Source organism: Bradyrhizobium sp. CCBAU 11357, assembly GCF_028128865.1.
Lineage (GTDB): Bacteria > Pseudomonadota > Alphaproteobacteria > Rhizobiales > Xanthobacteraceae > Bradyrhizobium.
On sequence record NZ_LBJW01000109.1, the window covers coordinates 1 to 112,111 of the forward strand.

Here is a 112,111-nt window from a genome sequence, read left to right on the forward strand (position 1 = left end):
CTTGTCGTGACAAATCATAGCACGTTGAGAGGAGCGGGGCGATTTTCATTACGTCTATTGGGGGTAGCCGTCGAGGTCTGCTTCGGGTCCAGAAGCCAAACAGCTTTCATGGTCGGAGACTTCCGCTTTGCATCGATAAGCAGAAGTTTGTGAGTACACGTCCTACCGCTGCTTCGGCCGCGACACCAGCTCGCTCATCCGCCCTTCATCATCATCAGGCATCACCGCCTTCGCCTGCGCATAGGCCTCGACCGCAGCGCGCGCGACCAGCGGCTTGTCCGCGAGCAGGCTCTCGGCGAGCTTCACGGCGTAGGCGGCATCCTTGTGCCGCAGCGCTGCGGTGAAGGTCGCGCCGCTGAAATCGCGGGCGACCATGCGCTTGGAATGACGCGCTACCTGCGGGCTTGCGGCGACGCCTGCCTGGATCGATTCCAGCACCAGGTTCATGTCGAGCCCGGCCTGCTCGGCCATCGCAAGGCCCTCGGCGAGGCCGGCGATCTGGATCGCGCCCATGAGATTGTTGATGAGCTTGTAGACCGTGCCGGAGCCGACCGCGCCGAAATGACGGATGGTCGAGCCGATCGGCGTCAGATACGGCCGCGCGCGCTCGAGATCGGCCGCATCGGCGCCGACCAGAAGCGTCAACTTCCCGGCCGCCGCCGCGTCCGGCAATCCGGTGACGGGGCAATCGATGTAGACCAGCCCGCGCGCATTGAGCTCGCGGCCCATCTCGCGGGCGTGGTCATAGGAAACGGTGGAGCATTCGATCGCGATGGTGCCGGCCTTGGCCGCCTTGGCCGCACCTTGCGGCCCGAGCCAGACCACGCGCGAGGCCTCGTCGTCGGCGACCATGGTCACGACCGCATCGGCATCGATCGCGGCATCTTCCGGCGAGGTCGCCCAAAGCGCGCCGCGCGCGATCAGGTCCGCGGCCTTGGCCTTGCTGCGATTCCAGACCGTCACCGTGAAGCCGGCATCGAGATAGCGGCCGGCCATGCCGTGGCCCATCCGCCCAAGCCCGATGAAGGCGACGCGCGGCATGGCTAGTCCACGTCCTCGATGTCGCCGCTCGTGGTGCCGAAGGCGCGCTGCGCCAGCGTCGCGGCCATGAACTCGTCGAGCTCGCCGTTGAGCACGCCCGAAGTGTCGGAGGTCTGCACGCCCGTGCGCAGATCCTTCACCATCTGATAGGGCTGCAGCACGTAGGACCGGATCTGGTGGCCCCAGCCGATATCGGTCTTGGCGGCCTGGTCGGCGGCAGCCTTCTCCTCGCGCTTTTTCAGCTCGATCTCGTAGAGACGCGCGCGCAGCATGTCCCACGCCTGCGCCCGGTTCTTGTGCTGGGAGCGGCCGGCCTGGCAGACCACGGCGACGCCGGTCGGGATATGCGTCAGGCGCACCGCGGATTCGGTCTTGTTGACGTGCTGGCCGCCGGCACCGCCCGAGCGCATGGTGTCGACGCGGACGTCGGATTCCTTGATGTCGATCTTGATGCTGTCGTCGATGACGGGGAACACCTGCACACTCGAGAACGAGGTGTGCCGCCGTGCGTTGGAATCGAACGGCGAGATGCGCACCAGGCGATGCACGCCCGCTTCGGTCTTCAGCCAGCCATAGGCGTTGTGCCCGGAAACCTGGATGGTCGCCGACTTGATGCCGGCCTCTTCGCCCTCGGACTCTTCGAGGTACTCGACCTTGAAGCCATGCGTTTCGGCCCAGCGCGTGTACATGCGCAGGAGCATCTGCGCCCAGTCCTGGCTCTCGGTGCCGCCGGCGCCGGCATGGACTTCGAGATAGGAATCGAAGCGGTCGGCTTCGCCCGACAGCAGCGCCTCGAGCTCGCGCCGCGCCACTTCCTTCTTGAGGTTCTTCAGCGCAGCTTCGGCTTCGGCAACGACGCCGTCATCGCCCTCGGCCTCGCCGAGCTCGATCATGCCGATGTCGTCTTCGAGCTCCTGCTCGACCTTGCCGATGCCCGATAGCGCATCCTCCAGCGAGGTGCGCTCCTGCATCAGCTTCTGGGCTTTCTGGGGGTCGTTCCAGAGGTTGGGATCTTCTGCGAGCTTGTTCAGCTCAGCGAGGCGCGCCGTCGATTTCTCGACGTCAAAGATGCCTCCTCAGCAGCCCGACTGACTGCTTGATCTCTTCTACCAACCGTTCGATCTCGGCGCGCATGTTGTTCTCTGGTCTAGCGCATGATCCGGGAAAGTGTGCAGCGCTTTCCCGAAAGCATCATGCGCAAATAAAAAATCTGACGCGATGCAGTTCATCTCACCGCGCTGGGGATGTAACGGCGGCGGCGCGAAAGCGCAACCGCCCCCCTCGTCCGTATCAGACGTTATCCGCTACCACAGCCCGCCGGTGCCCGGCCGCATGAGGAAACCGGAATCCGGCTGCTGTTGCGAGGCCGGCATGCCGCCGCGCCCGTCGGCATCGGCAACGCCGATGACGGAGTAATTATCCGGCGGCGCCGTGCCCGGCTTGAAGGCTTCGAGGATGATTCCGCCGGTCTCGCCGGGGCCGGCACGCATGCCGGTCTTGGCGACGACGCGGACGAGCTTGATGCCGGCCGGCACCTTGAACGGAACGGCGGGCTTGTCGGCGAGCGCGAGCTTGAGGAAATCGCGCGCGATCGGAGCGGCCAGATGGCCACCGGTTGCGGCGTTGCCTTTGCCGAGCGGACGCGGCTTGTCGTAGCCCATGTAGATGGCGACCGCGACGTCGGGCGAGAATCCGACGAACCAGGCGTCCTTGGCCTCGTTGGTGGTACCGGTCTTGCCGGCAACGGGCTTGCCGACTTCCTTGATCACGGTCGCGGTGCCGGCCTGGACCACGCCTTCCATCAGCTCGGTGATCTGATAGGCGGTCATGGAATCCAGCACCTGCTCGCGGCGGTCGATCAGCTGCGGCTCGGCCTGGTTCTTCCAGCCGCCGGGCGCGTCGCAGCCGCGGCATTCGCGCTGGTCGTGCTTGAAGATGGTGCGGCCGTAACGGTCCTGGATTCGGTCGATCAGCGTCGGCTTCACGCGGCGGCCGCCATTGGCGAGCATCGAGTACGCCGTGACCATGCGCATCGCCGTCGTCTCGCCGGCGCCGAGCGCGTAGGAGAGATAGTTCGGCAGCTCGTCATAGACGCCGAAGCGGCGGGCATATTCGCCGATCAGCGGCATGCCGATGTCCTGCGCGAGGCGCACCGTCACCGTGTTGAGCGACTGCCGCAGCGCATTGCGCAGCGTCACCGGTCCCTGGAATTTGCCGGAGGAGAAGTTTTCAGGCCGCCACACGCCGGCACCCTGGCCCTGGTCGATTTCGATCGGCGCGTCGAGCACGACGGTCGAGGGCGTATAGCCGTTGTCGAGTGCGGCCGAATAGACGATCGGCTTGAACGACGAACCCGGCTGCCGGTAGGCCTGCGTGGCGCGATTGAACTGGCTCTGGTCGAACGAGAAACCGCCGACCATCGCGAGCACGCGGCCGGTCCAGGGATCCATCACCACCATCGCGCCCGAGACTTCCGGGATCTGGCGAAGACGGTACTGGCCCTCGACCGGCTGCCCCTCTTTGGAATAGAGCGGATCGGCATAGATCACGTCGCCGGGCGCAAGCACCTGCGCCACCGAGGCCGGCGTCTTGCCCTTGGCGTTGCCTTGCGCGGCCCTCGCCCAACGCACGCCGTCGAGCGTGACGATGCCGGTCTCGCGCTGCTTGCTGACGGCGCCGCCAAGCTCCCGGCTCGGCTGGAAGCCGATGCGCGCCGACTGGTCGCTGGTCTCCAGCACCACCGCCATGCGCCACGGCGAGATGTCGGACAGCGACTTGATCTCGGCGAGCTTCACGCCCCAGTCGCCCGAAATGTCGAGCTTGCTGATGGCGCCGCGATAACCCTGCTGCTCGTCATAGTTGACGAGACCGGTGACCATGGCCTTGCGCGCCATGACCTGGATCTTCGGATTGAGCGTGGTGCGAACCGACAGGCCGCCCTCGTAGAGCTTCTTCTCGCCGTAGCGCTCGAAAATGTCGCGGCGGACTTCCTCGGCGAAATATTCGCCGGCGAAGGTGTGGGCGCCGTTGGAGCGGCTGGTGACGGCGAGCGGCTCCTTGCGCGCCTTGTCGGCGTCGGCCTGCTTGATCCAGCCGTTCTCCACCAGACGGTCGATCACGTAATTGCGGCGCTCGATGGCGCGGTCGCGGTTGCGGACCGGATGCAGCGTCGCCGGCATCTTCGGCAGCGCCGCCAGATAGGACGCTTCCGCCACCGTCAGCTCGTTCACCGACTTGTCGAAATAGACCAGCGAGGCCGCCGCGATGCCGTAGGCGCCGAGGCCGAGATAGATCTCGTTGAGATACAATTCGAGGATCTTGTCCTTCGAATAGGTCTTCTCGATGCGCATCGCCAGCAAGGCTTCCTTGATCTTGCGGGCGAAGGAGACCTCGTTGGTGAGCAGGAAGTTCTTGGCGACCTGCTGGGTGATCGTGGACGCGCCCTGCGGACGCCGGTTGGAGCCGTAATTCTGGAGATAGAGCAGGCCTGCGCGTGCCATGCCGGTGTAGTCGATGCCGCCATGCTCGTAGAAATTCTTGTCCTCGGCCGCGAGGAACGCGTTGATGACGAGCTTTGGCACTGCCTGGATCGGTAGATACAGCCGTCGCTCCTTGGCGTATTCGCCGACCAGCGAACCGTCGACCGCGTGCACGCGCGTCATCACCGGCGGCTCGTAATCCTGAAGCTGGGAGTAGTCCGGCAAGTCCTTGGAGAAATGCCAGATCAGGCCTGCCACGGCCCCGACACCGACAAGGAACACCACTGTTCCCGCGGCGAACAGGAAGCCCATGAACCGCACCAGCAAGCGCATTATCTGTTTATCCGTTCAAACTCTGGATCAGCCCAGTACTCAGCCCATGGGACCTAAAAACTGGCACCCCAAAACTGGCGCCAACCTCACATCGCGAATTCACCGGCTTACGCAATCACATCAAGGCCGGACTTAAGACGCTTGCCGAACAGGATTCTCGCCGATTCCGGAACCCTCTACGGGTTTTCTATAAAGCGTCCGCTGTGGCCAAACTAGGGCCTTTGGCTCAGGAGGAACAAGCCGGCTCAGTTCGACGTCCCCCCGGTCGTCAATTTGACGATCCGGCCGTGGCCATCCGCTTGGTCAAAAATCCGTCGATCGCCTGGGCCATCGAGCCCACGGCACGAGACCGCCAGCCCTCGGAGACAAGGTGCCCGAGATCCGCCTTGTTGGAAACGTAGCCGATCTCGACCAGCACCGAGGGCACGTCGGGCGCCTTCAGGACCCGGAAGCCGGCAGACTTCAGGGGATGCTTGTGCATCCGCACCGTCTGCTTCATTTCGCTCATCAAAAGGCGGGCAAAACGGTTTGAAAAGGTGCGGGTTTCGCGCTGCGTGAGGTCGATCAGGATGTCGGCGACATCGGTCGGCTCCTCCGCGAGGTTGAAGCCGGCAATCGCATCGGCGCGGTTCTCCGCATCGGCCAGCCGTTGGGCCTCGGCATCGGACGCCTTGTCGGAGAGCGTATAGATGGTCGCGCCCTGCGCATCGCCCTCGGCCCGCGGCAGCGCATCGGCGTGGATCGAAACGAACAAGGCCGCCTTGAGATTGCGGGCGATCTTGGTGCGGTCACTGAGCGGAATGAAGGTGTCGTCGTCCCGCGTCATCACCACGCGGTACTTGCCGGCCTTCTCCAGCTTGTCGCGGAGCGCGAGGCCAAAGGCCAGCACCAGGTTCTTTTCGCTCTCGCCGCTCGATTGGGTCCCGTTGTCGATGCCGCCATGGCCGGGATCGATCACCACCACCGGGCGACCGTCGGGCTTCTGCTGCGCCCCATCGGGGGCCGGCGCGCTCGGAACCGTGGCAGGCGGCGCTTCGGCGATCGCGGGCCGCAACTCGGGACGGTTTTCGACCGGCAGCGACGACACGAAGGCGGTGCGGTCGACCTCCTCCAGCTCGAGCACGAGCCGAGCCGGTTGGCCGTTGGCCGCCTCCAGCACGTAGGAATTGGCGATCTTCGCCGGCCCGGTCAGGTCGAACACGATTCGCGAGCCGCCGGGCATGACGAGCCCGTAGCGGAAGGCCTTGACCAGCCCCCGCCCCCCGCTTCCGATCCCGGCGGGCAGCTGAAAATTCATCTGCGGCACGTCCACCACCACGCGATAGGGGTCGGCCAGCGTGACGGCGCGGAAGGTGACGGTCTGGTCGAGGTCGAGGATGAAGCGGGTCTGCTTGCCGTCGCCGGCCAGCCGGGCGGCCGAGGCGACCGGAAAATTCGCTGCGACGGCAGCGGGTTGCGGCCGGCTTTCGGCGGCGATCAGGCGCGAGGAATCGGCACACGGCAATGCCGCGATGCACAGCAACACGCCTCCCAGCAGAATCCGTCGATTTGTGCGGCTCGCCACCGATTCCGTGCCTCCGAGCAGCTCTCTTAACGCAATAAAACCACAGGGTTAATCGATCCTTAATGACGGAAACGCGAAACTCTCCGACTGTGACCGCCGTGCGACGCTCCCTTGCACCGATGGCTCATTCCTCGTATGTACGGAATGCTGACGGCCGATATTTCCGGTTGTGTCGCATTCAGCCTCCCGGTGCAGCGCCGGAACTCTCAAGGTTTGGGAATTCCAGCGTTTTCCGTTTCCCTCTAAGACCAGCGCGGTGCGCGGCAGCGAGGTGGAGCGGGTCAAGCCCCGGCGGCGGACGGTCTCGGGTTACCACTCATGTTACCGGGACGGTTCTGACAGCGGCGTAACCCATTACCCGGTCCCTTGATCCCAAGGGGGCGGTTCGTGATCCCCAAGGCGAGCGCGCTCGCGCCGTGCCTGGCCAGCAGCAACTGATTGAAGGGCGGCCTCGCCGCCCAGTGTTTCATACGGGCCGACGCTTGATGCGCCAGACTGTGCCGACGAAATCTGAAGGAGCATTCGCGACGCTGCGGAGTGACAATCCCGCGCGTCGCAATGGTCCTGAAGCTTCCGGTTCGGCAAGGCGCGAGAGACGGCGTTTCGGCCTTCCCCTCACCCCCGAATCAGGTGGACCGTCGCGTCACCCGGCGGCGCGATACGCGCCCACGGCTTATCGCGCCCGCCGCCGCCAAGAGTTAAGACATGCCCAACAAGATGTTGATCGATGCCACCCACCCGGAAGAGACCCGGGTCGTCGTGGTCCGCGGCAATCGCGTCGAAGAGTTTGATTTCGAGACCGCGCAACGCAAGCAACTGCGCGGGAATATCTACCTCGCCAAGGTCACAAGGGTCGAACCCTCGCTCCAGGCCGCCTTCGTCGAATATGGCGGCAATCGCCACGGCTTCCTCGCCTTCAGCGAAATCCATCCCGATTACTACCAGATCCCGGTCGCCGACCGGCAGGCGCTGATCGAGGCCGAGGAACAGGCCCATCGCGAGGCCGAGGAAGAGAGCGAGAATCGCTCGCACGGGCGCCGCCGCTCGCGCCACCGCAACGCCCGCCGGCGCGGTCATGGCGAGCGCGTGCGCAGCGACATCGTCGAGGGCCTCGAGGCCGGCGCCGATCCCGCCGCCCAGCCGGTCGAAGGCGCCGCGCAGCCCGAGCATGCCGAGGGCGAGCATCTGCACGCCGATACGGAGCATCACGGCGAGCACGAGGGCCACGATCACGATCATGGCGACCATGACCGTGATCATGACGATCATCATCATGATCACGAGCACCATCACGAGCACCATCACGCTCACGATCACGCCCATGGCCATGAGGACGAGCGCAATCATCATGACCATGATCGCGCCGGCGAGACGCCCGCGCCTGTCGCGGCGGTCGGCGCCGAGCCCGCGGTCGAGACAATTGCCGCGCCGCAGCCGGCCCCAACCTTCGATGTTCCCGCTTCCGAAGCTCCAGCCGCCGAAGCGCAGGCAGAGCCTCTGGCCGAAGCCGTGACGTCGGCCGCCGAGCCGGCCGATGCCGTTTACGCCGCCGGCGAAAGCACTGAAGCGCCGCATGCCGAGGCCGCCCAAGCCGGTGAAGAGCAAGCCGGTGAAGACGACGACGAGGATGAGGAAGACGGCGAGGATGCCGAAGAGGAAGTCGTCGAATCCGTCGGCGGCGACGACGTGCTGGAGGAAGTGCCGGAGCGCACCTTCCGTCCGCGCCGCCAGTACAAGATCCAGGAAGTCATCAAGCGCCGCCAGGTGATGCTGGTGCAGGTGGTCAAGGAAGAGCGCGGCAACAAGGGCGCGGCGCTGACGACCTACCTCTCGCTCGCCGGCCGCTATGCCGTGCTGATGCCGAACACCGCGCGCGGCGGCGGCATCAGCCGCAAGATTACCAGCGCGCAGGACCGTTCCCGTTTGAAGGAAGTGGTGCAGGATCTCGACGTGCCCGAGGGCATGGGCATCATCCTGCGCACCGCAGGCGCCTCCCGCACCAAACCCGAGATCAAGCGCGACTTCGAATATCTGATCCGGATGTGGGAGACGGTGCGTGACCTGACGCTGAAGTCGCAGGCCCCGACCCTCGTCTACGAGGAAGGCTCGCTGATCAAGCGCTCGTTGCGCGACCTCTACAACAAGGAGATCGACGAGATCCAGGTCGCCGGCGAAGCCGGCTACCGCGAAGCCCGCGACTTCATGAAGATGCTGATGCCCGCCAATGTCAGCGCGGTGAAGCAGTATCGCGACGGCCAGCCGCTGTTCTCGCGCATGGGCGTCGAGAGCCAGCTGGATGCGATGTTCTCGCCGACCGTGCAGCTGCGCTCCGGCGGCTATATCGTGATCAACCAGACCGAGGCGCTGGTCTCGATCGACGTCAACTCCGGCCGCTCGACCCGCGAGCACCATATCGAGGACACCGCGCTCAAGACCAATCTGGAGGCGGCCGAAGAGGTCGCCCGCCAGCTGCGCCTGCGCGACCTCGCCGGCCTGATCGTCATCGATTTCATCGACATGGACGAGAAGCGCAACAACCGCGCGGTCGAGCGTAAGCTGTCCGACTGCCTCAGGCAGGATCGCGCGCGCATCCAGGTCGGCCGCATCTCGCATTTCGGCCTCTTGGAGATGTCGCGCCAGCGCATCCGCGCCAGCGTGCTCGAGAGCTCGACCGATCCGTGCCCGCATTGCGGCGGTACCGGCCATGTCCGCTCGGTGTCTTCGGTGGCGCTGCAGCTCTTGCGCGGCCTCGAAGAGATCCTGATGAAGGGCGCGACCCACAATCTCGTGGTCCGCACCCGCACCGACGTCGCGCTCTATGTGCTGAACCACAAGCGCGGCCATCTGCGCGACCTCGAGAACGGCTTCAAGGTCACGCTGTCGGTGATCGCCGACGCTAGCGTCAGCGGCCCGCAGGCCTATGTGATCGACCGCGGCGAGCAGGTGCATACGCTCGAAGCCGCCAAGGCGCTGCTTGCAGCCCAAGCCGCGGCGAGCCCGCCGCCGCTGGTCGAAGAGGTCTACGACGACGAGGACGGCTTCGACCTGGAGACTGAATCCGAGGTCGAAACCGATGAGACCGAAGGTCTTGCCGACGAGCAGGCCGGCGGCGAGGCAGCCTCCGAGCAGGACGGCCAGCGCCGCAAGCGCCGTCGCCGTCGGCGTGGTCGCGGTGGCCAGCGCGAGGGTGAGTTGCGCGACGATACGGCGCCGACCCTGCCCGAGCCCGCGATGGTCGCCGCCGAAGGCGAGGACGAGACCGAGTCCGAGCAGGACGGTGAGGAAGGCGAGGAACAGGCGGCCCGTGGCGAACAGCAGGGCAGCAGTGATCGCCGGCGCCGGCGTGGTCGCCGCGGCGGACGCCGCCGTCGCGGTGGCGGCGAGGAAGGTCTTGCCGGCTCCATCAGCGACGAGCTCGGCACCGGCCAGCCGCCGGAAGCCGTCGACGCAGTCGCCGATTTCGATGGTTTCGGCGGCCAGGCTTCGCCCTCGATCGCGCACGCCGAGCCCAGCACCGAGCCGCAAGTTGCGCAGCCCGAGCCGCACGCCGAGATGCAGACCGAGGCGCCGGCCCAGCCGGAGCCAGCTACCGCCGCAACGCCGGACGATGAGCCTGCCGGCGACAAGGCCGCGCGGCGCCGCTCCACCGTGCGCGAAAAGGTCAGTTTCCTGCTGAACAGCCAGCCGGAGCCCGCAACGCCGGCCGCGGAGGCGACCGAGCCGGTTGCCGCGCCCGCACCCGCAGCTGAGCCCGCGCCGGACGCGGCAAGCGAAACCCCGACCGCCCCGCGCCGGGCTGGCTGGTGGTCACGCCGTTTCGGCGGCGGCGAGTAAAGGGACAAAAGAGTTGAAACCGCCCGGCCAAACCGGGCGGTTTTGATTTGATGAGGTTAGCAGCAATGCAAAGCGCGATCATTCTCGGCGGCGGCATGGTGGGCGTGGGCGCCGCGCTGCATCTGCAGCAGCGCGGCTGGTCGGTGACGCTGGTCGATCGCCGGGAGCCGGGCCGCGAGACCAGCTACGGCAATGCCGGGATGATCCAGGCCGAGGCGGTGCGCCCCTATCCGATGCCGCGCGACCTCGCCTCGCTCCTGAAGATCGCGACCGGCCGCACCAACGACGTGCGCTACAGCCTCTCCTCCCTCCATCTGCACATCGAGCCTCTGCTCCGCTATTGGTGGCACTCGGCGCCGAAGCGGCATCGCGAGGCGATCGAGGCGTGGGCACGGCTGATCGCCTACGCAACTTCCGAGCACGACATCCTGATCCGCGAGGCGCATGCCGACAATCTCATCCGCCGCGCCGGCTACCGAGCGCTGTTTCGCGATCGCGCTTCGTTGGATCTGTCGATCAAGGCCGCGGAGGAAGACCAGCGCGAATTCGGCGTGAACTATCGCGTGCTGTCGGGCAGCGAGCTTGCCAGGGCCGAGCCGATCCTGCGCGACGATCTTCCGGGTGCGATCCACTGGCTCGACACCTGGACAGTGTCCGACCCCGGCGCGCTGGTCACGGCCTATGCCGAGCTGTTCGCGCGCCTCGGCGGCAGGATCGTGCTCGGTGATGCGCAGAGCTTGCGGCAGACCGCGACCGGCTGGTCGGTCGACACCGACGAGGGGCGCATCGACGCGGCCCACGCCGTCGTGACGCTCGGGCCGTGGTCGCCCGATTTGTTGTACAAGTTCGGCTATCGCATCCCGCTGGTGCGCAAGCGCGGCTACCACATGCATTACAGCGGCGGCGCTTCGCTCGACCTGCCCCTCATCGACAAAAGCGGCGGCTACGCCATGGGGCCGATGGCCAAGGGCATCCGCATCACCACCGGCGCGGAATTGACGGGCGCGGATGCATTGGCAACGCCGGTGCAGCTGGCCAGCGCCGAAGCCTCCGCGCGCGAGCTGATCGACCTCGGCGAGCGGGCCGAGCCGGATCCGTGGTTCGGCACGCGGCCTTGCACGCCCGACATGCTGCCTGTGCTCGGCCCAGCCCCGCGCCACCCCGGCCTCTGGATGAATTTCGGCCACGGCCATCAGGGCTTCACGCTGGGACCGGCGACCGGACGCCTGCTCGCGGAGATGATGAGCGGTGAAACTCCGGCGGTCGATCCTACGCCGTATCGGCCGGAGCGGTTCTAGCCTCAAGGAAAAAGGGCTGATCGAGGATCTCGACCAGCCCTATCACTTCGAGCTCTGACAGCGCAGCTCGCGCTGCAAGGATCAGTCCGTCGTGATCGCCGTCTCCATGTCGGTCGGATCGATCTCCTTGGCGAGGTTGGCTTTGAGCTTGTCGCGGTCGAGCTCGCCTTCCCACCAGGCGACGATCACGCAGGCGACGCCGTTGCCGCACAGATTGGTCAGCGCGCGGCACTCGCTCATGAACTTGTCGATGCCGAGCACGATTGCCATGCCCGGCACGAGCCGCGGATCGACCACGGCGAGCGTCGCCGCCAGCGTGATGAAACCCGCGCCGGTGATGCCGGAGGCGCCCTTCGAGGTCAGCATCGCCACCACGAGGATGGTGATCTGCTGGCCGAAGGAGAGCTCGACGCCGAGCGCCTGCGCGATGAACAGCGTCGCCAGCGTCATGTAGATGTTGGTGCCGTCGAGGTTGAACGAGTAACCCGTGGGCACGACGAGGCCGACCACCGACTTGGAGCAGCCGAGCCGCTCCAGCTTCTCCATCAAGGACGGCAGCGCGCTTTCCGAGGACGAGGTGCCGAGCACGATCAGCAGCTCGTCCTTGATGTAGCCGAGGAACTTGAAGATCGAGAACCCCGCCATGCGCGCGATGAGGCCGAGCACGACGAACACGAACAGCGCAGCCGTGACGTAGAACGTCGCGATCAAGCCGACCAGATTCAGGATCGCGCCGGTGCCGAACTTGCCGATCGTATAGGCCATCGCACCGAACGCGCCGATCGGCGCCGCTCGCATCACGATCGAGATGACGCCGAACACCGCGTGCGCGGCATCGTCGATGAAGCTGCGGATGGTGTGGCCGCGCTCGCCGAGGCTCATCAAGGCGAAGCCGAACAACACTGCGAACAGCAGCACCTGGAGAATCTCGCCTTGCGCGAAGGCGCCGACCACGGTGTCCGGAATGATGTGCAGAACGAAGTCGACGGACTTCTGGCCGGCCGCCTGCTTGGCGTAGTTGGCAACGGCTGCCTCGTTTGCCGCCGCATTGCCGAAGCCGGAGCCCGGCTTGACGAGATTGCCGACAACGAGACCGATCACCAGCGCGAAGGTCGAGACGACCTCGAAATAGACCAGCGCCTTGACGCCGATGCGACCGACCTTCTTGGCGTCCTGGATGTGGGCGATGCCGGAGACCACGGTGCAGAAGATGATCGGGGCGATCACCATCTTGATCAGCTTGATGAAGCCGTCGCCGAGCGCCTTGATCCATTCGTTGGTGGCGACGGTCGGCCACAGCCATCCGACGATGGCGCCGAGCACGATGGCGATCAGCACCTGGACGTAGAGTACTTTGTACCACGGCTTGGCGACGGGCGGCGCGACCGGCGCCCCCGCCATCGTTGTCGTCGTCATCAGTTTCACTCCCCTCACAACATTGGGCCAGCCAAGATCAACTTGGCCGGCCCTGTCAATTGGAACTGCTCGTGTTGGCGCGTTTTACCCGCGGCGCTCGACGAGCCGGCGCGCCGCCGGCATCAGGGTCGCGCCGAGCGCATTCTTGACCAGCGAGGCCGCGATGAACGGCACGATGCCGACCTGCCAGGCCTTGGCGGCGCCGAGACCAAGGCCGAATGCCAGCCAGCCGAACCCGGTCGCGAGAATGACGATGTGGCCCGCAGCCATCGCCGCAAACAGCAGCGTCACGCTGCGATCCCAGCCACGCTCGGCGAGCCAGCCGGTCAGAAACGCAGCCAGCACGAAGCCGAACAGATAGCCCGCGGTCGGGCCGACGAGCGGTGCGATGCCACCCACGGGACCGGCGAACACCGGCAGCCCGATCGCGCCCTCGGCGAGGTAAGCGATCATGGTTGCGCTGCCAAGGCGCCAACCATAGGCGGCGCCGATCATCAGCACCACCAGCGTCTGCAGCGTCATCGGCACGTAGGGCAGCGGCAGATTCACCTTGGCTGACAGCGCCATCAACGCGGTGCCGAGCGCAATCAGCACGACGGCACGCAGCGTACCGACGGCTTCGCCCGGTCGGGTCGGCCACATCAACGCGGCGAGAGAAGAATGTGGCGTAGCGGCGGAACGGTCAGGCACGTCGAACTCCGGAAGGCTGTCTAAAACTGGCGGCTATTTAAGCCAGTGAGCGATCCGGTCAACTGCCTCCCGCATCTCATCGAGCGAACGGGCATAGGAAAAGCGGATGAAGGAACGGCCATGGATGGGATCGAAATCGAGGCCCGGCGTTGCCGCCACGCGCGCCTGCTCCAGCATCTGCTTGGCGAACTCGAAACTGTCCGAGGTGAAGTCCGAGACATCGGCATAGAGATAGAAGGCGCCGTCAGCCGGCAGGAATCTCGTCAATCCGGCCTTCGGCAAACCATCGATCAGGACACGCCGGTTTTCCTGATAGCCGTGCTTGATCGCCTCCATCTCGGCCGTGCCGTCGAATGCAGCCTCCGCCGCGATCTGCGACAGCGAGGGCACCGAGATCGAGAGGTTCTGCTGCAGCCGCTCGATCGGCCGCACCAGGATCTCGGGCACCACCATCCAGCCGACGCGCCAGCCCGTCATGCAAAAATACTTCGAGAACGAGTTGATCACGAGCGCGTGCTCGGACAGCGCCGCCGCCGTCACGGCTGGAAACGCGTAATCGAGACCGTGATAGATCTCGTCCGAGATGAAGCGGATGCCGGCGTCTTCTGCCGCCGCGATCAGGCCGGCGAGCGCGTCACGGGACATCATCGTGCCCGTCGGATTGGCGGGGCTGCCGACCAGAACGCCCTTCAGCGGCGCCTTGCGATGGGCCGCGAGCAACGCCTCGCCGGTCAGCGCGTGCCGAGTCTCGTTCGTGGTCTCGATCAGCACAGGCTCGCAGCCGAGCGCGGTCAAGATGTGTCGATACGGCGGATAGCCCGGCACCGTCACGGCGACGCGATCACCGGGCTCGAACATCGACAGGAACGCCAAGATGAAGCCGCCCGACGAGCCCGTCGTCACGACGATCCGATCGGGGCTCACGTCGCTGCCATAGGTGTCGCGATAATGGCGCGCGATGCGCGCGCGCAAGGAGGGGATGCCGAGCGCCGAGGTATAGTCGATCCGTCCAGCCTCGAGCGCCGCATGGGCGGCCGCGATCGCGGTCCTGGGCGCGCCGGCCGCGGGCTGGCCGACCTCCATGTGGATGACATGACCACCGGCGGCCTCGATTCGGGCCGCCGCGGCCATGACGTCCATCACCATGAACGGGGGAACATCGCTGCGGCTGGAGGGCTCGAGCCACTGCCCCAACCGGTTCCTCAATGTCGCATCGTACATCGATTTCTGCTATTGGCTGGCGAACCGGTCCGTCCGGTCCGAAAACGAGGCGCTTGCGCCCCAGACTGGCCGCATTGTACGGCTCAATGAGGGCATCGCTCACAAGGGCATATCGCGTATCCGGTCCGCCGCCAATCACCAAAACCAATCACGAAACTGCTTGACCAAGAACACTTGACCGAGCCCGTTTGACCAAGACCGCTTGATGTCGCTCCAGATCGCATTGCGCAAGAAGGCCTCCGCCCTCACCGCCCTCGTCACGGCCGCGGCGATCACGCTGACGCCGTTCTCGGCCGCGCACGCGCAGGCCAAGGGACCGCCGGTCCTGCGCGACACCGAGACCGAGCAACTGCTGCGCGAATACACGCGCCCGATCCTGCGCGTTGCCGGTCTGGAGAAGCAGAACATCCAGATGGTGATCATCAACGACGGCTCGTTCAACGCCTTCGTCGCGGACGGCCGCCGCATCTTCGTCAATTGGGGCGCCATCCTGCAAGCGGAGACGCCGAACCAGATCATCGGCGTGCTCGCGCACGAGACTGGGCATCTGGCGGGCGGCCATCTGTCCAAGCTGCGCGAGCAGCTCGCCGCTGCCCAGACCCAGATGATCATCGCGATGCTGCTCGGCGCCGGCGCGATTGCGGCCGGCAGCACCCAGCGCAGCAGCGCAGGCAACAACGGGCTCGCCAATGCCGGCGCGGCCGCGATCGCCGCCCCGCAGGAGGTGATCCGCCGGTCGCTGCTGTCCTATCAGCGCCAGCAGGAGGAGAACGCCGACCGTGCCGGCGTGAAATTCCTGACGGAGACCCAGCAATCGCCCAAGGGCATGTACGAGACGTTCAAGCGCTTCACCAGTGAGAGCCTGTTCGCCGCGCGCGGGGCCGATCCCTACCTGCAGTCGCATCCGATGCCGGCCGAGCGCGTCGCCGCGCTGCAGGAGTTCGCAAGCTCCAGCCCGTACTGGAACAAGAAGGACGATCCCGCGCTCCAGCTCCGGCACGACATGGTCCGTGCCAAGATCTCCGCCTTCATGGAGCGGCCGGAGACGGTGTACCGCCGCTATCCCCAGACCAACGACAGCCTGCCGGCGCGCTATGCGCGCGCCATCAGCACCTACCTCCACGGCGATCTGCGCAGCGCGCTCGCCCAGATCGACGCGCTGATCCAGGTGCAGCCGAACAACCCGTATTTCTACGAGGTGCGCGGCCAGGCGCTCCTGGAAAGCGGCAAGGCGGCCGAAGCGATCGCTCCCTTGCGCAAGGCCGTCGCCCTCTCGAACAACGCCCCCCTCATCGAGATGTTACTTGGGCAGGCTCTGGTCGGAACCGATAATAAGGCCTACACCGACGAGGCCGTTCGGATTCTCCGCGCCGCGGTGGCCCGGGAGCCCGAGGCGGCGCTCGGCTTCACCCAGCTCGCGATGGCCTATGGCCGGAAGGGAGATTACGCGGAGGCAGATCTCGCCTCGGCCCAGGCCGCGTATTTGCGCGGCGACAACAAGACCGCCCGCGAGCTTGCGACGCGCGCGAAAACCCGTTTCGCCGTCGGCACGCCCGGATGGGTCAAGGCCGACGACATCGTTGCGGCGAAGCCGCCGCGCAATTGACGCAACTCGAACGACGGCCGACCACGACGTCACGACACCGGGCTTGAATCCGCCGGGACGTTTCTCGAAACCTGCTTTGGATAAGAGGATTTGACTATGCCTTCGCTGCGCCTGCTCGCTCCTGCATTGTTCGCGCTCGCCATGTTCGGCGCGGCCGTGCCCGCCTCCGCCGACAGTTTCTCCGACAGCCAGCGCACCGACATCGAGAAGATCATCAAGAACTATCTCGTCAGCCATCCCGAGGTGCTCGAGGAGGCCATGGCCGAGCTCAGCAAGCGGCAGGCCGCGGCCGAGACGCAGAAGCACGAGGCCAGCATCGCGCAGAACGCCGAGGCGATCTTCAACTCGCCGCGCCAGGTCGTGCTCGGCAACAGGGAGGGCGACGTCACCTTCGTCGAGTTCTTCGACTACAATTGCGGCTATTGCAAACGCGCGATGGACGACATGCTGACCATCATGAAGGGCGATCCGAAGCTGAAGGTCGTGCTGAAGGAGTTTCCGGTGCTGAGCCAGGGCTCGGTCGAGGCGGCCCAAGTCGCGGTCGCCGTGCGCATGCAGGATCCCTCGGGCAAGAAATATCTCGACTTCCACCAGAAGCTGCTCGGCGGCCGCGGCGCCGCCGACAAGGCCCGCGCGATACAGGCCGCCAAGGAAGCCGGTCTCGACACCGCTCGCATCGAGAAGGACATCGCCAGCCCCGAGGTGCGCGCCACCATCGAGGAGAATTTCAAGCTCGCCGAGGCAATGGGCATGAACGGCACGCCGAGCTATGTGATCGGCAAACAGATCGTGATCGGCGCCGTCGGCGTCGAAAGCCTCAAGGAAAAGATCGGCATTGCGCGTTGCGGCAAGGCAACCTGCTGACCACACGTCTTACGACACCGAAACAAGAAAAGGCCGGCTGAAAAAGTCGGCCTTTTTCCTTGCGCGGAACGTTGGCGCCTTCGTGCCAAGTCATTCATCTGGCATTCAACAAACAAATGCCGCGGAACAGCCGAAGTTCCGGAACAACTCAAAACTCCTTTCGTTGTCGGCGCGGGCAATGACGCGAATGACACGTGAGGAGAATTCGATGTTGAACCGCTTTATGATTTCAGTTGCCGCAGTCGCCCTCGTCGCGGGCGCCGGTCTGGCGAACGCACAAGACAAGGGTACTGGCGCTGGCTCGCAGCAGATGCAGCACTCCCAGCCCTCCGGCGGCGCCGCTGACAAGGGCACCGTCGGCCAGGCCGGCGGCTCCAGCGCGACGAAGTCCGAAGACAAGTCCGGCGCCATGAAGGACGACCGTTCGGGCGGCGCGATGCACAAGAACGCGGCCGAAGACAAGGCCGGCGCCACCAAGGGCCAGCGCACCGACGAGCGCGCGCAGGGTCAGATGGACAAGTCCCAGCAGGACAAGTCCAAGAGCATGAGCCAGGACACCAGCAAGTCCGGCAGCAAGGACCAGAAGGACATGAAGGCTGAGGGCAGCAAGAGCGGCACCTCGACCAACAACGCCGAGACCCAGAAGGGCACCGGCACCAGCACCAACCAGAATGCTCAGGGCCAGACTGGCGCCAGCACGAACCAGAACGCGCAGGGTCAGACCGGCACCAGTTCGACCCAGAACGTGCAGGGCCAGAGCTCGACCACGGTTGGCCAGGCGGGCGCCGCTGCCAAGCTTTCGACCGAGCAGCGGACGCAGATCACGTCCGTGATCCGCGAGGAGCGCGTCGCCCCCGTGACGAACGTGAACTTCTCGATCTCGGTCGGCACCCGCATTCCGCGCGAGGGCATCACCCTGCACGCCCTGCCGTCGCGGGTCGTGACCATCTATCCGGAGTGGCGGGCCTACAAGTACGTCCTGGTCCGCGATGAAATCGTCATCATCAATCCGGACACGTACGAGATCGTGGCCGTCCTGAACGTCTAAGGCCGGACACCGGCAATCTAGGGGGCGGGCAGCTTGCCCGCCCCTTTGCATGCGCCCGGCAGCCATGCTTCGGCCTGGTTAACAAGCAATTTCCGTAGTTTCCGCACAGGTTTTTGCGCACTGGATGAGGTGCTTGAACCGGCCCTCGAGGCCCTTCAAGGCTTCCCCTCACGCGCTTTGTTACCTATAACCCCCGCCACCCGAAACACCTCTCCCGGGATTGGAATGGCCGAACCTGCAACCGACACGATCCTCGTCCTGAACGGGCCGAACCTCAACATGCTGGGGACGCGCGAGCCCGACAAGTACGGCCACGCGACGCTGGCCGACGTCGAGGCGCTGTGCCGGGAGACGGCCGCGACGTTCGGCCTGAAGGCGGACTGCCGGCAGTCCAACCGCGAAGGCGAGCTGATCGACTTCATCCACGAGGCGCATCGGCGCAAGATGAAGGGCATCATCATCAATGCCGGCGGCTATTCCCACACCTCGATCGCACTGCACGATGCGCTGCTCGCCGTGCAAATTCCGACGGTCGAGGTGCATGTGACCAACATCCACGCCCGCGAGAGTTTTCGTCACCATTCCTACACCGCACGCGCGGCTTTCGCCTCGCTCTGCGGTTTCGGCATCGAGGGCTACCGCCTCGCCATCCAGGGCCTTGCCGCCAAGCTCGGCATCAAGCCCAACGCCTGACGCTCCCTTCCAACAGAACATTCGGATCAAACAACATGGCGCGCCAGCCAGACGACAAAGCAGCCGCAAAGTTTTCCAGCGAGGATTCCGCGCTCGTCCGCGAGCTGGCACTTCTGCTCGATGAGACCAGCCTCACGGAGATCGAGATCGAGCGGGCGGGCCTGCGCCTGCGCGTCGCCCGCAACATCAGCGTTGCCGCGACCATGCCGATGCAGGTGACGGCTCCTCCGGCCGCCCTGCCGCTGGCGGCAAGCCCCGCAACCCCTGCCGCGGCCGATCTGTCGAAGCATCCGGGCGCCGTGACCTCGCCGATGGTCGGCACGGCCTATTGGGCGCCGGAGCCGGGCGCAAAGCCGTTCATCGACGTCGGCACCAAGGTCTCGGTCGGCCAGACGCTGCTGATCATCGAAGCCATGAAGACGATGAACCAGATCCCCTCGCCGCGCGCCGGCACGGTGACGCAGATCCTGGTCGAGGACGGCCAGCCGGTCGAGTACGGCGAGCCGCTGGTGATCATTGAGTGACGCGAATGGGAATTAGCGAATAGCGAATGGCGTCAGCCTTCCCTACTCGCCATTCGCCACTTCGCCATTCGCTGCAGGACAACATGTTCGACAAGATCCTCATAGCCAATCGCGGCGAGATCGCCCTTCGCATCCTCAGGGCCTGCAAGGAGCTCGGGATCGCGACCGTCGCCGTGCACTCCACCGCGGACGCCGATGCCATGCATGTGCGGCTGTCGGACGAGAGCGTCTGCATCGGGCCGCCGGCGTCCAAGGACAGCTATCTCAACGTGCCCGCCCTGCTCGCGGCCTGCGAGATCACCGGCGCCGATGCCGTGCATCCCGGTTACGGCTTCCTCTCCGAGAACGCGCGCTTTGCGGAAATCCTCGCCGAGCACAATCTGCACTTCATCGGTCCGAAGGCCGAGCACATCCGCCTGATGGGCGACAAGATCGAGGCCAAGAAGACCGCCAAGCGGCTCGGCATCCCCGTGGTGCCCGGCTCGGACGGCGCCGTCGGTCCCGACGACGATGCAATGGCGATCGCCAGGAAGATCGGCTTCCCGGTGCTGGTCAAGGCGGCGGCGGGCGGCGGAGGCCGCGGCATGAAGGTCGCGCACAGCGAGGCGGACCTGCAGGTGGCGCTGTCGACGGCGGCGAACGAGGCCAAATCCGCCTTTGGCGATGCCTCCGTCTATCTGGAAAAATACCTGCAGAAGCCGCGCCACATCGAGATCCAGATCCTCGGCGACGGCCGCGGCGGCGCGATCCATCTCGGCGAGCGCGACTGCTCGCTGCAGCGCCGCCACCAGAAGGTCTGGGAGGAAGGCCCCTCGCCCGTCCTCGCCGCCGCCGCACGGGCCAAGATCGGCGAGACCTGCGCCAAAGCGATGCGCGAGATGAAATATCTCGGCGTCGGCACCATCGAATTCCTGTTCGAGGACGGCGAGTTCTACTTCATCGAGATGAATACCCGCATCCAGGTGGAGCATCCCGTCACCGAAAGCATCACCGACATCGACCTCGTGCTGGAGCAGATCCGCATCGCCGCCGGCGGCGACCTGCCGGCCAGGCAGGACGAGGTCCAGGTCATCGGCCACGCGATCGAGTGCCGCATCAACGCCGAGAACCCGCAGACCTTCCGCCCCTCGCCGGGCCGGATCCTGCAATATCATCCGCCCGGCGGCCTTGGGGTGCGGATCGATTCCGCCGTCTACCAAGGCTATACGATCCCGCCCTATTACGACTCCCTCGTCGGCAAGCTGATCGTGCACGGCAAGACCCGCGCCGAATGCCTGATGCGGCTTCGGCGGGCGCTGGACGAGATGGTGGTCGAAGGCATCGAGACCACGCTGCCGCTGTTCCGTGCGCTGGTGCGCGAAGCCGACATCATCAACGGCGACTACCACATCCACTGGCTGGAGCAGTACCTGGCCGGCAAGGCGGAACCCGCCCCGCGATAACCTCGTCCCCTTGCGGAACCCTTTGGCCCCGATCGCGTTCTGGAGGGTTGGGCCAATTCCAAGGGGGCGTTTTGAACTCCATCGCACGCAAACAGGTGAACCGTCGTGACGGCTGAAGGCCAGCGACGGTGGGCATTCTGGCAGGTCCTGCTGTTCGCGGCGGGCATTTTGGTGCTGACCGTGATCAGCGCCGGCTCCGTCTACCTCGTCAACAAGGCGCGCGAGGACAGCAAATGGGTGCTTCACACCATCGAGGTGGAGAACCAGATCAATGCCCTGCTGCTGGAGATCCGGCGCGCCGAGAGCGGCGCCCGTGGCTTTCTGCTGACCCAGGGGGACAACTTCAAGGTCGACCATGAAAAGGCCGTTTCGGCGATCATTCCGGCCCTCGACAAGCTCACGCGCTTCAGCGCCGACAATCCGCAGCAACGCGCGAATGTCGAGAAGCTGAGCGCGGCGATCGAAATCCGTCTCGGTCAGTTTGCGCAGGAAATGATCTTTATGCAGCAGGGGCAGCCGGACAGGGCCACTGCGTTGGTTCGCGAGGCCGCGGCGCAGGACACCACGACCAGGATCACCAGCGTCGCGAACGCGATGATCCAGGAGGAGGAGCGCCTGTTCCGCCTCCGCACGGCCAACTCCGACCACAGCCAGACCCTGGCCGCCTCGATGACTGGTATCGGCTCCGGCCTCGTGGTGGTGCTGGCGCTGATCTCGATCTGGCTGGTGCGGCGCTCGGCACGCGTGCGCGACGAGGCCGAGGCGCGCCTGCGCGATGCCAACCTCAATCTGGAGGCCATCGTCGACGAGCGCACGGCGGATCTGCGCGAAGCCAACGACGAGATCCAGCGCTTTGCCTATATCATCAGCCACGATCTGCGCTCGCCGCTCGTCAACATCATGGGCTTCACGAGCGAGCTCGAAGAGCTCGGCGGCGACATCTTCCGCCGCATCGGCAGCCTCGCGCATGTCCCCGCGGCGGGAGTGCCGCTCGCGCCTGCCGCGCCGGGCGAGATCGCGCTCGAAGGCGCCGACAAGCAGCTCTCGGAGGATTTCTCCGAAGCGCTCGGCTTCATCAAATCGTCGATCGCCAAGATGGACCGGCTGATCTCGGCCATCCTCAACCTCACCCGCGAGGGCCGGCGCGAATTCCAGCCGGTGAAGGTTGACACGCGCGAGCTGATCGAGGCCATCGCAACGACACTGGCGCACCAGGCGGCCGAGGCGCAGGCCGAGATCCATCTCGAGCCCCTGCCGGACCTCGTGAGCGACCGCCTCGCCCTCGAGCAGATCTTCTCCAACCTGATCGACAACGCGATCAAATATCTCAAGCCCGGCGTGCCCGGCGAGATCAGAATCCGCGGGCGGACCAAGCTCGGCTACGCTATCTTCGAGGTCAGCGACAACGGCCGCGGCATCGATCCGAAGGACCACCAGCGGATATTCGACCTGTTCCGCCGCGCGGGAACCCAGGATAAGCCCGGCCAGGGCATCGGCCTTGCGCATGTGCGTGCACTTGTGCGTCGCCTCGGCGGCACCATGTCGGTATCATCGGAACTTAATGCGGGCAGCACCTTCACGATCACGCTGCCGATCGCCTGGAACGTGAGCAACCGGAACCGAGATCGATGACCCAGCCTGTCACCATCATCATGATCGAGGACGACGAGGGCCATGCCCGCCTGATCGAGCGCAACATCCGCCGCTCGGGCGTCAACAACGAGATCGTCTCCTTCGCCACCGGCACCGAGGCCATGCGGCACCTGTTCGGCGCCGACGGCTCCGGGCTCGTGCAGAAGGGCAACGCGCTCCTGATCCTGCTCGACCTCAACCTGCCCGACATGACCGGGATCGACATCCTGAGGCAGATCAAGGAGAACAAATATCTGAAGGCCTCGCCCGTGGTGGTGCTGACCACCACCGACGATTCCCAGGAGATCAAGCGCTGCTACGAGCTCGGCTGCAACGTCTACATCACCAAGCCCGTCAACTACGAGAATTTCGCCAACGCCATCCGGCAGCTCGGGCTGTTCTTCTCGGTCATCCAGGTCCCGCCCGCCGCCACATGAACCAGCCCACGCCGACACTGCTCTACATCGACGACGACGGGGCGCTGGCGCGCCTGGTCGATCGCGGCCTGACGCGGCGCGGCTTCCGGGTCGTCCATGCCGCAAGCGGTGAGGAAGGCCTCGAGCGCATCCGCCGTTCCGCCGCCCAGAACAGCACCGAAGGCGGCATCGATGTCGTCGCGCTCGATCAGTACATGCCGGGCCTCGACGGGCTCGAGACGCTCGAGCAGATCATGGCGATCCCGGACGCGCCGCCGGTCGTGTTCGTCACCGCCTCGCAGGATTCCAGCATCGCGGTGACCGCGCTCAAGGCGGGAGCGGCCGACTATCTGGTCAAAGACGTTCAGGGCGACTTCATCCCGCTCCTCCACGTCGCCGCCGAGGGCGCGCTGCGCCAAGCCGAGCTGCAGCGGGCGCGCGAGGAAGCCGAGGCCGAGATCCACGCCTCGCGCGACCGCTACGCGGCGCTCGCCGCCGAACGCGAGCTCCTGCTGCGCGAGGTCAACCACCGCGTCGGCAACTCGCTCCAGATCATCGCCTCGCTGCTGCACCTGCAGGCGAGCTCCGCAGCGCAGGACGAGGTCAAGGCGGCGCTGACCAATGCGATGGGCCGCGTCGCCGCGGTCGCGCAGGTGCACCGCCGCCTCTACACCTCGCAGGACCTCAAGAGCGTGGTCCTCAATCAGTATCTGGACTCGCTACTCGAGGATCTCAGGCGGTCCGCCGAAGGCAACCGGATGTCGCGCCTGACGCTGAAGGCCGAGCCGATCGAGATCGATCCGGACCGTGCGGTCGCCGTCGGCATCATCGTCAACGAGCTGGTGATGAACGCGGTGAAATACGCCTATCCGGATGGCGCCGGCCCGATCCATGTCGAGCTGATCTCGCAAGGCGACGATCTCCTGCTCTCGATCACCGACGACGGCGTCGGCGACAACGTCAAGGCCGATCCGCGCTCCACCGGCATGGGCCAGCGCATCGTCGCAGCCATGGCCACCAAGCTCGACGCGACGGTGGAGCGTGATCCCACGCATTCCGGAACTCGGGTCGTGCTGAAGTTCGGCCGCGTGGCCCCAAGCGTCGGCAAGACCAGCACCGCTGCGGCGAGCTGAGCGGTCCGGCCGCCACCCATCGCAACTGCATTGCGATCCTGCTATGATGCCAAGCCATGACTTCGCGCGACTCCGCCCCGTCTGAAATCACGCCGGCCGTGCTGCTGCGCGCTTATGCCTGCGGCATCTTTCCGATGGCGGAAAGCGCCGACGATCCGACCTTGTTCTGGGTCGAGCCGGAGCTGCGCGGCGTCATCCCGCTCGACGGCTTCCGCGTCGCCTCGCGCCTCGCGCGCACCGTGCGCTCGGATCAGTTGCGCGTCACCGTCAACACCGCGTTCAAGGCGACCATCGCCGGCTGCGCGGCGCCGCAAGTGGGACGCGAGGACACCTGGATCAACAAGCGCATCCGCGACCTCTATGGCGGGCTCTTCGAGCTCGGCCATTGCCACAGCGTCGAAGCCTGGCAGGGCGACGATCTCGTCGGCGGTCTCTACGGCGTCAGCCTGGGGCGGGCCTTCTTCGGCGAGAGCATGTTCCACAATGTGCGCGACGCCTCGAAGGTCGCGCTGGTGCATCTGGTCGCGCGGCTCATTCACGGCGGCTTCGAGCTGCTCGACACCCAATATGTCACCGAGCACCTGAAGAGCTTCGGCGCCGTCGAGATCTCGCGGCGACGCTACACCGCGCTGCTCGACAAGGCGCTGGCGGGCGAACCCGGCGATTTCCTCAGGCTCTCCGCCGGCGAAGCGATCCCGGGCGCACGCGCCCTTGAGATCATCGCTTCGCGGCAATAACGAACAGCTCGTTAGCGGCCGAATCCGGGAATGCCGAACAGGCCTGGGCGCTGCTCCGGTGGGGGCGGCGGCGGCGGTGCCGGCTGCTGCTGCTGCTGGATCGGCGGCAGCGGCTGCGGCGGGCGCTGCTGCACCTGCTTGGGGGCGGCCTTTTTCTGTGCAGGCGGCGGTGGTGGCGGTTTTGCCGCGGCCGGATCCGGTGCCGCGGTCGCGACGGTCTGCTGCGGCTCTTTGCAGTCGGTCAGCCAGATGTCGTAGATCGGATGCTCGACGCCGTGCAGGCCGGGGCTCGCCGCGTACATCCAGCCCGAGAAGATCCGCTTCACCTCGCCCTGCAAGGTGATCTCGTCGACCTCGACGAAGGCGTCGGTGTTGGCCGCTTCCGTCGCCGGACGCGTGTAGCAGGCGTTGGTTTTGACGCGGAGCGCACCGAACTGGACGGTCTCGCCGATCTCCTCGTCGAAATTGATGATGCGCCCGGTGATCTTGTCGAGGCCGGAGAAGGTCGCCTTCTTGTTCACGATCTTCTGGGCCGGCGGCTCGGTCACGACCTCGTCGCCCGGCTGCAGGCTGGCCGGGGTCTGCGGCACGGCGCCGCCCGGCCCGCCCTTCTGCTGGGGCTGGCGCTGACCGGGCGCACCCGGCGCGCCTTGCGGGCCCGGCGGAGCGATCGCGGCGGAGGGCGGCTGGTTTGGCGGCGCGAGGGTCGAGCCCGGCGGCGGCGCCAAAGGTTGGGTCTCGACTGGCCCCGGCATCACGTTGCCCTGCCGACCTGGAGGCGGCATCGGGCGCGACGGCAGCACCCGGCCCTGCGGCGGCAGTTCCGGCACCTCTTCGTCGTCCTCGGGCATCGGCTGCGGCTGGGGCTGGCCGCGCGGAATGCTGCCGGGCGGCCGCAGCGGCGGCGGATCGGAGAAGATCGTGCCGATCTGCGCCTGAGCCGGCGTCGCAGCCGTCAGTGCGGTGGCGGCCAAAAGCGCCGCAAGACCGGTCAGGGAAAAGGTTTTGAACATTTCGCGCGGCTTCAACAGCGAATCGGGCTCGTTGGACATTCTACAGGGGATACCGCCGCTCGCAGGCCCTCCGGTTAACACGCCGAATACGGCGGGGGAAGGGCGGCATCCCTGCCCCTCCCGGCGCGGTCTGGCCAGGCCGGCATCCGGATGGGATAGTCGGAGCCCCTCCTCGGGGCCGAAAGCGGGAATGCCCCCGAACCGACAATCCCGACAGAGATGCCCTCCTCCCTCCTCGAAGCCGCCCTCGCCCTTCCCCTGCGCGCCCTGAGCTGGCTCGGCGGCCAGGGCACGCGCGCCGTGGCGGCGATCGCCTTCATCGCGGTCGCGGTGCCGCCGCTCGGCGCGCTGCTGCGCCCCTATGTCACCGAGGCGATCTTCCTTCTGCTCTGCATCTCCTTCATGCGTGTCGATCTCGTCGCGCTGTACGGACATCTGCGCCGGCCGGCGCTGGTCGGGGCCGCCACGGCCTGGACCACGATCGGTGTGCCGCTGATCGTCGGCCTCATCGCCCATGGAAGCGGGCTCGACAGCAGCTCACCCGGTCTCTTCCTTGCGCTGATGCTCCAGGGCATGGCTTCGCCGATGATGGCAGCACCTGCGCTCGCCGCGCTGATCGGCCTCGACGCCACGCTGCCGCTGGTCACGCTGGTCACCGCGACCGCGCTCGTGCCCTTCACCGCCTCGCTGTTCGCGAGCCTCTTTCTCGGCGGCATGCTCAGCATCTCGCCGCTCGCGCTCGGCCTGAAGCTGCTCGGCATCCTCGCCGCATCGCTGCTGGCCGCGACCGTCATCCGTCGCCTGCTCGGCACCGACGCGATCCAGCGCCACAAGCGACCGATCGACGGCTTCAACATCCTCATCCTGCTGGTGTTCGCATCCGCCGTCATGGGCGACGTGGTGCAAGATTTCCTCGCCGATCCGCTGTTTGCGATCGGCGTCGCACTGCTTGCCTTCGCGGTCTATTTCACCCTGCTCGCCGTCACGACATTCATCTTTCGCCGCGCCGGCACCGAGCGTGCCTTTGCGATCGGCCTGATGGTGTCACAGCGCAATCTGGGCCTGATGCTGGCGGCCACCGCCGGCGCATTGCCGCCCACCACCTGGCTCTATTTCGCGCTGACGCAGTTTCCGATTCACCTCGCGCCGTACATGCTGATGCCGATCGCGCGGCGGCTGAGAGTGCGCACCGATACGTCAGGCGGGGCAGCCACGGACCACATCACCTAGCCAGCCCTCACCGCGCTGCCTTTGAGCAAAGGCATCTCAATGCGCCATACTCATTCAACTTTCAGCTTCTTGCATTCGGCCAATATCCACTGCCGGAATGCCTGCATCGCGTGCGTGTGCCGCTTTGATTTCAGGGACGTGAGCCAGTACGATCCAAGATGGACGCGGGTGTCGTAAGGACAGGCCAGGCGTTTCCGGGCTACATCCTCCGAGAACAAGACGACCGGCAAAAGTGCGACCCCGCCTCCTTGAGCTGCAGCGTGCGCCAAGGAGACCGATGAATCAAACGTCGGGCCCGTCATGCGAGGCTGCCGGCATTTCGCCGCCTCGAACCACTGTGTCCACTCGCCGGATCGGTAGGAACGCAGCAGCACCTGTTGATGGAGATCTATCGGGTCTTTGAGACGCTTCGCTATCGTTGGCGTGGACATCGGGGTGAAGAAAGCATCGACCAAACGCTCTGCGTTGGTACCGTGCCAGGCGCCGTCGCCGAATCGAATGGCGTAGTCCAAGCCCTCGGCGCCGAGGTCGACACGATTGTTGTTGGCAAAAATCTTGATATCGACCTGCGGGTGGATCGAGGTGAAACTCTTGAGGCGAGGAACGAGCCAGCCTGCCGCGAACGTTCCGACGACGCCGATCATCAGCGTCTCCCGCATGCGGCCGTTTTCGAAACGGTCCAGCACCTGGTTGATCCGACCGAAAGCATCCGAAATAGCAGGTAACAGCGCCTCGCCTTCCTCTGTCAGGGCAAGCCCGCGCGTGAGCCGCCTGAACAACTCCACACGCAGGCTTCGCTCCAGAGTTCGCACCTGCTGGCTCACGGCGGCCTGCGACACTCGGAGTTCCAGACCGGCCTTGGTGAAGCTGAGGTGACGCGCTGCCGCCTCGAACGCGCGGAGCGCGTTCAGCGGAAGACTGGAAACGTTGGGAGGTCGGCGGGCCACGTCTGATCCAAGTTTTACTTATGGATGGCCTCACGAAGCATCGTTTGTCAATCGCGGGAGCACGCAGCAAAAAAGCGTACGTTCAATCGGAGTTCACGATGCTAACGCGACGTCAGTTCGGATCATCCACACTTGTCCTTTCAGCACAGCTCTTCCTCTCGAAAGTCTCGGGTGCTTCGACACTTGAAACAACACGGCTGTTGGAGACCATCAGGCAACTTGAAAGCAAAAGCGGCGGTCGACTCGGCGTCACCGTGCTCGACACGCAAACCGGAGCGTCGATTCATCACAGGGGAGACGAACGATTTCCGATGTGCAGCACCTTCAAGGTGCTTGCGTCCGCAGCAATATTGAACAGGCTGGGAGAGAAGCTGGACGGCCTTGATCAACGCGTTCGCATCGAACAATCCGACATCGTCGAAAATTCTCCGATCACCCGTGAGCATGTCGGACCCGAAGGCATGTCGCTGCGCGAACTCTGCGAGGCCGCCATTACGAGGAGCGACAACACGGCGGCGAACCTGCTTCTCAGGAACATAGGAGGCACTGCCGGCTTGACCGCCTTTGCGCGCAGCCTCGGTGACGACGTGACCCGATTGGACCGCATCGAGACCGAACTGAACGAAGCTGCGCCAGGCGATCTTCGCGACACGACGAGCCCAAACGCGATGGCTGAGAATTACAGGCGTCTGGTGCTGGGCAACGTGCTTCCGCCGGCAGGTCGGGAGCAGCTGTCCAAATGGATGATCGCAAACAAGACAGGCGACAGCCGATTGCGCGCCGGCTTGCCGCAGGGATGGCGCGTCGGCGACAAGACTGGAGCGGGCGCCCATGGCACCAACAACGACGTTGCGATCGTATGGCCACCTCAGCGTTCGGCGCTCGTCGTTGCCGTTTACCTCACGGGCGCCTCTGTCGACATGAGCGGGCAAAACGAGGTGATTGCCTCCGTCGGACGAGAGGTCGGCAAGGAATTCGGCTGACAGCACGAGCTGACGTTCGCACCGAAGCCCGGCAGAGCCCCTTCAAGTGGAGGCTTGTGCCGGGCGCCCTACCCCGCCCGCGCCGTCCGCCGCAGCGCCTGCGGCGGCTGGCCATACGCGCGAATGAAGGCGCGCCGCATGCGCTCGGGATCGCGGAAGCCAGTCACCTCCGCCACGCGCTCGATCGCCTCGCGCGAGGACTGCACGCGCTCGCGCGCGACTTCGAGCCTGAGGCGCTCGATCGCCTTGGAAGGCGTCGTGCCGGTCTCGGCGGCGAACGCGCGGGCAAAATGCCGGGCGCTCATGCCGGCGCGGTCGGCGAGATCCTCCACCGTCAGCGGCGCGTCGAGATTTTCGCGCGCCCAGGATAACAGTGCGCCGAAGCGCCCGTTCGGCGCCTTCAGCTCCAACAGCGACGAGAATTGCGACTGCCCGCCGCTGCGGCGGTGATAGAGCACGAGCTGGCGCGCGGTCGCCTGCGCGATCTCCTCGCCATGGTCCTCGGTGACCATCGCGAGCGCGAGGTCGATGCCGGCGGAGATGCCGGCCGAGGTCCAGACATTGCCGTCGCGGGTGAAGATCTGGTCCGGCTCGAACTTGACCTTGGGAAAGCATGCGACGAACTCGCGCGTCCGCCCCCAATGCGTGGTGGCGCGGCGGCCGTCGAGAAGCCCCGCCTCGGCGAGCACGAAGGCGCCCGAGCAGACGCTCGCGACCCGTACGTCGCGCCTTGCCAGCCGCTGCACGAAGGCCCGCGTGATCTCGCAGCGCGCGGCCTCCGCGACACCGCTGCCGCCGGCCACGAGCAGCGTCGTGATCGCGTTCGCCGTCTTGAAGTCACGCGCCATCATCTCGACGCCCGACGAGCTGCGCACCAGCCCCGGCTTGGCAGCCAGCACGCGGATGGCCGGCGACTTGCCGATGCAGCGCGCTGCGATCTCGAATGCCGAGATCGGGCCTGCCGCATCGAGCAGCTGAAAGTCTGGGAAGATCAGGATGCCGATCATGGGCCAGGCCGAGGGTTTGTCCGAAAGCGAGGGAATTATGCCATTTCTGACAGCAGGGCACCATGCCATTCTGCCGCCGTCAAGCGCATTGTCGGAGGCTCCCATGTCGTCACCGCTCCAGATCGGAATCCTCGTGTTTCCACGCGTCACCCAGCTCGATTTCACCGGCCCCTTGCAGGTATTCGCCATGGTCCCGGACGCAAAACTGCACCTGATCTGGAAGCGGATCGAGCCGGTGCCGAGCGATTCCGTGCTGACGCTGACGCCGACCACGACGTTCGCGGATTGCCCCCAGCTCGATGTCATCTGCGTGCCCGGCGGCCAGGGCACCAACGACCTTCTCAACGACGAGGACGTGCTCGAATTCCTGCGCAAGCAGGCGGCAGGCGCCAAGTACGTCACCTCGGTGTGCACGGGATCGCTGGCCCTCGGCGCCGCCGGCCTCTTGAAGGGCTACAGCGCCGCCACCCATTGGAGCGCAATGGAGATGCTCGCACAGTTCGGCGCGACACCGACGAAGACACGCGTCTGCGTCGATCGCAACCGCATCACCGGCGGCGGCGTCACCGCCGGGATCGATTTCGCGCTGACGCTGGTCTCGATCATGGTCAATCGCACCACGGCCGAAGCGATCCAGCTCCAGATGGAATACAATCCAGCCCCGCCGTTCAATGCGGGCTCGCCCGACACGGCGCCCGCCGAGGTGCTGGCGCTGCTGAGGGAGCGCGGCGCGCAGAACCAGGCGCGGCGTCTCGAAGCGGTGCAGCGCGCGGCTGAGCGGGTGAACTAGACTCCGCTCTCGTGTCCCGGACGCGCTGCAGCGCGCAGCGATGCGGCACAGAGCCGGGACCCAGGGAGCCACACAGCACGCAGCAGAATGGGCCCCGGCTCAGCTGCGCACCACTTCGCGGTGCGCAGCGTCCGGGGCACTAGACTCACGAGGGCCCCAACAGAAAAAGGCCGCTCGGTTTCCCGAGCGGCCTTTCCTGTCTCACGGTGGCTGCACATTCACATCGGGCGATGTCGGAGCTTCCAGACCGGGGGCCTATCTCCCGATCGAGTCCTTCCTCGGCGGCCGCTGCATCTCGGGACAGTCGCGAACTGTTGCCCGAACCGAACGCGATGGTCTCCCATCTCCGTAAGATGGGATCATTGAGCCGCATCGCCCGCCTCGAGGCAACGCCTGCGCAAGCAGCGTCCCCGCTGTTCCCGTTGTCCACAGCGGCGCGGCGCGGATGCAGGTGCATCCGCTTTGGACGATGGTGGTTCGTGGGTGCGCCGAAAAGGCTAGCCGGGCGTCCAGGGCTGATAGTCGCCGGTCGCCTTGGGGCGCCTGCCGCTGGCGAGCGTCGAGCCGGAGGGACGATAGGCATTGGCCGTGCCGGTGAGATTTGGCTGGTGCGGCTTTTCCCACTCGCGCGGCTGGTAGTTGACCTCGGTCGGCGGCTTGTCGACGACGTGGTGGATCCAGCCGTGCCATTCCGGCGGAATCCGGCTCGCTTCGGCGTAGCCATTATAGATCACCCAGCGCCGCTCGAAGCCGAGCGTCGGATCGATCGCCCCGCCCCGCGTGCGGTAGTAACGGTTGCCCTGCTCGTCCTCCCCGACCAGCTCGCCATACCGCTTGGTCCAGAGCTGGGTGCCAAACGTCTGGCCACTCCACCAGGTGAAGAACTTGAGGAAGAATTGTTTCATGCGGCAAGGGCCCTGCTTCGTCGGGTCCTGATGCCATCCGGGGGGCGAAATGTCCAGTTCGGCAGGCGCGCCGGCGCCCCCGCAAATCCGCCTACCGCGCACGCCGCTGCCGCAAAGCGGACGCGATTCATTCATGCCCCGTACAGCAGCAGGGCCTGAGGCTCCATTCGCGCGCAAACCGGCGTGATCCCAGGAACCCCAATGCATTCATAGGGTTTGCTTTCCGGGAAAGGAGTTTGACCATGAACAGTCTGAAATTGTTGAGTGCTGCCGCAGCAGCGGCGTTGGTTCTTCCCTTGGCGAGCCCGAGCTTTGCACAGAGTCGTGCCGCCGCGGTCGGAGCGGGCGGTGGCGCCCATGTCGGCGGCGGTGGCGGCGGCGCTCACATCGGCGGCGGCGGCTTCGGTGGCGGCGCGCGCATGGGCGGCGGCGGCGCGGCCTTCCATGGCGGCGGCGGCAATTTCGCGGCCGGCGGCGGCGCTATGCGTCCAAGCGGCGGCAGTTTCGGAGGCGGCGCCGCGATGCGTCCGAGCGGAGGCAGTTTCGCGGCCGCCCCCGCGATGCGTCCGAGCGGAGGCAGTTTCGCGGCCGCCCCTGCGGTCCGTCCGAGCGGCGGCAGCTTTGTAGGCGGCGTGGCGTCCCGCCCCGGGATATCGCCCACCTTCAGCGGCACGCGCAGCGTCGCGACCGCCTCGCCGGGCACGTGGAGCGGCAGCGGCGGCACCTGGAGCGGCGGCTGGCGCCACCATCGCCATCATCACCGCGGCGGCTTCTGGCCGGGCTTTGCGGCCGGCGCCGCGATCGGCGGCCTCGGCTCCTACGCCTATTACGGCGGCGGGTACGGCTACTATGACGATCCCTACTACTACGACAGCTATTATGACGAGCCGACGGTTGCGGTGGTGCCCGATAGCGGCGGCGACTCCGCTGCCTATTGCGCGCAGCGCTACAAATCGTACGACCCGGCCTCGGGCACTTATCTCGGCTACGACGGCCTGCGGCATCCCTGCCCGTAAGCAGATCGCCTAAGCGTGAGGCATAAGGCGTCGCAGCGATGCGGCGCCTTTTCTTGCAATCGGCGTCTTCCTCTCCGGCTCGCACGGGCAAGGATAAATACAATTCGATGCAAATGGACCTTTATGCACCGAACCGTGCATATCCTTCGCGATCCAATCCCAAATTGACCCGACCCACGATTCGCGGATATCACAAACCACAGTGGGGACTTCGATCTACTGGGAAGTGTCATGCCGCGTATTCTCGTGGTTGATGACGATCCGATGGTCGGCGCGACCATCGAGGTCCTCCTCCAACGTCAGGGCTTCGACGTCACGCTCACCGACGGCGGCGAAACAGGACTGGCTGCGCTGGAATCGCAAGCCTTCGACGTGATGCTGGTCGACATCTTCATGCCGCATATGCGCGGCTTCGAATCCATCCGCATCTTTCACGAGCGCGCCCCGGCCACGCCGCTGATCGCGATGTCGGGCTACGCCTTCGCCTCGTCCGCCTCGCCCTCTCCCGATTTTCTCCGCATGGCGCTGGAACTCGGCGCAACGCGCTGCCTGCGCAAGCCGTTCACGCCCGAAGCGCTGCTGACCACGATCCGGGAATGCCTCGCCGGCGCGAGCGCGCCGCCGAAGGACCAGAAAGAAGCCCCTTGATTCCAACGCAGCGCGTCATTCTCGGTGTTGGACTCGCCATCCTCCTGATCATCACCGCGGCTTCGATCGCCCTCGACGTCAAGTCGCGGTCCGACGCGGCGCGGCTAAACCACACCGTCCAGGTGCAAAAGAAGATCTCCGATCTGCGCGTGCTGCTGCGCCGGGCCGAGAGCGCCGCGCGCGGCTACGAGCTCTATCGCAGCCAGGGCTTCAGCGACGAATTCCAGTCGGTGCACGCCAAGATCGCTCCGGCCCTCGCCGAGCTCAAGCGCGACGTGCACGACAGTCCAGATCAGGTCGCGCTGCTGGAGGGCACCGAGCCGCTGGCGCTGCGCCGGATCGAGATTGCCGCCACCGCGATGCGCCTGCGCGCCGCCAACGACCAGGCCGGCATTGCCGCGCTCAACAGCAAGGCCGAGGGACGCGGGCTGATGGACACGGTGATGGGCAATCTCGACCGTCTGAGCGCGGAGGAAGAACGCCTGCTCGCCGCCCGCTCCCAGGATTCGCGCCGCACCGGAATCGTGCTGCTCGGCATCGACGTCGCCGGCGCCGTGCTGATCCTGCTCCTGGTGGCGTTGGTGATGCGCGAAAGTCGCCGCACGACGGGTGAGCTCCAGAGCTCGCTCGAGCAGACCCAGGCCGCCAAGACCGCTCTCGAGGCGGCGGTGGCCGAGCGCACCGAGCACCTCGTCGCCGCCCATGACGAGCTGCGCCTGTCGGTCAACGTGCTCCAGAGCACGTTCCGCAGCATGGCGGAGGCGGTGCTGGTCATCGACGCCGAGGGCATGGTGCTGCTGTCCAATCCGGCCGCCGAGCGCATGCTGCTGCATCGCACCGGCATGAACGTCGGCAATCTGCGCGCGCTGTCCGACGTGTTTCACGGCGACGGCGTCACACCGCTTCTGGCCGACGAGCTGCCGTCGACGCGCGTGCTGCGCGGCGAGCAGTTCGAAGAGCTGGAGATGATCGTTCGCCCGCACAGCGGCAACCCGCCACGCCAACTCATGGTCAGCGGCCGGCCGATGCGGGACGGGCAAGGCAACATCTCCGGCGCGGTGCTGGTCTATCACGATGCGACCACCTCGCGCGAAACCGAGCGGCAGCTGCACCAGTCGCAGAAGCTGGATGCCATCGGCAAGCTGACCGGCGGCGTCGCGCACGACTTCAACAACATGCTCACCGTCATCTCCGGCAACACCGAGACGCTGGTCGAGAGCCTGAAGGACCAGCCCGAGCTGCAGCGCACGGCGCGGCTGATCGACGATGCCGCCGAGCGCTGCGCCGAGCTGATCCAGCATCTGCTGGCGTTCGCGCGCCGGCAGCCGCTCGAGCCGCGCAACGTCGACATCAACGCCGCGATCACGGATATCGCAAAGCTTCTGCGCCCCACCCTCGGCGAGCAGATCCAGATCGAGACCGTGCTGGAACAGGGGCCGATGACGACCCATATCGATCCGTCGAGGCTCACCAATGCCGTGCTCAACATGGCGATCAACGCCCGCGACGCCATGCCGAACGGCGGCAAGCTGCTGCTGGAGACCCACCGCGTCGTGCTCGACGAGGCCTACGCGCAGGCCAATGCGGACGTGACGCCCGGCCCCTATGTCATGCTCGCGGTCAGCGACAGCGGCACCGGCATGTCCGTGGAGATCCAGCAGAAGGCGTTCGAGCCCTTCTTCACGACGAAGGAGGTCGGCAAGGGATCCGGCCTCGGCCTCTCCATGGTCTACGGCTTCGTCAAGCAGTCCGGCGGCCACATCAAGATCTACAGCGAGGAAGGCCACGGCACCACGATCAAGCTCTATCTGCCGCCGGGCGAAGGCGCCGCGGACGTGGCAGCTGGCGTCACGCCGCAGGCCGAAGGCGGCGCCGAGACCATTTTCGTGGTCGAGGACGATCCGCTGGTCCGCAACTTCGTCACCGCGCAGCTGCAGAGCCTCGGCTACAAGACGGTGGCCGCGTCCGACGGCAAGGCGGCGCTGGACTTGATCGAGGCCGGCCAGAGCTTCGACCTGCTGTTCACCGACGTCGTCATCCCCGGCGGCATGAGCGGCCGCGAGCTCGCCGAAGAGGTGGCGAGGCGCCGGCCCGGCGTGAAGGTGCTCTACACCTCCGGCTACACCGACAACGCCATCGTCCATCACGGCAAGCTGGATGACGGCGTGCTGCTGCTGACCAAGCCCTACCGCAGAAACCAGCTCGCGGAGATGATCCGCAAGGCGCTGAACGGCGGCGGGATGGCGGCGAGCTAGCGCGTGAACTGCCGAAGGCGCGCTGCAGTCACACCCTATACGAGGTCGAGAACACTGGCTGAGGATGTGAGTTCCAAGTGTCCTCTTGAGACGCCGTAGCTCGCCCGGATCCGCGCCGGAGGTGTTTAGACACCGCGCTATGCCACGCGTAAGGCCGTTTTGATCGTCATCGGGTCGGTCTCAAGCAAAAATCAAGCGCACCTCAAGGACAAATCGTCTCGCCAGACCAGTCTCTGAGCATGCTCTCGGCGACAAATGTAGGAGCCGGTGTCGTGACAGTCCGCTTGCGGAGCGCGATACCGAGCGCAGTCACCAGATGCACAGCTAGGATCTTGGTCTGCGGCCGGAATTGACGGCGCAGCTTCGACAGGTGCTCGCATGAAACGACGAGAGTTCATCTTGTTGATTGGCGGGGGGCTGGCCTGGCCTGCGATCGCACGGGCGCAGGGCGGAGCCAAGCTGCATCGTATCTTCTGGGTCTCGACTCAGTCCGGACCGGATCCCTTCCTGGACGGCTTTCGCGAGGGAATGCGCGCGCTGGGATACGTCGAGGGCAGGACCGTAACAATCGAGACGCATTATGCCCCTGAAAACCCGCAGGCACTGCGCAAGATCGTCTCCGAGTTGCAGCGAGGGGATGTCGACCTTGTGGTCTCGAGCGGTCCAGCGACACGCGTCATGACTGCGGTGACCGAAGTCCCCGTGCTGTTTGCATTGAGCGGTGACCCCGTCGCTTTGGGTGTGGTGAAGAGCCTTGCTCACCCCGGCACCAATTTCACCGGCAGCACATTCCTGTCGCTTGAGCTTGCAGGAAAGCGCGTCGAGCTGCTCAAGGACATTTATCCAAAGCTGCGAAAACTGGCGGTGTTCTCGAACACGGATCACCCGGGAGAGCCACTGGAATGGCGTGCGACTTTGGAGTCGTGCCGAAATCTTGGCATTGAGGCAGCCTACGTTCCGTTCTCCGGCGCTCGCGAAATCGAGAATGGGTTGATGGCTGCCGGCAAGGTGGACGCGGATGCTCTCCTCGTGTTTCCCGACGCGGTGACGCTGGTGCATCGTGCGAAGATTGCGGAGCTTGCAATCGCGCACCGGCTGCCCTCGATGTTTGGCTGGTCTGAATATTGTGACGCTGGCGGTCTCCTAAGTTACGGCGCAAACCAGCGCACGACCTATTCTCGGCTTGCCACTTATGCCGATCGCATCCTGCGCGGTGAAGATCCGTCGGATCTTCCGGTCATGCGTCCCGACAAGTTTGAACTGGCAGTCAATCTGAAGACAGCCAGGCTTCTGGGTATCGAGCTGGATGTGTCGTCGATCCTGTTTCGCGCCAGCAAGGTGATCTCCTGAGAGTAGTCATGACGGACGGTGCTGCGCAGTCCTCTTCGTGTACGATGCCTCCGCGTCGCTCGCTGTTCTGCAAGTACTTCGCGACGTTGTTTGTCGCTGCGGTCGTGCCTCTGATACTCGGCGCGGCCGTCGAGGCTTCTTTCGGTTACCGGGACCAGCGCCGCCAGATCAGCGCGGTGCTGCAGGCCGATGCTCGCGCGGCGTCCGACAGGATCGAGGCGTTCACCGATGGCATCCGAGATCAGCTGGGTTGGATGGTGCAGCTTCCCTGGTCTGCCGGAGACGATGCGCAACATAAGATCGACGCCTTGCGCCTCCTCCAGCAGGTGCCTGCAATCGTTTCGGTTTCGCTTCTGGATGAGACCGGCACCGAACGGGTCTTTGTTTCCAGGCTGCTTCTGAACAGGACCGGGCCCGGCATTGATATGTCTACGGATCCCGCTGTTCTGGGCGCACGCGGCAACAAAGTCTGGTACGGACCGGTTCAGTACCGGCGAGATTCAGAGCCCTATATGAGGATCGCGGTTGCCGGGAGCCTGCCGGCCGCGGGGGTTGCGATCGCCGAGGTCAATCTGAAGCTGATCTGGGATGTCATCGCAGCCATTAGAATTGGCGAGACCGGCTACGCCATAGTTGTCGATGATTCCGGTCATCTGATCGCACATCCCGATATCAGTCGGGTTCTGCGCGGCCGCGCCAGCTCCGGCAGTTTTGGCCCGATCAAGCATCTCGTTGGCGGGGCGAGCGGAGCGGCGGTGATAACCGGGGAGCGAGGCAACCCGGTGGTGGCGCTATCCGTTCAGGCCGCCGATGTGGGATGGACGGTAATCGCGATGCAGCCGACCTCGGAAGCCTTTGCATCAATTCGCGCGGCGTTGTGGCGATCGTCAATTCTCATTGCCTTTGGTGTTCTTATCGCGCTGGCGCTCGCCTATTGGCGCGCGCACAGAATGTCCGGCCCGATCAAGCAACTGGAAGAGGGCGTGGAGCGGATCAGAACCGGACAATTCGAGCATCGCATCAAAATCTTCAGCGGTGACGAGCTGCAGCAACTGGCGTTGCGCTTCAACGAAATGGCTTCTGAACTGGCGATCTCGCAGCAGAAATCTGCGCGGATCGAACGGCTGAAGCAGTTCCTGCCGTCACAGGTTGCCGAATTGGTCGAGCATTCTCATGAACTGCTCGAAGGGCAGCGACGTGAGGTGGCCGTCATTTTTGGCGACTTGCGCGGCTTCACGGCGTTCTCCACGCGCAATGAACCCGATGTCATCATGGCCGTCATGCGAGAGTACTACGAGGCCGTCGGCGCCGTGACGACTCGTCACGAGGCAACGCTCATCGGCTTCGATGGCGACGGAGTCATGCTCCTGGTCAATGCCCCGATCGCATGCGAACAGCCGGCAACGCAAGCGGTCCGGCTCGCGATCGACCTGCAAATGACGGTGCAGTCACTTGCCGGCAAATGGTGTGACGCTGGCCACGCGATCGGCTTTGGTGTGGGCGTTGCCATGGGTCCGGCAACGGTAGGTACGGTTGGCTATAACGGTCGGCTGGACTACACGGCGATGGGAGCCGTGGTGAATTTGGCATCGCGGCTCTGCAATCTCGCGAACGACGCGCAGATCCTGGCCGATCCCACGATCGCTGGAAGGGTAAGGGATAGCGTTCCGTTGGCCTCGCTCGGACAGCGGACCATCAAGGGCTACGACCAGGCTCTCGAAGTCTTTGCCGTCGCACCTGCTGACCTGCCGTTGAAACCGCCGGGCTCGGCACAACGCCGGCGAGAGAAAGAGCTTCAGGACCACTGATACCCCAGCGTCCGGAAGGCTAACGCGTCGCCATCACCACGGCGGCCAGCGTGAGCAGCAGCGCGGCGATCTGCCCTGCCCCGAGCGGCTCGCCCAGCGCCACCGCCGAGGTCACGACGCCGATCACCGGCACCGCCATGGTGCCGATCGCCGCGACCGAGGCCGGCAGGCGCGCGAGCGCAGCGAACCAGCTGACATAGGCGATGCAGAACTGCCCGACGACCGAATAGACCAGGAGCCACCAGCCGAGCGGCGTCACCTGCGACAGATGCGTGGTCTCGACCAGGAGGCCGACGATCGAGACCGGCAGGCAGCCGATCCCGATCTGCCAGGCCGCAGCCGTGATCGGCGGCAGGCGGATCGGGTACTTCTTCGAGAACACCGTGCCGACGGCAAAGCCGAATGCGCCGACGAGCGCCATGACGATGCCCGGCAGCTTCTCGACGCTGGCGGCAAAGCCGTTGCCGCCCATGATCGTGGCAAGGCCGGCGAAGGCCAGCAGCAGCCCCAGCGTGCGCAGGAGCGTCGGCTGCTCGCCGAGCACCGGCCAGGCGATGACCGAAGCCCAGACCGGCATGGTGTAGGCGATCAGCGCCGCCTCGCTCGCCGGCAGCCAGAGCAGCGCCAGCCCCATCAGCACCATCCAGCCGGTGACGTTGAGCACGGCCGAAATGAGGAGACGCGGCCAGATCGCGCCCTCCACCTGCAGGCTTTGCCGGCGGATCACCGCAAGCAACGCCAGCAGCAGCGCGCCGAGCACGCCGGTGACCCCGCGCAGCGTCAGGGGCGGCAGCTCGGCGAGCAGGAATTTCGTCACCGGCCAGTTGAAGCCCCAGCCGACCGAGGTGATCGCAAGGAACATCAGGCCGGCCGGGGCGATGCGTGGCCGCACGCCCGGCGTCGTCGAATCAAGCATGTCAGGTAGTCCGGCAAAATCGACAGTCAGCTTGGCCCGGATTCGCAGGTCCCACCACCACTTCGGCGGGCATGCCTGCCCTCACCTTCCGTAGGGCTACGTGAGTCCTGCTGACGCAATCCCATTGCTCAAAAATATAGCTGCCCCTGTGAACAGCGGGAGGAAGGCTCCGCGTCATCACGGGATGCAAATTTTTTCGGTTGGGAATCCCTGAGGACTCACTGATACTTGCCTTCACAACAGGCGCGGCGCTGACCCCTGTTATCCCCCACAATCCACCATATTTAGTATTTGATTCAGGAACTCGCACTAGTTCTTGACGGGCGCAACGGAGAGTCCTAGCTTTCGGTCCGTTCGGCGCGAGTGAGTTTGCGTCCCGCCGGCACTCCCCCAAAGGGTCTCGCAAATCTCCGCTCCGCCAGCCGGCCAAAGGCTGCGGATGAGGGCTTGTCTGCCCTCGGAATGCAGGCTCTTCGGGCGCCAGAACGGGCCGGCAACAGGCTCGGATGGCATCGAAGACGAAGTGACAGTTGTGGGGCGTTGAACGCATGTCGCACACATCCCCTTGGGGGCGGATGAGTGTGGACAGGCCGGCGGGATGATCGATGCGACGCATCGGGGTCGTGCCGGGAAAAAACAGGGCCGGATCCACCGGCTGAACTGCGGTGCCCAAGGCCGAACGGCTGAAGGCCCGCGAAATGCAATGACGACCCGGCATGCCCACAACGAGGGGCGGGACCGGTCAAAGAAAAGGACGGGGCAAGACAATGCGGATTGAGCGGCGCCACACCACCCAAGGACAGTCACCTTATGCGGGAATCGACTTCCGCCTGACCACGTCGGAGATTCGCAATCCCGACGGCTCGGTCGTGTTCAAGCTCGACAATGTCGAGGTGCCGAGCGAGTGGTCGCAGGTCGCCTCCGACGTGCTGGCCCAGAAATATTTCCGCAAAGCCGGCGTTGCCGCGCGCCTGAAGAAGGTCGAGGAGGAATCCGTCCCCTCCTTCCTGTGGCGCTCCGTGCCCGATACCGACGCGCTCAATGCGCTGCCCGAGAAGGAGCGCTATGTCAGCGAGCTCAGCGCAAAGCAGGTGTTCGACCGCCTCGCCGGCTGCTGGACCTATTGGGGCTGGAAGGGCAAGTACTTCTCGACCGACGAGGACGCCCAGGCCTTCTACGACGAGCTCCGCTACATGCTCGCCATGCAGATGGTCGCGCCGAACTCGCCGCAATGGTTCAACACCGGCCTGCACTGGGCCTATGGCATCGACGGCCCCGGCCAGGGCCACTATTACGTCGACCCCTTCACGGCTAAGCTGACCAAGTCCAAGTCGGCCTACGAGCACCCGCAGCCGCATGCCTGCTTCATTCAGGGCGTCGGCGACGACCTCGTCAACGAAGGCGGCATCATGGACCTCTGGGTCCGCGAGGCGCGCCTGTTCAAATACGGCTCCGGCACCGGCTCCAACTTCTCGCGCCTGCGCGGCGAAGGCGAAAAGCTCTCCGGCGGCGGCCGCTCCTCGGGCCTGATGAGCTTCCTCAAGATCGGCGACCGCGCCGCCGGCGCGATCAAGTCGGGCGGCACCACGCGCCGCGCCGCCAAGATGGTCGTGGTCGACGTCGATCACCCCGACATCGAGACCTATATCGACTGGAAGGTGAAGGAGGAGCAGAAGGTCGCCGCCCTCGTCACGGGCTCCAAGATCAACCAGAAGCACTTGAAGGCGGTGCTGAAGGCCTGCGTCAACTGCGAAGGCTCGGGCGACGATTGCTTCGACCCCGAGAAGAACCCTGCGCTGCGCCGGGAAATCAAGCTCGCGCGCCGCAGCCTCGTGCCCGACAATTACATCAAGCGCGTCATCCAGTTCGCCAAGCAAGGCTACAAGGACATCCAGTTCGACACCTACGACACCGACTGGGACAGCGAAGCCTATCTCACCGTTTCGGGGCAGAACTCCAACAACTCGGTCTCGCTGAGGGACGACTTCCTGCGCGCGGTCGAGACCGACGGCGACTGGAATCTCAACGCCCGCACTTCGAAGAAAGTGACGAAGACGCTGAAGGCGCGCGACCTCTGGGAGAAGATCGGCTACGCCGCCTGGGCCTCGGCCGATCCGGGCCTGCACTTCAACACCACGATGAACGACTGGCACACCTGCAAGGCGTCCGGCGACATCCGCGCGTCCAATCCGTGCTCGGAATACATGTTCCTGGACGACACGGCGTGCAACCTCGCCTCGGCCAACCTGCTGACGTTCTACAACACCGAAACCAAGCGCTTCGACGTCGAGGGCTATGAGCACCTCTGCCGGCTCTGGACCATCGTGCTGGAAATCTCCGTCATGATGGCGCAGTTCCCGTCGAAGGCGATCGCCGAGCTCTCCTACGAGTTCCGCACGCTCGGCCTCGGCTACGCCAATATCGGCGGCCTCTTGATGACCATGGGCCTGCCCTATGACAGCAAGGAAGGCCGCGCGCTCTGCGGCGCCCTCACTGCAGTCATGACCGGCATCACCTACAAGACCTCCGCGGAAATCGCTGCGGAACTGGGCACCTTCCCCGGCTACAAGAAGAACGCCGCGCACATGCTGCGCGTGATCCGCAACCACCGCCGCGCCGCCCATGGCCAGTCCAACGGCTATGAGGCGCTCAGCGTCAACCCGGTGCCGCTCGACCTCGTCTCCTGCCCGCAAGGAGACCTCGTCAGCCATGCCCAGGCGGCCTGGGATGCGGCGCTCGAGCTCGGCGAGAAGCACGGCTATCGCAACGCCCAGACCACGGTGATCGCGCCGACCGGCACGATCGGCCTCGTCATGGATTGCGACACCACCGGCATCGAGCCGGACTTCGCGCTGGTCAAGTTCAAGAAGCTCGCCGGCGGCGGCTACTTCAAGATCATCAACCGCGCCGTGCCGGCCGCGCTGCGCGCGCTCGGCTATCGCGAGAGCGAGATCGCGGAGATCGAAGCCTATGCCGTCGGCCACGGCTCGCTCTCCAACGCCCCCGGCATCAACGCCTCGACCCTCAAGGCAAAGGGCTTCACCGATGAAGCCATCGCCAAGGTCGAGAAGGCCCTGCCGACCGCCTTCGACATCAAGTTCGCCTTCAACAAGTGGACCTTCGGCGAAGACTTCATCCGCGACCAGCTGGGAATCGGCGCCGAAGCCATTGCGGCTCCCGGCTTCGACCTGCTCCAGGCCGTCGGCTTCACCAAGCGCGAGATCGAGGCGGCCAACGTCCACATCTGCGGTGCGATGACGGTGGAAGGTGCCCCGCATCTCAAGGCCGAGCACTACCCGGTGTTCGACTGCGCCAATCCCTGCGGCAAGATCGGCAAGCGCTATCTGTCGGTCGAGAGCCACATCCGCATGATGGCGGCGGCCCAGCCCTTCATCTCGGGTGCGATTTCCAAGACCATCAACATGCCGAACGACGCCACGGTGGAGGACTGCAAGTCCGCCTACATGCTGTCGTGGAAACTCGCATTGAAGGCCAACGCGCTCTATCGCGACGGCTCAAAACTCAGCCAGCCGCTCAACTCGCAGCTCATCAGCGACGACGAGGACGAGGACGATGCGGTCGAGGTGCTGCACGAGAAACCCATGGCGGCGCGCGCCGCGCATGTCGCCGAAAAGGTCGTCGAGAAGCTGGTCGAGCGCATCGTCGTGATGCGCGAGCGCGAGAAGATGCCGGATCGCCGCAAGGGCTACACCCAGAAGGCGGTGGTCGGCGGCCACAAGGTGTACCTGCGCACCGGCGAATACGATGACGGCCGTCTCGGTGAGATCTTCATCGACATGCACAAGGAAGGCGCGGCGCTGCGCTCCTTCATCAACAACTTCGCCATCGCGGTGTCGCTCGGCCTGCAATACGGCGTGCCGCTCGACGAATATGTCGACGCCTTCACCTTCACCCGCTTCGAACCGGCAGGCCCGGTGCAGGGCAACGACAGCATCAAGTACGCGACCTCGATCCTCGACTACGTCTTCCGCGAGCTCGCGGTGAGCTATCTCTCCCGCTTCGACCTCGCCCACGTCGATCCCAACGAGACGGGTTTTGACGCGCTCGGCAAGGGCGTCGAGGAAGGCAAGGAGCCGGACGAGGACGGCGGCCACCACGCGACCAAGCTGGTCTCGCGCGGCCTCACCCGCTCGCGCACCGACAACCTCGTCGTGATGCGCGGCGGCTCGGCCGCGGTCAGCCAAGGCAACGACAGCGCGCCCTCCGGCGGCAGCCGGGTCACCGCGCTGGCCGCCCACGGCACCTCGTCCCGCCTCAGTGACACCATCGAAGGCGCCGTCGCCCTGAAGCAGGAAGCCCAGCACGATCTGTCGCCGACGGAGAAGCTCGAGCAGCTGCAATGGAGCAAGGCCGGCACCGCCGCAACGCTGGTCCCCAGCAAGGCCGAGCGCCGCGCGGAAGCGAAGGCTAAGGGCTACGAGGGCGAGATGTGCAGCGAGTGCGGCAACTTCACGCTGGTGCGGAATGGGACCTGTATGAAGTGCGATACGTGCGGAAGCACGACGGGGTGTTCCTGAGGTACAACTTTCTTAGGGCGACGTAAAAGGCATGGGCGGCTATTAAGCCGCCCATTTCTGCAATGAAGACGACTTATCTCGATAGCAACGACTTCTCAGACATCTCCGCGAAGGGACTATTGCATTACGAGAACGCCGAAGTGCTGGCTGTACTAAGGCACGCTCGAAGTAGTGGTCAGGCGTCCATTCGATTGCCGCCACCGCTGCTACGCTCCTTACGTCTATATCTTCAGATGCGACGCTCGATTTGGTGAGCATTTGAAGACATGATCTAATCAGAGGACGCGGTACCCGAGATGGAGCGACATACTCCGCATGCTTTAGCTTTTTGAAAAGCTGGGATGGGAGCGAAGCGATACCCATCGCCCATAGACGAACGAAACTGGTAGCTTCGCAAGTTATTAGCGCAAGATATTGATAAGGGGCCCACACTTCGAGGATTGAAGCAGTGTCAAATCGGCTCGACGAAGCACGGCAGACAGTACGAACGCTCCTAGACGACCTTGAAACGGTCACGGTCAGAACCGAAGGAATTCTGATGAAGGCCAAACGATTGGCACGTCTAATGCGCGACTCGGATGCGCAATATTGGCTGGAGTTGGAGACCTCGGGCTACCCAAAAGACTCCTTCAAAACTTCCAGCTTGGGCACGTGCGAGAAATACGCAACCAAATCGGGACGAGTCGATTCCGGAGGCAAATACTACGTGCCAAGCCTGCCTCAACTCGAAGCGATTGGGGAAGGATACAAAGAGCGGGCTGACGCCTTCAATAAGCCTGCTGATAAGTCTGTGGTGATAGAGGATTTTCTGGCAAAAAAGGCGACCGAAGATTTCCTTGCAAATCGTGCCAAGCAACAGATTGCCGCTCGAAAACTATACAACGACCACCACGCTCTAGTGGTGGCCCTTCGAGACTCGGTTCACAGCTACGCTACGGACGTTTATATATCCATCGAGTTAGGTGACGCAGCCCAGGACATTTTTGAGCAAGCGAGGAATCGGGTTGACAACTTTATCAGATCCTACGCTCCGAAGGCCGCAGAACAGATCATAGCCGTAAACGAGCGAATGGCAGACGATTCAGCTGAGGCCTTTTCCCATGCCCTCACGACTTGTCGACGACTCCTGCTCACAATCGCTGACGCGATATATCCCGCTCGGTCCGAGCCGTATATCGATGGGAGAGGAAAATCACGTGACGTGGGCTACGAAAGTTACAAAAATCGCCTCTTAGCCTATCTCGAACAAAGCGCAGCAAGCGCAGGCTCACGAGCACTAATCGAATCCGGTCTGGAACACCTGGCCGCCCGCTTAGACGCAGTGAATAGCAAGGTGTCGAAGGGGGTCCACGTAACCGTGACCGAGGAAGAAGCTCGCCTAGCTGTGATCCACACCTACCTTTTCTTAGGTGAAATCGCCCAGGCGACCGAGTAGCCCGTAGAATGGGTAGAGCCCGTGCGAAACCCATCATCTGTCCGCGCGTATGGCGATGAGTTCGCTTCACTCTACCCATCCTATGAGTTGTCTCCGCATCGGAGATCGGCGCTGCTCATCAATACCCACCGCCGAAATTGCCTTTGCGGCCGAGCACTTCCCTCCTAAACTACCTCCACCGCCGGCATGAGTTCCGACGGGCCCGGTAGAAGCGGAGTCAACTTATGCCCAAACCGGAAAGCTTTCCGATCGAAAAAATCTTCGTTCCCACGAAGCAGAAGAAGGCCATCAAGCCCGAGATTGTCGGAGAGATTGCGGAAAGTATTTTGGAGATCGGACAACAGGCCCCCATTTCCGTTTGGCGCGACGGAGACCGCCTCGTCCTGGTCGAGGGACTGCATCGGCTCGAAGCCTGCAAGGCGCTCGGCGAGACGACCATTCTCGGTGTCCTGGTCTCCGCCGAGCTTGCTCAACATAAGCCGCAGCTCGCCGAACGCCCCGAAGTGGAGGCAGAGCGCATCAAGATGGCGCGATTGAAACAGCTGCGGCTGGAGAAGGAAGCCGCGGACACATCGGCGGCTGCCTTGAAGGGCGCTGGCGCAACGCAAGCGCCGCGCACCAGTCCGGCGAAAGGCGTCCGCGACAATCCGAAGGCATCAGCGGGCCGGACTGCGAAATCGACACCGAAATCATTGTCGGACTGGATCACGCAGCAAAAGAGCAGCGGCGGCCGCTATTGATTGTCGGCGCCAGAATTTCTGGTGATAGCTCGTAGCCTGTAGGGTGGGTGGGTTAGCTTAGCGCAGCGTAACCCACCTCTTTATTCTTCGCAGAGACAAGAAGTGGTGGGTTACGCCGCGCGAACTGCGCTTCGCGCAGTCGCGGGGCTAACCCATCTTACGCGCTCGCGCCCGCAGTTCCAGCCTCACGATCAAACTCTCTCCCGAATTCCTACAAATCTCTGCCATCGACCAAAGGTAGAATGCTGCCGGTGAAGCGTGGTCAACAACGCGACTTGCAAGAAAATCTGCACGCGGGCCCGCTTCCGACAATGGAACTGGGAGTTACGCCATGCAGCATCTGCCGAACGACACCTTCGACGTCACCCTCGACCAGTTTGGTCAAATCGCGACCGTGTACGGAGACCCCGGCTTTCCTTCAAGCACGGACGTCGTCGGCGGCAACGACACCGTGACGGCCACCGTCACCGAGCGCAATACGCAACTCACTGTCTTCGGCGACGACCACACGACGCTGCTTGGTCACTCGCAAGGCGGAAACGACACGCTCATTGCCGACATCGGCGGCGGCTGGAACACCGCGCTCGTGGTGGGCGACACCCAATCGATGATCGACGACGCCAAAGGCGGCCACGACACCATCGTCGCGGATGCCTATGGCACCGTCTACACCACCGTTTCGGCCTTCGGCGACGTCGCGGGCGACATGTCGGGCAACGCGCGGGGCGGCAATGACGACATCACCGGCTCGATCGGGTGGCGTGGCGGCGCCAATTTGTTCGCGGGCGATGCCGGCGGTTCCATGATCGACACCTCGCACGGCGGCAATGACACGATCGATGTCAGCGTTCTCACCATCGATGGCGGAGCAACCGTCAGCGGCGACGCGATCGGCGCCATGCGCGGCCTTGCGCAAGGCGGCAACGACAATCTGACCGCCACCCTGGACGGCGACAGCCCGATATCCGGCGCCAGCCTATCGGGGGATTCGTCGACCTCACTGATGGATCTGACCCAAGGCGGCGACGATATCTTGACCGTCAAGATGGCCGGCCAGTACGCGGATGCGAGCTCGTCGGTGTTCGGCGACGCGCCGATCATGGCGGGTCACGCCCACGGCGGCAACGATGTCCTCAACGGCAGCGCCGGCCGGGACTTCATGTATGGCGATGCGCGGATCTACACGCCTGCATCACCAGGCTCGATCACCGGCGGCAACGATACGCTGAACGGCGGCGCCGGCGACGACCAGCTTTGGGGCGGAGGAAACGGCGACATCTTCGTCTTCAACAAAGGTTCCGGCAACGACACGCTCAACGACTTCGACCAAGGCAACAAGGCGATGGGCAGCACCGCGACCGAGCACGATTTGATCGACGTGCACGATTACGGCTTTGCTGACTGGAGGGCGCTGTCGAGCCAGATCAAGGACAATGCCGCCGGCGATGCCGTGGTTCACCTCTCGGCGAACGACACCATCACCCTCGACGGCGTCCACGCTGCGAGCCTGCACGCGACCGACTTCCTCATCTGAGCGCGCAGGTTGGATTTCGCCATGCAGACGCGCGAAGCGCGTCTGCTCGGCGTAGCCCGCCTCCGCAGAAGCAAGAATGGTGAATTACGCGTTCGGCAAAAGAGCTCGTGGGATGTGGCAACAAAGGCGGCCATCCGCAGCTATCGCGATCGGCGACTCTTTGCCGGATGCATCGAAGATGCAGCGGCAAAATCTCACCACATGGCCGCCACGCGGGCGACAGCCCGCAATCGCGATTTCAGCGCAAACGCGACGGAGGCTCGCGGCTTCGTCGATATTCAGGAGCCATTTGCAATGTTGAGTGCGGTGGGAAACAAGCCAACCGGAAAATCCGGCCGGCGCGGCAAGAAGAAGGCCGGACAACGGACCGGGGCTGGCGAGCAACGTGCCAGTGCAGCGCATCAATTGCCGGAGGCCTCGGCGGAGACCAGGCAAGAGACCGAGCAAAAGATCGAGCAAGAGACCGCGCATGCGACCGAGCAAGAGCCGAGCCGACAGATCAGTGCGGAGATACCTTCGGCTGCAGCCCTGCCGGACGAGGCTTCCGGGGTGGCGATCGCTGCAAGCCCGCCCGTCGCACCGGTCGAACCCTTGGAGGCCAGCACGCAGGCGATTGCCGACGCCTATAGCGACTACATCAGGACGTCGCTCGAGCAAGCCTGGAACTTCCTGGGAAAGCTCGCGACGGCGCGCTCACCCGTCGAGGCGTTTGAGCTTCAGATGGCGTATGCGAAACAGGCGTGCGATTCGTTTGTCGCCGAATCCCAGAAGATCACCGAGTTGCATGAACAATTGACCAGGCAAAGGGTCATGCATCTTGAGGGGTTCGTGGCCAAGCTCACCCAGACGACGCTCGAAATCCGCGCGCTACGTCACTAAACGTTAGCTGCGTATTGCGGCGCCGGCGTAACCCTCCGGCTCTCCGCGCGCCGAGATGAATGTGGTGGGTTACGCTACGCGAACGGCGCTTTGCGCCGTCGCAGAGCTAACCCACCCTACCCGCTTGAGGACGGCCTGGAGTTCAGTACCCTGACTTCGTGCCGGTCGTTGGCCTCGTGCTCGCGCCGGTGGTTTGACCTGTCGTTTGTCCTGGCGCGTAGCTCGACGCGCCGGGTTTGGTGCTCTTCGAGGCCTTCGCCTGATGCTTCTTCTTATGCCCAGGAGCGTAGCTGGAAGCGCCCGGCTCGCCCTTCTGGGAACCCATTTGCTGCATCTCCTGACCTGGCGTCTTGCTCGATACACCCTGAGCAAAGACGGCTGGGGCTGTAGCCATGACAACGGCAGCCGAAAGCGCGATGATCATTGCTTTCATGTTGTCCTCCTCGAACAGGCCCCCTCAAAGAAAACGGAATGGACCAGCGCCCGTTCCTCTCAGCGAAGGCTCACAGCGCCCTGTCGCGCATCATGTGCCGAGCCCGCCATAATTTCTCCTTTGCACACGCGTTGTGTCGGACAGCGGCGAGACCTATCCTTGATCGGACTGCCTCCCATTGACGCCCGACCGGATGGAGAGCGCATCGATGCCTGACACGAACGACCCCAAACCTGAGACCGGCAAGACCGATAACGCCAAGCCTGATAACGCCAAGCCTGATAACGCCAAGCCCGATGCCACGAAGCCGGACGAGACACGTGCCGACGGCGGGCTGACTCGGGCCTACGACCGGATCAAGAGCGCCGAAGAAGACCTTGCGCGGCTGGACCGGCTGGTTTCCGGAATGGAACGCAACAGCGAAGCCCCGCGGACCTCGCACGCAAGCGCCGCCGCGACGGCAGCCGCCACGTCCGGAGTCAAGGCGCCGCCGCCGGACGCTAGGGCTCCGAACACCAAGCCTCGCGATCAGGGCCTGAAGGGAGACAAGGCCATGATGCGCGCTTTGGCTATTCTCGTGATGGCGATCGGCCTGCTCGGTGCCGCCGTCGCATCGCAATATAGCGACGAGGCGACATCGATCGGCAAGTCGATCATGGCGCGATGGGCTCCGCCGGCCGCGAGCGCACCCCCGCAGGCGTCCGCGGCGGAACGTCCGGCGCAGCCGGCGACGGTGTTGCTGGCGGCCGCGGATGAGCCGAGCCCGGTGCCTGCGCCGCCGGGGCCCAAGGACGCGGAAAGCGCTTCCAGGCCTGCCGCCGCGGCGGCCGAGCCGTCAGCGTCCGAGCTCGCGCAATCGCTCAAGACCATCACGAGCGAGCTTGCGAACATCAGCGGCAAGCTCGAGCAGCTGAAGAGCCGCAACGAGCAGACCCTGCGCGACCAGGCCGCCACCATCGAGCAGCTCAGGGGCGCGCAGGAGAAGGATGCGGCGGACAATGCGCGCCTCGCCGCGCAGGTCCAGGCGCTGCAAACGCAACTGAGCGCAACATCGGCGTCATCCGCCTCTGCAGCCGCCAAGCCCGTCGTGCGCAGCGTGGTGAACAACGATGCGCGTGCCCGGGCGCACGTACCAGACGCCGCGCCACGGCGCTCCAGGCCGCCGCGAGGCCCCTGGATGCCGCCGCCCTATATGGCCGGCCCCTATTACGGCGACCCCGATTGGTGAGCCCGTTTCGCGAAGGGCGCGATTGGATTTGAAGTGCCGTAGGGTGGTTAGCCTGCGGCGGCGCGAAGCGCAGTCCGCTGGCGTAACCCGCCTCTTTGATTTCCGCGCAGGCAGATGTGGTGGGTTACGCCGAGTGATTGCGCTTCGCGCAATCACAGGGCTAACCCACCCTACGGAGCTACGCTCCCCTCACCGGACTTCGCTCATCGTCACCTTGGCCGCGATCCCCGTCAGCTCGGGCTCTTGCGGCACAAGCTCCCCATCGGAAGATGGGGCGAACGAGACTTCAGTCATTCTGCGTTTGACCTGTTCGCAGGTCTTGCGAACGTCTTCGGTGAACAGCGCGCATTCTTCAATCCGCTGGAAGATCTTCCGACCCTCTTCACGATAGCCCGCCGCCGTTTCCCGCATGAAGGCGATCGCATCATGAACCTGGGCCGTCAGCGCCTCGCATTTTTGCGCGGCGTCGATCAACTCGGTGCCCATGGCCTCGATCTCTTTCGCAGCGGACTCATAGTCGCGAATGACCGCTTCCGCACTGAGCGCACCGACGCGCGACACGCCCGCGGTGTGCTCGACGTAATCAGGCAGATTAATTGAAGTAATGGAGCTTCCCGACCGGATCGAACTGATATCGGCTTCGAGTTGGACCAAGTTCACTCCGTCCCGTCTGTGCAATTGTTCGACACTTGCCATGACTGTTCTCCCAATACGCGCCCAGAACCCCAAGCAGCATTGGGTTTATTACGGGGATAAGTGCCGTTCTACCTCTATGTATTCTTGACAGTCTCCACTTTGCCATTTTTGCCCAATCGCAAACTCTGCACGCAGAGATGGGCAGGCATCAAACTTCAATTTGTCCGCGTACCAAATGACGTGGTGCCGTAGGGTGGGCAAAGGCGCCCTTGCGCCGTGCCCACGATCTTTCCGATCCGGCCACAGACTCGTGGGCACGCTTCCGCCTTCGCTCTTCGAGCTACGGCGGACAAGTCGCTTCGCCCACCCTACCGAATGGTCGACTACCACCAATACGGCCAGCGCCATCCTTCATAGCGCACGTAGGACGGCACGAAGGGCGGGCCGTAGGGATCGACCTTGTCGTCCTCGGGGCGATAGCGATAGCGCGGGACGATGTTGTAATCCCACGGCGTCGGCCTCAGCACGGGCGCCGTGACGATGAGCCGCTCTTGTGGGGCGCGAACGACGACGGCTTTCCGCGCCCTCGCCTCCGCACCTGATGTTGCAAGGCTGCTCAGCACGAGCGCCGTTCCGAGCGCAAAGGCGGCGGTCATCTTTGTCATGCGGTGGTCTCCTTCGCTCAAAGAGTGCAAAAGGATGCCACGCAAGGCAAGCAAATTTCGCGCGAGTTTGGGGAGATGAGCGCTGCCGACTGTTGCGCTCCGACCTCTCCCCGTCATTGCGAGGAGCACTTGCGACGAAGCAATCCAGAGTCCCTCCGCGGAGACAGTCTGGATTGCTTCGCTGCGCTCGCAATGACGGAGAATGGATGCGAAAGTATTCCGAATAACCAACAGTCGTCCCGGATGTCGCTTCGCTCATCCCGGGCTACGAAGCCCTACGCCGCATCCACCTCCTCCGCCGCCGCGCCCGCCACGAGCCGGTCGAGACCGACCATCAAGAGATCGGCAATGTGCATCAGCTGATACAGCGGAATGTCCGCCTCACCCTGCTCGGCCTGCGCCAGGAAGGCCGGCGTGACACTGAGGTGCTCGGCGAGCTGGGCCGTGGTGTAGCCGCGGGCCTCGCGCGTCGCCTTGACGCGGGCGCCGATGCCGCGGCGGTGCCGGGCCTGCTCCTCCGTCGTCATCATCACCGCCTGCTCGTCCGCGCTCGCATAGCCGTCCGCGAACGCGCTGCCGATCAGCCGGCCCTTGCGCCAGGCGACGCGGCAGTGCTTACGCAAACCACTCGAGAAGATCAGCACGAGCTCCTCGGCGACCCACAGCGACGAATTGAGCTCCAGCCGCGCGCCGGCGGCGGAAACGTCGCGGATCGTGCAGGGCACGCTGACCGTGCTGCCGCTGCCATTGTCGAATTCGACGATGCCGGTCCTCAGCGTGTGATGCCTGACTGCGGCGCGATGATCGCTCATGACGGCTCCGGAAGCGCAATTCCTATCGGGGCGAAGATAGCGCGGAATTTTGGCTCAACTCCTAAACGTCGGGCGAAACGGCGGGGACCGGACGGCATGGTAAAGAAATTCCTCCCCACCTGCGAAAGTCACTCGCGCGCGCGTCGCAGGGCCTCTCCCAGCTTCTTCCTCTGCTTGTCCCAGCGCTCCTGCTCGGCCTCGGCGCGCGCATCGAGCGCGGCGCGCTCGGCTTCGATCGCCTTGGTCTTGGCGTCGTGCTCGCGCCTTGCCTTGTCCAGCGCCGCTTCCGCCGCGGTAACCGCCTTGTCGCGCCGCGCGCGCTCCCTGGCGCGGGCGGCCTCTTCCTTGGCACGCGCTGCCTCGCGCCGTCGCTCCTCCTTCTCGAACGCCGCGGCGGCCTTGCGAGCCGCCGCGTCATCGATCGCGCGCGATGCTGTCCGGGCCGTCTTGGCCGGACGCTTCTGCGATCCCGATTTGCTCTTCGACTTTCTCCTGGGCCTCGTCTCGCCCTCGCCGAGATCGCTCGGCAGCTCCGCGCTTTCGGTGAACGGGCCATCCGAGCCGACCGGACGCCTGAGCACGACACCCGGCTTCGCCATGGTCGCGGCGACGATGTCGGGGTCGTCCGTCTCCTTGGCGACGCCCTGATGGAACAGATTGGAGCTGGCGCCCCAGGCGGCAAGCGCCGCCTTCATCGAGGGCGCGGCGATCGCCTGATCGTAGAAGCCGAGCGAGGTCTGGTAGGTCTTCAGTTTTCTTTTCAGCTGTTTTGCCATCTCGCCCCGATCGTAGCTCGCCGCTCGCCAGCGATGTAGCCCGCACTACGAGCTTCCAAGCAGCGCGTCATAGCCTTCCGCGCTGAACGCCAGCAGACAGAAGCCATGCCCGAACGGATCGGCCAGCATCGCGATCCGGCCATAGGGCGCATCGCGCGCGTCCGCCTCGAGGATCGCGCCCGCAGCGAGCGCGCGCGCGACAGCTGCATCGACATCGTCGACGACGACGTCGATATGCACCGGCGTCCAGTGCCGCTCATAGCGGCGACGATCGCCACCGGCGCCGATGGTGCCGGCCTGTTTGGCCAGGAGATAGACCGGCGCCGGCCAGCCGAGTAGCTCGACGAAGTCGGCGCCGAAGCGACGGCCGACCGTGAGGCCAAAGGCGTCGGTGTAGAACGTCGTGGCTTTCGCCACGTCGGGAACATCGATGTTGAGAAGGAAGCTCATGAGGGGCTCGTCGCAGATTGCGGAGCGAGGCTAGCCCGGATGGAGCGCAAGCGTAATCCGGGATGGTGCCGCACCCGACGCCCCTGATGAATCACCCCGCAACGGACGAACGCCACCATGGCATCATGCCATTGTTTTGCCCGACGGGTCAAATTCTATTCGGGATTACCGAAGCGCAAACAAAGCCCCACGATTCCATGGCGATGGCTACTGTGCATGGGGTTGTTTTCGCACTTTTGATTTGGCCGTGCTCACGCGCCAGGTTCGCGGCGCTCCAGGGCGGTGCTCAGCCGCCGAGCACGTTGCCCCAGCCATCGAACAGGTAGGTCTTCCAGGCCACGGTCCCATCCGCGCCGGGCCGGCTGGCGCGCCGGTAGTCCTCGGCCTGATCGGCGGTCCAGGTAATGATCGTGTCCGAAACACGATCGTGCAGGATGGCGGGCTCGGTGGGATCGAAGGCGTCCATGGGACGAAGCGAGGGACGCGTCATGGCGCCTCCAACGCACCAGCAGCAACAAAGTTGCGGCAATGCCGCATGGAACCGGGCGTTGCACCTCGGCAACACCTGCCTCGAAAAGCCCGCAACCGCCGATTTGCGCCATTGCGCCGCCACAACGTGGCCCGAACAATGGACGTGCTGCGTGCCTTTCCGTGCAAGACTATTTCGTCAGACTGTTTGCATCATCACTGTTCGGGCCAGATGCTTCGAACAGACCGTTTGGAGGCAGGGATCATGAACGATCGGCGGTCTCTTCTGGTGGCGGTGTCGTGTCCCTCGGCCGTTCTCGCCGGCTGGCTGGCACTGTCTCTCTCGGCCTATGCGCCTGCGCTGATCGAAAACAGCGGTGCCAATGCAGCCGCCATCTCGCGCGCCAAGGATCACGCCAAGGATCACGCCAAGGATCTCGGCCGCATCGACCTCGCCGACGTGCCGCGCGCTGCGACCATCGAGGATGGCCTCGCCTTGACCGCCGACATCGCCGTTGCCGTCGCCGCGGCCCCTGCCGCGCCAGCAGAGGTGATGCCCGAGCAGCCCGCCTCCACCGTCAAGCTTGCCTCGGCCGACCCGGTGCTGATCCTGCCGGCGGAACCTGCTCCCGCGCCGCAGATCTCCCCCGAACCGGAGCCGATCGTCGGCGAGATTGCCCCCGCCCCTCTGCCCGAGCCCGTCAAGCTCGCATCCGCCGATCCCACCGAGATCGTGGCGACGGACGCATTGTCCCCCGCGGCGATCGCGAGCGGCCCCGTCGCGCCTGCGGGCAAGGCGTCTCCGCCCGCCGACACCGTCGCCGTGCTCGACGAATGCTTCGTCATGGATACCTGCATCGACCGCTATCTCTGGGCGCTCTATCAGCGCACCGCCAAGGAAGACACGATCAAGGTTCAGGAGCGGCGCGCGGTCACCATCAAGCGCAAGGGCAAGACCGTCACGGTGATGCGCAGCTTCACGAAGCTGGTCGATCAGGACTTCACCTGGAAGGATCCGAACGCGGCCGAGCGCGCCGGCATGTCGATGATGGACTACGTCATCGGCGGCATGGACAAGAGCTTCAAGCAGAAGCTGTTCCGCATGATGCTCGCGGCCGAAGCCGCCGGCCTGTCGCCGGGCATCACCAGCGCGTTCCGCGACGATTATCGCCAGTCGATCGCAAGCGGCCTGAAGGCCGCGTCCAACCGCTCCTATCATGGCGGCAGCACGCGCGGCGGTTATGGCCACGGCATGGCCGCGGACATCGTCAGCACGCAAGGCAATAACCGGGCGCAGCGCTGGGTCTCGACTGAAATCCTGTGGAAGTGGGTCGATGCCAACGGCAAGGCGTTCGGCATCGGCAGGCCCTATCTCGGCCGCGATCCGCCGCATGTCGGCCCGATCGACGGCAAGGAATATATCTCGAAGCGCGGCACCTCCGATCGCAAGGAGGTTGCCAGCGCCAAGCCGAAGAAGCCGCGCGCCATCGCCAGCGCCAAGCCGCCGAAGGCCCACGCCGCGCGCGAGCAGAAGAGCCCGGCCAAGCCGCAGAAATCGGCGCAATCGGCCGTCAAGCGCGCGACCTGACCGTTTACGGCTTGCCCTCTGCCGTCGGCAGCGGCACCAGCCGCATCTCGGCGGAGCCGGCGTCCTGCGTGCGCACCAGCACCGCAAAGACCGTGTCGACCGCGCGCCGCACGGCCGAGCCCATCGCTTCGCCCTTGGCCAGATGCGCCGCGATCAGCCCGGTAAGGAGATCGCCGGTGCCGTAGGGGCGGATCGGCAGGCGCGGCGTCGCAAAGCGCGACAATCGCCCGTCGCTGCACAGGATCGTCTCCACCTGCCCGGCCGCCGTGTCCGCGAGGGTGCAGCCGGTGGCGACGACGTCGGTGCGGCCCGTCCCTGCCAGCACCGCGCACGCCGCACTCAGGCCCTGGGCATCTGCAATCGTCGCTCCCGAGAGCAGCTCGAGCTCGAACTGGTTCGGCGTCGTCAGGTTCGCCGCCGGCAGCAGCTGGTGGCGGACCACGTCCAAAATGCCGTCCGCGACATAGACGCGGCCGTGGTCGCCGATCACGGGGTCGCAGAGATAGACCAGCTTCGCATTCCGCGAACGCGCCCGCTCGACGAAATCGGCGATCACGGCGGCATTGCCGGGCGAGCCGAGATAGCCGGTGACGAGCACCGCGGCCTCGTCGACCAGGCCGCGCTCCTCGACACCCTTCAGGAGATCGGCGACCAGCTCGGTCTCCAGCACCCGTCCGCGCAGGCTCGGATAGCGCGGATGGTTGGACAGCAGCGTCGTCGGCACCGCGGCAACGTTCACGCCCTCCGCCTGCATGGCATAGGCGGCCGCGCTGTTGCCGACATGGCCGTGGACCACCTGGCTCTGGATGGAGATGACGAGCATGAAAGAGGTCCGTACGGACAAACGCGGGACGATGCAAGTGTAGCCCGGATCTCGCGCTTCAGCGTCGGGCCAATTCCGCGAGATAGGCGCAGAACATGTCGGCCAGTCCGTCGGCATGACGCGCAATCTCGGCCTCGCTGCGCCGAGTCTCCGAAAATCGCTTGCCGGCCTCGCTGAGCGTGGTCGTGATCAGCTCGCCGGCGAGGCCGCGCGTCGCATTGGAAGCTTTGGGCAGCGCCTCTCGCATGAAGACATCGACGATGCCCCTGCTGGCCGCCCGGGCCTCGCGCGCTTCGGGCGCGTCACGATAGAGCGGCGCGGCGTCGTTGAGGGCCGTGCGCATCGCAGCCTCCTCGCATTCGGAGCGGATGAAGGCATGGACCAGCGCGCGCAACCGCGCCGGTGGCGGCTTGGCGCGATCCGCGAGGATACCGCGCAGCAGCTCGCTCGTTTGCCGCCACTCGTCGCTCTGGAGACGAAACAGGATCGCGGCCTTGTTTGGAAAATATTGATAGAGCGACCCGACGCTCACCCCGGCCCGCTCCGCCACCCGCGCCGTGGTGAAACGCTGCGCGCCCTCCTTCGCTAGAACCTGAACAGCCGCATCCAGAATGGCCGCCACCAGCTCCGTCGAGCGAGCTTGCTGCGGCTGTTTTCGTGAGGAAATTGAACGGCTTCGACGGTCGGCCATGGCTCGCTCGGGCAATGCGAATAGGAAACGCGACGAATTAGTCGTATTTCAATCGGCGCGCAAGCACGCGCTTCTTTCGCCAACTCTGGAGACTTCGAATGACCATCCCGACCATCACTTCGCTTGCGCCGCTGCTGGATCGCCTGTTCGGCGAAGCCGAGGCAGCAAGCGAGGCGACGGAAGCCGCAGTCGCAGACCTGTCGGACGCAGAGCGGGAGCGGATGATGCGGAGCAAGACCGAATATCGCAATCTCTATGGACGCCTGAAGGACGCACCGCTTCCGGTCTCGCGCGAGACCGGAGCGCTGCTCTACATCCTGACACGCAGCTCCCGCGCCCGGTCCATCGTCGAGTTCGGCACCTCGTTCGGCATCTCGACACTGCACCTTGCCGCAGGCTTGCGTGACAATGGCGGCGGCCGCCTCGTCACCAGCGAGTTCGAGCCGTCCAAGATTGCCCGGGCGCGAGACAACCTCTCGGCCGGCGGCTTGATCGATCTCGTCGACATCCGCGAAGGCGACGCGCTGAAGACGCTCAGCACCGGCCTGCCCGAAACGATCGATCTCGTTCTGCTCGACGGTGCCAAGGCGCTCTACCCCGAGATCCTGGATCTGGTCGAAGGCCGTCTGCGGCCGGGGGCGATCATCGTCGCCGACAATGCCGACGACAGCCCTGACTATCTGGCACGGGTGCGCGCGCCCGGCAGCGGCTATCTGTCCACTCCCTTTGCCGAAGACGTCGAGCTCTCGCTGCGGATCGGTTAGGGCCGGGTCGAAGAATCGGGCCATCTCGAGCCGCCGCACGATCGTCGCGCGGCGGCCTCCCGTCGGCCCGTCGGCAATGTCGCAGGTTCGTCATTCGTACGTGATATTCGCGACAGCCGCGCGGTATCTTCCTCACGCCGAGAGGCTCATGACCTCCGCCTTCAACGCCTATACGGCTCTCGCCCTCGCCATCGTGTTCGAGGTCACCGCGTCGGCGTTCCTGCAGCAATCCGCCCAGTTCACCCGTCCCTGGCCCACGCTGGCGATGGTGCTGTTCTACGTCGCCTCGTTCTACGCGCTCTCGGTGGCGATCCGGGTGATCCCGTTGAGCATCGCCTATGCGATATGGGGCGGGGTCGGCATCATCCTGACCGCCACCGTCTCCTTCGTGCTGTTCCGTCAGATCCTGGACGCCGCAGCCTTCGTCGGCATCGCGCTGATCGTCTCAGGGGTGGTGATCATCAACCTGTTCTCGGAGACCACGGTGCGTTGACGCGCGCGGTTACCGGCTCTGAGCGGGCGTGGGGGGACGCGGGGCGGACCGGGGCGCCTTTGCACTGGGCTTGGCCGCCCCCCGGGGCGGTGGCTCATCAACCGATGCCAGGTAAGCGGCGAGCGCTTTCGCCGAATCGGAGCTGGTCACGTAATGATCCCTCAGAAACCAGGACAGCGTCAGGCTGAAGCGTCCCTTGGCCAAGCCGCGCGGGCTGCGGTGGCAGGTCGCGCAGCCTTCGGCGAACAGCTTGGCGGGCGACTTGCCGGCATCCAGATTTTGCGCGACCGCGGCCGTCGACGACAGCATGGCGGCCGCTAGAATGAGCAGAAGCGCAGTCAGGCCCCGCCCCACCATCACGCCGCGGACAGCTGATCGAATTCGGGCGGCGCGTAGGCCTTGCCATCCTGGTCGGTGATGACCACCCGCCATCCCTCGCTCGCCCACACTTTCGCCTTCGCCACGATGAGCAACCGGCTCTCGCGGGCGAAACTGTACTTCTCGTTGTCGCGTTCTGCGACCATCTTGTAGGCCAATTCGCATCCCCTTGCGTCGCCCTGCACCCGGCCTTCTCGTGGCAGCGGGCTTTGGCGGCAATTCGCCGGGAGCGTGGCAATTTGGTGCCGTCCACGAGGCCTGTGGCCGGCCCCGTGCCGTCGCAACAGAGCCGATCTCGTGACCTCGGATCGGCGCTAGTGCACGCGGATAATATGAGGTCGGCCGAGATTGATCAGGCCCTGCACCGCCGAGAGGCGGTCATTGAGGGCTGCAATGGTAAGCAGCAGATTGTTGCGACGCTCATCGAGTAGTCCCATCTCTGCGCCCGACAGCTTGGCACCCGCCCGCTCCTTGTGGATCTCATCGAGGGATTCGCGCAGTCCGGCAATCAAGCCGGCCAGCTGCTTGGCCTCCTTGGTCATCGACCGCTTCGCGACATTTTGCTGACGGCGCGTCTCCGCTTGGTTCTGTCTCATCGTCATCCTCCGGTGCCCCCGCTGCCCCGAGTGGATGCTTACAGCTTTGGATAGACATCTTACGATCGATGAAATCTGCCCGCGAAGAACTTTCTTAAATTGTACGCGCACGGAACCGGAGGGCGCGCAAGCGGAAAGCCCGGCACGAGGGCCGGGCTTTCGTTGGAGTTAGTGCTTCTGGTGCCCGCCGGGCCCGCCCGCCGGTGCACCGCCGCCATGCGGCGCGGCATTGACGCGCGGAGCGCCGCCACCGCCGTGCGGCATGGCAGGCGCAGCGGCACGCGGCGCCGGCGTCTGCGCATGCGCGTTCATCGGCGAACCATGGCTGACGCTCGGCTGCGCCGCATGCGGCATCGAGGGCCGCGCGGCCGGCGCGGTCGACGCGCGCGGTGCTTCATGCGCGCGCGGCATCGGCTGCGTGCGGACGGCGGCACGGCCTGCAGCCTGCTCGTGCATCATGCGCGCCTGTGCATCGCGCGGATTGCGGCTCTGCACATTGACCCGCTCGTGCGCGATGCGCTCGCTGCTGCCGGCGCGCGTCCCGTCGGTTGCTACTCCAGCGTCGCGCTTGGCGATCGCAGCGTCGCGCTTGGCGATCGCAGCGTCGCGCTTCGAGATCGCAGCGTCGGGCTTTCCGATCGCAGCATCGCGCCTTGCGATCGCAGCGTCGCGCTTTCCGATCGCAGCATCGCGTTTTGCGATCGCAGCGTCCGGCCGCGCGGTGACGGCGTCACGTCCGGAGATTGCGGCCTCGCCCTTGCCGCGCACGCCGCTGCGCTCGAGTGCGACCGCCGCATCGCGCGTCGCCGCGCGACCGATGCGGGCTGCGCGCGGATCGAGCGTCAGCCGCGTCGCAAAGCGCTCGTGCGAGCTCCAGTAATTATTCCAATAGGCGTGGCGGCGATACCAGGGCCGTCCCGCATAATAGCTCGACCAGTACGAGGTCAGCACGAACGGCACGATGGGCACGTCGATCTCGTCGACATAGTCGGGCAGATAGACGTAGCGATTGCGATAGAGATATTCGAGATATTGCGACGACACCCAGCCGCGATCGTCGGAGAAGCTGACGTCGCACCAGGCCTTGCCGCGCAGGCAGCCATGGATGTTGACGCGGGCGCCTCCGGGGATGCGATCGACCAGGGGAAAGCCCGTGCCCGGCCCGGCACGCAGGCCAGTCGAGACGGTCACGACGCCCGGCGCGGCCAGCGCGGCCGTCGGGATGAGCAGTAATGCGGCAACCAGAACGCTTCTGAATTTCATGGCGTGTTCCTCCTCTTTCGAGACGGAACGCGCAGGCGGAACGAGCGTTCCGCCGGTTGTCGTCGCGTCAGCCGAAAGATTCAGAACAGGCGCACGCGCCAAGTTCAATATTCATCCGTCGTTCATCGCCACGGCGCTCTTGGCGTCAGTCCACCGGCAGCATGAAGGCGTCGAAGAAGGAAGCGAGCCCGGCAAAATCGTCGACCGGCAGCACGGTCGCGACATACTGGTCGGGCCGCACCACGACCATGCAGCCGGCCCCCCGATCGATCCCGCGCATCGTGAAAACGTCTTGGCCGCTCTTGAGGTCCGGGCAGAACATCTTCTCGTAATCGTGCAAGCCGTAACGGCCTTTGCTCGGGAGCAACATCGCCGGCATCGCCTCGATGGCAAGCTCGCGATGGTCCTGCTGAAACACCGCCCGCAGATCGATCACGCTGTCGATGTCGGCTTCAACAGGCGTATACCGACGGATCGGTGATTTCCGGGAATCCGCGAGGAAATTGCACAAGGCGCGAATGGCCGAACCCGACGCTGCGGGGTTCTCAGCGGGCGAGAACGCGTAGATGCGGAAGCGGCCGTCGGCCTGCGCCGCGTGGCCGAGATGCCCCGGCTTGGCGTCCGCCAGCCGGATCACCGGCGCGGAATGGAAGCGCTTGCCGACGAAAAAGCCCTGCGCGAGATGTTGATGCGTGGCCGCGCCTGTCAGCACTGAAGGCCTGTAATGCGTTGCCGTACCCGCCGTGTAGCGTCCGTGCCGGACGAAATAGTCCTGCGTCTTGGCGGCATCGGCGCCGCCGGCCTTGGCGGCGGAGGCGAGGATCCCCGCCCACTCGCGATCGAAATCGATCAGCTCCTTCGCGACCGCCTGGCGCTCGGCCGAGTAGGAATGCAAGAGGCTCGGCGCACACTGTCTCCGCAGTACGGCCGCGAGCTTCCAGCCGAGATTGAAGGCATCCTGCATCGAGACGTTCATGCCCTGCCCCGCCTTCGGGCTGTGGGTGTGGCAGGCATCGCCGGCGATGAAGATGCGCGGCGGGCGTGTATCGATCTCGCCTTCCGGCACGTCGTCGAACTTGTCGGTGAGGCGCTGGCCGATCTCGTAGACCGACCACCAGGCGATTTCCTTCACCTCGAGCCGATGCGGCTTCAGGATCCGCTGCGCTTTTGCGATCACGTCGTCGGCCGTGATGTTGCGATTGGCAACGCGTTCGCCGGCATCGAGCTTGGCCAGCTCGACATAGATGCGGACCATGTAGCCGCCTTCGCGCGGAATGATCAGCAGGCTGCCGTCCCTGGCCGACTGGATCAGCGACTTGAAGCGAATGTCCGGGAAATCGGTCACGGCCAGCACGTCCATCACGCCCCAGGCGTGGTTGGCGGAATCCCCATGCAGCTCGCGACCGATTGATTTGCGCACCGTGCTGCGGGCGCCGTCGCAGCCGACGACGTAGCGGGCCTTGATCGTCTCGACCTTGCCCTCGTTTGCGGCATCGACGCGTTCGAGGCGTACGGTCACGGCATGATCCTCGGCAGTGGCGGCCGGATCGACATTCAGATCAAGCACACGTCGGCTGTAATACGGCGCGAGCTTCGCCGGCGATTTGCGCATGACGTCGAGAAAGCAGTCATGGACGCGCGCCTGGTTCAGGATGAGGTGCGGGAATTCCGACAGCCCGTCCTCGACGTCCTGCACCCGGCCGCTGCGGACGATCTTCTCCGGCGTCCCTTCATCTGGCTTCCAGAACGTCGTCTCGTTGACCCAATAGGCCTCCTTCAGCACGCGCTCGCCGAAGCCATAGGCGTGGAACATCTCCATCGTGCGGCAGGCGATGCCGTCGGCCTGGCCGACCAGCAGGCGGTCCGGCTTCTGCTCGACGATGCAGGTCTTGATGTCAGCGAATTGCGCGAGCTGGGCGGCGAGCGTCAGGCCCGCCGGCCCGCAGCCGACGATGAGGACATCGACCTCGCCAGGCACGGCGCCCACCGCCCCCGATGCGTGAACGCGCGCGGCAGGATCGGCGATTTCAGGGTCGCCCGGCTGAAATCCATTGAGATGGAATTGCATGAGCACCTCCCGCCAAATTCTGTTTCTATTGCTCAGTATGCTGACTATCAGTATGCTTGTCAACGATCCGCGGCGCCCCTGCCCGCAGAGGAGATTTCGGTGAAAGACAACAACGACATGCCCGGGCATCTGGCGCGCCGCTTCCAGCAGATCGCCGTCGCGGTGTTCCTGGCCGAGGTCGAGGACGCCGGCTTCGATCTCACGCCGGTGCAATACGCCGCGCTTGCGACCATCAAGGCCAATCCGGGGCTCGACCAGGTGACGCTCGCCGGATTGATCGCCTACGATCGCACCACCATCACCGGCGTGATCGATCGCCTCGTCCAGAAGGGCCTCGCCGAGCGTCGTCCGTCCAGCCGCGACCGCCGCGCGCGCGAGCTCGAGATCACCGACGAGGGCCGGCGCACGCTGCGCAAGATCACCCCGGCCGTTGAATCCGCGCAGCGTATCATGCTGCGCGGCCTCAGCGCGAAGGAGGGCGAGGAGCTGCTGCGGCTACTGCGCAAGGCCATCGCCGCCGGCAACGAGCTCAGCCGCGCGCCGCTGCGCGATGCGCAAGTCTGATCTCCGGCCATGTCCGTAATTGTCGCAGCGCACGAAACCAGGAACTAACCTTCGGCTGCTAACGTCGGCGCGCATTGGGCGCTTAACGCGCGATTAACTTTGCGGGGCGGAGTTTCGGATGTTCAGGTTCGTAGTTGTAGCCGCGGCCATCGCGCTCTCGACCGGTCACGCGCTCGCCAACGGCCATGGCGGCGGCGATGCCCCGCCGCCGAAGCCCGAGGCGACGACTGCGCCGGCGAAGGTGGTCCTGACCAAGCAAGGTCCCAAGCTCGTCGATCTCAAGGGCATGACGCTCTATTATTACGAGCGCGACACCACCGGAAAGACGTCGAACTGCAACGGCAAGTGCACCGAGAGCTGGGTGCCGCTGCCAGCGACCGCAGACGCCAAGGCCGTCGGCGATTTCACCGTGATCAGCCGCAACGACGGCAGCAAGATGTGGGCGTACCGCTATCGGCCGCTCTATACGTCGCCCGCCGACAAGGCGCCGGGCGATGCCAACGGCAATGCCACGACGCTGCAATGGCAGGTCGCCCGGCCTGAGTAGCCGCGCACAAACAATCCACGAGAACGCGATCCGGCCGGTCGGGCGGCCTTACCCCCGCCAGCGTCCGCCCGCCTCGGCCTGCGCGCTCTGCCCCGGCGGCAGCACCACGACCATCGAATTGAGCTTCACCCGGTCGTAGAGATCGATGACGTCCTCATTGCGCATCCGGATGCAGCCGGACGAGATCGCCTGTCCGATATATTCGGGCTGGTTGGTGCCGTGGATGCGATAGAGCGTGTCCTTGTTGCCGACAAAGAGATAGATGCCCCGCGCGCCCAGCGGATTGGCGGGACCGCCGGGAACGCGCGCCGGATACGGGCCGAGTCGCGCCTGGATATCCGCGGTCGGAATCCAGTCCGGCCATTCCGCCAGGCGACCGACCCGCGCCACGCCGGAGAACGCCATGGCTTCCTCGCCGACGGCAACGCCGTAGCGGATCGCCTTGCCCTCGGGCAGCACGTAATAGAGATAGCGCGCGTCGGTATCGACCAGGATCGTGCCCGGCTGCTCCTTGCGGTGGTAATCGACGATGTGACGCAGATATTGCTCGGGCACGTTCGCCTTCGCGTAGGGCGCGTGCGCGAGCAACTGACGGTCGCGCGGCGTCATGCTCGCATCCGTCGATGGCGAAAGTGTCGTCTGCATGCAGCCGCCCAGCGGCAACAGGGCTGCGACGAACAAAACGAGTAGAGATCTTGGCACCGCCGGCCCCCCAATAGCGGAATAACAGCGCCCCCAGCAGTGCCAGATATTGCCAAAATCATGCTGAAAACAAGGCGGTGCGGGAACACATGCGCGTGTTCGGCAAATTGGGTTCCATCACCACAAAGGGCGGAAGACTGTCGCATCATCTCCATCCCCTCGCCTTGCTTTGGTCAAACCCGGCTGGACTCGTGCGTCATGGGACCGGCATGGGCTCACCTCGGATCAGCCCCGCGCCAATGCGGATGACTTAAACCTCGAACACTGCGCTTCAAAGGAGCTGCGATGCTCGCGACGCTGAACGCCAAGCAAATCGTCGATGAGATCGTGAAGGACACGGTCAAGGACAACGATCCGCACGACGCGGTCCAGATCTCGCCCGAGATGGTACTGGCCTCACGCCCCACCAGCGTGTCGCCTGCGCTGGCGCCGGAGATCGCGCGGCGTCCGGAGCCCAAGTTTGCCCCGGAGCCCAAGCTCATGCCGAAATTCACGCTGGAGCCCGCGCACGCGCCCGAGCCCACCATCAACGTCGTCTACGGAAAATCCGCCGCGGCCCCTTCGATCGATACAGCTGTCCGCGTCACCTCCAGCGATGGTCCCGTGATGAAGAAGCGATCCTCGGTCCGCAAATGGCTGCGCGGCGCGTTCGTCACGTTCCTGCTTGCCGGCGCCAGCGTGGCCGCCAGCCTCGCCTGGGAGAAGCACGGCGACACGGCAAAGCAGTTGCTGGCCGAATGGACGCCGGCGCTGACCTCGCTGCTCCCGACGACCTCGTTGCTGTCTGCGACACCGCAGCAAAGCGCGCCGGTCGCCGCCGCCGAGGCTGCGCCGCCCGCAGCCGAAGCCACACCCAACCAAGCGGCGGATCAAGCTGCGACCCCGCCCGCGACTCAGCTTGCTGCGGCCGCGCCTGCAGCGACACAGTCCGTCGATGCAGCGCAGGTGCAATCGATGACACGCGATCTCGCCGCGATGGCGCAGCAGATCGAGCAGCTCAAGGCCAACATCGCCGAGTTGAAGGCCGGACAGGAGCAGATGGCGCGTGAGATGGCCAGGCCTCCTGCACCGAAGCCGGTCACCGAAGCGCGGCCGCCGGTCGATCCGCGCGCACGCGCCGCCGCGCTCCCGCCGCAGCCTGTCGCGCCGCAGCCTGTCGCACCGCCGGTGCGCAAGCCCAAGCCGCCTGTGACGCGGACCTACATGCCGGCCTCTTCGCCCGCGCCGCTCGCACCTCCGCCGCCATCGCAGGCCGCCGCCGCGCCGTCAGCTGCGCCGACCACGACGACGCAAGCTGTTGCCGATGACGACGGACCAATCGTGCGTCCGCCGATGCCGCTGCGTTAGAGTAACGCTGCAGTCACGCGCCCGCGCACGCTGTCCGAGTCGATGCGATGCGTTAACTCCGGGGAATTACGGGAGGCGATGTCACGCTCAAGAGAAAAGGCCGTCGGGATCTATGCCGGCGGCCTTCTCTTGCAGCTGCCGGTTCCCGGAGCCCGGTTCTGCTGCAATTCCATGCCTTAATGATTGCGCAGGCATATTTAATAAACTCCTAACGACCCCGCACACTGCACATCATTTCTGCGCCATAAGCCCAGAGATTGCGCGCTCTGTTCGTTCGATAGATATCGACTCAGTGGTATCATCCGACATGCGTTCAGACTTGCACTGAAGCTCAGATCGTCACACCGGGGAATTCGGATGCCCTACTACTATTTCGATCTCGTGGTTGGTGAAGAGTTCAAGAACCAGGGTGGAATCATCCTCGAGGACATCGAGGTTGCCTCCGATCGCGCCGATCAATTGGCTTGCGAGCTGTCGCAGGTGAAGCCGGAGCTGCAGCAGAAGGGCTGCGCGGTGCGCGTCACCGATCGCGATCACAACGAGCTCTATCGCACGCCGCTCGATCCGGTGCCGGCCTGGCAGCGCTAGGCTAATCCAGCGCCGGCGCCTCGAACCAGTTCGTCAGCGACAATCCACCGTCGACGACGAAGGCTGCGCCGGTGACGTAAGCGGACAGCTTGTTCGACAGCACCGTGAGCGCCATCGGTGCGAGGTCATGGGCCTCGCCGAGCCGCCCGAGCGGAATGTGCCGCGCCAGCGCGGGATCGGCGACGAACCCGCCGGCTGCGATCGCGCCGGGCACCAGTGCGTTGACGCGGATGTCGTAACGTCCGAGCGTCTTGGCCAGCTCCTTCACCAGCATCGCCATGGCGGCCTTTGCCGTCGAATAATGCGGCAGGTTGCGGGGCGTGCCCGCATGCAGCGACGTCAGAAACAGGAACGAGCCCGGCCGCTTCGCCGCGATCAGCCGCTTTGCCAGCGCGCGCGCGAGGTGAAAGCCGGCATCGAGATTGACGGCATGCATCTCCTGCCAGGTCTTGCGATCGACCGCGAGCGCATGATCGGCCTCGCGCCGCGGCGGCGAGGCGCTGTGGACGAAATGCGTGACCTCGCCCAGCGCGGCGTGTGCGGCCGTCAGCAGCTCATCGCAGGCCTCGAGGCTGGCGAGATCGCCGACCCAGGGCACGGCGAGACCAGGCCTCTCGCTCGCGCCGATCGCGGCGCGCACCCGCTCCGCGCTCACATCCGCGAACACGGTGCGGACGCCCTCGCCGACCAGGCCGAGCGCGATCGCGCGGCCGATGCCATTGCCCGCGCCGGTGACGAGGGCGGTCTCGCGTGCGGGATCGAACGGCGTGCTGAACAGGCTCATGTCGCGCTCCGATGCTGGGAAGCGCAAGGTTAGCCCACCGCCCCGACGGACGACAATCGCACCCCGCACCATTGCGGAGCGGCGCGCCGGACGCTAGCCTCTCGAGAAAACGGAGGAGGTCCCAAGGATGCGCACCGGTTCTCTGATGACAGGCCTGTTGCTGTTGGCCGCGCCGGCCCTCGCCGGCGACGCACCGCCGCGGGCGACCTATGTGACGATGGTGCTGCAGGCCTTCGCCGCCAAGGTCGAGTGCCCCAACACCGATCTCGTCTATCAGGATCTCGTGCAGAGGGCGCAGCAGATGCAGCTGCCCGACGGCACCACCGAGAAGGTGCGCAAGGCGATCGCCTGGATGCACACCGGCGGCAAGATGGGCGAGAAGCAGGACGACGATCTGATGGCGGAAGTCGCGGTTGCGACCCAGGCGACCGACATGGACCAGCGCCGCCTCGGCATGCCCGGCTGGTGCGAAGCCCAGAAAACCAATCTCGCCGGCCTGATCCGCAGCAAGGGCGGCTAGCGCCCCGGCGTTGCCGCGTTAAGCACGCCGCGACGGAACCTCTGCCGCGGCCCAAAATCGTCATAATCCTCGAAAGCATGCGGCCTCTTTCCGAATTCGAACAGGAGGTCCTCATGCGGAATATCCATTTCGTTTTCGCCGGCGCGATTGCAGCCGCCGCGGTGCTGACTGCGCCCGCCCTGGCGAGGAATTCCGACGCCCAGAAGGGCGGGGAAAAGTCCACCTCGCCGTCCTGCAGTGCCTATCAGCAGGCGCCGGACGGCACGTGGGAACCGCTTCCTTGCAAGGAATCGGGCGAGCGCGCGCAGCCACAGACACAAAATCGCACGTCGCAGCAAGATCGCGGCGAGCGTTGAAGACGTTCGCGCCTTCGAATGTCAGCTCTGATGCGGGCCGCGCATGATCTTCATGGCGTCCACGATGTGGCGCCATTCCCTCGCCTCGTCGGCCTCGCCGCGGCCCTCGCAGGCCTGGGCCTGCTCCGCGGCCTTCGCGATCGCAGCAAAGCCGTGCTTTTCGAGCATCTGCCTAGCAACGGTGTGGACCTGGACCTCGGACATCATGGGCGCTCTCCCGTCTGACCGGCCGCGGTGCAACGCTGCCGCGGGTTGTTACAACGGTCGAGGCGCGGGACGCGTTCCGTCCCATCGATGTGAGCGGCAAGACAACGGCGGCCCGCCATGCCCGGCGGACCGCCTTCTCACCCACCCCAAAACGGGAGTCTGCGGCCGCGTCCCTACGCGACCGCCACCTTTTTCCGCTCGATGTCGTTGGGCACCTCGATATCGACCTCGAGGGTCGAGACCTCGTCGCCGCGCTCGAGCCGGACGATGACCTTGGTCGGGTCCAGCGTCACATGCTTGGACACGACGGCGAGAATTTCCTCACGCAGCACACCGAGCAGATCGGGCTGGCCACGCATTCCGCGTTCATGGGCAAGCAGGATCTGCAGCCGTTCGCGCGCGACGGGTGCCGAGGCCTTCTTGCCGCGGAGAAGTCGAAGCAGACCCATGCTCATGCAGCCCTCCGTCGCAGCAGGCGGTCCATAAATCCTCTGCGCTCGGCAGGAACGTGCATCGTCACGTTCTCGCCGCAGAGGCGCTTGGCCGCGTCCATATAGGCTCGTGCCGGCGCTCCATCGGCATTCGACAGAGTTACAGGCGTGCCGACATTCGAGGCCTTCAACACGTCCTGGCTCTCGGGGATGATGCCGAGCAAGGGCGTGGCAAGGATCTCCAGGATGTCATCGATGGTCAGCATCTCGCCGCGCGCGGCGCGGGAGGGATCGTAGCGGGTGATCAGGATGTGCTTCTCGACGCGTTCGCCCTTCTCGGCCCGCACCGTCTTGGAATCGAGCATGCCGATGATGCGGTCGGAATCGCGCACCGAGGAGACTTCCGGATTTGTGACGATCACGGCCTCGTCGGCAAAGCGCATCGCCATGGAGGCGCCGCGCTCGATGCCGGCCGGGCTGTCGCAGATCACCCAGTCGAACCGGCTGCGCAACTCGGCGATGACCTTGCCGACGCCCTCTTCCGTCAGCGCGTCCTTGTCGCGGGTTTGGGAAGCCGGCAGCAGCCACAAATTCTCCAGCCGCTTGTCCTTGATCAGCGCCTGCGGGAGTTTGGCGACGCCCTGCACCACGTTGATGAGGTCGAACACGACGCGGCGTTCGGCCCCCATCACGAGGTCGAGGTTGCGCAGGCCGACGTCGAAATCGACGACGACCACCTTGTCGCCGCGCTGCGCCAAGGCAGCTCCCAGCGCGGCGGTCGTCGTAGTCTTGCCGACCCCGCCCTTGCCTGATGTCACGACCAGTACCTTACTCATCTGAAATGTCTCCTTTGCTGGTCAGTTCAGTGCTGTAATTCGCATGGTATTCCCCTGCAGCCAGGCCTGCGCCGGCTTGCCGCGCAAGGCGGCGTCGATGTCGTCCGCAGTCTGGTAAAAGCCATCGATTGCAAGCAGTTCGGCCTCAATCTTCTGGCAGTAGATGCGCGCGCTGGTGTGTCCGTTGACCCCGGCCATGGCGCGGCCGCGCAGCGCGCCATAGACGTGGATGGAGCCACCGGCGACGACCTCGGCGCCGGAGCCGACCGAGCCGAGAATGGTGACGTCGCCTTCCGGAAAGATCACGGTCTGGCCCGAGCGCACGGGGTTTTCGAGCAGCAGCGACGTCGGCTTGGTCTCGGCCTTCACGTCGGCCTTCTTCGGCGCGCTCGGCTCGACCACGCAGCTGCGTCCGCCCGACAGCAGCGGCGGCATCATCGGCGTCAGCCGTCCCTCCTCCACGCCCTCGATGCCAAGCACGCGGATGTTGCGGTCCTGCAGGCTGGTGAGGAGATGGCCGATGCCGGCCTGGCTGAGATCGACCGAGGACAGGTCGATCACCACGGGCCGGCCGGCGAAAAAGCCGGGCGAGCGTGCAATCGTGGCGTCGATCTCGTGCAGCCAGTCCTGAACCGGAACCGTCGGCGTGAACACGAAAGCCACATAGGAGCGCCCGCGCAGGCGCACCATTTGACGTTGGACCTTTGCTGCAGCCTCCATGGCGGCCGACTCGTTCCCTGTTATTGAATGGTTAACGATGCGGCGGATATGGTTAACGGCGGGTTAATTCCTCCGCGGGGTTACGAGGACGGGGGTGAGCCGGAGATCGGTTGGCACCGGTCTCGTGTCCCGGACGTGCTGCGGCGTGCAACGCTGCTGCGCAGAGCCGGGACCCAAACCGGCCGGGTCATGCTCTCGGCGAAATGGTCCCGGCTCTGCAGCGCACCGTCTAAGGGACGCTGCGCTGCGTTCGGGGCACGAGCGGAGACTAACGCGCGCTGCTCTCACAACGTCATTGCGAGGAGCCCTTGCGACGAAGCAATCCAGGATCTCTCCGCGGTGGGATACTGGATTGCTTCGCTACGCTCGCAATGACGAACGAGGCGACGCCTGTGCCCCCTACTTCTTCACCTTGCTCGCATCCATCTTGATGCTCGGATCCAGCATCCTGGTCTTAAACGCGCTCGTCACGTCGAACGGCTTCTCCATGCCGAGATAGGTCTGGACCAGCTCGTAGTCCTTCTTCATCCGCTCGCCGTCGATCCAGCCGAGCCCCTTGGTGGTCGTGAACTCGTCCGTCATCAGGAACTTGATGCGCTCCCGCTGGCGCTCCTGATTCTCCTTGTCGAGACCGGAGACCTGATCGAGCAGCGCCTTCAGGCATGCCGCGACGTGGGCGACGGAGGCTGCAAAGGCCTTCTGCGTGACGCGCACGAAGTCTTGTGCGCCGGCGCGGCCGAACGGCCGCGCCCGCTTCTTGCACTCAGCTCTTGTTGCGCATCTTGCTCAGCAGATAATTGTCGTAAAAATTCTCCGCGATCTGCGTGTAGAACAACAGCTCCTTCATATACGCGTCGTGACTGTCCTTGGTGCGCTTGAACAGGTCGCTCTTGGCGGCGAGCTCGTTCAGATGGTCCTGCGTCGCGTTGTAGCAGGCCTCCAGCACGGGTTGCGGGAACGCCTTCAGCTCCGCGCCACCTGCGAGCAGGCGCTTGAGCGCCGCCGGATTCACACTGTCGTATTTTTCGAGCATCCAGGCGCCGGCCGCCGCGCCCGCCTGGTTGACGATCGCCTGATAGTGCTTGGGCAGCGAAGCCCATTTCTCGTCGTTGACCACCATGTGCAGCATGGCGCCGCCTTCCCACCAGCCGGGGAAGTAATAGTACTTGGCGACCTTGTGGAAACCGAGCTTCTCGTCGTCATAGGGACCGACGAATTCGGCGGCATCGATCGTGCCCTTCTCGAGGGCCGAATACACATCGCCACCGGCGATCTGCTGCGGCACGACGCCGAGCCTTGCCAGCACGTGGCCGCCCAAGCCTGCGATGCGGAATTTGAGACCCTTGAGGTCGTCGACGATCTTGATCTCCTTGCGGAACCAGCCGCCCATCTGGGTGCCGGAATTGCCGCAGAGGATGGCGTGCGCCTTGAACGGCTTGAGCGCCTCGTTGGTGAGATCGGCGCCGCCGCCGAAATGCCACCACGATTCCTGATGGCGATGATTCATGCCGAACGGCGCGCCGGTGGCATAGGCCAGCGCCGGCTCCTTGCCGATGTAGAAATAGAGCGGCGTCTGCGCCATCTCCACCGAGGCGGTGCTGACCGCATCCAGCGCCTGCAGGCCGGGGACGATCTCGCCGGCGGCAAAAGTCTGGATCTGGAATTTGTTGTCGGTGGCCTCGGCAATATATTTCGCAAAGGTCTGCGCCGTGCCGTAGATGGTGTCGAGCGACTTCGGAAAGCTCGAGGTCAGGCGCCATTTGATCTCGGGCGCGCTCTGCGCGATCGCAGGTGCAGCAACCAGCGTCGTCGCGCCGGCAACCGCGCCGCCTTGCAGAAATGTACGGCGTTTCATGATGAGGACTCTCCCTTGAAGTAAGTTTCAAACATGCGGCTGCACGGCGACGGCCTTCGCGGACCGTTTGCCCGTTCCGAAAGCGGAGTTCAAGATGCGACAGAACGGCCTGTAGCCCGCTTCAAAGCAGCTTGGCGCTGACGAACAGCGCGCGCACGGCGTTGGTTGCCTGCACCGCCAGCATGGCGTTACCGGCAGCGCCTTCCAGGGCCGCGACGGCATCCTCGTGCAGCGAGCGAAATTCCATCCACTCGACCGACTTGAAGTTGGTGAGGAATTGATAGGCCTGGCCGACGGTCGCGATCGCCAACGTGTCGCCGTTCAGCTTGATCTTGAACGTCGTGCGCAGCGGTGTTTCGGAACTGGATGGATCACTCATGGGCTGCTTCTGGACGAGGACGGCTTAACGAAGGGGAAACGGCAGCCCCGCCGTCGCAGGCGAATTTCAGGAATCGGTGCTCGCGCGCTGCGAGGCGGTCGCCGCTCCCCGCAGGTTCGGCACCACGACCAGGCGGTTGAACTCGCCATTGTCGTAGGCCTTGATGAACCGATCATAGTCCTTGATCGAGACGCAGCCGTTGGAATCGCCGCGCGGCCCGAGCAAGTAGTTGTGGGTGAGCAGCCCGACGCGGCCGAGCGCGCTGGTGCCTTCGACCGGAGTCATGCGCAGCGCACGGACGCCGTGGAACGGCTTTTCGCGCGGCTTGAGGTCGTAGGTCGCCGGCGGCGTCGCGCCGACCATCCGCCGGTCGACATGTTCAGGGTCGTCCATCAGCGCACCCAGGCCGGAATGGGCCTCCAGCGCCACGCCGCTCGGCAGGTAAACCGCCTTGGCCGAGATGTCATAAACCGCCGTGCGCGAATCGTAGCCGAGAGCGGCGAGATCCGGCGCCTTGTTGAACAGGCCGTCGCCGGGCGTCAGCGAGGCCAGCCTGATCTTGTCGGTGAATTTTTCGAAGAAATTGCGGTTGTCGACCCTGAGGTTGGTGTCCGCATACGCTTGGCTGGAGGCGATCTGGGCGGAGAAGTCCGCCTGGACCGGACGCGCGCGCGGCATCGGGATGGCGTCGGCGCGCTGCGGGGATCTCGCCTCCTCGGCCGCGTAACGGTCGTCCTCGGTCAGGATCGAGCGCCAGTCGTCGCCCTGGAGCTTCTGGGCGAGCATCGCCTTGGCGTCCCGCAGCTTGAGCTGGACCGCATTCACCGCCGAGCGCTCGAACACCCGCAGGCCGAGCTCGCGCGGCGACGAGTTGGCGGAGGCCGAAGCGAAACGGTCCTCGAATGAGGGGGCACTGGCCGGCGGCAACGCGGCGGAGACAAGCGGGGTCGAATCGCTGATGTCGGCGACCCACGCGGCGGCGCCAAGCGCCAGCGCGACCCCTGCCAGAGACAGCAGAATCGTTTCAGCCCGCCCGACACGGCGGCGCGACAACAGCCTTTCGGCGTGTGCTGCGTCGGAAACCATCAGATCCCCAAATCGATCCCCGGGGGACCCAACCCCCACCCGGAGAGACTCTATACCAGCTACCACATTGGGAGCCAAAAGTTAGGCATAATCGCGGCCGGTGAGACACCTCTGGGGGTATCCAATGACCGATACTTTCGACCTAGAACGGTTCGTCCAGGCCCAAAACCCGGTTTTTCGCGACGTCCTGGGCGAGCTGACCCGGGGCCGGAAGCAGACGCACTGGATGTGGTTCATTTTCCCCCAGGTCGCAGGTCTCGGCGCCAGCGCCATGTCGCAGCGCTACGCCATCGGCTCCCGCACTGAAGCCGAGGCCTATCTGGCCCACCCCATCCTGGGCGGGCGGCTGATCGAATGCACCAGGCTGGTGCTCGCGGTCGAGGGCCGGACCATCAACGCGATCCTCGGCGCGCCGGATGACGCCAAATTCCGCTCGTCCATGACGCTGTTCGGCGCGGTATCCGACGAGCCCGTCTTCGATCAGGCGCTCGCCCGATATTTCGCAAGCGAGCCTGACGGCGCCACGCTGGAGATCCTTGCCAGGCTCGATCGGACATCCCCCTAAGCCGGCCAGGTAGCGTAAACCGCAGATTAACAGGACCACCCTATCGTCCGGGCAAAATAATTCTCCGTTATTTGCCGGACTGACCATGAAAATCGGTACGCTCCTGACCAGCGCCATCGTCTCGCTCTCGACCGTCGGGGGCGGCCTCGCCGTCTACGTCGCCGTGACGAAATACCAGACGATGGAGCGGATCACCGAGGCGCAGGGGCGGCTCGCGATCGTCCGTGCGGTCAGCGACATCCCGCGCTATCTCAATCCGGAGCGCGGCTATTCCACCAACATCCTGTACGGGCCTGCGGCCATCGACCCCGCGCTGCTGGCCGAGCAGGACAAGCTGCGCAAGCAGACCGACAGCGCCCGCGACAAGATGAACGCGCTGCGCAAGGAGCTGCCCGGCCCGTTCGACGACGGCACCACGATCGGAAGCAACATCGACGGCATCAACGCGAAGTTCACCGGCTTGCGCGAGGCCATCGACAAGGCGCTGGCAGGTCCCGCCGAGGCGCGCAAAGACGCCGCCAAGAAGATCGTCGCAGACAATGCCGTGCTCAACGGCGGCGTGACCGCGCTGCTCAACGAGCAGGTCCGCCGCATGGCGATCCTGAACGGTGACGCCTACCGGCAGGCCAGCTACGCCAATATCGCGATGACGCTGCGCGACGTCGGCGGCTTCAACTCGAGCCTGCACAAGAATCTCGTTGGCGGGAAGAAGCCGGCGACCGATGCCGAGAAGGCCGACATCAGCCGCTCGCAGGGCCGCAACGACCAGCTCGTGATGGCGCTGCTGGAATTGCGCGGCAATCCGGCAACGCCCGCCAACGTCGCCGCGGCGCTGGAGAAGTTCAATTCGGTTTATGTCGAGGAGTTCGGCCGCGAGCTCAAGCTGGCGAAGGACGGCGCCGTCACCGGCAAGTACGAGCACGACGTGGATACCTACTACGCCGCCACTCAGCGCGGCCTGTCCACCGTCATCGAGGTCCGCGACGCCTTCTACGACAACGCGGAGCAGATCCTCGCCGGCGCCTCCTCCGCCGCGCGCACCAGCTTCACGATCGCCCTCGTCGGCCTCGTCGCCGTGCTGATGGCCAGCGTCGGCCTCATCGTGACGGTTCGCCGCCGCGTCTGCGCGCCGATCGTCGGCCTGACGACGCGAATGTCGCGGCTCGCCGACGGCGAGGTTGCGGAAGAGATTCCCGGCGCCGCGCGCTCCGACGAGATCGGCGCGATGGCCGCGGCCGTTCAGATCTTCAAGGACAACATGATCCGGGCCGACCGGCTCGCGGCCGAGAAGCAGGCCGAGAACGGCGGCAAGATGCGCCGCGCCCAGGCGCTCGACGATCTCACCCGCGCCTTCGAGGCCAAGGTCACCGAGCTGGTCGGCGGCCTCTCGCGAGCCTCGGCGGCGATGGAAAGCACCGCGCAGTCGATGACCTCGACGGCGGCGCAGACCAACAGCCAGGCCGCCGTGGTCGCCGCCGCCTCCGAGCAGACCTCGACCAACGTGCAGACCGTCGCGAGCGCCACCGAAGAGCTGACCTCCTCGATCGCGGAGATCGGTCGTCAGGTCGCCCAAAGCACCGAGATCGCGACCCGTGCCGTCGACAACGCCCGCCGCACTGGCGACACCGCGCGCACGCTCGCCGAGGGCGCCCAGAAGATCGGCGACGTCGTGACGCTGATCCAGAGCATCGCCGAGCAGACCAACCTGCTTGCGCTGAACGCGACCATCGAGGCTGCCCGTGCCGGCGAAGCCGGCCGCGGCTTTGCCGTGGTCGCCTCCGAAGTGAAGTCGCTGGCCGGCCAAACCGCCAAGGCCACGACCGAGATCTCCGAGCAGATCACCGCGATCCAGTCCGCCAGCGACGAGACGGTGGCGGCGATCCGCAACGTCGCCGACGTCATCGCCGAGATCGACCAGATCGGCACCGCGATCGCGGCGGCCATCGAGGAACAGGGCTCGGCGACCAAGGAGATCGCCCGCAGCGTTCAGGAGGCCTCCCGCGGCACCCAGGAGGTCAACAGCAACATTTCCGGCGTGCAACGCGCCGCCGACGACACCGGCGCCGCGGCGCGAGAGGTGCTGGGCGCGGCCGAGCAGCTCTCGACCCAGTCGCGCGATCTCGCCGGCCAGTTCGAGCGCTATCTCGGCGAGGTCCGGTCGGCGTAGCGCGACGTCAATAAGGCGGTGCCTTGCGCGTCCGTTGTGCTTTCGCCGCCTCGATCCACCAGGCCAGATCGTCGGCGAAGCGCGGGAAGGAGCGCTCCAGGGCCTTGCCGCCGTCGCCGATCGGTTCGCCGGCCTCCGACAGCGTCTGCGCGATCGGGCCGATGCCGATGGTGCTCGACACCACCACCATGCCCATCTCCGAGAGCGTGCCGTGCCAGGCCGTCGCCGCACGGGCACCGGACAGCCGGCCGGCCGAATAGCTCACGATCGCGGCCGGGCGCCAGAACCATTCCTCCAGGAAGTGGTCGGTGAGGTTCTTCAGGCCGGGCTGGATGCCCCAATTGTACTCGCCGGTGACGAAGACGAATCCGTCGGCGTCGCGGATCTGCCCGGCCAGCTTCTCCAGCGCCTCCGGCGCCGAGCCCTTGGGATATTCCTTGTACATGCGGTCCAGCATCGGCAGCCCGATCGCCTTGGCGTCGATGAACTCGACGTCCTCGCCGCGGCCGCGCAGCCGGTCGATGACGAAATTCGCAAGGCGGATGCCCATGCGGTCGGAACGGTAGGAACCGTAGAGAACGAGAATGCGATTGCTCATGGCCGAACGGTAGCACGAAACCGGCGCCCAGCCCTACTCGATTTGTCGCACTACCTTCTGCGACCGCGGTCCAGCGTTTGCGACGGCGTCTCGCCGAACTGGTCGCGATAGCTTCTGGAGAAATCGCTGAGATGCCAGAAGCCATACGCCAGCGCGACTGCCTTGACGCTGTCGGCGCCGGCGAGAAGGCGCCGGCGCACCAGCCACAGCCGGTGCAGACGCAAGTAGCGGTGCAGGCTCATGCCGCGGTAGCGGCGAACGATGTCGTGCATGGTGCGAACGGACAGCCCGAGCTTGCGCGCGATCTCATCGCTATAAATCGGCTCCGACAGGTCCTCAGACAGCAGTGCGCGGATGTCCTGGAACATCCTGAAATTCCGTCCGTCGTTGGGACCCAGGGTCCAGCGGGCCGAAACGATCGTTGCAAAGGCGTCGTCGACGGCTCCGAGCAGGGACTCCTTCATCGCCGCGCCCTTCAACAAGAGCTCCCGTGCGTCGACCGGGCCGGACGCCTCGGCCAGCACTTCGCGAACCACGCCGCGCAACCGCTGCAAGCCGACCGGGGAGATTTCAAAAATCTTGAAGCTCGAGAGCGTGAGCGGCCAACCACGATCCCTCACCTCGGGCCGGAAAATCACCGAGGCGATTTGCCGCTGCACCTCCTCGATGGTGGTGTAGGCCGCTCCGCCGTTGCCAATGACCACGACCGGTCGCGCACGTTGCGAGCCGTTGAAGCGAATCGGCACGTTGAGATCGTCCATCGTGAAGCCGATCGCAGTGCAATTCTCCACGAGTTGTGCGTCAACCACCCGCGGAAACGCGCGCGTCAAATTCACGTCGCAGCCGGGCAAGGCGAGGATTGTCTGCTCAGCCGAAATCTTCCGCACAAAAGGGGTGAATTCGAAGTTCAGCCCGCGTATGGCGTTTCGAAATTCGTCGACGTCTGAAAAGCGAAATGTTTTGAGTGCCGACCTCGGCACATCGTCAATGCTGTTCATGGAAACAAGAAAATGCCGCGCCGCTCTGGATCTGCGTCCGGCCGCGGGGTGCCGGTTCGCTTCCTCCTTCGATTATTTCGTCAGAATCGATCCTAACTGTGGCCTGATTAAATGGAGAGGGGTCGGTTGAAAAAACAATCCGGGACAACCCGGTCTCGCCGAATTTCGATAACGTTTCCTGCAAGGCCGGCGGTGCGCCAATACCCGAGCCTTCGAGGATTAAAATTCAAATTAACGCCTTTGAGGCGGAATGACCGTCGGTTGATCGTTCAATTTATTTAATTTCAGGCTCCTGCCATGATGGCAAATTCGCCTGCTGATAGTCTGGTCGATCTGGAGAACGCGGTTGCAACATGTCCGCTGGACCGGTGTGCTCGTATCCTATCAGGCATATTGCAACTGCTCACAAGCAGCCGCGACCGATCCCAGGCATTGCTCGCCGACGTGGCCGACGGCGTCCTGCTGCGGCTGGTCGAGCGGGTTGAGGCCGGCACGCTGATCGATGTCAGCGCGGCGCTCGCAGAGCTCAAAGTGGCTCCGCCGAACACCGTGCGACGCCTCGCCTCGCACCGCGATCCGGAAATCGCCTGCCCTGTCTTGCTCCGCTCGCAATCACTGTCCACGGCCGATCTCAAGTCGATCGCAGCCGCGAGCGGCGAACGACAGCAATGTGCGATCGCCGGCCGCGCGCCGATCGATCCACTGGTGATCGAGACGCTGATCAAGTGTGGCACCCCCAGTGTTTGTCTCACACTGATCGGCAACAGGGATGCAAGGTTCTCCGATCCCGCTTACGTTGCGCTGGTTGAGAAGTGCCTGTCGGATGACGAACTGATCAAGGCTCTGGCGCTCAGGCCGGACACGCCCGATAGGGTCATGCGGGAGTTGCTGTCGGCTTCACCCGCGCCGAAATCCGGCACAGGACCGAAGGCCATTGGCTCGCATCAAAGTGCAGCGGCCGCACCAATCGCCTTCAAGCTGCCATGCGCCGCCGCCTATGCAAGCGCGCGGCCGGAGATCGTTGCACTCAGCCGCATCGGCAAACTCAACGATTCCACCGTGAACCGCTTCGCCATTCGCGGCGAGACTGCCAACCTCATCACGGCACTGTCGGTGCTGTCGGGGACTCCCATCGAGATCGTCGAGCATGTCATCACCGACGAGGATTGCGAGGGTCTCGTCATGGCCTGCCGCGCCTCGCGGCTGAACTGGCAGACCACGCTCGCCATCCTGAGCAACCGCTGCGGCACGCGGCTTTCCTTCGCCGAGCGCGGACGCGCGCAGCACATTTTCGAGACGTTGCTGCTGTCGACCAGCCAGTGGACGGTGCGTTGGGGCGAAATTGCCGCAAGTGCCAAGGAGAGCGGTCGGGGTCATCGGGACGCGGAAAAGACGGGGGTTAGCTGATGAAGTTCGACGGTCGCAAAGCCTTTCGCGTGAAGATGGACCACAAGCAGCCGGTCAATCTCATGGGATCCGACGGCACCTGGCGGCGCAGCTGCGTCCTGCTCGACGTATCGCAGACGGGCGCGAAGGTCGAGGTCGAGGGCACGCTCGACGTGCTCAAGGCCAAGGAGTTCTTCATGGTGCTGTCCTCGACAGGTCTCGCCTACCGGCGCTGCGAGCTGGTCTGGATCGACGGCACCACTGCCGGCGTCCATTTCATTACCGTTGACGGCAAGAAGAAATCTGCCGGCGCACCGCCGCCCGGGCAGAACGCGGTCCAAGGCAAATAGAACTCGAACATTCCACTCGCAGTTTTCACATCCAGATAATCGCAATCCAGGTCAGACCGTGCAACACGCGCGAACCAGATCCTGCTCCGACAATGGTGACGGCGGCATACGAACGACGGAAACGGCTCGTCCCTTCCTGCACGTGCTGGCCGACACGTCCGACAAGCTCTCGGGCATCTGCTCGATCCTCCAGGAGAGGTTCGCCATTGCAGGCGAGCGGCTCGATGCCGATTCCAGGCTGTCGCAGACACCGGTCGCCATCGTCATTCGCGCCGAGCTGCGCGACGTCGACAATATCGCCGCCATCAAGCAGCGGGCTGCCAAGTTGGCGAAGGTCGGGAAGCGCATCTTCCTGCTCGAGCACACCTCCCACGTCTGCATTTCCCAGGCCTATGCGCTCGGGGCGACGCTGGTCCTTCCCAGCACGGTCGGCCGGACCAAGCTGCTGGCGGCACTGGCCGATCCGGCCGACGGGCCGTCCGCTTCGTCAGGCGATACGCTGCAATCCGACAACGCCGTCGAGACGGCGGCGACCGCAATCGCATCGATGTTCGCGGCTGTCACCCTGAGCCAGCCGCTCGACATCCACGGCACCAAGGAAGCCGGCCGCCAGATCGCCGATAGCATCATCCGGCATGGCCTGACGGAGTGGCTGATGACGGTGCGGCGGCACCACGAAGGAACCTATCAGCATTGCCTGCTCGTCACCGGCGTTGCCATCGACTTCGGACTGAGCCTCGGCGTCGGCAGGGCCGACCTGGAACGCCTCTACTCGGCAGCCATGTTCCACGACATCGGCAAGGCGCAGATTCCGCTCGCCATCCTCGACAAGCCGGGCCGCCTCGATGCCGCGGAGCGCGCGCTGATCGAAACGCATCCGGCCGCCGGCTACGAATTTCTCAAGGCCCATGACGGAATCTCGCGGGAGATCCTCGGTGCCGTTCGCCACCATCACGAGTATCTGGACGGGAGCGGCTATCCCGATGCGCTCTGCGGCGAGAGCATTGGCGATATCGTCAGGATTCTAACGATCTCGGACATCTTCGCAGCGTTGATCGAGCACCGGCACTACAAGCCGACCATGCCGCGCGCGGAGGCCTACGACGTTCTGTGCGGGATGAATGGCAAGCTGGAAAAGGCGCTGGTCCGCTCGTTCAAGCAGGTCGCGCTCACACGGTGAGCGCTGTACCCCGTCTCGAACGCCGCCTTAATGCGTCGCACGATAGCTGGCGCGGCGCGGGATGGAGCGGCAGGCCAGCCCGTCGGCCAGCAGCTTCATGTCCTCGTGCCGGCCGCTGCGAATCAGTCGGCCGAACTCTTCGGGTGTGAAAGGAAGACTTGGATCATCATCAATCTTGTGCCGCAATCGCGGACCGAAGAACCGCCGAACCAGGCTAGCCAGCCGCCGCATGTCAATTCCCTCGCGCCAGCAACAAACCTCTCAGTCCGCATATTGTTCCTCCCGCAATTTCGAGATTGCAAGAGGCCACTCGCGACGCCGCACCAAAAAAATTTCCGCCAGAGAATAATCTCCTCTTGCTCGCGCTAATCGGCAGAACCCACGTAACGCACGAACTCGTGGTTGTGCTCGCGGTCCGAGCGAACCGCGTTCGCGGCAAAGCTGTCGTCGGGATAGCCCATCGCGACGCAGGTCATGATGACCTCGTCCTCCGGAATATGAGCGACCTCGCGCACGATGTCGGAGCGCATGGCGATGTCGACCTGCCGGGTGCGATCACCGCGCGCGGCACCGGCGTGTTTTTAAAGCCACGCACGCTGCGGCGCGACTGGACCAGCGTCTCGAATTCCACCTCGTGAACCTCCCTGCCCGCTCGTCCGGCGTTGCGACGCGCTACCGGTTGCCGATGCGGCGCGCCAAACCTATGCTAATGACCAAGCAAGACCAAGAACCCTGTGAGGAAATCCCATGGCCGCACCGCTCGATCCCGTCATCGCCCAGCTCATTCCGCTCATGCCGATGCGCGATCCCACGGTCATGACGCCACAGAGCGCCCGCGATTCCTTGCGCGCACTCGCTGCCTCGCGTGCCGCCATTCCGCCGCCGCGCGTCGATAGCGTCGAGGATATCAAGGTGATGGGCGGCGCCGGTCCGCTTCCTGCGCGGGTCTACCGGGTCGGCGCCGCGCCGGCACCGACGGTGGTGTTCTTCCATGGCGGCGGCTGGGTTGCGGGCGATCTCGAAACCCACGACCGGCAGGCGCGCAACCTTGCGATCGAGACCGGCGCGGTCGTCGTCTCCGTCGACTATCGACGTCCGCCCGAGACGCGCTTTCCCGGCGCCTTCGAGGATGCCTTCGCCGCGGTGAGCGACGTGTTTGGCCGCGTCGCGGAATTTGGCGGTGACGCAAAGCGCTTCGGCGTTGCCGGCGACAGCGCCGGCGGCAATCTCGCAGCGACGACCGCGATCGCCTGCCGCGATGCCGGCATCAAGCTCGCCGCGCAGCTCCTGGTGTATCCTGTCACCGACGTCGTCGGCGCTTATGCCGATGCGCGCGAGAACGCACGCTATCCCTCGCGCGCGGAGAACGCCGAGGGCTACTTCCTCACGCGCGCGACGATGGAATGGTTCTGCGGCCACTATCTCGCCGATCCCGCGCACGCCGGCGACTGGCGCGTCTCGCCGCTGCGGGCCGCATCGCTGGCCGGCGTCGCGCCCGCGGTCGTGACCACCGCCTGGTTCGATCCCCTGCGCGACGAAGGCGCGGCCTATGCGCGGGCGCTGGAGGCGGCCGGCGTCCGCGTCAAGCACCATGAGGGCCCCGGCCTGATCCATGGCTATTTCGGCATGGGCGACGCCTCCGACGTCGCGCGCGCCGAAGCGCAGCGCGCGCGGGCCGACTTCAAGGCGCTGCTCGTGCGCGGCGTGTGAAGGCGATCAGGCGCTCTGCGCCCGCTGCGCCGCGGTGTGACCCCAGACCTCGTCCCAATCCTGGCCGGCGGCATCGACCACGCGGCCGTCGACCTCGAAGAACTTGTTCGGCACCTGGAAGATCGCCAGCATCAACGCGCCGTCCGGGCACCAGGCGGCGTGCCGGCTGCCCGCCTCGCGCCAGATGAATTCGCCGGCCCTACAGGCAATGCCCTTGGCCGGGCCCTCCTTGTCGACGAGCGCACCTTCGATGACCCAGCTCTGCTCGATGCCGACATGCTCGTGATCGGGCAGCACCGATCCCGGCGCAAAGCGCATCAAGGCGGTCATCAGCCCCGTGCGGCGATCGAACAGCAGCGTCTTGGCCTCGCAGCCCGGAAAGCGCGTCTTCTGCCAATCCATGTCCTGGGGGCGAACCAGGTGGGAATGCCGCTCAGCGGCGCCCTGGTCGTGCGGGATCGCGGCGTCCATCACGATGCTTCCTCTCCATCTCGAGGGACCGACGCTAGCAGGATCGCCCGATGAGGTCAGCGAGCAGTGCAACAGAGGCGACATCTTCCGCGCTCGAAGCGCAAAAATCAGCGGGGCGAGCGGGCGGCCGGTGCTCATCCTGCTTGATTGCGCCACGATTTGCGGCTCCAATCTCCCGGCCATTTCTGGCTTAGGAGACCCCCATGATGAAGCGGATTTTCCTCGCTGCGATCGTTGCCAGCTTTGCAGCGGGCTCGGCCCTTGCGCAAGAAACCTGCGAAAGCAAGGCCGTCGGCAAGGACGGCAAGCCGCTGGCCGGCGCCGCCAAGACCTCGTTCCTGAAGAAGTGCAAGGAAGACGCCTGCGCACCAAAGGCCGTCGGCTCCGACGGAAAGCCGCTCGCCGGCGCCGCCAAGAACAGCTTCATGAAGAAGTGCGAGACCAGCGCGTAAGCGCGCCGTCCGTTCCCGGCCTTTTCAGCAAGCCATCACAAACGAAATGCCGTCATGGCCGGGCAGAAGCGCGTCTTCGCGCGAGAGCATGATCCGGAAAAGTGCGAAGCGGTTTTCCGAAAAGATCATGCTCAAACAATAAGCTAAAGCGCGATGACGATTCATCCCGATCGCATCGCGCTTTAGACCCCCGGCCATTTGCTTCTTGTGCCCTCCCCGCCGCCAGTTTTCCGACACGCGCCGTGCGCGTAAAGCAAACTCCTCGCGACCCTAGACAGAACGCAGCGGCTGACGGATGATGCAGCGCTGAGCGAACCGGGGCGCATCGACGAGGCTTCCAGCAAAGGATGGGCGAGATGTTGCAGTTCCGCGTGCGTGATCACATGATGACGACAATGAGCGTGCTCTTTGCGCTGCTCATGATTGTTGACGTTGCCAACGCCAGAGGCCCTGGCCTGCCCAACGTCATGGTTCTCGCAACCGGCGGCACGATCGCCGGCAGCGGGGCGAGCAGTACCACCGTCGTCGGGTATACCGCAGCCACGGTGGGCATCGAGACCCTCTTGAACGCCGTCCCAGAGTTGAAAACGGTGGCCAACGTCAAGGGCGAGCAGGTCTTCCAGATCGCCAGCGAGAATATGAACAATGATTATTGGCTGAAGCTCGCCAAGCGCGTCAATACGCTCCTCGCGCAGGACGACGTGGACGGGATCGTGATCACGCACGGGACCGATACGATCGAGGAAACCAGCTATTTCCTGAATCTGGTCGTCAGGAGCAAGAAGCCTGTGGTCGTCGTCGGCGCGATGCGGCCGTCGACCGCGATCAGCGCGGACGGCCCGATCAACCTGTTCAATGCGGTGATCCTCGCAGGCAGTGAAGAAGCCGTCGGCAAGGGCGTGCTCGTCGCCCTCAACGATCAGATCAACGCCGCGCGCGACGTCACCAAGAACAACACGTCCACGGCAGACACCTTTCGCACGCCTGAACTCGGCTTTCTCGGCTACATGCAGGGCAACAAGCCGTATTTCTATCGGCAATCGACCCGTCGGCACACGGCGGATTCCGAATTTGACGTGTCCAACCTCGATGTCCTGCCGCAGGTCGACATCGTCTACGGCTACGCCAACATGAACCGCGTCGCGATCGACGCCTTTGTCGCCGCCGGCGCCAAGGGGGTCGTGCATGCCGGCGTCGGTGACGGCAGCCTGGCCCGCCCCGCGGTCGAGCCGGCGCTCGACGAAGCCCGCAAGAAGGGCGTGGTGATCGTTCGCAGCAGCCGTGTCGGCAACGGCATCGTCGCGCGCAATGGCGAGGCCAAGGACGATGAACACGACTTCGTCGTTTCGGATACGCTCAATCCCCAGAAGGCGCGCATCTTGCTGATGCTGGCGTTGACCAAGACGACCGACACCAAGGAAATTCAGCGGATGTTCTACGCTTACTAGTGCGTCGGCTACGCTCGCTTGAAGCGGCGGTCATCACAGACCGCGCGGCGTCGATGGCGAGGTGCTGAGGGAGAACTTGCGGTAAGCGGTCGCAAAATCCGGGCTACGGTCGGATTTCGTAGGGTGGGCAAAGCGAAGCGTGCCCACGATCTGCCGCAGATCAGAACGAGATGGTGGGCACGGCGCGATTTGCGCCTTTGCCCACGCTACGAGAGCTCCGTCATTGCAAGGTCCGCGGCCCCCTCACTAGCTCCGCAGCCCCGGCGCCTCCTGGCCGGTGCGTGCGACATATTCGGTGTAGCCGCCGCCATATTGGTGGATGCCATCCGGCGTCAGCTCCAGCACGCGGTTCGACAGCGTCGCCAGGAAATGCCGGTCGTGCGAGACGAACAGCATGGTGCCCTCGAAATCCGACAGCGCATTGATCAGCATTTCCTTGGTGGCGAGGTCGAGATGGTTGGTCGGCTCGTCCAGCACCAAAAAGTTCGGCGGATCGAACAGCATCTTGGCCATGACGAGGCGTGCCTTCTCGCCGCCCGACAGCACGCGGCAGCGCTTCTCGACGTCGTCGCCGGAGAAGCCGAAGCAGCCGGCGAGCGCGCGCAAGGAGCCCTGCCCCGCGGTCGGAAACGCGTCCTCCAGCGACTGGAACACGGTGCGCTCGCCGTCGAGCAGATCCATCGCATGCTGGGCGAAATAGCCCATCTTGACGCTGCCTCCGAGCGCCACCGTGCCCTCGTCCGGCTCGCTCGCGCCGGCCACCAGCTTGAGCAGCGTCGACTTGCCGGCGCCGTTGACGCCCATCACGCACCAGCGCTCCCTGCGGCGGATCATGAAGTCGAGCCCGTCATAGATGCGCTTTGAGCCATAGCCCTTGTGCACGTTCTTGAGCGCGACGACGTCCTCGCCCGAGCGCGGCGCCGGCGGGAAGTCGAACGCCACGCTCTGCCGGCGCCGCGGCGGCTCGACGCGCTCGATCTTGTCGAGCTTCTTGACCCGGCTCTGCACTTGCGCCGCATGCGAGGCGCGCGCCTTGAAGCGCTCGATGAACTTGATCTCCTTGGCGAGCATGGCCTGCTGGCGCTCGAACTGCGCCTGCTGCTGCTTCTCGTTCTGCGCCCGCTGCTGCTCGTAGAACTCGTAATCGCCGGTATAGGTGCTGAGCGAGCCGCTGTCGATCTCGATCACCTTGGAGATCACGCGGTTGATGAACTCGCGGTCGTGCGAGGTCATCAAGAGCGTGCCTTCGTAATCGTGCAGGAATTTCTCCAGCCAGATCAGGCTTTCGAGGTCGAGATGGTTGCTCGGCTCGTCGAGCAGCATGACGTCGGGCCGCATCAGGAGAATGCGCGCCAGCGCCACGCGCATCTTCCAGCCGCCGGAGAGTTTGCCGACGTCCCCGTCCATCATCTCCTGGCTGAAGCCGAGGCCGGAGAGCGCCTCGCGCGCGCGGCCGTCGAGCGCATAGCCGTCCAGCTCCTCGAACCGGTGCTGCACCTCGCCGTAGCGGGCGATGATCTCGTCCATCTGGTCGGCCTTGTCGGGGTCGGCCATATCGGCCTCGAGCGCGCGCAGTTCGGCCGCGACCTCGCTGACGGGACCAGCCCCGTTCATCACCTCAGCCACCGCGCTGCGGCCGGACATCTCGCCGACGTCCTGGTTGAAATAGCCGATGGTGATGCCGCGATCGGTCGAGACCTGCCCCTCGTCGGGCAGTTCCTCGCCGGCGATCATCCGGAACAGCGTGCTCTTGCCGGCGCCGTTCGGCCCGACGAGACCGATCTTCTCCCCCTTGTTGAGGGCCGCGGAGGCTTCGATGAACAGGATTTGGTGGCCGGCTTGCTTGCTGACGTTGTCGAGGCGGATCATGAGTGTCTTTTGGGGGATTTTTGCGTTGCAGCGTCATAGGGCATGCGGGGCGTGAGGGGAAGCCCGGGACAGGCCGGATCGGCCCACCGCGCCCCAATTCCCCTCGTCATCCCTCAGCCTTCAGGCCTCTCCGCTCACCAGCAACCTCTGAAATCCCCCCAGTCCCCTCGTCGCGAAACGCGCAAGCTCACAGCTCCTAACGCCGGCGAGCGATCCACACTCCGGCCAGAAAGGCGACAAACAGCGACCGGAGAGGCGCTTTCATCGTGACCTCGCGTAACTGGTCAGCCCATCGGCCGGCGGAATCCAGCGAAGGCGAGCGGGGCTGCGGCTTGGCGGGTCCTCTTTGCGCTCCGGAACCTGACCGCGGGCTCGAGGTCGGCTCCATGCCGCCCTGATTGTCCGCGAGGCCGGAGGCTTCTGTCATTGCCGCAGCTTCCTTCATGTCCATGCGCGTGCTCCAATCCTGCTGCGGTTGAGGAACAACCACTTGATCTCAGGTGCGTTCGGCTCTGGCGGCGGCATTCATGCGAACTATATGGTTTGTCACACGTCCGCCGCATCACTCCCTTGAAGAAGCCCTTGCTGATCTTTCTGTTCCTTGTCTTGGCACCGCTGGCCGCGTCGGCGGTGAGATATTTCTGGCTGGGCGATGGCCGCCAGAATTGGCAAACCGCCGATCGGTCGAGCGCAGGTCTTCTGCTTCCCGCTGCCGATCATCCCGAAGCCGTCATACGGGTGTTCGGGGCGAGAACGGTGCGGTGGCGCAGCATCTTCGCTGTTCACACCTGGATCGTCGTCAAGGAGAAAAATGCCCCGACCTACACCCGCTATGACTACACGGCGTGGGGCGAGCCGATCCGCACCAACGGCTTCGCTCCGGACGGGCGGTGGTTCGGCGCGGCGCCAGAAACCATTGTGGCCGTCAACGGAGAACGCGCCGAGGCGCTGATCCCCAAAATCCGATACGTGATCGAAAACTACCAGTTTCGGTCCTATGGAGATTATAGCGTCTGGCCCGGTCCCAACTCGAACACCTTCGTGCAGGCGGCCCTCGATGCCGTCCCTGAGCTCCGAGCCGTGCTGCCGCCGACCGCGATCGGCAAGGACTTCCCGTACACGGGTAAGTGGGTCGGACTGACGGCGTCCGGCACGGGTATCTATGCTTCGCTTGCCGGATATGTTGGCTTTTCCATCGGCTGGGTCGAAGGCTTGGAGATCAATTTCTTCGGCGCCGTGCTCGGACTCGACATCCGACGCCCGGCGCTCAAGCTGCCTGGTCTCGGCCGCTTCGGGGTGACGCCCGGCCTGTAAGAACTTGTCGTCGAAACCTCAAAGAGGCTCCAGACCAGCGCCGACTCTCTACCTCACCGAGAATGGCGCCTGATAAGGCCGTCCGAACGGCACACCGTTGATGACGGTCTGGATCGGCTTGAGCTGGGCTTTCCCTTCCCTCCTGTTGTTGCGGGTGTCGACGAAGCTGACCGGTCCCTCCACCAGCTCCATGATGGCGACGTCCGCGGGCGCACCGACCTGCAGCGTGCCGATCTTCGGCGCGCGATTGATGATCTTCGCCGGCGCCGTCGTCGCCATTGCGACCACCTGCTCCAGCGTGAAGCCAAGCAGCATGAACTTGCTCATCACGTTGGGCAGGAAGGGAATGCCCGGCGAGTTGCCGGAGAAGACGTGGATATCGGAAGAGATGGTATCAGGAGCGCATCCGCCGGGGATCGCCACTTCCGCCACGGTGAAATCGAAGCTGCCGCCGCCATGCCCGACGTCGAACAACACGCCGCGCTGCTTGGCCGCCAGCGCCGCCGGCAGCAGCTTGCCGTCCTGGACGATGTTCGTGAAGACGCTCGACATGTTCGGGGCGCCCGAATAGGCATGCGTCAGCACGTCGCCTGGGCGCATCAAGTCGAGGATCTGCGACATCAGCTCCTTGGACTCGACGCCGCCGATATGCACCATCATCTTCGCCGGCCAGCCGCACATCTCGCAAGCCTGGATGCCGCGCTTGAGCGGCTCGAGGCCGTGCTTGAAGATCACGTTTTCCGACATGCGCACTTTGACCCCGAGGAGGAAGTCCGAATTCTCGGCCAGCGCCATGGCGCAGGCTTCGGTCTGCGCGGTGTCGATGTTGTAGAGCTCGGCGACGGGGAAAGCGGACAGGCCGTTATTGGCGATGTGGACGAAGGCGTACATCCGCGCCCGCGTCTGGGCGACGATGAAGCGGCGCAACGCCGCCAGATTGTTGACGCCGGCATCGCCCGCCGACACGACGGTCGTCGTGCCCTGGAACTGGACCAGCTCGTCGGCGGGAATGCCGATGGCCGAGCCGTAGGGATAGACGTGACAATGCAGATCGATCAGGCCGGGCATCACGAGCTTGCCCGAGGCGTCGATGCTCTTCAACGCGCGCTCGGCGGGGATCGTCTCCTGGACGGCCTCGATCACGCCCCAGCGGATGCCGATATCGCGCCTGGCGCGCAGCGGCTGGCTGGGGTCGAGCACCTCGCCGCCGCGGATCACCAGGTCGTACTTGTCGTTCGGCCCCATCGTCCCGCGCGCGGGCGCGGCGAGCCCGACCGCTGCGGCTGATGTCGAGAGTGCCAGGAAATCGCGGCGTGACAACGCAGGCATGATGGTCCCCCCTCTGTGTTTTTGTTCGTATAGGCAAACCTCGACGCGCGGATCGGCGACCGGCGCGACGTCCGAAACCAAAAAGGATGCCATTGGAGCTCGGGCCTCGTCGCCCGGGTGATCCAATCTTATGACTGCACGCCCGCGTTGAGGAGCTGCGAAATTTTCTATCCTCGCATGAACCTTCCTCGACAAGCATCGACTAAGCGAGCGCTCGCACAGAGTCGCACAAGTGTGCCTTCCGACGGGGGCCGACGAGAGCTTAACCTGCATCAGGGAGTCTTCACGGGCGGTGGAAACCCTGCAACCGTACAGGAACGACGAGGAATACGCCTCGTTGTCGGAGATTAATGGCGATCCTTGCTCTCCTCCTAAGTTGACTTACCCGGTCAGTACTGCTGGCCGGATTTTTTTCGGAGCCGAATATCCGCCGTGGTCACGAGCGCCTTCTCAAGTCCGAAAGAGGCGTGCTGTGCAGCGCATCGCTAAAGGTGAGCGGAAACGGGCCCATTGCCGCACACCATCCGGTGGCCAAGTCGCGCTGCGAGTGCAGTGATGCCGGAATCATTCTCTAAGTTCGGCGAGCAGTGTCGCAGAAGAAAGCGGACCCCGCAAAGCGTCTCCTTCCTCCACACGACGCGACAGATGAATATCCCGGAGTGACTGTCGAACGACAGCGCAAATTCGTTCGCGAATATGTAGTACGGCGTGGAGATGCAGGCCCCCAAGGCGCTGATGTCCCGCACCATGCAGGGATGAGTCCCAATGATTTCACCGAATGACAGCCGCGCCGCCCGGTTGATCGCTATCCGCTTCATTGCACGACGTTCGATCATGGCGAGACTCCGAATGAAGAAGCCAACCTCAAAAATGCGCTTTCTCGCGACGTGCGCTGCCGGGACGTGAAATTAAATCACATCCGGCTGACTTCGGCATTATTTAATTGATTAAATAATTTGTTGAGACGCTCGCACTTGACCCGTGCAATGATGCGAGTTCCAATCTAAATGCTGATTTGTGATGAGTCGGGGATTGCCGTGGGTATTTACTTGCTCTCACTCGCGGCGTGCGTTGTCGGGGTTCTTCTGTTCATGGCATTCCATCGATAGGGCCGACAACGGACGCAAGCGTTACCGTGAATCCTCAGCCCAAAGCCGAAATTAATAATTTCGGTCGGTTGATTTTGACTGTGCACGAATGCGCGCGTTCAATTCCAGACATTGGAGGCGAACGTGTTATTCACTCTTTTGCTCGTCATTCTCATCGGCATCAGTGCAGCGGTCCTAATCGCCCATGCCATCGACGCCATGCGTTCGTGAGGTTGCGGCTTGCGAAAGGGGGCCGAGCAGAAGATCTCGTGTCCTGCGCGAGCCATCAGAAAGGCATCAGCATACCTGATGTCCGGGCAACAAGATGTGGTTCTTCCGCAGGACACGCTCGTGGATTGAAGCTGCGCCCCGTCGACTGGGATCAACAAGTAGCCATTTGGGCCGGCCTGATCGTCGACGTGGTGTTGGCCCTCAGCAACTAACGAGCCTGAGACTCTTCTCGTCCAGGCGCCCGGTTCTGAATTTGCGACGCTCGCTGACGCAGCTTCGAACAATTGTATTGACGCTTTAACTCGCAACCCGAAGCCGGCTCGTCGCATTCGAAACCGATCCGAACTCCGAATCGAAACAAATGCCTGTTAATTCGCCTGAGGAACCTCTAGTTGACTGCGCTTAAACGATAATTTTGATTATGATCGATAATGATGATGACTCCAGCAGAAAATTAAACAATATGTTGAAAACAAAATATAATGGGAGGTTGGAATGGAAGTTGCCCGCCGGTTTCGCGCCATGGCGTTGCTTTGCCGACAGACTGCCGCACGCTGTCCCGAGAGAAGCTGGAAACTGCTCGCTGAGGCGGAGTACTGGGAGCATTTGGCGGCCGCTGCTCTGGCTCACTGAGCTTCGGTCGAGTGAATTTTCAACCTTTCTCCTTTTGATGAACTGCTTCGAGGCGCGCCATGTCCAGTATGCGTCAAATCCATACTTGTGCTGTTCTGAGCGAGCGACTCCACGCACTTGTGGCGGAGCTTAGAGAGGTTGAAAAGCTTCGAAGCAAGCTCCGACGCGTAGAGGCCAGAACACTCGGCAGAAGGCGGCGTGTCGGACTGGGTCGCGGAGCAAGAGCCGCAAGCTAACTCGGAGGCGAGATCCGCCGTCTATTCGGGATAGAGCGGTCGCACGGATTCCCGTTCGACTTCGAACTCCTGAATTCATGGATCTCGTGGCGGCGCGTCAGGTAACGTGCCCGACGTATCGAACTCTCGGTGGTCGCAATCGCACCGCGTCCCGAAGTGTGCGGCTCGAGCTTAAGACTGACAGGCCCCCCAGCGCCATCAGCAACACGCCTAACCAGGGCAGCGCCGGGCTCCGCTCCTCCTCGACCACGCTGATCGCGATAGCCGGCGGATCCGACGAAGGCCCCGCGTCAGCGATGGGCCCTGTCGCGAGCTGCTTTACATCGGCCTGGCCAGGCACTGAATGTTCGGGCGCAGCGAGCTCCGCGATGGAAGCCGCCCACGTCGGGGCGGCGCGCGTACCGTGCTCCGAAGCGGCATCAGCTACCTTGAGGTCGAACGCCGGCGGCGTCGCCGAAGTCCCCTCGGCCGGTGCCGACCTCAGTAACTCCGCGCGCGCATCAATCACCGGGCCTTGCCTTTGCCGCCCAGCCTCATTCCTGTCGGGACTGGCGCCGCCTTTCGCCGCACGATCTCGAATCGATTTTCGCACGACTGCGATGCCCTCGGCCAGGAACCAGCACTTGCGATGGCCGTCCCGCCGATACACCCAGCGCTGGCGTGGGCCAGACGAGTTGCCGGGCCGCAGCAAGCATTCTGGCTGCACCGGCGACGTTGCAGCGGGCTCGCGAGGACCAGTATTGAACAGGTCGGTGATGGGATTGGCGGACGCAGGTGCCGCCGAAACAGCTCCAACAAGAACCAAACTGGCGAAGCAGAATCGCAAATGACCGGACATCGAAAACTCCCGGTGTTGCCCCCATCCGGCACGAGCCTTCGCGGCAAGATGGGCTCTCATGCGGCTTAAATTGGGCGATGCGATGATTAATTTTGCGCTCGGCTATCCGAATTAATAGGTCGGTCCAGCTCTCGCAGGCTGCAAAAGCGGCGAAATCGAGCCACCCGCGAGCGCCGAGCGTCGCCCGCGTCCTTGTCCTCACCAATTAAATGTTCCGCCACGATATAACCGCCGTCGCGCCTTTCTCCCTGCTACCTCGCACTTTAATGTGGATTGTACGGCAAATTTTTAAATGTCGGGTTGTCTGTCCCTTCATTTTACGGCTTGTGTGACTGGCCTTCTCACCAGAACCGGATCTGTGCCATGAATGCCGCGCAATTCAACTCGCTCTCGCTTGACGAGCTCTGGATAGTTCACCAGCAGGTTACCGCCAGCCTGACTGAGAAGATCCTGGTGCAAAAAGCACGATTGGAGGAACGGCTCCACAAGATTGGAGTCGCCAACGAGGCCATCCGGTTCGATCGTAAGCGCCGTCCCTACCCGCCGGTCCGTCCCAAATATCGTAATCCGAACAACCCCGCAGAAACGTGGTCGGGTCGCGGTAGGCCACCTCGCTGGCTGCAACCGCAGCTTCGATGCGGCCGGAAATTAGACGATTTCTTGATCGAGCGGTCTTCGCTCAAAGGCGGCAGACGAATTTAGCGCCGCGGTCTCGTGCGCTGAAAGACGGCTAGCGCAAAGAAGTACTGCTTCTTCAGCCTTGCGCCTCCGAAAAGCCGCCTATCGACTTTCGGCCTTTGATGCGCCCAGCGCGCCCAGCGCGTGCTGGACTTGATTTGCCGTATAATCGACCACCTCGCGGTGAGTCATCGCCGCGCCACGCCGCTTGGCCTCCGCAAAGGCGGCATTGCCCAGCACCCGACGAACGTTGGCGAGGGTGTCGGGCAGTTCCTGGAAAAAGCTGGTGGATGGGATCATTTGGGAGAGGGCTCCGCTGAGCGTGGCCGCGACCGTCGGGTGGCCCAGCCGATCAAACAGCAGAATGAGCGTGGCAGTCGTGAGGGTCGCAAGCCCAATCTCTGTTGATTGGCTCCAGATTTCGAGCATTCGCGGCAGGGTTCGCAGCGTCTTGACCGGATCGCCACTTCGCACTTGCAGCTCAGCGACGGCGGGGAGGATGACGATCTCCCAATAACGGTTACCGGATGTCCTTGCATGAGCAAGGGCCGCCTCGAATGCATCCAAGGCACGCCCTGGGTTGGCTTTGCTGAAGGCTCTTCCCTTGGAGAACAGCGCCGCAATCAGCGTACTTGGAGTTCGGGCGGCCGCAACCTTGTCAACGATGTCGTCGGCGATCGCCATCGCCTCCTCATGGGCGCCCGCCATGGCGAGGTAGAAGGGAAGCGTCGACAGGCATTGCCGCTCGCGCCGGTCCGCCGGGTGCTCGGCGCCGGCACGTGCAAACTCGATAGCGCTTTCGGCGTGGCCTTGTCGGGAGGCAATCATGGCGAGAACGGCGAACGCCCACACCGGCGGATCGAAGTTGGCGTTGCCCATCAGCGCTATCGCTTCTTCGGCGTAGCGCGTTGCCTCTTGAACGCGCCCCAGGTTCCAGGCCCTCTTCGCCGCATAAGTCAGCAGGGCGCCGAGCCGGCGATGGCCGGCGCGCCTTGCGGCATCGACGATCTCCATCGACCAGTTGAGGGGTTCGCTGCGCACCCGGAGAACTGCCATGCCCGGAATCCTGGATGCGATGCGGGCCGCAACATCGATGTCATCCTGACCGCTCGCCCACCGAAACGCCGCGCGCAGATTGTCCACCTCTTGATCGAGCCAGGCATAAGCCATCAGTTGCTGCGGACTTCGCCAAATCCTGTGGTGCGTCTCGGCATCCTCCGCGAAGAATTGGGCATGGCGACGCCGGAAGACCTCGGCCTCGCCCAGCATCGCGAGCCGCTCTTCGGCAAACTGTCGGATGGTTTCGAGCGCGCTGTAGCGAACTGCGTTCCCGACCCGCTTGACGCTGAGCAGCGATTTGCGCACCAGCGAGTCCAGGAGATAGAGAACATCGCCGGCTGCGATGTCGCCGCCGCAACAGACGCGCTCGGCAGCCTCCAATCCGAAACCTCCGGAGAATACCGATGCGCGCAAGAGCACCGCCTGCTCGGATGACGACAACAGGTCATACGACCATTCGACCGCGTGGCGCAGCGTCTGGTGTCGTTTCAAGTCGCGTCGCGGCCCGCTGGTGAGCAGCCGGAAGCGTTCATGCAGGCGATCGCGGATCTGACCGGGACTCATTGTCCGCGTTCGTGCGGCTGCAAGCTCGATGGCCAGTGGAATGCCATCGAGGCGGCGGCATATCTCACAGATCGTGTCAGCGTCACCATTGAGTTCGAAGTGTGGTTCCACAAATCGCGCGCGCTCCACGAACAACTGAACCGCCGGCGCATCGCTTCCGGCGCCGCATTCGAGCGGCAGCACCGGGTAGGTCCGCTCGCCATCGAGCATCAGCGTCTCCCGGCTGGTCGCCAGCAGGCTGACATGCGGGCATCTCGACAGGATCTCCCGTGCAAGCCCGGCGATCGCATCGATCAAGTGCTCGCAGTTGTCGAGAATGAGAAGCAGGTTTCGCCCGGCAAGCGAAGCGGCGACGCTTTGCTCGATGGTCTTGCCGGCCTGTTGCGTGATGCCGAAGACGTCGGCGACGGCGTGACCGATGGCACTCGGATTGTCGAATGCGGCAAGCTCCACCAGCCATGTGCCGTCCGCATACTTATCGTGCAACTTCGCCGCCAGCTGAAGTGCGAGCCGTGTCTTGCCGATTCCGCCGGGGCCGGTCAGCGTCACCAGCCGTGCGTCCGACATGATCCCGCCTACCCTGGCAAGGTCTCTGTCGCGCCCCAGAAAGCTCGTTGCCTGGACAGGCAAATTACCCGGCGCGACATTCGCGTTCAGCCGTGGGGAAGCACTTCTGTCCAAAACATCCGTGGCTGGCGGGCTCTCGCGGATCCGGCTGGCGGGTCCCTCTGGCACCGGGCTTCGCACGATCGAGGGTCCGGGCTCCCTGCGATTCCACTCTCGCAGGAGATGGCGGTGCAATGACTTGGTCTGCGCGTCTGGCTCAAGTCCCAGTTCCCTGGAGAGCAGTTCCGCGCAGGTCCGATACTGCCGGAGTGCCGCACCCTGTCTGCCTTGCCGAGAATAGAGCTCCATCAGGGCGCGATGCACACGTTCTTGCAGAGGATCTGCGGCAAGCAGGCGTGTTGCGATGTGAGTGCCACGTTCGATCACACCTTCCGATAGGTAATGATCGAGCAGCTTAGCCATGCCTTCCAAGGCGAGTTCACGGAGCCGCTGCCGTTCCGCCGCTGCCCAGTTTTCAAACTCTGGGGCCGCGACCTGAAACCCGTCGAGGAATTCGCCACGATGGATTTCGATCGCCCGCTCCAGGTTCGCCACGCCGGGTTCCGCGATAAGATGCTCGAAAACCTTTGCATCGATTTCGAGGGCGGTCGGCTCGAGACGAACGGTATCCTCCTGGGCGACCAGCGGGGCAGGACAGACCCGCGACAAGGCCTTGCGCAAAAGGCTCAGCGCCTGTCGCAGACTGTCGCGGGCCTGCGCCTCACTGTGATCGCCCCACAACAACGCCGAAAGTTTTGGTCGCGCCTGCGCTTCGCCCTGATGCATTGCCAGATAGGCGAGCAAGGCTGTCGTCTTTTTTGTGGCCAAGGAGATGGGCTCACCGGTGTCCATCTGGAGCCGGAAGCTGCCGAGCAGTGCAAGCTTTGCCTTCGCCATATCCGCCGGCCCTTTGCTCGGGGTGCAAAAAACACCCGGTCCGACGATTTTGCGAATTTATCACGCTCGGGCCGACAGGTCCATTGCGGCGGGCAGATAGTGTGCTTGCGAGGTCAGGGCCACCGTTGCCGAGGGAGATTACCATGTGGAACCGTTTGTCGATCGCAGCCGCCGCCGCACTCTTGATGGGCTCCGTCGGAGCCAACGCTGCAGAACTGCCGACCTATGAAGTGCTGGGCTTTCCGATTACGCCGCACCAGTTCGTGATCTTGGGCCCGGCCAACGCGCAACAGGGGACGCCTGCCGCCGGCGTGTCGGCGCCGGTCCTCACGCCGCGCCAAGGGGCCCGCGATGAGCAGATCGCCAGCAACGTGGCACGCGAGATCACAGCGCTCGCCCTCTCCCCCGTGGTCGCGCTCGCCCCCGCGCGGTAAATCGCGCAGTTGCGTGGTGGCTGATCTCGCACCAGCCGCCGCGCGCCAATCGGATTTCGCGATGTATCGCTGCGCTTCTTGCCGGCCGGCGAGCATCGCCGTCGCTTGCGCTTCTTAGCGAAAAAAAAACGCGTGGCAGCCCGGCTCGGCTGTGGGCATCCAACCAGAGCGTCCCGCTTCTGGTGCGCTGCCGTTTGGCGCCACACGAATGCGCTCTTTCGCAACCGTAGTCCGTCGACGCCCTACGCCCTTCGCATCAGCTTGAGCGAGCCTGTCAGGCGCAAGCCTCGCTTCCCCGCGAGCGCGATGCCTTCGAGCTCGCCGCTGTCTTCATTGCAGGTTCCTGAAATTCCGATGCCGACCGCGAGGCCGCCGAACACGGGGTTCTCGCCTTTCGCCGGCCGCGCCAATGGCGGACGTCCGGCTGCATCTTTGCTGCGCTGCGACAAGCGCGTGGATATCGGCTGCCAACAGACCAAATGGACTCGCCTAAGACCAATTATGCGACACCGGGGCGCTTGTCGGACGCCGGCCATGCGTCCAAACTGTGATCGAAGTCGCTGGAATGCGGCGTACCTCCAGCGGTTAACAACGACAAGCGCACTGAAGCGCGTTCGAATAACCAGGCCGCCAGGGAGGACGTCCATGAGTTCAAAGTCTGAGAAGACCAGAACCACTCGTCGCAAATTCTTGCTGACGGCCGGCGCGGCCGGCGCCGCCACCATTGCCATGCCGCAAGTCAGTCGGGCGCAAACAGTGGCCCTGAAGATGCAGGGCTCGTGGGGCAAGGCCGATGTCTTCAACGAGATGGCCGAGGATTATGTGAAGCGCGTCAACGAGATGGCCGGAGGTCGACTGCGCATCGACTATCTCGTCGGTGGTTCGGTCGTGCACCCGTTCCAGGTCTTCGATGGAGTTCATGGCGGCCAGCTCGACGCTGCACACACGGTCACTGTCTACTGGTACGGCAAGCACAAGGCCGCCTCGCTGTTCGGCACCGGCCCGGTGTTCGGCTTCAACGCCAACGAAGGCCTCGGCTGGATCCACAACGGCGGCGGCAAGGAGCTGTTCGAGGAGCTCCAGACCAAGATCATGAACGTCAACATCAAGAGCTTCTTCGCCATGCCGATGCCGACCCAGCCGCTCGGCTGGTTCAAGAAGCCGATCACCAGCGACGCCGATCTCAAGGGCTTGAAGTATCGCACGGTGGGCCTGGCCGCCGACCTGTTCCAGGCGATGGGCGCATCCGTCGCGCAGCTGCCCGGTGGCGAGATCGTGCCCGCGATGGAGCGCGGCGTCATCGACGGGTTCGAGTTCAACAATCCGACCTCGGACCGGCGCTTCGGCGCGCAGGATGTCGCCAAGAACTACATGATGGGCAGCCATCATCAGGCGACGGAATATTTCGAGATCATGTTCAACCGGACGAAGTTCAACTCGCTGCCGAAGGAACAGCAGGCGATCCTGCAATACGCCGCCGAAGCCGTGTCCTCCGCCAACGAATGGAAGGCCATGGATTATTATTCGAAGGACCTGCAGGAGCTGATCAACAAGGACAAGGTCAACGTCCAGCGCACACCGAAGTCGGTGTTCGACGCGCAGATCAAGGCGTGGGACGGCCTGATCGCCCAGCTCGGCTCGGATCCGTTCATGAAGAAGGTCATGGACTCGCAGAAGGAATGGGTGCGCCGCGTGGTCTACTACAACATGAACAACGCGACGGACTACCGCGGCGCCTTCGAGCATCACTTCCCGGGTGTCCTCAAGGTCTGACGGCTGTCGCGGGGGATCGCGACAGGCGATAACGCGAGGGGCGGCGCAATTGAAGCGCCGCCCACGAATTGGGAGGGGGACATCCGGATGCACTGCTCGCAGCGAGCTCGGCTCGCATGACGAAATTCCTGTTCTTCATCGATGAGCTCAGCACGTGGGTGGGCAAGGCGTTCGCCTGGCTGATCCTCGTCCTCACCCTGGGTGTCAGCTACGAGGTGTTCGTGCGCTACGTGCTGCGTGCGCCGACCACCTGGGCTTTCGACATCAGCTACATCACCTATGGCGCGATGTTCCTGATGGCCGGCGCCTACACGCTCTCGCGGAACGGCCATGTCCGCGCCGACGTGGTCTACCGCCTCTGGTCGCCGCGCACCCAGGCGACGATGGACCTCGTCCTGTACATCCTGTTCTTCCTGCCGGCGATCGCGGCGCTGATGTATTCGGGCTGGAACTACGCCCAGATGTCGGTGCGCTTCCGCGAGGTCAGCATCTTCAGTCCGGCCGGCGTTCCCGTGTTTCCGCTGAAGGCGCTGATCCCGCTCACCGGTTTCCTTCTGTTCCTGCAAGGGTTCGCCGAAATCATCCGCTGCGTGCTGTGCATCCGCACCGGCCGATGGCCGCAACGCCTGCACGACGTGGAGGAGACCGAGAGCCTCGTCATCCGCGAACATCAGCAGCACGCGGCTGAGCCGCAGAGCGAGAAGGGACCAGGCGCATGACCGATCCTCAACTCGGCATGCTGATGCTGGGCCTCTTCATCTTCATCATCATGCTGGGCTTCCCGATCGCCTTCACGCTGATGGCGATGGGCGTCTCGTTCGGCTACTACGCCTACTACACCCCCGGTCAGGACTTCTTCCAGAACCGTATCTTCACGCTTCTGGTGCAGAAGACGTTCGAGGTCACGTCCAGCGACGTGCTGGTGGCGGTTCCGCTATTCCTGTTCATGGGCTATTTGATCGAGCGCGCAAACATCCTCGACCGCCTGTTCTACTCGCTGCAGCTGTCGATGAAGAACGTTCCGGGCGCGCTTGCGGTGGCCACGCTGATCACCTGCGCCATGTTCGCAACCGCCACCGGAATCGTGGGCGCCGTCGTCACGCTGATGGGGCTGCTGGCACTGCCGGCGATGCTGCGAGCCGGCTATGACACCAAGCTGTCGGCGGGCGTCGTCTGCGCCGGTGGCTGTCTCGGCATCCTGATTCCGCCGAGCATTCTCCTGATCGTCTATGCAGCCACCGCCGGCGTCTCGGCGGTCAAGCTTTACGCGGCGGCGTTCTTTCCGGGGTTCTTGCTGGCCGGCCTCTACGTCCTCTACGCGATGACACGCGCGATCATCAATCCCGCGCTCGCGCCGAAGCTGCCGCGCGAGCAGACCGACGTGCCGACCTCAAAGGTCATCTGGGCGCTCGCCACGTCGTTCCTGCCGCTCGCGCTGCTGATCGTTTCGGTGCTCGGTGCGATCCTGTTTGGACTGGCGACGCCTTCGGAAGCGGCCGCGGTGGGAGCCCTCATGAGCATCGTGCTGGCGGCTGCCTATCGTTCGCTCAACTACGAGATGATCCGCGAATCCGTGTATCTGACCGTGCGCGCCACAGCGATGGTCTGCTACCTCTTCATCGGATCCTGGACGTTTTCGGCGGTGTTTGCCGTCCTCGGCGGACAGACGGTGGTCGAGCAGTTCTTCGGCTCGATGAATCTTTCGCCGGTCCAGTTCCTGCTGCTGACCCAGCTGATCATCTTTCTGCTCGGCTGGCCGCTGGAATGGACCGAGATCATCATCATCTTCGTGCCGATCTTCCTGCCGCTGCTTCCGCAGTACGGCATCGATCCGATCTTCTTCGGCATCCTGGTGGCACTGAACACGCAGACGGCGTTCAATACACCGCCGGTCGCGATGGCCGCCTTCTATCTGAAGGGCGTGGCGCCGCCGCAGGTGAAGCTGACCGACATCTTCTCCGGCGCGCTTCCGTTCGTCGGCCTGGTCTTCCTCACCATGGCACTGGTCTACATCTTCCCGGGAATCGCATTGTGGCTGCCGAGCTATCTCTATGGATCGCGATGAGCGGACCCGGCAAACCGACGAAAGGCTGCGCATGAGTCTCAACGCGCTCGGCCTGGCGGACGCTGCGGCCGGCATCCGCGACGGCCGGCTCAGCTCGGTGGAGCTCGTCGCCGACTGCCTCGAGCGCATCGATGAGGTCGATGGCGATATCCGAGCGTGGGCGTTCCTCGATCGCGACCACGCGATGCGGCAGGCCGAGGCGGCCGACGGTCATCGCAAGCAGGGCAAGGCCACAGGCCCGCTGCATGGCGTGCCCGTGGGCATCAAGGATATCTTCGACACCGGCGACATGCCGACGGAATTCGGATCGGAGCTATGGGCCGGACGCACGCCGCGGCGCGATGCGGCGGCCGTGGCGCGGCTGCGGGCGGCAGGCGCGGTGATCCTCGGCAAGACGGTGACCACGGAGTACGCGTATTACAATCCGAGCAAAACCCGAAATCCGCGCGACCGAAATCACACCCCCGGCGGATCGTCCTCGGGCTCCGCCGCGGCCGTCGCGGCGCTGATGGTGCCGGGTGCCATCGGCTCGCAGACCAACGGCTCCGTGATCCGTCCTGCCGCCTTCTGTGGCGTCGTCGGCTTCAAGCCCACGCATGGCCTGATTCCGCGCAGCGGCGCGCTCGAATTGTCGCGCACGCTCGATCATGTCGGCGTGTTTGGGCGCAGCGTCGAGGACGTGGCCCTGCTCGCCGAGGTCCTGGTCGGCTTCGACCAGGAGGATCCGGACACCCGGCCCGTTGCGTGTCCGCCATTCACCGCCGTAGCGGCGAGCGAGCCGCCGTTACCGCCGCGATTTGCCTTCGTGCACTCTCCGGTCTGGGATCAGGCCGAGCCGGTGACGCGGGATGCCTTTGCCGAGCTCGTCGAGGTCCTGGGTGACGCGTCGAGCGAAGTCGAGCTTGGCCCTCGCTTCGCCAAGGCCGTCGATATGCATGGCATCATCATGGAAGTCGACATGGCGCACAATCTGCGGCGCGACTACGAACGAGGCGGCGACAGATTGAGCACACGGCTGCGCCAGGCGATCGAGCGCGGCCGCACGCATCTCGCGATGGATTATTGCAACGCACTGTCCGGGATTGCGCCGCTCAATCAGGCGCTGGACCATATCTTTGACGAATACGACGCCATCCTGACGCCCGCAGCCCCCGGCGCGGCGCCCGGAATTGAGACGACCGGCAACCCGATTTTCTGCACGCTCTGGACCTATCTCGGCGTGCCCGCCATCAGCCTGCCATTGATGAGCTCCGAAACCGGCCTTCCGCTGGGCGTTCAGCTTGTCGGCCGCCGCGGAAACGATGCCCGCCTCCTGCGCACGGCGCACTGGCTTGTCAGGGCTAGTGGCACTCGGTGCAAAGTCCCGAGCGCCGGGGCGAAATCGGCTCCCGGTGCGGCGAAAAGGAAGATGCGATGACCAATGTGATCACCGGGATCATCGGCCTTGCGCTTGTCCTGGCGTTTCTTGGAATCCTGGTGGCCTGGATCAAGGCCATCCCGCTCATCATCATTGTTGTCAGCGTCATGGCGCTGGCAGTGATCGATTTCGTGCGATCCCTGCGGATGAACGGCGGTCTCCGCTGACTGCCGGTCTGGCCGGCGCGTAGGATGGTGGAGCGCCGGCGAAACCCATCGCTCCCACCATATGCGACGAAGCATGATGGGTTTCGCAGGGCTCACCCCATCCTACGAGCTGAAATGCGAACGCAATCCCCGACAGGACAACCCGAGTTCTTCTTTGGGTCGAACAGGAAAGTGACAGACAGTCGGACCTTTTCCGCGGCATCCCTTGGGCGTATCAGCGTCGATTTCCTGATGCTACACTTCCTGCTCCTGCCGACTAGGAGGACGAACATGCCCGATAGCATCTACAAGGTCATTGAACTGATCGGTACCAGCACCGACTCATGGGAGAAGGCGGCCGCCAATGCGGTCGAGCAAGCTGCTAAATCTCTCCGGGATCTTCGCGTTGCAGAGGTCGTCAAGCTCGATATGCAACTGGATGACAAGGGAAAGGTCGAGGCCTACCGCGCCAAGCTCAATGTATCGTTCAAGTTCGAGGGCTCCTGAGCCTCAGCACCGAGGATGGCTCATTGGAAAGGCGCGTTGCGCGGTCCGCCCGGCCGGCCGCTGAGGTCCATCGCGGAAGTTGGCACTAGTCCGAGGGCGACCGAAATGCTTTGATGCGATTGGGCGTATGGCACGTGGTGCCCCATGTACATGGTCATTCGCAAGTACAGCAAGGTTCGTTCGGTAGCGGACGCCGCTCGTCGCGCAAAGAGCGGCGTTGGTGAGATCCTAAGGCAATCGCCGGGATTCAGATCTTACCATGTGCTGGATGCGGGCGACGGTGTCGGTATCGCCGTGATGATATTTGACGACCGCGAAACCGCCAACGCAGCGAACGCCAAGATACTGGCATTTGTTCAAGCCAGTCTACCTGACCTCGATCTTGGAGTTCCCGAAATCGCTGCCGGCGAGGTTTTGGTGAACATAGAGCCCAATGGGTCCTCGGGCATCAAGTAGCCGAAAACGCTGCCGGTTAGCCTGACGCCCGCTGATGGTGCAATCAACCTGATCTGCATCGCGCTTGCGGCGATCGAGCCCTGCCACCTGCATGAGCCGGCCAAGAATTTGCGAGCGCACGTATTTGTCGAGGAGCATAAAGGCATGAAGCAACACACCTCCGAAGCAGTTTCCACCACAGCGATCGGCTGGACACTATTCACGCTGATGCAGATCGTGATGCCGCCCCGGGATCCCGATGAAGACGAGGACGACGATGAGGAAGACGATGAGGAAGACGATGATGATGAACCGGCGGTCGTGCGCGAGCCGGAAGAAGACTAGACTGGCCCGGGTCCGGCAGTCGGTGTTATAATATGTTTCATGGGATGGGATGCGAAAGACATAGCGCTTCTGAAAAGGCTCTGGTCCGCAGGACAGAGCGCGGCGCAAATTGCGCGCCATCTCGGCTGCAGCCGTAACGCGGTTTGCGGTATGCTGAATCGTCTGGGCCTGAAGCGCGGTCACAAGCCGCCCACAGCACGGCCCCAGATAAGGCCGGCCCCGAAGCTGAGGCCGTCGTCGGCAGCCTGCGCCCGTCCAATCGCGCAGAAGGTGTCATCGAATACAGCAGAGAGGAAGCAGCCAAAGGAATTCAGCAGGCAGCAGCTTTACGCCGTCCTGGCTGAGGCGGTCAGAAACACTGGCTAAGAGCTCACCACGAAGTCCTTGCGCTCCCGTCAATCTCGGGCCCGCCGCAGCCACCAACGACGCGTTCTGCGAACGCTCGGATCAATACCCATCGCGAGATTGGCGAGGCTTGTTGGATCGGTCATCGCGCCTTCGTTGAAGGCAGCGCTCGCGCTGCCGAGCGCCAAGGACGCCCCAGCCGCCCGTCAGGAACGTATTGGCTGACCGATCCCAAGAAGATTGCCTTCGCTGTCGCGGAACCACGCACCTCGCTCACCGGTGCCCTTGCTGGGGTAGTTCCCGGTTATTTGGGCAATCCCCTCGACCGTCTTCAGACCAGGCAGATCATATTCCTCGAATTTGACTCCCCGCGCGCGAAGCTCGCGCACTGTTGCTTCGATATCCTCGACTTCCCAGCCCATTTGCGTATGCGTGCCGGATTGCGTGCCAGCTGAGACGAATATCGCAAACTCGCCATTTGCGCAGACATAGCGCAATCCGCCTTCGCGCTGTTCGATCGGCTCAAGGCCGAGTTTTTCGGAATAGAACGCCCGAGCCCGATCCAGATCCTTGGCTGGAAGGCGGGCGGCCACTTTCGCTTTCAACAGCATCCTTCTCTCCTAAGCTCGGTCGATCTCTCAATTAGGGCCGAAGTTGGCATCGGGCCACTTGCTGACATTGGCGAGGGCGACCCATCAGGCCTGCTTCACCTCACGACGCCGGCATCCGACGATCGTGAGCACTTGCCCTAAGCCCGTCGCATCAGCCTGAGCGAGGCTGCCAGCCGCAAGCTTCGCTTCCCCGCAAGCGCGATGATTTCGAGCTCGCCGCTGTCTTCCGTGCAGCTCCCGGAGAATCCGATGCCGGCCTCGAGGCCGCCAAACACGGCGTTCTCGCCTTTCGCCGGCGTGTGCTCCTGGTTCAGCATCTCGCCCTTCCAGCGGCCGTCCGCCGAGGAATAGGAGCCGAGATAGTAGAAGAACGCATCGCCCCCGAGGATGCGTCCGTCGATCAGCAGCATCACGCCGGACAATCCGGCATCGACGCACCTGTTTAGGCGACGGGTAGGTCTCCCAAAACCTCAAAGGCACGATCAGCGTCAACAAACTCAGGGAGGGCTTCACGCGGGTTTTCGGAGCTGTCGTGAGGAAGCCATCTCGGCCTCAGCCTCTTTTATTGTGCTGAGAACGTTTCTCACGGACGCTTCCCAATTGGATTCAAGATCGGGATCGGCTTCGATCCGCGGTGGACACAGTAAGTAGACGGGGCGAGCATCGTCGAGGCGTGCTTCGGAGCGACGCGTCGCAGCATAGGCCAACACGCGTCGGGCATCCTTATGGTGAAAGAGCAATGGGATACCAAGTGCGACGAGTGCCATCATCATCGCTACCAGCCCGTCGAGTGACAGCGTTGTCGACGCGTCGTACTGTTCAATAACGGAGGGCGGGCTGACTTGAGCGACATCCGCCGAGGCATCTACGAAGGCCGCGCCGATCGTTTGCTCGCTTTCGCGCTCGATCGCGGCTGGCGGGGTGATCTTGACCACATCCGCCGACGCATCTACCGGCGGCGCGCCAGTCGTTTGCTCTTCCTTACGCTCGATCAGGGATGGCGGCGCTACCTGTACTTCGACCCGTGAACGATTTACCGGTCGGCGGGCAGCCGTCGCATCACCGCCCTCCCCGCGACGCGCCTCCAATGAGGTTCGCGTCCCGAACGATTGCACAGATTTCTGGCCCGACAGCATCTTCCGCGTTTCGTGCGGCTCGAGCCTTGTTCGCTGCGCCTTGCGAAGCCTGTGGAGGTCAGGCACGGGCGCTGCGTGCCTCCACATATCCCACCGCAGCTGGGGCGCGCGTCCGCGGAACGGATAAAAAGTATCCTCACGAATCCAGCCACCACCAGACCAGGCCTTGCTCCTTTGGATCAGCTGCATGTTCGTGCCCTGCCGGCTGGAATAGGGCAAGCTGGATGCACCAGCATCATAATGGCCCCCGCCATAACTGCCACCGGCACCACCGGCGGCACCCGCACCACCGCTGCTGGCACCGGCACCACCAGCGCCACCGGCACCACCGCCGCCAGCTCCAGCACCACCAGCGCCGCCGGCACCACTGCCCCCAGCTCCAGCACCACCAGCGCCGCCGGCACCACTGCCCCCAGCTCCAGCACCACCAGCGCCGCCGGCACCACTGCCCCCAGCTCCAGCACCACCAGCGCCGCCGGCACCACCGCCCCCAGCTCCAGCACCACCAGCGCCGCCGGCACCACCGCCGCCAGCTCCAGCACCACCAGCGCCGCCGGCACCACCGCCGCCACCGCCACCACCACCACCGCTCCCGTGGCCAAAGGCCTGGGTGATGACCGGCGGGCCAATCAGGGTGATCAACAACGTTGCTATGACCGTAGACTTGATCACCGACCTGAGCATAGCTGCCTCCAATGCGCCCTACTCTTTGGCGCGGCAACACTCTTCAGAGGCCAATAGGTCACCAGAAGCTGAAAGTGGCCGAGTTCACTAAGCGCTAAACGGCGCTTACTGATGCCCGGCCCAGCCTTTCAATGAAATTCGGGTCGAGCTTCTGCTCAGCCTCAAGCACTCGTACGCGAAGCGCTTCCAGTTCGGCGAGCTGAGAAGCGAGCGCTTCGAAACGGTGACGAAGAAGAGCAGCAGCGGCAGCAGCATCCGCCCAGGGATCGCCCGGGGGCACCTTGGCCGATTTGAAGAGATCGGCCCGCGGGGCCGACGAGGAAGTCTGGATATGGTGGAGTCCACCCATGGCCGGGTCCTCCGCGTGGCGACGTGCCTAGGGTTCGACCCTGAGCACGTTCCCCACTGATTTCGTCGCGAGAAGAGATGGAGCGGCAAGCCGCGCCCCGGAGCGACCCTCAGCTGATCTCACCGTGTTTGTGATGATGGTGTTCGTGGGACCCCGCGCCCTCCCCGCCAGACGCCGCGACCGAGTTGATGTCGACATCAGCATGGTCACGGCAGGAGGAGTTACGGCGGCGAGTTTTCCGCAGGTCTTCAAAAACTCGCGCCGGTCGTCGTGTTCGTATGAGGACATCGCGCCTCCTCATGACTCTTGCAATTAAACACGTCCGCCAATCTGAATAAATTAAATCAAGTTAATCTAGTTCAATCACTAAATATAACAAACCCCCGAGTCCCGCTAAAAACCGGCTTTCGCGACCTAGTGCTTCGCCGGGGAGTTCTTCGCCGGTTCGTTCGAGTTTGCTCCTTGGCCGAGCTGATCGAGCCGCCGTTCGAGCTCGCGCTTTTCTGCAACGAGTCTCGCCGCGAGGATCTGATCGACCTGCGTGTGCAGCGCCCACAATTCGTCCATGGACAACGCGTCTAGGTATTCTCGATCCATGCCAGCCAGCTCCGTACGGATAGAACGAGTTTGAGCCCTAGGGCACGTGCGTGCGCAACGCCCTGGCCAAAAGTTCCTCGGGTATCCTCGTGATTTACCGTATTTAATATTTACAATAATTAACGTGTATTAAATACAGGATCATTAATTCTTCCCGTGAAGTGCTTTGGGGCGAGAATTAAACCAAGGGTCCGCGCGACAGCAGAACCGCAGGGGTCGGTGGTCTCTCCATGCAGGAAAAACCCGGTCAGCAGTGCTGGCCGGGTTAGTCGAGCAGCTGATCTAGAACGCCAGGCAAGAGCATACCGACAGCTTGCTGCGATACGGGCGGAAGGAATGGGTCTACCCGCACCTAGCCAACCCGAGGCTTGCAGCTCACGAAGCGGGCATCCGACGCCAATGAGTGTGCGCCCTACGCCCTTCGCATCAGCTTGAGCGACGCCGCAAGTCGCAAGCTTCGCTTCCCCGCAAGCGCGATGCCTTCGAGCTCGCCGCTGTCTTCCGTGCAGGTCCCGGAGAAGCCGATGCCGACCTCGAGGCCGCCGAACACGGGGTTCTCGCCTTTCGCCGGCGTGTGCTCCTGGTTCAGCATCTCGCCCTTCCAGCGGCCGTCCGCCGAGGAATAGGAGCCGAGATAGTAGAAGAACGCATCGCCCCCAAGGATACGCCCGTCGATCAGCAGCATCACGCCCGACAGTCCGGCATCGACGCCGTCGAGCGCGCTCAGCTTCATGCCATAGAGCCCGTTGGCGATGCCGCCCGGTCCGACCGTACCGCTCGGCGGCAAGCCCTCGTCGTCGAGGCGCGTGAGATTGGCCCAGAACCTGGCACCAGGCATGGTGTCCGCGCCGCCCTCGAGACGGATCTGGTTGCCGTAGAGCCGGCCGCGCGCCCGGATCGAGGCGACGTCGGCACCCATCAGCGGCTTGTAGCTGGGGTCCAGGTTGTGCCGCTCGGTGATGACCTGGGCGATGATCTCGCCGTCGCGCTCGATATAGGTGCCGAGATGCGCAAAGCCCGAATTGCCGCCCAGCATCTTGCCGTCATGCAGGCACATGATGCTGCAGCCGAACGCATCGTTGACGCCGTATTCAACCTTGTAGAGCCCGTCCAGCAATGCAATTCGCCCGCAAAATCAAAATGGAATCGAGGGCTACCTAGCACCGCTGCCGCACCGATTCCATCCGGCCTTTCCGCGCAGGGGCCCTGCTCGAAAACGTCGCTGGCCATGATACCACTATACCCCTGTTTTGCCCGACGGGTCAAACGAACTTCGTAAAATCCGCAAGCGCGAATTTCGCTGTGATTTCAGCGGGGCTCCTACTGTGCATGGGGTTGTTTTCGGAGTTTTGTTTTTAGCGGCCCGGATGAGCGCCGATGTCCACCGGCCTGATGCGCGCCCATTGCGGCTGACCGCTCTTGAAGGGAGCGCGCTCAATCAGAAGCACAGCGTGGTGACGAGCTTGCCCTGCTTGTCCTTGATCGCATAGGGACAGCGAATGCGCTCCAGCGCCTTCTTGGCGTCCTCGTCGCCGAGCGCTGCGGCGCGCTCGTAATAGGCCTTGGCGGCGTCCTTGTCCTTCGGACCGCCGCGGCCTTCCTGCGCGAAGGCCCCCATCCGCTCCAGCGCGCCGGGATGGTTTTGCGACGCCGCCTTCTCGAACAGCGCGCGCGCCGCGACGTCGTCCTTTGCGCCGCCATCGCCTTCAGACAGCATCAGGCCGAGCTGGTACTGCGCCTCCGCATTGGTCTCGGCGGCCTTGCCGAGCAGCGCGCGGGCCTGGGCGGGGTCGGCCGGCGCCGCGCCGCCTGCACTGCCGAGCGCGGCAAGGTTGCTGACGCCGCGCGGGTTGCCGGCCTGCGCCGCCTTCTCGAACAGCTTTCGCGCCTGCGCCTCGTCCTTGGCGACACCGGCGCCGGTGCCGTAGAGCACGCCGAGCTCGACCATGGCCGCACTGGATCCCTTGTCGGCCGCCTTGCGCCAGGCCGCGATCGCCTCTGCGGTCTGCCGGTTGGCCGCGTAAGCGCGCCCGAGCTCGAACATCGCGCGGCGAGAGGCGTTGGCCGCTTGCTTGCAGAACTTGACCGCGGTTGCGATGTCGGCGGACGCGATCTCCGCGACGCCCTTCACGTCGGCCGGCTTGTCGGGATCGCTGGGATCGGCGGCGAGACGGTCGCACAACACGAGATCGGCCGATTGCGCCTGCGCCGTCAGGGGCGCGGCGAAGGCCAGCAGCATGGCAAGGAGGTAAGTCCGCATGATCGTCACGTTGCGTCTGTGGCTCGGCAAATTCAAGGCTCGAGTCCCGATTGGCGCAGGACGGGGGCGACCTCGGGCGATGCCAGATAGCGCAGCAAGCGGTCCGCGGCGCCGGCATGTTTCGCATTCGCCATGCGGCCGGCGGAGAACACGGCCGGCGTCTGCAGCTCGCGCGGGATCGGGCCGACCACCTCGATGCCGCCGACCTGCTTCAGCTCGCTGATCTGCTGCACGGCGAGGTCAGCCTCACCGGTCACGAGCCGCTCGGCGGTAAAGCCCTGCTCGACGATGCTGGCCTTGGCGTTGATCTCTGCCGCGATGCCCATCCCCTCGATCAGCTGGGCGAAGTACACGCCGCTTGCGCCGAGCCGCGAATAGGCGACGGACCGCGCAGCGAGCAACGCCCGGCGCAGCGCGGCTTCGTTGGCGACGTCGGGATGCGCTTGCCCTGCCCGCACGGCGATGCCGACGAAGGAGCGCGCCAGATCCGCTGCGCTCGCGGCCACCACTTGGCCTTCGCCGATCATCTCGTCGAGGCCGTCGCGGGTGAGGATGACGAGGTCGGCGGCCTCGCCCGCGCGCAACCGCTTGAGCAGCGCCAGCGTCGGCGCGAAATCGGCATCGACATGGATGCCGCTGATGGCCTCGAAGGCGGTGGACAGGCTCCGCATCGCGCCCATCAGGCCGAGCGTCGACAGCATGCGCACATTTTCCATTGATAGCTCCAGGCGCGATCAGGCGCGATGCATCAGCTTGAGCGCTGCGGTCAGGCGCAAGGATCGCTTGCCGGCCAGCGCCGTCGCCTCCAGCACCGCCTGCTCCGCGTCATAGCTGCCGGAGAAGCCGATGCCGACCTCGTGGCCGCCGAAGATCGGATCGTCCTTGGCCGGCGTGTGCTCCTGGTTGAGGATCTGGCCCTTCCAGCGGCCCTTCGCGGCGGTGTAGCTGCCGAGATAGTAGAAGGCCGCATCGCCGCCGAGGATGTGGCCCTGGTTGAGCAGCATCACCCCGGTGAGCCCGCCGTCGAGGCCGTCCAGCATGCGCAGGTGGATGGAGTAGAGACCGTCGCTGATGCCGGCTTCGCCGACGCCGCCCGCGATCGGCACCTCCTCCTCGGTGATCGGCGTCATCAGCGACTGGAACGGCACGCCCGGCAGCTCCTTGAGCTCGCCCTTGAAGCGATAGAGATCGCCGTCGGCCCAGCCCTTCGCGATCAGGGTCGCATCGTCGGTGCCGGCCATGGCGCGGTAGCTCGGATCGGGATTGTGGCGGACGGTCTTGATGACGACGTCGACGCCGCTGTCGGTCTTCTCGTAGCTGCCGATATGGGCGAAAGCCGAATTGCCGCCGAGCATCTTGCCGTTGCCGGCATGCATCACGCTGCGGCCGACGGAATCGCCGAGCTGAAATCTCACCTTGTAGAAGCCTTCAAACACCAGCCGTGTCCCCGGCTCTGCGCGCATCCGGATGCACTCTATCCCGCTTTCGGCGGCGATGGACAAGTTTCGCGGCGCCGGGGCCGACAGGCAGAGGAACAGCTGTCATCACAATGCAAAAATCCGCCGGAGCTTGTCGCTCCGGCGGATTGAATGCCAACCCGGGCCAGCCCCCCAGCCCGGGCCGGGAGGATCTTAGGCCGCGGCCTTCTTGTCGGTCGGCACGGACGAGATCGTCTTCAGGATCTGCGAAGCGATCTGGTAGGGGTCGCCTTGCGAGTTCGGACGGCGGTCTTCCAGATAGCCCTTGTAGCCGTTGTTGACGAAGGAGTGCGGAACGCGGATCGAAGCGCCACGATCGGCAACGCCGTAGCTGAACTTGTTCCACGGCGCGGTCTCGTGCTTGCCGGTCAGACGCTTGTCGTTGTCCGGGCCGTAGACGGCGATGTGGTCCATCAGGTTCTTGTCGAACTCGGCCATCAGCGCCTCGAAGTACTCCTTGCCGCCGACCGTACGCATGTACTCGGTGGAGAAGTTGGCGTGCATGCCCGAGCCATTCCAGTCGGTATCGCCGAGCGGCTTGCAGTGGAATTCGATGTCGATGCCATACTTCTCGGTAAGGCGCAGCATCAGGTAGCGGGCCATCCACATTTCGTCAGCGGCCTTCTTGGAGCCCTTGCCGAAAATCTGGAATTCCCACTGGCCCTTGGCGACTTCGGCGTTGATGCCCTCATGGTTGATGCCGGCGGCCAAGCAGAGGTCGAGATGCTCTTCGACGATCTTGCGGGCGACGTCGCCGACGTTCGAGTAGCCGACGCCGGTGTAGTACGGGCCCTGCGGAGCCGGATAGCCCGACTCGGGGAAGCCGAGCGGACGGCCGTTCTT

Annotated in this window: 112 protein-coding genes and 2 pseudogenes (1 of these 114 cut by a window edge); 55 read left to right on the forward strand and 59 right to left on the reverse strand. The window is 64.5% G+C overall.

Annotated features, from left to right (window positions below; all coding sequences use genetic code 11):
• Window positions 1-162: 162 nt before the first annotated feature.
• The 4 genes and pseudogenes from XI05_RS28375 to XI05_RS28390 all read right to left on the reverse strand — a co-directional run.
• Window positions 163-1,053, reverse strand: a pseudogene (locus tag XI05_RS28375) (NAD(P)-dependent oxidoreductase); the annotation flags it as partial.
• Window positions 1,044-2,175 (reverse strand): peptide chain release factor 2 gene (prfB, locus tag XI05_RS28380; RefSeq protein ID WP_260383522.1). Its coding sequence is split into 2 segments (ribosomal slippage): window positions 1,044-2,105 and window positions 2,107-2,175, totalling 1,131 coding nucleotides; the frame shifts between segments, so codons are not numbered across the junction. The pseudogene XI05_RS28375 and the gene prfB, both read right to left, overlap by 10 nt.
• Window positions 2,176-2,345: 170 nt before the next feature.
• The gene (locus XI05_RS28385) at window positions 2,346-4,853 is read right to left on the reverse strand and encodes a penicillin-binding protein 1A (protein ID WP_271508016.1); all 2,508 of its coding nucleotides are present in this window, start codon (window positions 4,851-4,853) and stop codon (window positions 2,346-2,348) included.
• Between the two features lie 268 nt (window positions 4,854-5,121).
• Window positions 5,122-6,417, reverse strand: coding sequence for an N-acetylmuramoyl-L-alanine amidase (locus XI05_RS28390; RefSeq protein ID WP_271508019.1), 1,296 nt, complete (start codon window positions 6,415-6,417; stop codon window positions 5,122-5,124).
• A 705-nt stretch (window positions 6,418-7,122) separates the two neighbouring features.
• Between XI05_RS28390 and XI05_RS28400 the strand changes: the two genes are divergently transcribed.
• Both XI05_RS28400 and XI05_RS28405 read left to right on the forward strand, forming a co-directional pair.
• Window positions 7,123-10,251 (forward strand): Rne/Rng family ribonuclease, encoded by a 3,129-nt coding sequence (locus tag XI05_RS28400; RefSeq protein ID WP_442869325.1) that lies wholly within the window; start codon window positions 7,123-7,125, stop codon window positions 10,249-10,251.
• A 65-nt stretch (window positions 10,252-10,316) separates the two neighbouring features.
• On the forward strand, window positions 10,317-11,549 hold the full coding sequence (locus XI05_RS28405; protein ID WP_271508028.1) for an NAD(P)/FAD-dependent oxidoreductase: 1,233 nt from the start codon (window positions 10,317-10,319) through the stop codon (window positions 11,547-11,549).
• 81 nt (window positions 11,550-11,630) lie between these two features.
• On the opposite strand, the gene XI05_RS28410 is transcribed toward XI05_RS28405, so the two are convergent.
• The 3 genes from XI05_RS28410 to XI05_RS28420 form a co-directional block, all read right to left on the reverse strand.
• Complete coding sequence (locus XI05_RS28410) at window positions 11,631-12,965, reverse strand: dicarboxylate/amino acid:cation symporter (protein WP_271508031.1); 1,335 nt, start codon at window positions 12,963-12,965, stop codon at window positions 11,631-11,633.
• Window positions 12,966-13,049: 84 nt separating this feature from the next.
• The gene (locus tag XI05_RS28415; RefSeq protein WP_271508532.1) at window positions 13,050-13,607 is read right to left on the reverse strand and encodes a biotin transporter BioY; all 558 of its coding nucleotides are present in this window, start codon (window positions 13,605-13,607) and stop codon (window positions 13,050-13,052) included.
• Between the two features lie 81 nt (window positions 13,608-13,688).
• The gene (locus tag XI05_RS28420; protein ID WP_271508034.1) at window positions 13,689-14,876 is read right to left on the reverse strand and encodes a pyridoxal phosphate-dependent aminotransferase; all 1,188 of its coding nucleotides are present in this window, start codon (window positions 14,874-14,876) and stop codon (window positions 13,689-13,691) included.
• Window positions 14,877-15,081: 205 nt separating this feature from the next.
• Here XI05_RS28420 and XI05_RS28425 point away from each other — a divergent pair, with 205 nt between their 5' ends.
• The 10 genes from XI05_RS28425 to aat all read left to right on the forward strand — a co-directional run bounded on the left by XI05_RS28425 (window position 15,082) and on the right by aat (window position 24,971).
• A complete protein-coding gene (locus XI05_RS28425; protein ID WP_271508037.1) occupies window positions 15,082-16,482 on the forward strand; it encodes a M48 family metalloprotease in 1,401 nt (466 codons plus the stop codon).
• Between the two features lie 96 nt (window positions 16,483-16,578).
• Window positions 16,579-17,346: a DsbA family protein gene (locus tag XI05_RS28430; RefSeq protein WP_271508040.1), complete on the forward strand. Its 768-nt coding sequence runs from the start codon at window positions 16,579-16,581 to the stop codon at window positions 17,344-17,346.
• Between the two features lie 208 nt (window positions 17,347-17,554).
• Window positions 17,555-18,394: a DUF1236 domain-containing protein gene (locus XI05_RS28435; protein WP_271508043.1), complete on the forward strand. Its 840-nt coding sequence runs from the start codon at window positions 17,555-17,557 to the stop codon at window positions 18,392-18,394.
• 225 nt (window positions 18,395-18,619) lie between these two features.
• Window positions 18,620-19,087 (forward strand): type II 3-dehydroquinate dehydratase, encoded by a 468-nt coding sequence (gene aroQ, locus XI05_RS28440; protein WP_025036005.1) that lies wholly within the window; start codon window positions 18,620-18,622, stop codon window positions 19,085-19,087.
• Between the two features lie 35 nt (window positions 19,088-19,122).
• The gene (gene accB / locus XI05_RS28445) at window positions 19,123-19,611 is read left to right on the forward strand and encodes an acetyl-CoA carboxylase biotin carboxyl carrier protein (RefSeq protein WP_271508046.1); all 489 of its coding nucleotides are present in this window, start codon (window positions 19,123-19,125) and stop codon (window positions 19,609-19,611) included.
• A gap of 83 nt (window positions 19,612-19,694) precedes the next feature.
• Complete coding sequence (gene accC / locus XI05_RS28450; protein WP_271508047.1) at window positions 19,695-21,053, forward strand: acetyl-CoA carboxylase biotin carboxylase subunit; 1,359 nt, start codon at window positions 19,695-19,697, stop codon at window positions 21,051-21,053.
• Between the two features lie 105 nt (window positions 21,054-21,158).
• Window positions 21,159-22,685, forward strand: coding sequence for a sensor histidine kinase (locus tag XI05_RS28455; protein WP_271508050.1), 1,527 nt, complete (start codon window positions 21,159-21,161; stop codon window positions 22,683-22,685).
• Window positions 22,682-23,122, forward strand: a complete 441-nt coding sequence (locus XI05_RS28460) for a response regulator (RefSeq protein WP_172788656.1) — start codon at window positions 22,682-22,684, stop codon at window positions 23,120-23,122. The genes XI05_RS28455 and XI05_RS28460 overlap by 4 nt, the downstream gene beginning before the upstream one ends.
• On the forward strand, window positions 23,119-24,234 hold the full coding sequence (locus tag XI05_RS28465) for a sensor histidine kinase (RefSeq protein WP_271508053.1): 1,116 nt from the start codon (window positions 23,119-23,121) through the stop codon (window positions 24,232-24,234). The genes XI05_RS28460 and XI05_RS28465 overlap by 4 nt, the downstream gene beginning before the upstream one ends.
• Before the next feature lie 56 nt (window positions 24,235-24,290).
• A complete protein-coding gene (aat, locus tag XI05_RS28470; protein WP_271508056.1) occupies window positions 24,291-24,971 on the forward strand; it encodes a leucyl/phenylalanyl-tRNA--protein transferase in 681 nt (226 codons plus the stop codon).
• A gap of 11 nt (window positions 24,972-24,982) precedes the next feature.
• Here the strand turns inward: aat and XI05_RS28475 are convergent, their stop codons facing one another.
• Entirely contained in the window at window positions 24,983-26,023 is a 1,041-nt protein-coding gene (locus XI05_RS28475; RefSeq protein WP_271508059.1) for a DUF2155 domain-containing protein, read from the reverse strand.
• 180 nt (window positions 26,024-26,203) lie between these two features.
• Here XI05_RS28475 and XI05_RS28480 point away from each other — a divergent pair, with 180 nt between their 5' ends.
• Window positions 26,204-27,214, forward strand: coding sequence for a Na+-dependent transporter (locus XI05_RS28480; protein WP_271508061.1), 1,011 nt, complete (start codon window positions 26,204-26,206; stop codon window positions 27,212-27,214).
• Window positions 27,215-27,264: 50 nt separating this feature from the next.
• On the opposite strand, the gene XI05_RS28485 is transcribed toward XI05_RS28480, so the two are convergent.
• Window positions 27,265-28,161 carry a LysR family transcriptional regulator gene (locus XI05_RS28485; RefSeq protein WP_271508064.1) on the reverse strand — a complete coding sequence of 299 codons (897 nt, stop codon included), beginning with the start codon at window positions 28,159-28,161 and terminating at the stop codon, window positions 27,265-27,267.
• A gap of 20 nt (window positions 28,162-28,181) precedes the next feature.
• On the opposite strand from XI05_RS28485, the gene bla reads away from it, so the two are divergent.
• Complete coding sequence (gene bla / locus XI05_RS28490; RefSeq protein WP_271508067.1) at window positions 28,182-29,144, forward strand: class A beta-lactamase; 963 nt, start codon at window positions 28,182-28,184, stop codon at window positions 29,142-29,144.
• Window positions 29,145-29,212: 68 nt separating this feature from the next.
• Here bla and XI05_RS28495 read toward each other — a convergent pair whose 3' ends face one another.
• Window positions 29,213-30,151 carry a GlxA family transcriptional regulator gene (locus tag XI05_RS28495; RefSeq protein WP_271508070.1) on the reverse strand — a complete coding sequence of 313 codons (939 nt, stop codon included), beginning with the start codon at window positions 30,149-30,151 and terminating at the stop codon, window positions 29,213-29,215.
• Window positions 30,152-30,254: 103 nt separating this feature from the next.
• Here XI05_RS28495 and XI05_RS28500 point away from each other — a divergent pair, with 103 nt between their 5' ends.
• Window positions 30,255-30,941, forward strand: coding sequence for a DJ-1/PfpI family protein (locus tag XI05_RS28500; protein WP_271508073.1), 687 nt, complete (start codon window positions 30,255-30,257; stop codon window positions 30,939-30,941).
• A gap of 497 nt (window positions 30,942-31,438) precedes the next feature.
• On the opposite strand, the gene XI05_RS28505 is transcribed toward XI05_RS28500, so the two are convergent.
• Window positions 31,439-31,846, reverse strand: coding sequence for an NADH:ubiquinone oxidoreductase subunit NDUFA12 (locus XI05_RS28505; RefSeq protein WP_271508075.1), 408 nt, complete (start codon window positions 31,844-31,846; stop codon window positions 31,439-31,441).
• Window positions 31,847-32,088: 242 nt separating this feature from the next.
• Here XI05_RS28505 and XI05_RS28510 point away from each other — a divergent pair, with 242 nt between their 5' ends.
• From XI05_RS28510 to XI05_RS28530, 5 genes are all read left to right on the forward strand, one after another.
• Window positions 32,089-32,862, forward strand: a complete 774-nt coding sequence (locus tag XI05_RS28510; RefSeq protein WP_271508078.1) for a BA14K family protein — start codon at window positions 32,089-32,091, stop codon at window positions 32,860-32,862.
• A 231-nt stretch (window positions 32,863-33,093) separates the two neighbouring features.
• Window positions 33,094-33,510: a response regulator gene (locus XI05_RS28515; protein WP_260370235.1), complete on the forward strand. Its 417-nt coding sequence runs from the start codon at window positions 33,094-33,096 to the stop codon at window positions 33,508-33,510.
• Window positions 33,507-35,765, forward strand: coding sequence for a CHASE3 domain-containing protein (locus tag XI05_RS28520; protein WP_271508080.1), 2,259 nt, complete (start codon window positions 33,507-33,509; stop codon window positions 35,763-35,765). Before XI05_RS28515 ends, XI05_RS28520 begins: the two co-directional genes overlap by 4 nt.
• 378 nt (window positions 35,766-36,143) lie before the next feature.
• Entirely contained in the window at window positions 36,144-37,115 is a 972-nt protein-coding gene (locus XI05_RS28525; RefSeq protein WP_271508084.1) for an ABC transporter substrate-binding protein, read from the forward strand.
• Window positions 37,116-37,123: 8 nt separating this feature from the next.
• The gene (locus tag XI05_RS28530; RefSeq protein WP_271508086.1) at window positions 37,124-38,923 is read left to right on the forward strand and encodes a cache domain-containing protein; all 1,800 of its coding nucleotides are present in this window, start codon (window positions 37,124-37,126) and stop codon (window positions 38,921-38,923) included.
• Between the two features lie 19 nt (window positions 38,924-38,942).
• On the opposite strand, the gene XI05_RS28535 is transcribed toward XI05_RS28530, so the two are convergent.
• A complete protein-coding gene (locus XI05_RS28535; protein ID WP_172788642.1) occupies window positions 38,943-39,839 on the reverse strand; it encodes a DMT family transporter in 897 nt (298 codons plus the stop codon).
• Between the two features lie 767 nt (window positions 39,840-40,606).
• On the opposite strand from XI05_RS28535, the gene XI05_RS28540 reads away from it, so the two are divergent.
• The 5 genes from XI05_RS28540 (at window position 40,607) to XI05_RS28560 (ending at window position 48,965) form a co-directional block, all read left to right on the forward strand.
• Window positions 40,607-44,377 carry a vitamin B12-dependent ribonucleotide reductase gene (locus XI05_RS28540; RefSeq protein ID WP_271508088.1) on the forward strand — a complete coding sequence of 1,257 codons (3,771 nt, stop codon included), beginning with the start codon at window positions 40,607-40,609 and terminating at the stop codon, window positions 44,375-44,377.
• Between the two features lie 448 nt (window positions 44,378-44,825).
• Complete coding sequence (locus XI05_RS28545) at window positions 44,826-45,812, forward strand: AbiTii domain-containing protein (protein WP_271508091.1); 987 nt, start codon at window positions 44,826-44,828, stop codon at window positions 45,810-45,812.
• Between the two features lie 224 nt (window positions 45,813-46,036).
• Window positions 46,037-46,552, forward strand: a complete 516-nt coding sequence (locus XI05_RS28550; RefSeq protein ID WP_271508094.1) for a ParB N-terminal domain-containing protein — start codon at window positions 46,037-46,039, stop codon at window positions 46,550-46,552.
• 331 nt (window positions 46,553-46,883) lie between these two features.
• Window positions 46,884-48,086 (forward strand): calcium-binding protein, encoded by a 1,203-nt coding sequence (locus XI05_RS28555; RefSeq protein ID WP_271508096.1) that lies wholly within the window; start codon window positions 46,884-46,886, stop codon window positions 48,084-48,086.
• 21 nt (window positions 48,087-48,107) lie between these two features.
• Entirely contained in the window at window positions 48,108-48,965 is an 858-nt protein-coding gene (locus tag XI05_RS28560; RefSeq protein WP_271508099.1) for a phasin family protein, read from the forward strand.
• A 142-nt stretch (window positions 48,966-49,107) separates the two neighbouring features.
• Here XI05_RS28560 and XI05_RS28565 read toward each other — a convergent pair whose 3' ends face one another.
• A complete protein-coding gene (locus XI05_RS28565; RefSeq protein ID WP_212258490.1) occupies window positions 49,108-49,398 on the reverse strand; it encodes a hypothetical protein in 291 nt (96 codons plus the stop codon).
• Window positions 49,399-49,606: 208 nt separating this feature from the next.
• Here XI05_RS28565 and XI05_RS28570 point away from each other — a divergent pair, with 208 nt between their 5' ends.
• On the forward strand, window positions 49,607-50,626 hold the full coding sequence (locus XI05_RS28570) for a hypothetical protein (protein WP_271508101.1): 1,020 nt from the start codon (window positions 49,607-49,609) through the stop codon (window positions 50,624-50,626).
• Window positions 50,627-50,815: 189 nt separating this feature from the next.
• Here the strand turns inward: XI05_RS28570 and XI05_RS28575 are convergent, their stop codons facing one another.
• The 6 genes from XI05_RS28575 to XI05_RS28600 all read right to left on the reverse strand — a co-directional run bounded on the left by XI05_RS28575 (window position 50,816) and on the right by XI05_RS28600 (window position 54,455).
• Entirely contained in the window at window positions 50,816-51,322 is a 507-nt protein-coding gene (locus XI05_RS28575; protein WP_271508103.1) for a hypothetical protein, read from the reverse strand.
• A 323-nt stretch (window positions 51,323-51,645) separates the two neighbouring features.
• A complete protein-coding gene (locus XI05_RS28580; protein ID WP_172788634.1) occupies window positions 51,646-51,927 on the reverse strand; it encodes a hypothetical protein in 282 nt (93 codons plus the stop codon).
• Window positions 51,928-52,202: 275 nt separating this feature from the next.
• Entirely contained in the window at window positions 52,203-52,739 is a 537-nt protein-coding gene (locus XI05_RS28585; RefSeq protein ID WP_271508106.1) for a helix-turn-helix domain-containing protein, read from the reverse strand.
• A 128-nt stretch (window positions 52,740-52,867) separates the two neighbouring features.
• Window positions 52,868-53,515 carry a cell envelope biogenesis protein TolA gene (locus XI05_RS28590; protein WP_271508108.1) on the reverse strand — a complete coding sequence of 216 codons (648 nt, stop codon included), beginning with the start codon at window positions 53,513-53,515 and terminating at the stop codon, window positions 52,868-52,870.
• Window positions 53,516-53,560: 45 nt separating this feature from the next.
• Window positions 53,561-53,965, reverse strand: a complete 405-nt coding sequence (locus XI05_RS28595) for a VOC family protein (RefSeq protein ID WP_271508112.1) — start codon at window positions 53,963-53,965, stop codon at window positions 53,561-53,563.
• A 286-nt stretch (window positions 53,966-54,251) separates the two neighbouring features.
• Complete coding sequence (locus tag XI05_RS28600) at window positions 54,252-54,455, reverse strand: hypothetical protein (protein WP_271508114.1); 204 nt, start codon at window positions 54,453-54,455, stop codon at window positions 54,252-54,254.
• 243 nt (window positions 54,456-54,698) lie between these two features.
• Between XI05_RS28600 and XI05_RS28605 the strand changes: the two genes are divergently transcribed.
• Window positions 54,699-56,021: a hypothetical protein gene (locus tag XI05_RS28605; protein ID WP_271508117.1), complete on the forward strand. Its 1,323-nt coding sequence runs from the start codon at window positions 54,699-54,701 to the stop codon at window positions 56,019-56,021.
• Between the two features lie 4 nt (window positions 56,022-56,025).
• On the opposite strand, the gene pdxY is transcribed toward XI05_RS28605, so the two are convergent.
• A complete protein-coding gene (pdxY, locus tag XI05_RS28610) occupies window positions 56,026-56,844 on the reverse strand; it encodes a pyridoxal kinase (RefSeq protein WP_271508120.1) in 819 nt (272 codons plus the stop codon).
• 58 nt (window positions 56,845-56,902) lie between these two features.
• Window positions 56,903-57,535, reverse strand: a complete 633-nt coding sequence (locus XI05_RS28615; RefSeq protein ID WP_271508123.1) for a TetR family transcriptional regulator — start codon at window positions 57,533-57,535, stop codon at window positions 56,903-56,905.
• Window positions 57,536-57,633: 98 nt separating this feature from the next.
• Here XI05_RS28615 and XI05_RS28620 point away from each other — a divergent pair, with 98 nt between their 5' ends.
• Together XI05_RS28620 and XI05_RS28625 are read left to right on the forward strand one after the other, a co-directional pair.
• Window positions 57,634-58,299 (forward strand): O-methyltransferase, encoded by a 666-nt coding sequence (locus XI05_RS28620; RefSeq protein WP_271508126.1) that lies wholly within the window; start codon window positions 57,634-57,636, stop codon window positions 58,297-58,299.
• A gap of 148 nt (window positions 58,300-58,447) precedes the next feature.
• Complete coding sequence (locus XI05_RS28625; protein ID WP_025035970.1) at window positions 58,448-58,792, forward strand: DMT family transporter; 345 nt, start codon at window positions 58,448-58,450, stop codon at window positions 58,790-58,792.
• Window positions 58,793-58,801: 9 nt separating this feature from the next.
• Here XI05_RS28625 and XI05_RS28630 read toward each other — a convergent pair whose 3' ends face one another.
• The 5 genes from XI05_RS28630 to XI05_RS28650 form a co-directional block, all read right to left on the reverse strand.
• Window positions 58,802-59,101, reverse strand: a complete 300-nt coding sequence (locus tag XI05_RS28630) for a hypothetical protein (RefSeq protein ID WP_333940025.1) — start codon at window positions 59,099-59,101, stop codon at window positions 58,802-58,804.
• Window positions 59,102-59,148: 47 nt separating this feature from the next.
• The gene (locus XI05_RS28635) at window positions 59,149-59,355 is read right to left on the reverse strand and encodes a hypothetical protein (RefSeq protein ID WP_018322958.1); all 207 of its coding nucleotides are present in this window, start codon (window positions 59,353-59,355) and stop codon (window positions 59,149-59,151) included.
• 129 nt (window positions 59,356-59,484) lie between these two features.
• Window positions 59,485-59,712: a hypothetical protein gene (locus XI05_RS28640; RefSeq protein ID WP_271508132.1), complete on the reverse strand. Its 228-nt coding sequence runs from the start codon at window positions 59,710-59,712 to the stop codon at window positions 59,485-59,487.
• A 222-nt stretch (window positions 59,713-59,934) separates the two neighbouring features.
• A complete protein-coding gene (locus XI05_RS28645) occupies window positions 59,935-61,029 on the reverse strand; it encodes an SH3 domain-containing protein (protein WP_271508135.1) in 1,095 nt (364 codons plus the stop codon).
• Window positions 61,030-61,174: 145 nt separating this feature from the next.
• Window positions 61,175-63,097 (reverse strand): FAD-binding monooxygenase, encoded by a 1,923-nt coding sequence (locus XI05_RS28650; protein WP_271508138.1) that lies wholly within the window; start codon window positions 63,095-63,097, stop codon window positions 61,175-61,177.
• Window positions 63,098-63,196: 99 nt separating this feature from the next.
• On the opposite strand from XI05_RS28650, the gene XI05_RS28655 reads away from it, so the two are divergent.
• Both XI05_RS28655 and XI05_RS28660 read left to right on the forward strand, forming a co-directional pair.
• Window positions 63,197-63,661 carry a MarR family winged helix-turn-helix transcriptional regulator gene (locus tag XI05_RS28655; RefSeq protein ID WP_271508140.1) on the forward strand — a complete coding sequence of 155 codons (465 nt, stop codon included), beginning with the start codon at window positions 63,197-63,199 and terminating at the stop codon, window positions 63,659-63,661.
• Between the two features lie 118 nt (window positions 63,662-63,779).
• Window positions 63,780-64,208: a COG4315 family predicted lipoprotein gene (locus tag XI05_RS28660; RefSeq protein ID WP_271508143.1), complete on the forward strand. Its 429-nt coding sequence runs from the start codon at window positions 63,780-63,782 to the stop codon at window positions 64,206-64,208.
• Between the two features lie 48 nt (window positions 64,209-64,256).
• Here XI05_RS28660 and XI05_RS28665 read toward each other — a convergent pair whose 3' ends face one another.
• A complete protein-coding gene (locus XI05_RS28665; protein WP_271508144.1) occupies window positions 64,257-64,853 on the reverse strand; it encodes a L,D-transpeptidase in 597 nt (198 codons plus the stop codon).
• 342 nt (window positions 64,854-65,195) lie between these two features.
• On the opposite strand from XI05_RS28665, the gene XI05_RS28670 reads away from it, so the two are divergent.
• Both XI05_RS28670 and XI05_RS28675 read left to right on the forward strand, forming a co-directional pair.
• Window positions 65,196-66,257, forward strand: coding sequence for a hypothetical protein (locus tag XI05_RS28670; protein ID WP_271508145.1), 1,062 nt, complete (start codon window positions 65,196-65,198; stop codon window positions 66,255-66,257).
• Window positions 66,258-66,614: 357 nt separating this feature from the next.
• The gene (locus tag XI05_RS28675; RefSeq protein ID WP_025035960.1) at window positions 66,615-66,845 is read left to right on the forward strand and encodes a DUF6894 family protein; all 231 of its coding nucleotides are present in this window, start codon (window positions 66,615-66,617) and stop codon (window positions 66,843-66,845) included.
• 1 nt (window position 66,846) lies between these two features.
• Here the strand turns inward: XI05_RS28675 and XI05_RS28680 are convergent, their stop codons facing one another.
• Window positions 66,847-67,629, reverse strand: coding sequence for an SDR family NAD(P)-dependent oxidoreductase (locus XI05_RS28680; RefSeq protein WP_271508146.1), 783 nt, complete (start codon window positions 67,627-67,629; stop codon window positions 66,847-66,849).
• Between the two features lie 127 nt (window positions 67,630-67,756).
• Here XI05_RS28680 and XI05_RS28685 point away from each other — a divergent pair, with 127 nt between their 5' ends.
• Both XI05_RS28685 and XI05_RS28690 read left to right on the forward strand, forming a co-directional pair.
• Entirely contained in the window at window positions 67,757-68,149 is a 393-nt protein-coding gene (locus XI05_RS28685; protein WP_271508148.1) for a hypothetical protein, read from the forward strand.
• A gap of 113 nt (window positions 68,150-68,262) precedes the next feature.
• Entirely contained in the window at window positions 68,263-68,505 is a 243-nt protein-coding gene (locus tag XI05_RS28690; protein ID WP_271508150.1) for a hypothetical protein, read from the forward strand.
• 21 nt (window positions 68,506-68,526) lie between these two features.
• Here XI05_RS28690 and XI05_RS28695 read toward each other — a convergent pair whose 3' ends face one another.
• The 8 genes from XI05_RS28695 to XI05_RS28730 all read right to left on the reverse strand — a co-directional run bounded on the left by XI05_RS28695 (window position 68,527) and on the right by XI05_RS28730 (window position 73,950).
• On the reverse strand, window positions 68,527-68,712 hold the full coding sequence (locus tag XI05_RS28695) for a hypothetical protein (protein ID WP_172788546.1): 186 nt from the start codon (window positions 68,710-68,712) through the stop codon (window positions 68,527-68,529).
• Between the two features lie 173 nt (window positions 68,713-68,885).
• Window positions 68,886-69,167, reverse strand: a complete 282-nt coding sequence (minE, locus tag XI05_RS28700; RefSeq protein WP_172788545.1) for a cell division topological specificity factor MinE — start codon at window positions 69,165-69,167, stop codon at window positions 68,886-68,888.
• Complete coding sequence (gene minD / locus XI05_RS28705; RefSeq protein WP_036022837.1) at window positions 69,164-69,979, reverse strand: septum site-determining protein MinD; 816 nt, start codon at window positions 69,977-69,979, stop codon at window positions 69,164-69,166. The genes minE and minD overlap by 4 nt, the downstream gene beginning before the upstream one ends.
• 21 nt (window positions 69,980-70,000) lie before the next feature.
• Complete coding sequence (minC, locus tag XI05_RS28710) at window positions 70,001-70,699, reverse strand: septum site-determining protein MinC (protein WP_271508152.1); 699 nt, start codon at window positions 70,697-70,699, stop codon at window positions 70,001-70,003.
• Window positions 70,700-71,098: 399 nt separating this feature from the next.
• On the reverse strand, window positions 71,099-71,413 hold the full coding sequence (locus tag XI05_RS28715; RefSeq protein ID WP_271508155.1) for a hypothetical protein: 315 nt from the start codon (window positions 71,411-71,413) through the stop codon (window positions 71,099-71,101).
• 49 nt (window positions 71,414-71,462) lie between these two features.
• On the reverse strand, window positions 71,463-72,554 hold the full coding sequence (locus XI05_RS28720; RefSeq protein ID WP_271508157.1) for a TRAP transporter substrate-binding protein: 1,092 nt from the start codon (window positions 72,552-72,554) through the stop codon (window positions 71,463-71,465).
• A gap of 121 nt (window positions 72,555-72,675) precedes the next feature.
• Window positions 72,676-72,933 (reverse strand): hypothetical protein, encoded by a 258-nt coding sequence (locus XI05_RS28725; protein WP_024338019.1) that lies wholly within the window; start codon window positions 72,931-72,933, stop codon window positions 72,676-72,678.
• Window positions 72,934-72,999: 66 nt separating this feature from the next.
• Window positions 73,000-73,950, reverse strand: coding sequence for a DUF2778 domain-containing protein (locus XI05_RS28730; RefSeq protein WP_271508535.1), 951 nt, complete (start codon window positions 73,948-73,950; stop codon window positions 73,000-73,002).
• Between the two features lie 193 nt (window positions 73,951-74,143).
• Here XI05_RS28730 and XI05_RS28735 point away from each other — a divergent pair, with 193 nt between their 5' ends.
• Both XI05_RS28735 and XI05_RS28740 read left to right on the forward strand, forming a co-directional pair.
• The gene (locus XI05_RS28735; protein WP_271508159.1) at window positions 74,144-74,584 is read left to right on the forward strand and encodes a DUF1810 domain-containing protein; all 441 of its coding nucleotides are present in this window, start codon (window positions 74,144-74,146) and stop codon (window positions 74,582-74,584) included.
• A gap of 85 nt (window positions 74,585-74,669) precedes the next feature.
• Complete coding sequence (locus XI05_RS28740; protein WP_271508161.1) at window positions 74,670-76,751, forward strand: methyl-accepting chemotaxis protein; 2,082 nt, start codon at window positions 74,670-74,672, stop codon at window positions 76,749-76,751.
• Between the two features lie 7 nt (window positions 76,752-76,758).
• Here XI05_RS28740 and XI05_RS28745 read toward each other — a convergent pair whose 3' ends face one another.
• Window positions 76,759-77,349 (reverse strand): NADPH-dependent FMN reductase, encoded by a 591-nt coding sequence (locus XI05_RS28745; protein ID WP_271508163.1) that lies wholly within the window; start codon window positions 77,347-77,349, stop codon window positions 76,759-76,761.
• A gap of 50 nt (window positions 77,350-77,399) precedes the next feature.
• Window positions 77,400-78,347 (reverse strand): AraC family transcriptional regulator, encoded by a 948-nt coding sequence (locus XI05_RS28750; protein ID WP_271508165.1) that lies wholly within the window; start codon window positions 78,345-78,347, stop codon window positions 77,400-77,402.
• A 297-nt stretch (window positions 78,348-78,644) separates the two neighbouring features.
• Here XI05_RS28750 and XI05_RS28755 point away from each other — a divergent pair, with 297 nt between their 5' ends.
• From XI05_RS28755 to XI05_RS28765, 3 genes are read left to right on the forward strand one after another with little or no spacing between them, the layout of a single operon-like run.
• On the forward strand, window positions 78,645-79,754 hold the full coding sequence (locus XI05_RS28755; protein ID WP_271508167.1) for a DUF2336 domain-containing protein: 1,110 nt from the start codon (window positions 78,645-78,647) through the stop codon (window positions 79,752-79,754).
• A complete protein-coding gene (locus tag XI05_RS28760) occupies window positions 79,754-80,083 on the forward strand; it encodes a PilZ domain-containing protein (RefSeq protein WP_271508168.1) in 330 nt (109 codons plus the stop codon). Before XI05_RS28755 ends, XI05_RS28760 begins: the two co-directional genes overlap by 1 nt.
• 58 nt (window positions 80,084-80,141) lie before the next feature.
• The gene (locus tag XI05_RS28765; RefSeq protein ID WP_271508169.1) at window positions 80,142-81,263 is read left to right on the forward strand and encodes an HD-GYP domain-containing protein; all 1,122 of its coding nucleotides are present in this window, start codon (window positions 80,142-80,144) and stop codon (window positions 81,261-81,263) included.
• A 27-nt stretch (window positions 81,264-81,290) separates the two neighbouring features.
• Here XI05_RS28765 and XI05_RS28770 read toward each other — a convergent pair whose 3' ends face one another.
• Together XI05_RS28770 and XI05_RS28775 are read right to left on the reverse strand one after the other, a co-directional pair.
• Window positions 81,291-81,494 carry a hypothetical protein gene (locus XI05_RS28770; protein ID WP_175422601.1) on the reverse strand — a complete coding sequence of 68 codons (204 nt, stop codon included), beginning with the start codon at window positions 81,492-81,494 and terminating at the stop codon, window positions 81,291-81,293.
• Window positions 81,495-81,628: 134 nt separating this feature from the next.
• The gene (locus XI05_RS28775; protein ID WP_271508170.1) at window positions 81,629-81,793 is read right to left on the reverse strand and encodes a hypothetical protein; all 165 of its coding nucleotides are present in this window, start codon (window positions 81,791-81,793) and stop codon (window positions 81,629-81,631) included.
• 217 nt (window positions 81,794-82,010) lie between these two features.
• Between XI05_RS28775 and XI05_RS28780 the strand changes: the two genes are divergently transcribed.
• On the forward strand, window positions 82,011-82,973 hold the full coding sequence (locus tag XI05_RS28780; RefSeq protein ID WP_271508171.1) for an alpha/beta hydrolase: 963 nt from the start codon (window positions 82,011-82,013) through the stop codon (window positions 82,971-82,973).
• Window positions 82,974-82,979: 6 nt separating this feature from the next.
• Here the strand turns inward: XI05_RS28780 and XI05_RS28785 are convergent, their stop codons facing one another.
• On the reverse strand, window positions 82,980-83,444 hold the full coding sequence (locus XI05_RS28785) for a cupin domain-containing protein (protein WP_271508172.1): 465 nt from the start codon (window positions 83,442-83,444) through the stop codon (window positions 82,980-82,982).
• A 203-nt stretch (window positions 83,445-83,647) separates the two neighbouring features.
• Between XI05_RS28785 and XI05_RS28790 the strand changes: the two genes are divergently transcribed.
• Entirely contained in the window at window positions 83,648-83,896 is a 249-nt protein-coding gene (locus XI05_RS28790; protein WP_172788524.1) for a hypothetical protein, read from the forward strand.
• Between the two features lie 24 nt (window positions 83,897-83,920).
• On the opposite strand, the gene XI05_RS28795 is transcribed toward XI05_RS28790, so the two are convergent.
• Window positions 83,921-84,094 carry a hypothetical protein gene (locus XI05_RS28795; protein ID WP_271508173.1) on the reverse strand — a complete coding sequence of 58 codons (174 nt, stop codon included), beginning with the start codon at window positions 84,092-84,094 and terminating at the stop codon, window positions 83,921-83,923.
• A 158-nt stretch (window positions 84,095-84,252) separates the two neighbouring features.
• On the opposite strand from XI05_RS28795, the gene XI05_RS28800 reads away from it, so the two are divergent.
• Entirely contained in the window at window positions 84,253-85,344 is a 1,092-nt protein-coding gene (locus XI05_RS28800) for a type II asparaginase (protein ID WP_271508174.1), read from the forward strand.
• Window positions 85,345-85,590: 246 nt separating this feature from the next.
• Here the strand turns inward: XI05_RS28800 and XI05_RS28805 are convergent, their stop codons facing one another.
• Complete coding sequence (locus tag XI05_RS28805) at window positions 85,591-87,213, reverse strand: ABC-F family ATP-binding cassette domain-containing protein (protein WP_271508175.1); 1,623 nt, start codon at window positions 87,211-87,213, stop codon at window positions 85,591-85,593.
• Between the two features lie 582 nt (window positions 87,214-87,795).
• On the opposite strand from XI05_RS28805, the gene XI05_RS28810 reads away from it, so the two are divergent.
• Window positions 87,796-88,527, forward strand: a complete 732-nt coding sequence (locus XI05_RS28810) for a DUF3750 domain-containing protein (protein ID WP_271508176.1) — start codon at window positions 87,796-87,798, stop codon at window positions 88,525-88,527.
• Between the two features lie 48 nt (window positions 88,528-88,575).
• On the opposite strand, the gene XI05_RS28815 is transcribed toward XI05_RS28810, so the two are convergent.
• From XI05_RS28815 to XI05_RS28825, 3 genes are all read right to left on the reverse strand, one after another.
• Window positions 88,576-89,856 carry an amidohydrolase/deacetylase family metallohydrolase gene (locus XI05_RS28815; protein ID WP_271508177.1) on the reverse strand — a complete coding sequence of 427 codons (1,281 nt, stop codon included), beginning with the start codon at window positions 89,854-89,856 and terminating at the stop codon, window positions 88,576-88,578.
• Between the two features lie 485 nt (window positions 89,857-90,341).
• On the reverse strand, window positions 90,342-90,692 hold the full coding sequence (locus tag XI05_RS28820) for a PilZ domain-containing protein (RefSeq protein WP_271508178.1): 351 nt from the start codon (window positions 90,690-90,692) through the stop codon (window positions 90,342-90,344).
• A gap of 1,449 nt (window positions 90,693-92,141) precedes the next feature.
• A complete protein-coding gene (locus XI05_RS28825) occupies window positions 92,142-92,882 on the reverse strand; it encodes a hypothetical protein (protein ID WP_271508179.1) in 741 nt (246 codons plus the stop codon).
• A gap of 363 nt (window positions 92,883-93,245) precedes the next feature.
• On the opposite strand from XI05_RS28825, the gene XI05_RS28830 reads away from it, so the two are divergent.
• Window positions 93,246-93,584 carry an H-NS histone family protein gene (locus tag XI05_RS28830; protein ID WP_271508180.1) on the forward strand — a complete coding sequence of 113 codons (339 nt, stop codon included), beginning with the start codon at window positions 93,246-93,248 and terminating at the stop codon, window positions 93,582-93,584.
• Window positions 93,585-93,662: 78 nt separating this feature from the next.
• Here XI05_RS28830 and XI05_RS28835 read toward each other — a convergent pair whose 3' ends face one another.
• Window positions 93,663-96,686 (reverse strand): AfsR/SARP family transcriptional regulator, encoded by a 3,024-nt coding sequence (locus XI05_RS28835; protein WP_271508182.1) that lies wholly within the window; start codon window positions 96,684-96,686, stop codon window positions 93,663-93,665.
• A 143-nt stretch (window positions 96,687-96,829) separates the two neighbouring features.
• On the opposite strand from XI05_RS28835, the gene XI05_RS28840 reads away from it, so the two are divergent.
• Window positions 96,830-97,120: a hypothetical protein gene (locus XI05_RS28840; protein ID WP_271508184.1), complete on the forward strand. Its 291-nt coding sequence runs from the start codon at window positions 96,830-96,832 to the stop codon at window positions 97,118-97,120.
• Window positions 97,121-97,362: 242 nt separating this feature from the next.
• On the opposite strand, the gene XI05_RS28845 is transcribed toward XI05_RS28840, so the two are convergent.
• Entirely contained in the window at window positions 97,363-97,500 is a 138-nt protein-coding gene (locus XI05_RS28845) for a hypothetical protein (protein WP_271508568.1), read from the reverse strand.
• Window positions 97,501-97,765: 265 nt separating this feature from the next.
• On the opposite strand from XI05_RS28845, the gene XI05_RS28850 reads away from it, so the two are divergent.
• From XI05_RS28850 to XI05_RS28890, 9 genes are all read left to right on the forward strand, one after another.
• Entirely contained in the window at window positions 97,766-98,893 is a 1,128-nt protein-coding gene (locus XI05_RS28850) for a TRAP transporter substrate-binding protein (RefSeq protein WP_271508185.1), read from the forward strand.
• 116 nt (window positions 98,894-99,009) lie between these two features.
• Complete coding sequence (locus tag XI05_RS28855; RefSeq protein ID WP_194391297.1) at window positions 99,010-99,612, forward strand: TRAP transporter small permease subunit; 603 nt, start codon at window positions 99,010-99,012, stop codon at window positions 99,610-99,612.
• Entirely contained in the window at window positions 99,609-100,958 is a 1,350-nt protein-coding gene (locus tag XI05_RS28860; protein WP_271508187.1) for a TRAP transporter large permease, read from the forward strand. Before XI05_RS28855 ends, XI05_RS28860 begins: the two co-directional genes overlap by 4 nt.
• The gene (locus XI05_RS28865) at window positions 100,945-102,375 is read left to right on the forward strand and encodes an amidase (protein WP_271508190.1); all 1,431 of its coding nucleotides are present in this window, start codon (window positions 100,945-100,947) and stop codon (window positions 102,373-102,375) included. Before XI05_RS28860 ends, XI05_RS28865 begins: the two co-directional genes overlap by 14 nt.
• Window positions 102,372-102,542, forward strand: coding sequence for a hypothetical protein (locus tag XI05_RS28870; protein ID WP_172788512.1), 171 nt, complete (start codon window positions 102,372-102,374; stop codon window positions 102,540-102,542). The genes XI05_RS28865 and XI05_RS28870 overlap by 4 nt, the downstream gene beginning before the upstream one ends.
• Window positions 102,543-102,812: 270 nt before the next feature.
• Complete coding sequence (locus XI05_RS28875) at window positions 102,813-103,028, forward strand: dodecin family protein (RefSeq protein WP_212257599.1); 216 nt, start codon at window positions 102,813-102,815, stop codon at window positions 103,026-103,028.
• Between the two features lie 144 nt (window positions 103,029-103,172).
• Window positions 103,173-103,484 (forward strand): hypothetical protein, encoded by a 312-nt coding sequence (locus XI05_RS28880; protein ID WP_271508192.1) that lies wholly within the window; start codon window positions 103,173-103,175, stop codon window positions 103,482-103,484.
• 144 nt (window positions 103,485-103,628) lie between these two features.
• On the forward strand, window positions 103,629-103,808 hold the full coding sequence (locus XI05_RS28885) for a hypothetical protein (protein ID WP_271508193.1): 180 nt from the start codon (window positions 103,629-103,631) through the stop codon (window positions 103,806-103,808).
• A 39-nt stretch (window positions 103,809-103,847) separates the two neighbouring features.
• Complete coding sequence (locus XI05_RS28890) at window positions 103,848-104,174, forward strand: GcrA family cell cycle regulator (RefSeq protein WP_271508194.1); 327 nt, start codon at window positions 103,848-103,850, stop codon at window positions 104,172-104,174.
• A gap of 185 nt (window positions 104,175-104,359) precedes the next feature.
• On the opposite strand, the gene XI05_RS28895 is transcribed toward XI05_RS28890, so the two are convergent.
• The 11 genes and pseudogenes from XI05_RS28895 to XI05_RS28945 all read right to left on the reverse strand — a co-directional run.
• Window positions 104,360-104,764 (reverse strand): VOC family protein, encoded by a 405-nt coding sequence (locus XI05_RS28895; RefSeq protein WP_212257597.1) that lies wholly within the window; start codon window positions 104,762-104,764, stop codon window positions 104,360-104,362.
• A 137-nt stretch (window positions 104,765-104,901) separates the two neighbouring features.
• Window positions 104,902-105,210, reverse strand: a pseudogene (locus tag XI05_RS28900) (GrlR family regulatory protein); the annotation flags it as partial.
• 63 nt (window positions 105,211-105,273) lie between these two features.
• A complete protein-coding gene (locus XI05_RS28905) occupies window positions 105,274-106,089 on the reverse strand; it encodes a hypothetical protein (RefSeq protein ID WP_271508196.1) in 816 nt (271 codons plus the stop codon).
• On the reverse strand, window positions 106,080-106,484 hold the full coding sequence (locus XI05_RS28910) for a hypothetical protein (protein ID WP_271508198.1): 405 nt from the start codon (window positions 106,482-106,484) through the stop codon (window positions 106,080-106,082). The genes XI05_RS28905 and XI05_RS28910 overlap by 10 nt, the downstream gene beginning before the upstream one ends.
• Window positions 106,485-106,678: 194 nt before the next feature.
• The gene (locus tag XI05_RS28915) at window positions 106,679-106,933 is read right to left on the reverse strand and encodes a hypothetical protein (protein WP_271508200.1); all 255 of its coding nucleotides are present in this window, start codon (window positions 106,931-106,933) and stop codon (window positions 106,679-106,681) included.
• Window positions 106,934-107,347: 414 nt separating this feature from the next.
• On the reverse strand, window positions 107,348-107,530 hold the full coding sequence (locus XI05_RS28920) for a hypothetical protein (protein ID WP_172788470.1): 183 nt from the start codon (window positions 107,528-107,530) through the stop codon (window positions 107,348-107,350).
• 412 nt (window positions 107,531-107,942) lie between these two features.
• On the reverse strand, window positions 107,943-108,647 hold the full coding sequence (locus XI05_RS28925; RefSeq protein WP_271508202.1) for a GrlR family regulatory protein: 705 nt from the start codon (window positions 108,645-108,647) through the stop codon (window positions 107,943-107,945).
• A gap of 321 nt (window positions 108,648-108,968) precedes the next feature.
• A complete protein-coding gene (locus XI05_RS28930; RefSeq protein WP_271508204.1) occupies window positions 108,969-109,790 on the reverse strand; it encodes a tetratricopeptide repeat protein in 822 nt (273 codons plus the stop codon).
• A 32-nt stretch (window positions 109,791-109,822) separates the two neighbouring features.
• Complete coding sequence (locus XI05_RS28935; RefSeq protein ID WP_271508205.1) at window positions 109,823-110,506, reverse strand: substrate-binding domain-containing protein; 684 nt, start codon at window positions 110,504-110,506, stop codon at window positions 109,823-109,825.
• A gap of 18 nt (window positions 110,507-110,524) precedes the next feature.
• On the reverse strand, window positions 110,525-111,226 hold the full coding sequence (locus XI05_RS28940) for a GrlR family regulatory protein (protein WP_271508537.1): 702 nt from the start codon (window positions 111,224-111,226) through the stop codon (window positions 110,525-110,527).
• A 195-nt stretch (window positions 111,227-111,421) separates the two neighbouring features.
• Window positions 111,422-112,111: the 3' portion of a glutamine synthetase beta-grasp domain-containing protein gene (locus tag XI05_RS28945; protein WP_271508207.1), read on the reverse strand. It continues 345 nt past the right edge of the window; only the last 690 of its 1,035 coding nucleotides appear in the window; its start codon lies beyond the right edge, outside the window; its stop codon occupies window positions 111,422-111,424.

Coding starts and splice junctions, on each gene's coding strand:
- XI05_RS28630 (WP_333940025.1), bottom strand. CDS start 59,101: ATGCTGTCGTCGACGGCCGCGGTCGCGCAAAATCTGGATGCCGGCAAG.
- XI05_RS28615 (WP_271508123.1), bottom strand. CDS start 57,535: ATGGCCGACCGTCGAAGCCGTTCAATTTCCTCACGAAAACAGCCGCAG.
- XI05_RS28560 (WP_271508099.1), top strand. CDS start 48,108: ATGCAGACGCGCGAAGCGCGTCTGCTCGGCGTAGCCCGCCTCCGCAGA.
- aat (WP_271508056.1), top strand. CDS start 24,291: ATGACTTCGCGCGACTCCGCCCCGTCTGAAATCACGCCGGCCGTGCTG.
- XI05_RS28475 (WP_271508059.1), bottom strand. CDS start 26,023: ATGTCCAACGAGCCCGATTCGCTGTTGAAGCCGCGCGAAATGTTCAAA.
- XI05_RS28755 (WP_271508167.1), top strand. CDS start 78,645: ATGATGGCAAATTCGCCTGCTGATAGTCTGGTCGATCTGGAGAACGCG.
- XI05_RS28820 (WP_271508178.1), bottom strand. CDS start 90,692: ATGATCGAACGTCGTGCAATGAAGCGGATAGCGATCAACCGGGCGGCG.
- XI05_RS28460 (WP_172788656.1), top strand. CDS start 22,682: ATGACCCAGCCTGTCACCATCATCATGATCGAGGACGACGAGGGCCAT.
- XI05_RS28515 (WP_260370235.1), top strand. CDS start 33,094: ATGCCGCGTATTCTCGTGGTTGATGACGATCCGATGGTCGGCGCGACC.
- XI05_RS28795 (WP_271508173.1), bottom strand. CDS start 84,094: ATGGCCGGGGGTCTAAAGCGCGATGCGATCGGGATGAATCGTCATCGC.
- XI05_RS28625 (WP_025035970.1), top strand. CDS start 58,448: ATGACCTCCGCCTTCAACGCCTATACGGCTCTCGCCCTCGCCATCGTG.
- accB (WP_271508046.1), top strand. CDS start 19,123: ATGGCGCGCCAGCCAGACGACAAAGCAGCCGCAAAGTTTTCCAGCGAG.
- accC (WP_271508047.1), top strand. CDS start 19,695: ATGTTCGACAAGATCCTCATAGCCAATCGCGGCGAGATCGCCCTTCGC.
- XI05_RS28570 (WP_271508101.1), top strand. CDS start 49,607: ATGCCTGACACGAACGACCCCAAACCTGAGACCGGCAAGACCGATAAC.
- XI05_RS28870 (WP_172788512.1), top strand. CDS start 102,372: ATGACCAATGTGATCACCGGGATCATCGGCCTTGCGCTTGTCCTGGCG.
- XI05_RS28680 (WP_271508146.1), bottom strand. CDS start 67,629: ATGAGCCTGTTCAGCACGCCGTTCGATCCCGCACGCGAGACCGCCCTC.
- XI05_RS28465 (WP_271508053.1), top strand. CDS start 23,119: ATGAACCAGCCCACGCCGACACTGCTCTACATCGACGACGACGGGGCG.
- XI05_RS28850 (WP_271508185.1), top strand. CDS start 97,766: ATGAGTTCAAAGTCTGAGAAGACCAGAACCACTCGTCGCAAATTCTTG.
- XI05_RS28695 (WP_172788546.1), bottom strand. CDS start 68,712: ATGATGTCCGAGGTCCAGGTCCACACCGTTGCTAGGCAGATGCTCGAA.
- XI05_RS28785 (WP_271508172.1), bottom strand. CDS start 83,444: ATGGACGCCGCGATCCCGCACGACCAGGGCGCCGCTGAGCGGCATTCC.
- XI05_RS28920 (WP_172788470.1), bottom strand. CDS start 107,530: ATGGATCGAGAATACCTAGACGCGTTGTCCATGGACGAATTGTGGGCG.
- XI05_RS28605 (WP_271508117.1), top strand. CDS start 54,699: ATGAACGATCGGCGGTCTCTTCTGGTGGCGGTGTCGTGTCCCTCGGCC.
- XI05_RS28930 (WP_271508204.1), bottom strand. CDS start 109,790: ATGCGGACTTACCTCCTTGCCATGCTGCTGGCCTTCGCCGCGCCCCTG.
- XI05_RS28590 (WP_271508108.1), bottom strand. CDS start 53,515: ATGGCAAAACAGCTGAAAAGAAAACTGAAGACCTACCAGACCTCGCTC.
- XI05_RS28645 (WP_271508135.1), bottom strand. CDS start 61,029: ATGAAATTCAGAAGCGTTCTGGTTGCCGCATTACTGCTCATCCCGACG.
- XI05_RS28740 (WP_271508161.1), top strand. CDS start 74,670: ATGAAAATCGGTACGCTCCTGACCAGCGCCATCGTCTCGCTCTCGACC.
- XI05_RS28890 (WP_271508194.1), top strand. CDS start 103,848: ATGGGATGGGATGCGAAAGACATAGCGCTTCTGAAAAGGCTCTGGTCC.
- XI05_RS28540 (WP_271508088.1), top strand. CDS start 40,607: ATGCGGATTGAGCGGCGCCACACCACCCAAGGACAGTCACCTTATGCG.
- XI05_RS28935 (WP_271508205.1), bottom strand. CDS start 110,506: ATGGAAAATGTGCGCATGCTGTCGACGCTCGGCCTGATGGGCGCGATG.
- XI05_RS28780 (WP_271508171.1), top strand. CDS start 82,011: ATGGCCGCACCGCTCGATCCCGTCATCGCCCAGCTCATTCCGCTCATG.
- XI05_RS28500 (WP_271508073.1), top strand. CDS start 30,255: ATGTCGTCACCGCTCCAGATCGGAATCCTCGTGTTTCCACGCGTCACC.
- XI05_RS28915 (WP_271508200.1), bottom strand. CDS start 106,933: ATGGGTGGACTCCACCATATCCAGACTTCCTCGTCGGCCCCGCGGGCC.
- XI05_RS28770 (WP_175422601.1), bottom strand. CDS start 81,494: ATGCGGCGGCTGGCTAGCCTGGTTCGGCGGTTCTTCGGTCCGCGATTG.
- XI05_RS28660 (WP_271508143.1), top strand. CDS start 63,780: ATGTTCAGGTTCGTAGTTGTAGCCGCGGCCATCGCGCTCTCGACCGGT.
- minD (WP_036022837.1), bottom strand. CDS start 69,979: ATGAGTAAGGTACTGGTCGTGACATCAGGCAAGGGCGGGGTCGGCAAG.
- XI05_RS28480 (WP_271508061.1), top strand. CDS start 26,204: ATGCCCTCCTCCCTCCTCGAAGCCGCCCTCGCCCTTCCCCTGCGCGCC.
- minE (WP_172788545.1), bottom strand. CDS start 69,167: ATGAGCATGGGTCTGCTTCGACTTCTCCGCGGCAAGAAGGCCTCGGCA.
- XI05_RS28430 (WP_271508040.1), top strand. CDS start 16,579: ATGCCTTCGCTGCGCCTGCTCGCTCCTGCATTGTTCGCGCTCGCCATG.
- XI05_RS28690 (WP_271508150.1), top strand. CDS start 68,263: ATGCGGAATATCCATTTCGTTTTCGCCGGCGCGATTGCAGCCGCCGCG.
- XI05_RS28865 (WP_271508190.1), top strand. CDS start 100,945: ATGGATCGCGATGAGCGGACCCGGCAAACCGACGAAAGGCTGCGCATG.
- XI05_RS28760 (WP_271508168.1), top strand. CDS start 79,754: ATGAAGTTCGACGGTCGCAAAGCCTTTCGCGTGAAGATGGACCACAAG.
- XI05_RS28685 (WP_271508148.1), top strand. CDS start 67,757: ATGCGCACCGGTTCTCTGATGACAGGCCTGTTGCTGTTGGCCGCGCCG.
- XI05_RS28860 (WP_271508187.1), top strand. CDS start 99,609: ATGACCGATCCTCAACTCGGCATGCTGATGCTGGGCCTCTTCATCTTC.
- XI05_RS28600 (WP_271508114.1), bottom strand. CDS start 54,455: ATGACGCGTCCCTCGCTTCGTCCCATGGACGCCTTCGATCCCACCGAG.
- XI05_RS28775 (WP_271508170.1), bottom strand. CDS start 81,793: ATGCGCTCCGACATCGTGCGCGAGGTCGCTCATATTCCGGAGGACGAG.
- XI05_RS28790 (WP_172788524.1), top strand. CDS start 83,648: ATGATGAAGCGGATTTTCCTCGCTGCGATCGTTGCCAGCTTTGCAGCG.
- XI05_RS28555 (WP_271508096.1), top strand. CDS start 46,884: ATGCAGCATCTGCCGAACGACACCTTCGACGTCACCCTCGACCAGTTT.
- XI05_RS28425 (WP_271508037.1), top strand. CDS start 15,082: ATGTCGCTCCAGATCGCATTGCGCAAGAAGGCCTCCGCCCTCACCGCC.
- XI05_RS28510 (WP_271508078.1), top strand. CDS start 32,089: ATGAACAGTCTGAAATTGTTGAGTGCTGCCGCAGCAGCGGCGTTGGTT.
- XI05_RS28385 (WP_271508016.1), bottom strand. CDS start 4,853: ATGCGCTTGCTGGTGCGGTTCATGGGCTTCCTGTTCGCCGCGGGAACA.
- XI05_RS28620 (WP_271508126.1), top strand. CDS start 57,634: ATGACCATCCCGACCATCACTTCGCTTGCGCCGCTGCTGGATCGCCTG.
- XI05_RS28885 (WP_271508193.1), top strand. CDS start 103,629: ATGAAGCAACACACCTCCGAAGCAGTTTCCACCACAGCGATCGGCTGG.
- XI05_RS28830 (WP_271508180.1), top strand. CDS start 93,246: ATGAATGCCGCGCAATTCAACTCGCTCTCGCTTGACGAGCTCTGGATA.
- XI05_RS28835 (WP_271508182.1), bottom strand. CDS start 96,686: ATGGCGAAGGCAAAGCTTGCACTGCTCGGCAGCTTCCGGCTCCAGATG.
- XI05_RS28815 (WP_271508177.1), bottom strand. CDS start 89,856: ATGCCTGCGTTGTCACGCCGCGATTTCCTGGCACTCTCGACATCAGCC.
- XI05_RS28905 (WP_271508196.1), bottom strand. CDS start 106,089: ATGCAGCTGATCCAAAGGAGCAAGGCCTGGTCTGGTGGTGGCTGGATT.
- XI05_RS28400 (WP_442869325.1), top strand. CDS start 7,123: ATGCCCAACAAGATGTTGATCGATGCCACCCACCCGGAAGAGACCCGG.
- XI05_RS28580 (WP_172788634.1), bottom strand. CDS start 51,927: ATGACAAAGATGACCGCCGCCTTTGCGCTCGGAACGGCGCTCGTGCTG.
- XI05_RS28650 (WP_271508138.1), bottom strand. CDS start 63,097: ATGCAATTCCATCTCAATGGATTTCAGCCGGGCGACCCTGAAATCGCC.
- XI05_RS28675 (WP_025035960.1), top strand. CDS start 66,615: ATGCCCTACTACTATTTCGATCTCGTGGTTGGTGAAGAGTTCAAGAAC.
- XI05_RS28840 (WP_271508184.1), top strand. CDS start 96,830: ATGTGGAACCGTTTGTCGATCGCAGCCGCCGCCGCACTCTTGATGGGC.
- XI05_RS28575 (WP_271508103.1), bottom strand. CDS start 51,322: ATGGCAAGTGTCGAACAATTGCACAGACGGGACGGAGTGAACTTGGTC.
- XI05_RS28800 (WP_271508174.1), top strand. CDS start 84,253: ATGTTGCAGTTCCGCGTGCGTGATCACATGATGACGACAATGAGCGTG.
- XI05_RS28530 (WP_271508086.1), top strand. CDS start 37,124: ATGACGGACGGTGCTGCGCAGTCCTCTTCGTGTACGATGCCTCCGCGT.
- XI05_RS28595 (WP_271508112.1), bottom strand. CDS start 53,965: ATGAGCTTCCTTCTCAACATCGATGTTCCCGACGTGGCGAAAGCCACG.
- XI05_RS28825 (WP_271508179.1), bottom strand. CDS start 92,882: ATGTCCGGTCATTTGCGATTCTGCTTCGCCAGTTTGGTTCTTGTTGGA.
- XI05_RS28525 (WP_271508084.1), top strand. CDS start 36,144: ATGAAACGACGAGAGTTCATCTTGTTGATTGGCGGGGGGCTGGCCTGG.
- XI05_RS28665 (WP_271508144.1), bottom strand. CDS start 64,853: ATGCAGACGACACTTTCGCCATCGACGGATGCGAGCATGACGCCGCGC.
- XI05_RS28415 (WP_271508532.1), bottom strand. CDS start 13,607: ATGTGGCCGACCCGACCGGGCGAAGCCGTCGGTACGCTGCGTGCCGTC.
- XI05_RS28585 (WP_271508106.1), bottom strand. CDS start 52,739: ATGAGCGATCATCGCGCCGCAGTCAGGCATCACACGCTGAGGACCGGC.
- minC (WP_271508152.1), bottom strand. CDS start 70,699: ATGGAGGCTGCAGCAAAGGTCCAACGTCAAATGGTGCGCCTGCGCGGG.
- XI05_RS28720 (WP_271508157.1), bottom strand. CDS start 72,554: ATGAAACGCCGTACATTTCTGCAAGGCGGCGCGGTTGCCGGCGCGACG.
- XI05_RS28875 (WP_212257599.1), top strand. CDS start 102,813: ATGCCCGATAGCATCTACAAGGTCATTGAACTGATCGGTACCAGCACC.
- aroQ (WP_025036005.1), top strand. CDS start 18,620: ATGGCCGAACCTGCAACCGACACGATCCTCGTCCTGAACGGGCCGAAC.
- XI05_RS28565 (WP_212258490.1), bottom strand. CDS start 49,398: ATGAAAGCAATGATCATCGCGCTTTCGGCTGCCGTTGTCATGGCTACA.
- XI05_RS28495 (WP_271508070.1), bottom strand. CDS start 30,151: ATGATCGGCATCCTGATCTTCCCAGACTTTCAGCTGCTCGATGCGGCA.
- XI05_RS28640 (WP_271508132.1), bottom strand. CDS start 59,712: ATGACCAAGGAGGCCAAGCAGCTGGCCGGCTTGATTGCCGGACTGCGC.
- XI05_RS28405 (WP_271508028.1), top strand. CDS start 10,317: ATGCAAAGCGCGATCATTCTCGGCGGCGGCATGGTGGGCGTGGGCGCC.
- XI05_RS28410 (WP_271508031.1), bottom strand. CDS start 12,965: ATGACGACGACAACGATGGCGGGGGCGCCGGTCGCGCCGCCCGTCGCC.
- XI05_RS28855 (WP_194391297.1), top strand. CDS start 99,010: ATGACGAAATTCCTGTTCTTCATCGATGAGCTCAGCACGTGGGTGGGC.
- XI05_RS28745 (WP_271508163.1), bottom strand. CDS start 77,349: ATGAGCAATCGCATTCTCGTTCTCTACGGTTCCTACCGTTCCGACCGC.
- bla (WP_271508067.1), top strand. CDS start 28,182: ATGGATGGCCTCACGAAGCATCGTTTGTCAATCGCGGGAGCACGCAGC.
- XI05_RS28735 (WP_271508159.1), top strand. CDS start 74,144: ATGACCGATACTTTCGACCTAGAACGGTTCGTCCAGGCCCAAAACCCG.
- XI05_RS28725 (WP_024338019.1), bottom strand. CDS start 72,933: ATGAGTGATCCATCCAGTTCCGAAACACCGCTGCGCACGACGTTCAAG.
- XI05_RS28435 (WP_271508043.1), top strand. CDS start 17,555: ATGTTGAACCGCTTTATGATTTCAGTTGCCGCAGTCGCCCTCGTCGCG.
- XI05_RS28420 (WP_271508034.1), bottom strand. CDS start 14,876: ATGTACGATGCGACATTGAGGAACCGGTTGGGGCAGTGGCTCGAGCCC.
- XI05_RS28535 (WP_172788642.1), bottom strand. CDS start 39,839: ATGCTTGATTCGACGACGCCGGGCGTGCGGCCACGCATCGCCCCGGCC.
- XI05_RS28895 (WP_212257597.1), bottom strand. CDS start 104,764: ATGCTGTTGAAAGCGAAAGTGGCCGCCCGCCTTCCAGCCAAGGATCTG.
- XI05_RS28880 (WP_271508192.1), top strand. CDS start 103,173: ATGTACATGGTCATTCGCAAGTACAGCAAGGTTCGTTCGGTAGCGGAC.
- XI05_RS28805 (WP_271508175.1), bottom strand. CDS start 87,213: ATGATCCGCCTCGACAACGTCAGCAAGCAAGCCGGCCACCAAATCCTG.
- pdxY (WP_271508120.1), bottom strand. CDS start 56,844: ATGCTCGTCATCTCCATCCAGAGCCAGGTGGTCCACGGCCATGTCGGC.
- XI05_RS28670 (WP_271508145.1), top strand. CDS start 65,196: ATGCTCGCGACGCTGAACGCCAAGCAAATCGTCGATGAGATCGTGAAG.
- XI05_RS28550 (WP_271508094.1), top strand. CDS start 46,037: ATGCCCAAACCGGAAAGCTTTCCGATCGAAAAAATCTTCGTTCCCACG.
- XI05_RS28750 (WP_271508165.1), bottom strand. CDS start 78,347: ATGAACAGCATTGACGATGTGCCGAGGTCGGCACTCAAAACATTTCGC.
- XI05_RS28505 (WP_271508075.1), bottom strand. CDS start 31,846: ATGAAACAATTCTTCCTCAAGTTCTTCACCTGGTGGAGTGGCCAGACG.